The sequence below is a fragment of the Hungatella hominis genome, assembly GCF_014288005.1.
Lineage (GTDB): Bacteria > Bacillota > Clostridia > Lachnospirales > Lachnospiraceae > Hungatella > Hungatella effluvii.
In genome coordinates this window covers 1-115,343 of sequence record NZ_JACOPB010000010.1, presented here as the reverse complement: position 1 = coordinate 115,343, position 115,343 = coordinate 1, and the positions used below count along the sequence as shown (strand labels likewise).

123 protein-coding genes, 1 tRNA gene and 6 pseudogenes (1 of these 130 running past the window's edge) are annotated in these 115,343 nt (G+C 44.5%); 14 read left to right on the top strand and 116 right to left on the bottom strand.

The window, feature by feature from the left end:
* The 6 genes from H8S75_RS20150 to H8S75_RS20125 all read right to left on the bottom strand — a co-directional run.
* On the bottom strand, positions 1-854 hold the 5' portion of the coding sequence (locus H8S75_RS20150) for an iron-containing alcohol dehydrogenase (RefSeq protein ID WP_187023126.1). The gene continues 337 nt to the left of window position 1, outside the view; the window shows 854 of its 1,191 coding nt (coding positions 1-854); its start codon is at positions 852-854; its stop codon lies off the left edge, out of view.
* Between the two features lie 115 nt (positions 855-969).
* On the bottom strand, positions 970-1,890 hold the full coding sequence (locus H8S75_RS20145) for a LysR family transcriptional regulator (RefSeq protein WP_187023125.1): 921 nt from the start codon (positions 1,888-1,890) through the stop codon (positions 970-972).
* Positions 1,887-2,561, bottom strand: a complete 675-nt coding sequence (locus H8S75_RS20140; RefSeq protein WP_187023124.1) for a redox-sensing transcriptional repressor Rex — start codon at positions 2,559-2,561, stop codon at positions 1,887-1,889. The genes H8S75_RS20145 and H8S75_RS20140 overlap by 4 nt, the downstream gene beginning before the upstream one ends.
* 38 nt (positions 2,562-2,599) lie before the next feature.
* Positions 2,600-4,309 carry an ABC-ATPase domain-containing protein gene (locus H8S75_RS20135; protein WP_187023123.1) on the bottom strand — a complete coding sequence of 570 codons (1,710 nt, stop codon included), beginning with the start codon at positions 4,307-4,309 and terminating at the stop codon, positions 2,600-2,602.
* Positions 4,306-5,421: a tRNA preQ1(34) S-adenosylmethionine ribosyltransferase-isomerase QueA gene (gene queA / locus H8S75_RS20130; RefSeq protein WP_187023122.1), complete on the bottom strand. Its 1,116-nt coding sequence runs from the start codon at positions 5,419-5,421 to the stop codon at positions 4,306-4,308. Before queA ends, H8S75_RS20135 begins: the two co-directional genes overlap by 4 nt.
* Before the next feature lie 76 nt (positions 5,422-5,497).
* Positions 5,498-6,358, bottom strand: a complete 861-nt coding sequence (locus H8S75_RS20125) for a hypothetical protein (RefSeq protein ID WP_187023121.1) — start codon at positions 6,356-6,358, stop codon at positions 5,498-5,500.
* Between the two features lie 115 nt (positions 6,359-6,473).
* Between H8S75_RS20125 and H8S75_RS20120 the strand changes: the two genes are divergently transcribed.
* Positions 6,474-6,545, top strand: a tRNA-Arg gene (locus H8S75_RS20120).
* Positions 6,546-7,235: 690 nt separating this feature from the next.
* Here H8S75_RS20120 and H8S75_RS20115 read toward each other — a convergent pair.
* Positions 7,236-9,365, bottom strand: coding sequence for a YhgE/Pip domain-containing protein (locus H8S75_RS20115; protein ID WP_187023120.1), 2,130 nt, complete (start codon positions 9,363-9,365; stop codon positions 7,236-7,238).
* A complete protein-coding gene (locus tag H8S75_RS20110; RefSeq protein WP_187023186.1) occupies positions 9,355-11,664 on the bottom strand; it encodes an efflux RND transporter permease subunit in 2,310 nt (769 codons plus the stop codon). The genes H8S75_RS20115 and H8S75_RS20110 overlap by 11 nt, the downstream gene beginning before the upstream one ends.
* Before the next feature lie 222 nt (positions 11,665-11,886).
* On the opposite strand from H8S75_RS20110, the gene H8S75_RS20105 reads away from it, so the two are divergent.
* The gene (locus tag H8S75_RS20105; protein WP_187023119.1) at positions 11,887-13,005 is read left to right on the top strand and encodes a BtrH N-terminal domain-containing protein; all 1,119 of its coding nucleotides are present in this window, start codon (positions 11,887-11,889) and stop codon (positions 13,003-13,005) included.
* 116 nt (positions 13,006-13,121) lie between these two features.
* Here H8S75_RS20105 and feoB read toward each other — a convergent pair whose 3' ends face one another.
* From feoB to H8S75_RS20070, 6 genes are all read right to left on the bottom strand, one after another.
* Positions 13,122-15,119, bottom strand: a complete 1,998-nt coding sequence (feoB, locus tag H8S75_RS20100) for a ferrous iron transport protein B (RefSeq protein ID WP_187023118.1) — start codon at positions 15,117-15,119, stop codon at positions 13,122-13,124.
* Positions 15,112-15,345, bottom strand: coding sequence for a FeoA family protein (locus H8S75_RS20095; RefSeq protein ID WP_002602399.1), 234 nt, complete (start codon positions 15,343-15,345; stop codon positions 15,112-15,114). Before H8S75_RS20095 ends, feoB begins: the two co-directional genes overlap by 8 nt.
* A gap of 193 nt (positions 15,346-15,538) precedes the next feature.
* Positions 15,539-17,524 (bottom strand): excinuclease ABC subunit UvrB, encoded by a 1,986-nt coding sequence (gene uvrB / locus H8S75_RS20090; protein WP_187023117.1) that lies wholly within the window; start codon positions 17,522-17,524, stop codon positions 15,539-15,541.
* A gap of 317 nt (positions 17,525-17,841) precedes the next feature.
* Positions 17,842-19,125, bottom strand: coding sequence for a tyrosine-type recombinase/integrase (locus tag H8S75_RS20085; RefSeq protein WP_187023116.1), 1,284 nt, complete (start codon positions 19,123-19,125; stop codon positions 17,842-17,844).
* The gene (locus H8S75_RS20080) at positions 19,122-20,315 is read right to left on the bottom strand and encodes a site-specific integrase (protein WP_187023115.1); all 1,194 of its coding nucleotides are present in this window, start codon (positions 20,313-20,315) and stop codon (positions 19,122-19,124) included. Before H8S75_RS20080 ends, H8S75_RS20085 begins: the two co-directional genes overlap by 4 nt.
* A 923-nt stretch (positions 20,316-21,238) precedes the next feature.
* Positions 21,239-21,907 (bottom strand): MATE family efflux transporter, encoded by a 669-nt coding sequence (locus H8S75_RS20070; protein ID WP_349768954.1) that lies wholly within the window; start codon positions 21,905-21,907, stop codon positions 21,239-21,241.
* Positions 21,908-22,020: 113 nt separating this feature from the next.
* Here H8S75_RS20070 and H8S75_RS20065 point away from each other — a divergent pair, with 113 nt between their 5' ends.
* Both H8S75_RS20065 and H8S75_RS33635 read left to right on the top strand, forming a co-directional pair.
* A complete protein-coding gene (locus tag H8S75_RS20065; RefSeq protein WP_432764195.1) occupies positions 22,021-22,281 on the top strand; it encodes a helix-turn-helix domain-containing protein in 261 nt (86 codons plus the stop codon).
* Positions 22,278-22,358, top strand: a complete 81-nt coding sequence (locus H8S75_RS33635; RefSeq protein WP_432764196.1) for a hypothetical protein — start codon at positions 22,278-22,280, stop codon at positions 22,356-22,358. The genes H8S75_RS20065 and H8S75_RS33635 overlap by 4 nt, the downstream gene beginning before the upstream one ends.
* A 71-nt stretch (positions 22,359-22,429) precedes the next feature.
* Here H8S75_RS33635 and H8S75_RS33115 read toward each other — a convergent pair whose 3' ends face one another.
* From H8S75_RS33115 to H8S75_RS20025, 9 genes are all read right to left on the bottom strand, one after another.
* On the bottom strand, positions 22,430-22,555 hold the full coding sequence (locus H8S75_RS33115; protein ID WP_279288694.1) for a hypothetical protein: 126 nt from the start codon (positions 22,553-22,555) through the stop codon (positions 22,430-22,432).
* 72 nt (positions 22,556-22,627) lie between these two features.
* The gene (locus tag H8S75_RS20060; RefSeq protein ID WP_187023113.1) at positions 22,628-24,985 is read right to left on the bottom strand and encodes an ABC transporter permease; all 2,358 of its coding nucleotides are present in this window, start codon (positions 24,983-24,985) and stop codon (positions 22,628-22,630) included.
* Complete coding sequence (locus tag H8S75_RS20055; RefSeq protein WP_187023112.1) at positions 24,969-25,664, bottom strand: ABC transporter ATP-binding protein; 696 nt, start codon at positions 25,662-25,664, stop codon at positions 24,969-24,971. The genes H8S75_RS20060 and H8S75_RS20055 overlap by 17 nt, the downstream gene beginning before the upstream one ends.
* A 65-nt stretch (positions 25,665-25,729) precedes the next feature.
* Positions 25,730-26,959 carry a sensor histidine kinase gene (locus H8S75_RS20050; RefSeq protein WP_187023111.1) on the bottom strand — a complete coding sequence of 410 codons (1,230 nt, stop codon included), beginning with the start codon at positions 26,957-26,959 and terminating at the stop codon, positions 25,730-25,732.
* Positions 26,956-27,654 carry a response regulator transcription factor gene (locus H8S75_RS20045; protein WP_187023110.1) on the bottom strand — a complete coding sequence of 233 codons (699 nt, stop codon included), beginning with the start codon at positions 27,652-27,654 and terminating at the stop codon, positions 26,956-26,958. The genes H8S75_RS20050 and H8S75_RS20045 overlap by 4 nt, the downstream gene beginning before the upstream one ends.
* Before the next feature lie 228 nt (positions 27,655-27,882).
* On the bottom strand, positions 27,883-28,281 hold the full coding sequence (locus tag H8S75_RS20040; RefSeq protein WP_187023109.1) for an SRPBCC family protein: 399 nt from the start codon (positions 28,279-28,281) through the stop codon (positions 27,883-27,885).
* A gap of 18 nt (positions 28,282-28,299) precedes the next feature.
* Positions 28,300-29,199 carry a GNAT family N-acetyltransferase gene (locus tag H8S75_RS20035; protein WP_187023108.1) on the bottom strand — a complete coding sequence of 300 codons (900 nt, stop codon included), beginning with the start codon at positions 29,197-29,199 and terminating at the stop codon, positions 28,300-28,302.
* Between the two features lie 33 nt (positions 29,200-29,232).
* The gene (locus H8S75_RS20030; RefSeq protein ID WP_187023107.1) at positions 29,233-29,916 is read right to left on the bottom strand and encodes a hypothetical protein; all 684 of its coding nucleotides are present in this window, start codon (positions 29,914-29,916) and stop codon (positions 29,233-29,235) included.
* A gap of 242 nt (positions 29,917-30,158) precedes the next feature.
* Positions 30,159-30,635: a pyridoxamine 5'-phosphate oxidase family protein gene (locus H8S75_RS20025; RefSeq protein ID WP_187023106.1), complete on the bottom strand. Its 477-nt coding sequence runs from the start codon at positions 30,633-30,635 to the stop codon at positions 30,159-30,161.
* Between the two features lie 311 nt (positions 30,636-30,946).
* Between H8S75_RS20025 and H8S75_RS20020 the strand changes: the two genes are divergently transcribed.
* Positions 30,947-31,186 carry a DUF6061 family protein gene (locus tag H8S75_RS20020; protein WP_187023105.1) on the top strand — a complete coding sequence of 80 codons (240 nt, stop codon included), beginning with the start codon at positions 30,947-30,949 and terminating at the stop codon, positions 31,184-31,186.
* 178 nt (positions 31,187-31,364) lie between these two features.
* Here the strand turns inward: H8S75_RS20020 and H8S75_RS20015 are convergent, their stop codons facing one another.
* The 7 genes from H8S75_RS20015 to H8S75_RS32780 all read right to left on the bottom strand — a co-directional run bounded on the left by H8S75_RS20015 (position 31,365) and on the right by H8S75_RS32780 (position 37,592).
* Entirely contained in the window at positions 31,365-33,173 is a 1,809-nt protein-coding gene (locus H8S75_RS20015; RefSeq protein WP_187023104.1) for an ABC transporter permease, read from the bottom strand.
* Positions 33,170-33,853 (bottom strand): ABC transporter ATP-binding protein, encoded by a 684-nt coding sequence (locus tag H8S75_RS20010; protein WP_187023103.1) that lies wholly within the window; start codon positions 33,851-33,853, stop codon positions 33,170-33,172. The genes H8S75_RS20015 and H8S75_RS20010 overlap by 4 nt, the downstream gene beginning before the upstream one ends.
* A 112-nt stretch (positions 33,854-33,965) precedes the next feature.
* Positions 33,966-35,003: a sensor histidine kinase gene (locus tag H8S75_RS20005; protein WP_187023102.1), complete on the bottom strand. Its 1,038-nt coding sequence runs from the start codon at positions 35,001-35,003 to the stop codon at positions 33,966-33,968.
* Between the two features lie 8 nt (positions 35,004-35,011).
* The gene (locus H8S75_RS20000; protein ID WP_065543726.1) at positions 35,012-35,698 is read right to left on the bottom strand and encodes a response regulator transcription factor; all 687 of its coding nucleotides are present in this window, start codon (positions 35,696-35,698) and stop codon (positions 35,012-35,014) included.
* Positions 35,699-35,700: 2 nt separating this feature from the next.
* A complete protein-coding gene (locus H8S75_RS19995; RefSeq protein WP_187023101.1) occupies positions 35,701-36,558 on the bottom strand; it encodes a nucleotidyl transferase AbiEii/AbiGii toxin family protein in 858 nt (285 codons plus the stop codon).
* The gene (locus tag H8S75_RS19990) at positions 36,559-37,152 is read right to left on the bottom strand and encodes a type IV toxin-antitoxin system AbiEi family antitoxin domain-containing protein (RefSeq protein WP_065543728.1); all 594 of its coding nucleotides are present in this window, start codon (positions 37,150-37,152) and stop codon (positions 36,559-36,561) included.
* Between the two features lie 104 nt (positions 37,153-37,256).
* Positions 37,257-37,592 (bottom strand): DUF6040 family protein, encoded by a 336-nt coding sequence (locus H8S75_RS32780; RefSeq protein WP_243270366.1) that lies wholly within the window; start codon positions 37,590-37,592, stop codon positions 37,257-37,259.
* On the opposite strand from H8S75_RS32780, the pseudogene H8S75_RS19985 reads away from it, so the two are divergent.
* Positions 37,524-38,387 (top strand): annotated as a pseudogene (locus H8S75_RS19985) (tyrosine-type recombinase/integrase); the annotation flags it as partial. The gene H8S75_RS32780 and the pseudogene H8S75_RS19985 overlap by 69 nt on opposite strands.
* A 92-nt stretch (positions 38,388-38,479) precedes the next feature.
* Here the strand turns inward: H8S75_RS19985 and H8S75_RS19980 are convergent.
* The 38 genes and pseudogenes from H8S75_RS19980 to H8S75_RS19805 form a co-directional block, all read right to left on the bottom strand.
* Positions 38,480-40,024 (bottom strand): recombinase family protein, encoded by a 1,545-nt coding sequence (locus H8S75_RS19980; protein ID WP_187023100.1) that lies wholly within the window; start codon positions 40,022-40,024, stop codon positions 38,480-38,482.
* On the bottom strand, positions 40,006-41,658 hold the full coding sequence (locus tag H8S75_RS19975) for a recombinase family protein (protein WP_187023099.1): 1,653 nt from the start codon (positions 41,656-41,658) through the stop codon (positions 40,006-40,008). The genes H8S75_RS19980 and H8S75_RS19975 overlap by 19 nt, the downstream gene beginning before the upstream one ends.
* Complete coding sequence (locus tag H8S75_RS32775) at positions 41,659-41,796, bottom strand: hypothetical protein (protein WP_243270365.1); 138 nt, start codon at positions 41,794-41,796, stop codon at positions 41,659-41,661. It abuts the gene before it with no gap.
* Positions 41,797-41,928: 132 nt separating this feature from the next.
* Complete coding sequence (locus H8S75_RS32770; protein WP_349768959.1) at positions 41,929-42,393, bottom strand: recombinase zinc ribbon domain-containing protein; 465 nt, start codon at positions 42,391-42,393, stop codon at positions 41,929-41,931.
* Positions 42,391-42,462, bottom strand: a pseudogene (locus H8S75_RS33390) (hypothetical protein); the annotation flags it as partial. The gene H8S75_RS32770 and the pseudogene H8S75_RS33390, both read right to left, overlap by 3 nt.
* A 54-nt stretch (positions 42,463-42,516) precedes the next feature.
* The gene (locus H8S75_RS19965) at positions 42,517-42,690 is read right to left on the bottom strand and encodes a hypothetical protein (protein ID WP_243270363.1); all 174 of its coding nucleotides are present in this window, start codon (positions 42,688-42,690) and stop codon (positions 42,517-42,519) included.
* Positions 42,691-42,896: 206 nt separating this feature from the next.
* Entirely contained in the window at positions 42,897-43,346 is a 450-nt protein-coding gene (locus tag H8S75_RS19960) for a sigma-70 family RNA polymerase sigma factor (protein WP_187023097.1), read from the bottom strand.
* A 717-nt stretch (positions 43,347-44,063) separates the two neighbouring features.
* Positions 44,064-45,257 carry a S8 family serine peptidase gene (locus H8S75_RS19955; protein WP_187023096.1) on the bottom strand — a complete coding sequence of 398 codons (1,194 nt, stop codon included), beginning with the start codon at positions 45,255-45,257 and terminating at the stop codon, positions 44,064-44,066.
* Positions 45,258-45,492: 235 nt separating this feature from the next.
* Entirely contained in the window at positions 45,493-45,936 is a 444-nt protein-coding gene (locus tag H8S75_RS19950; RefSeq protein ID WP_187023095.1) for a helix-turn-helix domain-containing protein, read from the bottom strand.
* A gap of 174 nt (positions 45,937-46,110) precedes the next feature.
* On the bottom strand, positions 46,111-47,010 hold the full coding sequence (locus H8S75_RS19945; protein ID WP_187023094.1) for a helix-turn-helix transcriptional regulator: 900 nt from the start codon (positions 47,008-47,010) through the stop codon (positions 46,111-46,113).
* A gap of 75 nt (positions 47,011-47,085) precedes the next feature.
* Positions 47,086-47,517, bottom strand: a complete 432-nt coding sequence (locus H8S75_RS19940; RefSeq protein WP_432764194.1) for a DUF3788 domain-containing protein — start codon at positions 47,515-47,517, stop codon at positions 47,086-47,088.
* A 10-nt stretch (positions 47,518-47,527) separates the two neighbouring features.
* A pseudogene (locus tag H8S75_RS19935) lies at positions 47,528-48,456 on the bottom strand (AraC family transcriptional regulator).
* 152 nt (positions 48,457-48,608) lie between these two features.
* On the bottom strand, positions 48,609-49,874 hold the full coding sequence (locus H8S75_RS19930; RefSeq protein ID WP_187023093.1) for an ABC transporter permease: 1,266 nt from the start codon (positions 49,872-49,874) through the stop codon (positions 48,609-48,611).
* Entirely contained in the window at positions 49,871-50,746 is an 876-nt protein-coding gene (locus H8S75_RS19925) for an ABC transporter ATP-binding protein (protein ID WP_187023092.1), read from the bottom strand. The genes H8S75_RS19930 and H8S75_RS19925 overlap by 4 nt, the downstream gene beginning before the upstream one ends.
* Positions 50,736-51,476 (bottom strand): hypothetical protein, encoded by a 741-nt coding sequence (locus H8S75_RS19920; RefSeq protein ID WP_187023091.1) that lies wholly within the window; start codon positions 51,474-51,476, stop codon positions 50,736-50,738. Before H8S75_RS19920 ends, H8S75_RS19925 begins: the two co-directional genes overlap by 11 nt.
* Positions 51,473-52,036 carry an RNA polymerase sigma factor gene (locus H8S75_RS19915; RefSeq protein ID WP_187023090.1) on the bottom strand — a complete coding sequence of 188 codons (564 nt, stop codon included), beginning with the start codon at positions 52,034-52,036 and terminating at the stop codon, positions 51,473-51,475. Before H8S75_RS19915 ends, H8S75_RS19920 begins: the two co-directional genes overlap by 4 nt.
* 9 nt (positions 52,037-52,045) lie before the next feature.
* Positions 52,046-52,432 (bottom strand): hypothetical protein, encoded by a 387-nt coding sequence (locus H8S75_RS19910; protein WP_187023089.1) that lies wholly within the window; start codon positions 52,430-52,432, stop codon positions 52,046-52,048.
* 417 nt (positions 52,433-52,849) lie between these two features.
* Positions 52,850-53,437: a GNAT family N-acetyltransferase gene (locus H8S75_RS19905; RefSeq protein ID WP_187023088.1), complete on the bottom strand. Its 588-nt coding sequence runs from the start codon at positions 53,435-53,437 to the stop codon at positions 52,850-52,852.
* A 14-nt stretch (positions 53,438-53,451) separates the two neighbouring features.
* Positions 53,452-53,925, bottom strand: a complete 474-nt coding sequence (gene tsaA / locus H8S75_RS19900; RefSeq protein WP_187023087.1) for a tRNA (N6-threonylcarbamoyladenosine(37)-N6)-methyltransferase TrmO — start codon at positions 53,923-53,925, stop codon at positions 53,452-53,454.
* Between the two features lie 118 nt (positions 53,926-54,043).
* Positions 54,044-54,856, bottom strand: coding sequence for a MerR family transcriptional regulator (locus H8S75_RS19895; protein ID WP_187023086.1), 813 nt, complete (start codon positions 54,854-54,856; stop codon positions 54,044-54,046).
* A 313-nt stretch (positions 54,857-55,169) separates the two neighbouring features.
* Positions 55,170-56,579: pseudogene (locus H8S75_RS19890) on the bottom strand (relaxase/mobilization nuclease domain-containing protein).
* A gap of 15 nt (positions 56,580-56,594) precedes the next feature.
* Entirely contained in the window at positions 56,595-57,119 is a 525-nt protein-coding gene (locus H8S75_RS19885) for a DUF3849 domain-containing protein (protein WP_159756581.1), read from the bottom strand.
* Between the two features lie 88 nt (positions 57,120-57,207).
* Positions 57,208-57,498 (bottom strand): CD1845 family protein, encoded by a 291-nt coding sequence (locus H8S75_RS19880; protein ID WP_187023085.1) that lies wholly within the window; start codon positions 57,496-57,498, stop codon positions 57,208-57,210.
* Positions 57,499-57,589: 91 nt separating this feature from the next.
* Complete coding sequence (locus H8S75_RS19875) at positions 57,590-57,934, bottom strand: plasmid mobilization protein (protein WP_187023084.1); 345 nt, start codon at positions 57,932-57,934, stop codon at positions 57,590-57,592.
* Positions 57,931-58,638 (bottom strand): hypothetical protein, encoded by a 708-nt coding sequence (locus tag H8S75_RS19870; RefSeq protein ID WP_187023083.1) that lies wholly within the window; start codon positions 58,636-58,638, stop codon positions 57,931-57,933. Before H8S75_RS19870 ends, H8S75_RS19875 begins: the two co-directional genes overlap by 4 nt.
* Positions 58,638-59,576 (bottom strand): DUF4316 domain-containing protein, encoded by a 939-nt coding sequence (locus H8S75_RS19865; protein ID WP_187023082.1) that lies wholly within the window; start codon positions 59,574-59,576, stop codon positions 58,638-58,640. The genes H8S75_RS19870 and H8S75_RS19865 overlap by 1 nt, the downstream gene beginning before the upstream one ends.
* Positions 59,577-59,587: 11 nt before the next feature.
* Positions 59,588-60,226 (bottom strand): hypothetical protein, encoded by a 639-nt coding sequence (locus tag H8S75_RS19860; protein ID WP_187023081.1) that lies wholly within the window; start codon positions 60,224-60,226, stop codon positions 59,588-59,590.
* Positions 60,227-60,238: 12 nt separating this feature from the next.
* Positions 60,239-60,763, bottom strand: a complete 525-nt coding sequence (locus tag H8S75_RS19855; RefSeq protein WP_187023080.1) for a hypothetical protein — start codon at positions 60,761-60,763, stop codon at positions 60,239-60,241.
* Positions 60,764-60,902: 139 nt separating this feature from the next.
* Entirely contained in the window at positions 60,903-61,274 is a 372-nt protein-coding gene (locus tag H8S75_RS19850) for a cysteine-rich VLP protein (RefSeq protein ID WP_187023079.1), read from the bottom strand.
* Entirely contained in the window at positions 61,271-62,236 is a 966-nt protein-coding gene (locus H8S75_RS19845) for a DNA topoisomerase (protein WP_349768952.1), read from the bottom strand. The genes H8S75_RS19850 and H8S75_RS19845 overlap by 4 nt, the downstream gene beginning before the upstream one ends.
* On the bottom strand, positions 62,233-62,358 hold the full coding sequence (locus H8S75_RS19840; RefSeq protein ID WP_349768958.1) for a DUF3789 domain-containing protein: 126 nt from the start codon (positions 62,356-62,358) through the stop codon (positions 62,233-62,235). Before H8S75_RS19840 ends, H8S75_RS19845 begins: the two co-directional genes overlap by 4 nt.
* Positions 62,359-62,603: 245 nt before the next feature.
* Entirely contained in the window at positions 62,604-63,155 is a 552-nt protein-coding gene (locus H8S75_RS19835) for a DUF3795 domain-containing protein (RefSeq protein ID WP_187023078.1), read from the bottom strand.
* Between the two features lie 84 nt (positions 63,156-63,239).
* Positions 63,240-63,656, bottom strand: a complete 417-nt coding sequence (locus tag H8S75_RS19830) for a pyridoxamine 5'-phosphate oxidase family protein (RefSeq protein ID WP_187023077.1) — start codon at positions 63,654-63,656, stop codon at positions 63,240-63,242.
* A gap of 81 nt (positions 63,657-63,737) precedes the next feature.
* Positions 63,738-64,070, bottom strand: coding sequence for a DUF3795 domain-containing protein (locus H8S75_RS19825; RefSeq protein WP_187023076.1), 333 nt, complete (start codon positions 64,068-64,070; stop codon positions 63,738-63,740).
* A gap of 438 nt (positions 64,071-64,508) precedes the next feature.
* On the bottom strand, positions 64,509-64,985 hold the full coding sequence (locus tag H8S75_RS19820; protein WP_187023075.1) for a pyridoxamine 5'-phosphate oxidase family protein: 477 nt from the start codon (positions 64,983-64,985) through the stop codon (positions 64,509-64,511).
* A 51-nt stretch (positions 64,986-65,036) separates the two neighbouring features.
* Complete coding sequence (locus H8S75_RS19815; protein ID WP_187023074.1) at positions 65,037-65,411, bottom strand: DUF3795 domain-containing protein; 375 nt, start codon at positions 65,409-65,411, stop codon at positions 65,037-65,039.
* 45 nt (positions 65,412-65,456) lie between these two features.
* Positions 65,457-65,921, bottom strand: a complete 465-nt coding sequence (locus tag H8S75_RS19810) for a VOC family protein (protein ID WP_187023073.1) — start codon at positions 65,919-65,921, stop codon at positions 65,457-65,459.
* Between the two features lie 139 nt (positions 65,922-66,060).
* Positions 66,061-66,576 (bottom strand): SLOG family protein, encoded by a 516-nt coding sequence (locus H8S75_RS19805; protein ID WP_187023072.1) that lies wholly within the window; start codon positions 66,574-66,576, stop codon positions 66,061-66,063.
* A gap of 119 nt (positions 66,577-66,695) precedes the next feature.
* Between H8S75_RS19805 and H8S75_RS19800 the strand changes: the two genes are divergently transcribed.
* Positions 66,696-66,983 (top strand): DUF4368 domain-containing protein, encoded by a 288-nt coding sequence (locus H8S75_RS19800; protein ID WP_187023071.1) that lies wholly within the window; start codon positions 66,696-66,698, stop codon positions 66,981-66,983.
* A 120-nt stretch (positions 66,984-67,103) separates the two neighbouring features.
* Here H8S75_RS19800 and H8S75_RS19795 read toward each other — a convergent pair.
* The 41 genes and pseudogenes from H8S75_RS19795 to H8S75_RS19605 form a co-directional block, all read right to left on the bottom strand.
* A pseudogene (locus tag H8S75_RS19795) lies at positions 67,104-67,960 on the bottom strand (DUF6017 domain-containing protein).
* Positions 67,961-67,990: 30 nt separating this feature from the next.
* Positions 67,991-68,512 carry a DUF5720 family protein gene (locus tag H8S75_RS19790; RefSeq protein ID WP_187023070.1) on the bottom strand — a complete coding sequence of 174 codons (522 nt, stop codon included), beginning with the start codon at positions 68,510-68,512 and terminating at the stop codon, positions 67,991-67,993.
* A gap of 299 nt (positions 68,513-68,811) precedes the next feature.
* The gene (locus H8S75_RS19785) at positions 68,812-69,684 is read right to left on the bottom strand and encodes an IS3 family transposase (protein ID WP_349768957.1); all 873 of its coding nucleotides are present in this window, start codon (positions 69,682-69,684) and stop codon (positions 68,812-68,814) included.
* A 49-nt stretch (positions 69,685-69,733) separates the two neighbouring features.
* The gene (locus H8S75_RS19780; protein ID WP_187023069.1) at positions 69,734-70,270 is read right to left on the bottom strand and encodes a helix-turn-helix domain-containing protein; all 537 of its coding nucleotides are present in this window, start codon (positions 70,268-70,270) and stop codon (positions 69,734-69,736) included.
* Positions 70,271-70,526: 256 nt separating this feature from the next.
* A complete protein-coding gene (locus H8S75_RS19775) occupies positions 70,527-71,444 on the bottom strand; it encodes a DUF5688 family protein (RefSeq protein ID WP_227898890.1) in 918 nt (305 codons plus the stop codon).
* Positions 71,445-71,526: 82 nt separating this feature from the next.
* Positions 71,527-71,853, bottom strand: a complete 327-nt coding sequence (locus tag H8S75_RS19770) for a hypothetical protein (RefSeq protein WP_006775577.1) — start codon at positions 71,851-71,853, stop codon at positions 71,527-71,529.
* 80 nt (positions 71,854-71,933) lie between these two features.
* The gene (locus H8S75_RS19765) at positions 71,934-72,728 is read right to left on the bottom strand and encodes a hypothetical protein (RefSeq protein WP_187023068.1); all 795 of its coding nucleotides are present in this window, start codon (positions 72,726-72,728) and stop codon (positions 71,934-71,936) included.
* Positions 72,729-72,749: 21 nt separating this feature from the next.
* Positions 72,750-74,954, bottom strand: coding sequence for a PcfJ domain-containing protein (locus tag H8S75_RS19760; RefSeq protein ID WP_187023067.1), 2,205 nt, complete (start codon positions 74,952-74,954; stop codon positions 72,750-72,752).
* 5 nt (positions 74,955-74,959) lie between these two features.
* Positions 74,960-75,520: a DUF7666 domain-containing protein gene (locus tag H8S75_RS19755; RefSeq protein ID WP_002591454.1), complete on the bottom strand. Its 561-nt coding sequence runs from the start codon at positions 75,518-75,520 to the stop codon at positions 74,960-74,962.
* A gap of 13 nt (positions 75,521-75,533) precedes the next feature.
* Positions 75,534-76,277, bottom strand: a complete 744-nt coding sequence (locus H8S75_RS19750; RefSeq protein WP_243270361.1) for a Cas9 inhibitor AcrIIA9 family protein — start codon at positions 76,275-76,277, stop codon at positions 75,534-75,536.
* 56 nt (positions 76,278-76,333) lie between these two features.
* Positions 76,334-76,753 carry a hypothetical protein gene (locus H8S75_RS19745; RefSeq protein WP_002591452.1) on the bottom strand — a complete coding sequence of 140 codons (420 nt, stop codon included), beginning with the start codon at positions 76,751-76,753 and terminating at the stop codon, positions 76,334-76,336.
* 11 nt (positions 76,754-76,764) lie between these two features.
* Positions 76,765-77,550: a hypothetical protein gene (locus H8S75_RS19740; RefSeq protein WP_187023065.1), complete on the bottom strand. Its 786-nt coding sequence runs from the start codon at positions 77,548-77,550 to the stop codon at positions 76,765-76,767.
* A gap of 106 nt (positions 77,551-77,656) precedes the next feature.
* Positions 77,657-78,538 (bottom strand): phosphoadenosine phosphosulfate reductase family protein, encoded by an 882-nt coding sequence (locus H8S75_RS19735; protein ID WP_187023064.1) that lies wholly within the window; start codon positions 78,536-78,538, stop codon positions 77,657-77,659.
* A 166-nt stretch (positions 78,539-78,704) separates the two neighbouring features.
* Positions 78,705-79,073 (bottom strand): hypothetical protein, encoded by a 369-nt coding sequence (locus tag H8S75_RS19730; RefSeq protein ID WP_002591449.1) that lies wholly within the window; start codon positions 79,071-79,073, stop codon positions 78,705-78,707.
* Between the two features lie 29 nt (positions 79,074-79,102).
* Entirely contained in the window at positions 79,103-79,954 is an 852-nt protein-coding gene (locus tag H8S75_RS19725) for a DUF5688 family protein (RefSeq protein WP_187023063.1), read from the bottom strand.
* Entirely contained in the window at positions 79,951-80,196 is a 246-nt protein-coding gene (locus H8S75_RS19720; RefSeq protein ID WP_243007967.1) for a helix-turn-helix domain-containing protein, read from the bottom strand. Before H8S75_RS19720 ends, H8S75_RS19725 begins: the two co-directional genes overlap by 4 nt.
* A gap of 299 nt (positions 80,197-80,495) precedes the next feature.
* Positions 80,496-80,993 carry a PIN domain-containing protein gene (locus H8S75_RS19715; RefSeq protein ID WP_065551291.1) on the bottom strand — a complete coding sequence of 166 codons (498 nt, stop codon included), beginning with the start codon at positions 80,991-80,993 and terminating at the stop codon, positions 80,496-80,498.
* Positions 80,986-81,240, bottom strand: a complete 255-nt coding sequence (locus H8S75_RS19710) for a UPF0175 family protein (protein WP_002591445.1) — start codon at positions 81,238-81,240, stop codon at positions 80,986-80,988. Before H8S75_RS19710 ends, H8S75_RS19715 begins: the two co-directional genes overlap by 8 nt.
* A gap of 108 nt (positions 81,241-81,348) precedes the next feature.
* On the bottom strand, positions 81,349-82,080 hold the full coding sequence (locus tag H8S75_RS19705; RefSeq protein ID WP_002591444.1) for a hypothetical protein: 732 nt from the start codon (positions 82,078-82,080) through the stop codon (positions 81,349-81,351).
* Between the two features lie 12 nt (positions 82,081-82,092).
* Positions 82,093-84,174 carry a cobaltochelatase CobT-related protein gene (locus H8S75_RS19700; RefSeq protein ID WP_002591443.1) on the bottom strand — a complete coding sequence of 694 codons (2,082 nt, stop codon included), beginning with the start codon at positions 84,172-84,174 and terminating at the stop codon, positions 82,093-82,095.
* Positions 84,175-84,192: 18 nt separating this feature from the next.
* Positions 84,193-85,995 carry a P-loop NTPase family protein gene (locus H8S75_RS19695; RefSeq protein WP_055654099.1) on the bottom strand — a complete coding sequence of 601 codons (1,803 nt, stop codon included), beginning with the start codon at positions 85,993-85,995 and terminating at the stop codon, positions 84,193-84,195.
* Between the two features lie 18 nt (positions 85,996-86,013).
* Positions 86,014-88,239, bottom strand: coding sequence for an SF1B family DNA helicase RecD2 (gene recD2 / locus H8S75_RS19690; RefSeq protein WP_187023062.1), 2,226 nt, complete (start codon positions 88,237-88,239; stop codon positions 86,014-86,016).
* Positions 88,240-88,257: 18 nt separating this feature from the next.
* Complete coding sequence (locus H8S75_RS19685; RefSeq protein WP_002591440.1) at positions 88,258-88,788, bottom strand: hypothetical protein; 531 nt, start codon at positions 88,786-88,788, stop codon at positions 88,258-88,260.
* 74 nt (positions 88,789-88,862) lie between these two features.
* Complete coding sequence (locus tag H8S75_RS19680; RefSeq protein ID WP_002591439.1) at positions 88,863-89,513, bottom strand: single-stranded DNA-binding protein; 651 nt, start codon at positions 89,511-89,513, stop codon at positions 88,863-88,865.
* Between the two features lie 103 nt (positions 89,514-89,616).
* Positions 89,617-89,898 carry a hypothetical protein gene (locus H8S75_RS19675; RefSeq protein ID WP_227127677.1) on the bottom strand — a complete coding sequence of 94 codons (282 nt, stop codon included), beginning with the start codon at positions 89,896-89,898 and terminating at the stop codon, positions 89,617-89,619.
* A gap of 118 nt (positions 89,899-90,016) precedes the next feature.
* A complete protein-coding gene (locus tag H8S75_RS19670) occupies positions 90,017-91,309 on the bottom strand; it encodes a DNA primase (protein WP_118042685.1) in 1,293 nt (430 codons plus the stop codon).
* A 38-nt stretch (positions 91,310-91,347) separates the two neighbouring features.
* The gene (locus tag H8S75_RS19665) at positions 91,348-92,382 is read right to left on the bottom strand and encodes an ERF family protein (RefSeq protein ID WP_243270359.1); all 1,035 of its coding nucleotides are present in this window, start codon (positions 92,380-92,382) and stop codon (positions 91,348-91,350) included.
* A complete protein-coding gene (locus tag H8S75_RS19660; protein ID WP_002591435.1) occupies positions 92,360-92,821 on the bottom strand; it encodes a hypothetical protein in 462 nt (153 codons plus the stop codon). Before H8S75_RS19660 ends, H8S75_RS19665 begins: the two co-directional genes overlap by 23 nt.
* 13 nt (positions 92,822-92,834) lie before the next feature.
* Positions 92,835-93,413, bottom strand: coding sequence for a hypothetical protein (locus tag H8S75_RS19655; RefSeq protein WP_002591434.1), 579 nt, complete (start codon positions 93,411-93,413; stop codon positions 92,835-92,837).
* Positions 93,414-93,428: 15 nt separating this feature from the next.
* Complete coding sequence (locus H8S75_RS19650; protein WP_002591433.1) at positions 93,429-94,460, bottom strand: YqaJ viral recombinase family nuclease; 1,032 nt, start codon at positions 94,458-94,460, stop codon at positions 93,429-93,431.
* A 55-nt stretch (positions 94,461-94,515) separates the two neighbouring features.
* Entirely contained in the window at positions 94,516-95,643 is a 1,128-nt protein-coding gene (locus H8S75_RS19645; protein WP_187023061.1) for an endonuclease III, read from the bottom strand.
* A 13-nt stretch (positions 95,644-95,656) separates the two neighbouring features.
* Entirely contained in the window at positions 95,657-95,791 is a 135-nt protein-coding gene (locus tag H8S75_RS33110) for a hypothetical protein (protein ID WP_002591431.1), read from the bottom strand.
* A gap of 36 nt (positions 95,792-95,827) precedes the next feature.
* Positions 95,828-96,820, bottom strand: a complete 993-nt coding sequence (locus H8S75_RS19640) for a DUF5688 family protein (RefSeq protein WP_243270356.1) — start codon at positions 96,818-96,820, stop codon at positions 95,828-95,830.
* A gap of 261 nt (positions 96,821-97,081) precedes the next feature.
* Entirely contained in the window at positions 97,082-97,666 is a 585-nt protein-coding gene (locus H8S75_RS19635; RefSeq protein ID WP_187023060.1) for a hypothetical protein, read from the bottom strand.
* Positions 97,667-97,792: 126 nt separating this feature from the next.
* Positions 97,793-98,017 (bottom strand): annotated as a pseudogene (locus H8S75_RS19630) (MBL fold metallo-hydrolase); the annotation flags it as partial.
* 4 nt (positions 98,018-98,021) lie between these two features.
* On the bottom strand, positions 98,022-98,354 hold the full coding sequence (locus H8S75_RS19625; protein ID WP_155560780.1) for a DUF3795 domain-containing protein: 333 nt from the start codon (positions 98,352-98,354) through the stop codon (positions 98,022-98,024).
* 177 nt (positions 98,355-98,531) lie between these two features.
* Positions 98,532-98,858 (bottom strand): MFS transporter, encoded by a 327-nt coding sequence (locus H8S75_RS32760; protein WP_243270355.1) that lies wholly within the window; start codon positions 98,856-98,858, stop codon positions 98,532-98,534.
* A 22-nt stretch (positions 98,859-98,880) separates the two neighbouring features.
* The gene (locus H8S75_RS19620) at positions 98,881-99,693 is read right to left on the bottom strand and encodes an MFS transporter (protein ID WP_243270368.1); all 813 of its coding nucleotides are present in this window, start codon (positions 99,691-99,693) and stop codon (positions 98,881-98,883) included.
* Positions 99,686-102,253 (bottom strand): PEP/pyruvate-binding domain-containing protein, encoded by a 2,568-nt coding sequence (locus tag H8S75_RS19615; protein ID WP_187023059.1) that lies wholly within the window; start codon positions 102,251-102,253, stop codon positions 99,686-99,688. The genes H8S75_RS19620 and H8S75_RS19615 overlap by 8 nt, the downstream gene beginning before the upstream one ends.
* Positions 102,250-102,861 carry a TetR/AcrR family transcriptional regulator gene (locus H8S75_RS19610; protein WP_155560783.1) on the bottom strand — a complete coding sequence of 204 codons (612 nt, stop codon included), beginning with the start codon at positions 102,859-102,861 and terminating at the stop codon, positions 102,250-102,252. The genes H8S75_RS19615 and H8S75_RS19610 overlap by 4 nt, the downstream gene beginning before the upstream one ends.
* 254 nt (positions 102,862-103,115) lie before the next feature.
* Positions 103,116-103,448 carry a hypothetical protein gene (locus H8S75_RS19605; RefSeq protein WP_155560784.1) on the bottom strand — a complete coding sequence of 111 codons (333 nt, stop codon included), beginning with the start codon at positions 103,446-103,448 and terminating at the stop codon, positions 103,116-103,118.
* Between the two features lie 126 nt (positions 103,449-103,574).
* Between H8S75_RS19605 and H8S75_RS19600 the strand changes: the two genes are divergently transcribed.
* The gene (locus H8S75_RS19600; protein WP_002591426.1) at positions 103,575-103,835 is read left to right on the top strand and encodes a helix-turn-helix domain-containing protein; all 261 of its coding nucleotides are present in this window, start codon (positions 103,575-103,577) and stop codon (positions 103,833-103,835) included.
* A gap of 269 nt (positions 103,836-104,104) precedes the next feature.
* On the opposite strand, the gene H8S75_RS19595 is transcribed toward H8S75_RS19600, so the two are convergent.
* The gene (locus tag H8S75_RS19595) at positions 104,105-104,374 is read right to left on the bottom strand and encodes an LPD28 domain-containing protein (RefSeq protein ID WP_002591425.1); all 270 of its coding nucleotides are present in this window, start codon (positions 104,372-104,374) and stop codon (positions 104,105-104,107) included.
* A 599-nt stretch (positions 104,375-104,973) separates the two neighbouring features.
* Here H8S75_RS19595 and H8S75_RS33105 point away from each other — a divergent pair.
* A complete protein-coding gene (locus tag H8S75_RS33105) occupies positions 104,974-105,099 on the top strand; it encodes a hypothetical protein (RefSeq protein ID WP_256265362.1) in 126 nt (41 codons plus the stop codon).
* A gap of 54 nt (positions 105,100-105,153) precedes the next feature.
* Here the strand turns inward: H8S75_RS33105 and H8S75_RS19590 are convergent, their stop codons facing one another.
* The 5 genes from H8S75_RS19590 to H8S75_RS19570 form a co-directional block, all read right to left on the bottom strand.
* Entirely contained in the window at positions 105,154-105,765 is a 612-nt protein-coding gene (locus H8S75_RS19590) for a hypothetical protein (RefSeq protein ID WP_187023058.1), read from the bottom strand.
* A 214-nt stretch (positions 105,766-105,979) separates the two neighbouring features.
* Positions 105,980-106,594, bottom strand: a complete 615-nt coding sequence (locus H8S75_RS19585; RefSeq protein WP_187023057.1) for a DUF1963 domain-containing protein — start codon at positions 106,592-106,594, stop codon at positions 105,980-105,982.
* A 38-nt stretch (positions 106,595-106,632) separates the two neighbouring features.
* Positions 106,633-107,433: a helix-turn-helix domain-containing protein gene (locus tag H8S75_RS19580; RefSeq protein WP_187023056.1), complete on the bottom strand. Its 801-nt coding sequence runs from the start codon at positions 107,431-107,433 to the stop codon at positions 106,633-106,635.
* Between the two features lie 52 nt (positions 107,434-107,485).
* Positions 107,486-107,668, bottom strand: a complete 183-nt coding sequence (locus H8S75_RS19575; protein ID WP_118682422.1) for an immunity protein Imm33 domain-containing protein — start codon at positions 107,666-107,668, stop codon at positions 107,486-107,488.
* Between the two features lie 17 nt (positions 107,669-107,685).
* On the bottom strand, positions 107,686-108,318 hold the full coding sequence (locus tag H8S75_RS19570) for a hypothetical protein (RefSeq protein ID WP_187023055.1): 633 nt from the start codon (positions 108,316-108,318) through the stop codon (positions 107,686-107,688).
* A 351-nt stretch (positions 108,319-108,669) separates the two neighbouring features.
* On the opposite strand from H8S75_RS19570, the gene H8S75_RS19565 reads away from it, so the two are divergent.
* The 5 genes from H8S75_RS19565 (at position 108,670) to H8S75_RS19545 (ending at position 112,584) form a co-directional block, all read left to right on the top strand.
* Entirely contained in the window at positions 108,670-109,083 is a 414-nt protein-coding gene (locus H8S75_RS19565) for a cysteine-rich VLP domain-containing protein (protein ID WP_155560787.1), read from the top strand.
* A gap of 111 nt (positions 109,084-109,194) precedes the next feature.
* Positions 109,195-109,590, top strand: coding sequence for a replication initiator protein A (locus H8S75_RS19560; protein ID WP_187023054.1), 396 nt, complete (start codon positions 109,195-109,197; stop codon positions 109,588-109,590).
* 184 nt (positions 109,591-109,774) lie between these two features.
* Positions 109,775-110,716, top strand: a complete 942-nt coding sequence (gene mobV, locus H8S75_RS19555) for a MobV family relaxase (protein ID WP_155560789.1) — start codon at positions 109,775-109,777, stop codon at positions 110,714-110,716.
* Positions 110,717-110,786: 70 nt separating this feature from the next.
* Positions 110,787-110,978: a hypothetical protein gene (locus H8S75_RS19550; RefSeq protein ID WP_155560790.1), complete on the top strand. Its 192-nt coding sequence runs from the start codon at positions 110,787-110,789 to the stop codon at positions 110,976-110,978.
* A gap of 94 nt (positions 110,979-111,072) precedes the next feature.
* Positions 111,073-112,584: a recombinase family protein gene (locus H8S75_RS19545; protein WP_187023053.1), complete on the top strand. Its 1,512-nt coding sequence runs from the start codon at positions 111,073-111,075 to the stop codon at positions 112,582-112,584.
* Between the two features lie 398 nt (positions 112,585-112,982).
* Here H8S75_RS19545 and H8S75_RS19540 read toward each other — a convergent pair whose 3' ends face one another.
* Complete coding sequence (locus tag H8S75_RS19540) at positions 112,983-114,740, bottom strand: S8 family peptidase (RefSeq protein WP_187023052.1); 1,758 nt, start codon at positions 114,738-114,740, stop codon at positions 112,983-112,985.
* Positions 114,741-115,343: the final 603 nt, after the last annotated feature.

Sequence of the window (115,343 nt, the reverse complement as noted above, 5' to 3'; positions counted from 1 at the left end):
GGAAGGTACATGGCATTGGCACATCCATGTACGATATGGCCGCCGGAATATGCGGCGCCCGTCTTATGGGCCATGGAATGAACAATGCCCAGAAGCGCGTTGGAGAATGCCATTCCTGCCAGACATTGTGCATTATGCATGCGGTCACGGGCAGCCATGTCTCCATTATAGGAATCGATTAAATCGTTATGTATCATCTTGATGGCATGAAGCGCCAGCGGATCGGTATAATCACAGTGGAGCGTGGACACATACGCTTCGATAGCGTGTGTCATGGCATCCATACCGGTAAACGCGGTCAGCTTGGCCGGCATCGTCTCAGCCAGATCCGGATCAACAATCGCTACGTCCGGAGTGATGTTGAAATCAGCCAGCGGATATTTGATACCCTTGTCGTAATCCGTAATTACGCTGAATGCCGTTACCTCAGTAGCAGTACCGGAGGTTGACGGAATCGCACAGAATCTTGCTTTTGTACGGAGTGTCGGGAAGTTAAACGGAATGCACAGATCTTCGAATGTGGTATCCGGATATTCATAGAATGCCCACATCGCCTTGGCCGCATCAATCGGAGAACCTCCGCCGATCGCCACGATCCAGTCCGGACCGAACTCACGCATCATCTCAGCGCCCTTCATAACGGTATCCACGCTGGGATCCGGTTCCACACCTTCAAATAATTTCACTTCCAGGCCGGCTTCTTTTAAATAGTCGATTACTCTATCGAGAAAGCCAAAACGCTTCATAGAGCCGCCGCCTACTACCACGATTGCCTTATTTCCCTTTAAATTCTTAAGCTCTTCAAGGGCTCCTTTTCCATGATACAGATCTCTTGGTAATGTGAATCTTGCCATAGTAAAATCCTCCTCGCCATATTTTTATGCTGATCTTATTGTAGACTCAGGGAGGAAAAAATACAAATGTAAATTCCCATATATCAGTATATAAATATCGATATATAGATACTGATTAAAATTCACCCATCAGGCCTGCCTTTACCTGCTCCAGCTCTTCCAGAAACAGCCGTTCCCATTTCCCCATCTTATAACCATTTCTGTAGACGAGGACATCGCGGTACCGGTGATTTCCGTCTGCACACGGCTTCTCGGTCAGTCCGTGCTGCCTTAAGACAGACGGCGGCATGGGGGATACCCACATATAGGTGTCGCTGTTCTCATGGAGAAGCCCCATCTGGGTTCCCCTCTCGAAGATATAGATCCTGTTGGCCGGCGGGCTGTCCGCGGCCTTAAATTCCCGATGGCCGGAAGTGCTGCCGTCTCCATGGGTGATCTCGATGTAGGGCAGCAGATCGCCTGGCTCTATGTGGCCGGCTAAGGCCAGGGGATGGGCCTGCGACATCAGGAGGCGTTCATCGTATTCCAGCAGAAGCTCCGTCTTCAGCCCGCATTCCGCGGCCTGCTTGGTGTAATATGCCTCTGCTGAAGGCTTATATCGGATGATCCCCAGCTTATACTCCCCACGGTCCACATCACGCAGAGTGTCGGCGGAATTCGTCTCCCGAAGCCACAGATTCATGCCTTCCTTCCGGTCAATCCGCCTCACAAACATGGAAAACGCATAGCTGATATAGCTGGCCCGGGGCATGGACAGGGCGAACTCCACACCGCCTGTCTTCGCAGGCTTATAAAGCGCCTCCATCTCCTCTAACTGAGCCAGTACATTTCTCGCATATTCCAGAAAGATCCTGCCTCTGGCCGTAGGAACGACCCCCTTGGACGTCCGCTTGAAAATGGGTGCTCCCAGGCTTTCCTCCAGCGTCTTTATGGCCTTGCTCAAATTCGGCTGGTCCATGTAGAGATTTCCGGCCGCCTGAGTGATGGATCCGGTTTTTTCAACCTCCACGGCATATTGCAGCAATACAGTATTCAAACACCATTCCCCCTCGCTGCATCCTTATCCGTTTCGTAGAGATATTTTGACAGTGCTGCCAGAGACACGGCCATATTCTCATTCTGAACCAGCACGTGATCCGGTACGTTCAGATGAATCGGCGCGAAATTCCAGATGGCTCTCACACCTCCGTCCACCAGCCTGTCACACACCTCCTGCGCGGAGTCCGCCGGAACTGTGATAATGCCAATATGGATATTCATTCTCCGGCAGAGATTTTCCAGTTTCTCCATGGGAAGAATCATCTTTTCCCCGACCTTCTGCTCTGCCTTTTTGGCGTCTCCGTCAAAAGCCATGACGATCTCCACGCCATACTGCTCAAACCCGCGGTACGATAAAAGCGCCTTTCCAAGGGAACCCGCGCCCACCAGGACGGCCTGATTCGTATTATGGTACCCCAGAAATTCCTCAATGTCATCAATCAAATCCTTAACTACGTACCCCGTCTTCGGCTTCCCCGCCGAACGCGCCACCATAGCGATATCCTTTCGGACCTGAACCTCATTCAGCTGCAGATCCAGCGCAATCACCGGTGCGGAGATATTGACAAGTCCCTCAGAATCTCTGCGCTCCAGGTAATGATGATACACAGGAAGGCGTTCCAGCGTCTTTCTGGAAATCCCCCCAACCAGATGTTTTTTTTCTTCCATGACTGACCCCTTTGCTAATCCAGCTAACCGCCTGTTCCCTAAAACATCAGACTGCGGCAGCGATTGATACAGGCAAATATCTCCTGACGCCTCGGCATACATAAATTGACCGGCAGATATCCGTCGTCCGCCAGTGCCGCAAGGCCTTCCGCCGCAACCTTCTTTTCCAGCAGGTCCACGATCTGAATCAGATTCCGCCTGCCATCTATGAAATGCGTTCCCGCATATTTTAACAGATATCCCAGAGCCGCGATCTGCTCCGTATCCGCAATCTGTTCCACAAAACGAAGCTCCACCACCTCCCGGTCAAACTGCAGGCTGTCACGGCCCAGAACCTTCATCTTAAACCGTTCGTCCCTGCCTCCGGTCTTAAACTTCTTCGGTACCCGTTCAAAGGAAACCGGCGTTAATTTAAGCGACTGGACGCCTTCTCCGAACCCGGCAGCGGCCTCCTTCGCCTCTTTGGTCACTTCCTTCGGCACATAGCAGTCCATCTGTATGACACGGTCCGCCACATGGAAATAGGCGCCCGAGCTTCCGGCTACCAGAATCGTGGAGATTCCCTGCTCGTCATAAAGCGCCCGGACCCGCTCCACAAATGGAGTGATCGGTTCCTGATCCCGGTGCACCACCATCTGCATCAGCTCGTCCCGTATCATGAAATTGGTCGCGCTGGTATCCTCGTCCACCAGAAATGTCTTTGCTCCGCTCTCCATCGCTTCCACCACACCGGCCGCCTGAGACGTACTTCCGCTGGCGTCCTCGGTGCAGAACCGTTTCGTATCCCTTAGATCCGGAAGATTCTTTATGAACAGTGAGATATCCACGTTTTTAACACTCCGTCCATCCTCTGCGCGCAGCTTCACCGCCGACGCCTCCGTGACGACGTACTCCCTGCCATCTCCGGCGATATGATTGTACACGCCCGACTCGAGGGCAGAGAGAAGCGTGGATTTACCGTGGTAGCCTCCGCCCACGATCAGAGTCACACCGCAGGGGATACCCATCCCCTTAATCGCCCCTGCATAAGGAAGCTTCATCACCACTTCCATCGAAGATGGGGACGTAAATGGAACCGCCTTCGCCATCGGCCGGTCCGATACCCCGGATTCCCTCGGCAAAATGGATCCGTTCGCCACAAACGCTACGAGTCCCATGGCAGAAAGCAGCCGTCTCGCTTCCTCCTGGTCCTCCGCCAGTTCAGAGACTTTTTTCACCTTCTCCTTCTCTGCGGCCGGATAGGTTTTGTAAAAACACGTGCCCGCCACGCACTCCGGCAGAAATTCAAACAGAATCTTAATCAGTTCCCCGGAATTGATCGTCCTTCCGTTCGCCGGAAATCCGACTTCTATGCGGATCAAAATGCCTCCATCCTTCGGATCTGCCACACACGCGGTTCTCTCCAGAATCTCCTGGCCGCACCGGCTGACTGCGATCAAACCGCTCTTTCCCGAACCTCTCGCCTTAAAATTGTACCGTTCCACCCTGGCGGCGAATTTACGAAGCAGCAGGTCCTGCAGCGCCACCCGCTTATGACTCAGGTGATAGGACTCTGCCGGAAAACATGCTTTCTTTCCCTCCACCCGGATGCTGACCCTGGATGGCGACGCAAACGGGTCGCCCTGCACATGGTCGATGCTTAAGGTAAAGTCCGGAAACTGGTAAACACCCTTTGCTCCCTTGTAGGCGGGATATCCCTTCCGGTCAACGGAGCGGAGAAATTGTCTCAGATCTTCTGCTGATTTCATTTTTCCGTCCTTTCTCCGGCCTCGTTGCCGACCTGATCTCCATCACCGTTCTGCTCTCCGCCATCGGGAACCGCTTTCTCGTGAAGATCGGTGATAAACATGGCGTCTCCAAAACTAAAGAAACGATAGCGCTCTCTGATGGCTTCCTCATATGCGTTCAACACGTGCTCCCTGCCTGCCAGAGCCGAAACCAGCATGACGAGTGTGGATTCCGGAAGATGGAAATTGGTTATCAGACAGTCCAGCGTCTTAAAACGGTATCCCGGATAGATAAAGATCTCCGTCCAGCCGCTCCCCGCCTTCAGCACACCGTCGTCCGTGGAAGCAGACTCGACGGTACGGCAGCTGGTGGTTCCTACGCAGACGATCCGTCCTCCGTTCTTCTTCGCATCGTTCACCTTCTTCGCTTCCGCCTCGTCCACAATATAGAATTCGGAATGCATGTGGTGCTCCTCGATCTCATCCACTTTGACCGGCCGGAATGTGCCGAGCCCTACATGAAGCGTTACATGGGCGATCGCGACTCCCATAGCCTCGATCTCTGCCAGCAGCTCCTTTGTGAAGTGGAGTCCCGCCGTGGGGGCTGCTGCCGAGCCCTCATGCTTTGCGTAAACGGTCTGATAGCGGGTCTGGTCCTTAAGCTGGTGAGTGATATACGGCGGAAGCGGCATCTGGCCCAGCCTGTCGAGAATCTCCTCGAAAATCCCCTCGTAGGAAAACTGTATCAGCCGGTTTCCTTCCTCTATAATATCCACCACCGTACCCGTCAGCAGCCCGTCGCCAAAGGTAATCACCGTGCCGATCTTCGCCTTTTTTCCAGGCTTCACCAGCGTCTCCCAGATGTCATTCTCCCGTCTTTTTAAGAGCAGGATCTCGATCTTCGCCTCGGTTCCTTCCTTCACGCCGAACAGTCTGGCCGGGATGACTTTCGTGTCGTTGATGACAAGGCAATCCCCCTTCCTCAAATAAGAGAGGATATCCCGGAACGTCCGGTGTTCGATTTCTCCCGTCTTTTTATCGAGAACCAGAAGCCTGGAAGACGAACGGTCCTCCAGTGGGTCCTGCGCAATCAGCTCCTGCGGCAGCTCGAAATCAAAATCTTTTACATTCATGTCTCTTCTCCTTAATCTCAAAATGCTTCCCTGCACGGTGCTACGCAGAGAAGCATCTGTTGTTATGTATGTTTTGTCATTCGTTTCCGGACATTTCGTCTCCGTTTACCGTCACTTCATTTTCGGAAGCTTCTCCTTCGTCTCCGCCGTCGGCGCCTTCGCTCTGAACGGATTCTCCGGTTTCTCTGCTCTCACCGTTTTCCCCAACGCCTTCTGCCTCTTCACCGCTCATCAGTGCCTGATAGACAGCCAGAAGGTTGGAATCCGTTTCCAGTGCGGCGCGCAGGCCGACATTGACTTCTTCCGCCATACTCTGCACGGCCTCCGACTCGTTTACTTTAGCCATGTACGCCCCATCCTCTGGAGTGACTTCCGCCATCATATGCCAGCTTCCGTCCGCTCCCCGCTTCACAAAGCAGGCAAACAGGCTCGGTGCCATGGTATCCGACTGACGGAACTTGATCTGAAACCTGGTATAGACCACCAGGGTATTTTCCTCAGGGCCGTTCACGCTGTAGCAGGCAATATCGTTATAACTCTGATAGTATTTTACTTCTTCCTCCATACGAAGGCCTTCTTCTCTCAGCTCCTCCGGTGAAGCGCTGTCTCCGTATACCTCTGCAAGACCATTGATATCGCAGGTCCTTCTCGCCTTAAAATAAGCCTCCATCAGGCTGCGGATCTCTTCCCCTGCCTCTTCCAGATGATATGCGGTGTCCTCCGTATCCCCTGTCTTCTCTTCTGTCGCTTCCGCCGTCCCGATTTCGATCTGTGATACATCTTCCGTCGATTCTCCCTCTTCCCCCTGCGGCCTGTCCGCCACAACGATCACAATAATCAGGATAATCACAACAAGCGGAATCACCATAAACTTTAAATATCGGATGGTTTCTTCATCTGCAAGACGTTTTTTTAAGTTTTCTAACAAGTCCTTCATACGGGCCTTAACCTCCTGGAGATTCAATCTCCGTTTTATTCTAACAAACTATGATATAAAAATCAATAAAAATAGTCTTGCAATTCATAAGAAAATATAGTAGAATATGAAAGATGCATCTGTAGCTCAGTGGATAGAGCAGTGGCCTCCGGAGCTGCGTGCGTAGGTTCGATTCCTATCAGGTGCATTCCTAATGAAAGCCTTATTTTAAGCGGTTTTGATTTCTCTTGCTTAAAATAAGGCTTTTTTACTGCCATGTTTTTGCTGCTGCAGCAGCAAACTTTTCTTTTGATTTTTAAATTTTTGAGACAGTTATTTTTCTCAGCACAGGAAACATTCTATCAAACAGCTGTATGGATGACTGTTTTGCCACGGTAGAGTCACGCCCTTTAACATGAAAAAGTCAGAACGCCCCTCATGGAAGGACGTTCTGACTTTTTCATGATTACTCACCTTTCAAAGTATTCAATATCTCCTGTGTGTATATACCTGGTTTTCTGAAAAGTCAATTCCCCCAATTGTACTTCAAACTTGTCGACATAAGTCAACTCATCTTTCATACTTTCGGAAAAGCCCAATTCAAAATACGCAACAAAGGTTTCCGGATTTAGATTCTCAGGTATTTTCTCAAAATAAAAACTAATTAACAGGTTAGAAGCTGTAATATCAAACGTCTCTGTATTTCCATCAAATGCATTTGTTGTTACATCGGAAGGAATGTGAACGGAAAAACCAATTTCAGAAATCGTGTACGTATTCCATATTACGGTATTGGTACCCAGCCTGCAAAAGCATGAACAGAAAAGAGAACCTGGATTCTGCCGGAGGCCAGGACCGGATACCCATTAAAGATCCGGCCTACCATGAGTATCTGTTACTATTTTCCAGTAAAAAATCCTGTTACCGTATCCCATATCTTCACAAACACATTTACAATTCTCTGCCACAGCCCGACATTCTGCGGAACCGGTTCGATATCAACCGCGTTCGTATTCACATCTTCTTCGCTGATCTCCTCTGTGCGCAGAATAATCTGAATGCTGGCCGGAGACGGATTCTTATCCGAGGTGAAGGAAATCATAGATTGAGACGGGTCCATTTCCAGCAGATTCGTGTCATCCTCGATCTTATCCAGCTCATCCTTTACACTGGCTCTCAAGTCCTCGTTGGCATCCTTTAATTTGTCGCTGGTGCCCTTGGTATCCGCAGCCTTTTCCAGAATATCAATCAGGCCGTCAAGGGTCTGCTTCGTACCGTTTTCCACCGCGCTCCGGTTGGTCCTGGCCGTGTTCTGCACACTTCTCAAGAGCGCGATCACCTGGCTCGTGCCGGAACTCATCTGATCGAGGGAGGCGGCCATGTCATCAAGCATCAGGTCAAAACCGGCTTTATCTTCATTGATGGTCCTGTTTAAATCATTGACATCTCCGATCAAGGTCTCGATACGGCCCATGATGGAGCTGATCTCCCCTGCCGCATCCTGGCCGCTCTCAAGGCCGTCGTCCAGGCGGATTCCAGACAGTGTGCGCTCCAGATCGCTCACCATGCCCTGAAGACCATTAACCACAGGGAGAAGCGCCCTGGCCGCTGCCGCCAGCTTCGAAAGGCTGGCCGCGTCTCCCAGGCCGTTTCCGTTAATCGCATCCAGCTGGCTGCGCAGGCGGTCCACGGCATCGGAGCCGACAACGGACTCCATGTCATCCAAAATTCCGTACGTCTCCTCCAGCAAATCACTCAGCGTCTCCTGCTGCTCCGCCAGATCTTCCTCATCCAGTTCTGCAGGGATACCTCCGGCCGTCTGTATGATATTCTGAAGTACTTCATTTATCTGTTCCAGCTGATCGTCTACAATCTGCAGATGATCCAGAATCTCGTCCCTGTTGGAATTATTCAAATCATCCCGCAAATCCCCCAGAGAGTCCTCCAGATCACTGAGTTTTCCTGCCAGATCAAAGAAGTCATTGCCGGAGCTTCTCAGAGTCTTCACGATGGCGTTGATTCTCGTGTTGATTTCATCCAGGGACTGCTTATTCGTATTAATATCCGGAGCCAGCTGGCTGATTTTTTCATTGACAGCTTCCAGACTGTCCAGGCTGTTATCCGCGTTGGCTATGATTTCGTCCTTCGACGCGTCCAGCCCCGCTCTCGCCTTCTGCAAATCCTCCAGACCCGCCTGTGCCACATTCATGCCGCCGCTGATCCGGTCCAGGGTATCCAGAATTTCATTCATACCATCCAGCAGCTTATCGGTGGAATCCCCTACCGTGTCCTTTACCTCTTTGATATCGGTAATCTCACTCATCTGGTCCAGCGTTCCGGGAATCATCATCATGATCAGGCCCATCGACTCGAAATTCGTCGTGCTGATCCCGATGTGAAAGGTCTTCTCTTCCCCTGGGACAGCGGCAAAAATCACAACCTTATACGTTCCTAATGCCTGTGTTTGAGAGCCTGGCGCCTCCACAGCGTTTACATCTTCCATATTAACCATGGTCGCCACCTGAAGAAGCATGTTGTTGCGGTAGTACTCCTTTGCATTCTCATTGGGAATGCAGTGTACATCCATTTCCACCAGTCCATTGGCATGGACCAGTTCCTTTGCTTCCTTTGGAATACCATTTAATTTATAGGACACGTCAAAATTCCATGGGAGAATCACCTCGTCGTTGTTCAGCTGGCACTCGTAGTAAAACCGTTCCTTTGAGTCCTCCGGCAGCTGCCAGGTGACTCCATCCCCGCTGATCACTGGTTCCGCGTAATTGGACATATTCGTTACATCTGTATAATTTCCATAATCCGTAAATGTTCGAAGGCCGTTTAAGGAAACTCCCTTCACTACACTGCTGTCCACCTGATTTCCGTAATAATCCAGATTCACATACAGCGCCTCATCCGTAGCAACAGCGGGCGGTCCCGCAAGGGCGCTGCCCGCCATGGACATGCCGAGCATCGAGCTGATCAATGCGGCGGCGGTAATTTTATATCTGATTTTTCTTCTATTTCTCATTTTCCTTCACCTCATCCTCAATATTTTTTGACGGCTGAACCACTTCTATTTTCTTATCTTGCTTCACCGGCCCCATCTGCTCCGCTTCCATTTTCTTCTTTGGCTGCCCCGGCATCATCTGCACCGTTTTTTGCTTCATCTGTTTCTTCAAATCCCGTTTTTTCTGCTTCACCGCATGGCGCGTTTCCTCTATCTTAATTTTCTTAGCTTCTTCCTTCATCAGCAGCGGATCCGCCATGGTAAGGAGCACGGGAAGCAGGAACAGTACCATCAGGACGCTGATCAATGCCCCGCGTCCGATCAGATGACCCAGACCGCCGATTGCAGCCACCGAGGAAACGAAATACAGGCCGTACCCCGCAATTGTCAGAATCGTCCCCGATGTTAGTATGGAAAGGGCGCTTCGCGATACTGTATGCTTGATCGCCCGTGCCTTTTCGGGATACGTTCTTCTCGCATCCATATAATTATTCGTCATCAGAATCGAGTAATCCACCGTAGCCCCCAACTGCAGGCAGCTGACGATAATATATCCCATATACAGCATACTTTCTCCTGTAAAATACGGAACCGCCATGTTGAAGAAGACTGCCACCTCGATAGGAATCAGGACGACAATCGGGATTATCAGCGATTTAAATGATATCAGAACCACCAACCCCACGCCGAGAATTGACAACAGGTTGACGAAATTGTAGTCCGCCGTAATAATTGATTTGATATCCTGCGTGGAAGGGATCACTCCCGTTATATAGGAGTCCTCCGGATAATAGCTCCGTACAATGGACGTGATCTCATTGGCACACTGGAAAGCAAAATCGCTCTCATCCGAAGTCTTTACATAGATCATAATTCGGCTGTAGTTGTCTGTGTGCAGCAGGCTCGTTGCGCTCTTTGGAATGATTTTTTCCGGTATTCCCTCCGGAATGGTGCCTGCCAGGGAAGTCACCGATTTTACGTAATACAGATCATCCAGCGCATCCGTCAAATCCTTCTCTTTCACCATGCTGGTGTTCGGAACCACGGCCAGAATCAGATTGCTCTTGCCGAAGCGCCCGTTGATCTGCTGCTCATCCTCATACACCTTCGTTCCGGGGCTGGACCCGAGAGCGCTGTTTCCAAACGTAAATGAGTTCATATTCTGAGCTGTAAATGCGGGAACCACAAATAGAAGCACAACTCCCAGAACCACATACCGCACTCTGTAGACCACCTGTCCCAGACCATGGAAGGAAGGCATAAAGGACTTATGCTCCGTCCGTTTAATCCGGTCTCCCCAGCGAAGCAGGAGCGACGGCATCAGAAACAGCACGGTAATCAGACTGACCACGATTCCCTTCGCCAGAACGAATCCCAGGTCTTTACCAATACTGAAACGCATCAGCATCAGTACGACGAACCCGATAATGGTGGTGGCGCCGCTTGCAAGAATAGAGGGCAGTGACTTATGTATTGCGTTGGTAATGGCGGTAACGGGATCATTTCCTTTGGCCCGCTCCTTTGTAAACATGTCGAGCAGGAACACCGAGTAATCCATGGCGACGGCCAGCTGCAGAATCGAGGCCACGCTGAAGGTCAGAAATGATATGGTCCCCAGAATCAGATTCGTTCCCATATTGATGATAATGGCAATTCCCATGACCATCAAAAACATGACCGGCTCAAACCACGAAGTGGTCGTGAGGCATAAAATAACCGCGATCATCACCACACCGAGAGCCATGGCAATGCTGATTTCCCGCATCAGCGTCTCATTTAAAGACTTATTCTGTACTGCGGAGCCCATGAAATAGCCCTTGTCTCCTGTGAGGGTCTGCATTACATTGATGGCAGATTTCGTCAAACTGCTGGAATCGCCTTCCTCAAAAATGATATCCATCACCGCATAGCCATCTTTATAGTAATCCTGGATATCGTCGTAGTTAATAAAGATATTGGCGTTGTACACATCTGTCGTCGTATCCGCCCACATAACCATGTCCACGCCGTCAATCTCCGCAATCCGGTCCTTATAGGCCTTGGCTTCATACAGCGTCACCGGCCCCACCATCACACGGGCGGTTCCCGGATAGCCGAACTCCTCTTCCATCCGGTTTAAACCTTCCTTAGCAGGCGCCCAGTCAGGCAGGTATTCGCTCAAATCGTAATTCACATGCACAAAACAGGCAGATATCACCGAAAGAATCACCGCAATGGCAAAAATTTTCTCGATCCATCTGCCTTTCTGTACAATTACATCAACCATACTAAAACGCTTTTTCTGCTTTTTCTCTCTTATTTTTCTCGTCTTCACAGCCATCACCCTTTTCAAATCTTTACGACCTTAACAATAATACCATTTTGCCTTTTTGTAATTATACAATTTATTTAAGTTGGATGGTTTTTAGACAAAAACAGAAATATGTCTAAAAATAGATAAACCGGTCGTACAAACGCTCAAAAGCCTCTTGACTCTATCACAATGTCATGGTTTAAGATCAGGATAACACAAGAAACATAATCACGAAAAGCGAGGTGTACTATGAAACAAATCATTGAACTGAAACACCACTCCCACGACTATGAATGCATGTGGAATGGAATCGAAGATCTCTATATGAACGAAACAGGAGAATCTCTCCCGGATGGATTTTTCTTTCTGCTCTCCGGCTTTGGCTCCTTCTGCTACCGAAAAACAGACAAATCAGACTTGAAACGCATGGTAGCCCTCGGCGACGGCCGGACAAAACACATGTATGCATTTCTGGCGCCGATCGCAGGGTTCACCTACGCACACCATTCCTACAGCACCTTTGAACGGGCGCTGAAAAAGGCGAAAGAGGAAATCGACGCAGGTTATCCCGTTGTATTGGGGGCTCTCGATATGTACTATCTCTCCTATTATCCAAAGCTTTACCAGAAGGAGCACATTCCCTTTCATTACGTACTGATGACAGGATACGACGACGATCAGCGCCTCATCTGCCTCTATGACTGCGGCCGGACGCAGCTTCTTACCCTGGGATATGACGAACTGAAAAACAGCATGAACTGCAGTTATCCAGGATTAAGCAGTGAAAATACGATCTGTACGGTCAGAATGACGGAAAAAAGGAGCAAGAACCAGATTGCCTCCGAAGCTCTGGCGCTTCAAAAGGAGCATTTTCTGAATCCTCCCGCTTCATTCCTGGGATACAAAGGCCTTGAAAAGATGATCCGCGAGCTTCCCGACTGGAAAAAACAGCTGACAAAAGAAGAGTATGACAAAATCCTGCTGAATATGGTCACATTTTTTGGTACCGTTCCCACAGTTCCTAATGCGCTGAAGGGAATCGCGGAGCCGGATGAAATACGTTACCGGGGAACATTCGACAAAATGGCCCAAATGCTTGTCGAAATCGGAACGGAATGGTTGGAAGAAAACGGAATGGTACAATCGGAGGAAGGCGGTATGGTGCGGTCGGAGGAAAGCGGTATGGTACGGCCGCAGGCAGGCTGGATTGAAGCAGCGGATTGTTTCCACAGATGTGCCGATTATATTGAGGAGATATCCACCGTCATCATCCGTTATCTGAGTGGAAACGGTGATGAAACGGACCAGTTTCCGTCCCTTTTCACCGCACTGCTGGAACAGTTAAAGAAAGGTTACTCGCTGCTTTAATCCGGCATCCTGTCATGTCCAGTTCCTGATTAAATCCTAATTTCATTTTCATACCTGTATAGAAAAACGCCCGAACAACTTTACCGTTCGGGCGTTACAAACTATTTTTATTGAAATTAAAAGAGTAAGCTTCCAATCTGGAACACAAGCACCGCGGCTCCCCATGCGGTCAATAGCTGAAACAGAACCATTCCCAGAGTCCATCTTGTAGAACCGGTCTCTTTTCGTATGGTTGCCACCGCAGCGATACACGGAGAATACAGCAGGCAGAAAATCATCAGCGCATAAGCATTGACCCCGCTAAAACCAATGGAGGACAGAACTCCGGAGAGCTGGTTCATGCCTCCGGCCGAATTGATGTTTCCAATTCCAAACAAAACGGAGAAGCTGGATACCACGACCTCCTTAGCCGACAGGCCTGATATCAGCGCCACCGCGATTCTCCAGTCCCCAAGGCCGGCAGGATTCAGAACAGGCACCAGAACCCGCCCGATCATAGCGGCAAAGCTGTTGGAAACATCCTCCACAAATCCGGATGGTCCGCTGTTTAACACAAACCACAGGACAATGGAAGCCAGGAATATGGTGGTTCCCGCCTTGCTCAAGTAATCCTTTACCTTATCCCACACATAGATGGCCACCGTGCGCATATTCGGCGTCTTATACTCGGGAAGCTCAATCAACAGGGTATCCTCTTCCCCGCCCTTTGACATCCGGTGCGTCACATGGGCCACCGCTATGGCTACAGCGAGTCCGATCAGATACAGGGAATAGGCCACGATCAACGCATGCCGCGGAAAAAACATATCCGCAAACAGAACATAAATAGGCAGTCTGGCTGAACACGACATAAACGGTGTGATCAGAATGGTTCTTCTTCTGTCCTTTTCACTTGGCAGAGCCCTGGCCGCCATGACGGCAGGCACGGTACAGCCAAAGCCTAACAGCATGGGTAAAAATGCCTTGCCGGAAAGCCCTACCCGCCCCATCGTCTCATTCATGACATAGGCAACTCTGGCCATATAACCGCTGTCCTCCAGAAAGGCCAGGGCCAGAAACAGGATAAAAATATTCGGCAGAAACGTCAGAATTCCGCCGACACCGGCCACAATGCCATCCACAACCAGGGACGTGATCCATTCCGAAGCGTGAATATTCTGAAGGAAATACAGCGTACTGCCCGAGAGCCAGTCGAGACCGACTTCAAAAAATCCCTTTAAGAAATCACCGACCGTGAACGTCAGGAAGAATACCATTGCCATGATCCCTAAGAAAATAGGAATTCCCCAGATTAGATGCGTTAAAAACGCGTCAATCTTATCGGTCGATGCGGCCTTTGATTCCTTGTTGACCAGACACTCCTTTATGATCTCTTCTATGTAATCGTATTTCTGATTAATAATCTCTTTCTCGTAATTATGGTCAATGATGTTATTTAAATCTACCGGATGATCATTCCATACGGTCTCATCGTATTCCATAAACTTGATGGCATGCCACCGTAAATTGTCCATCTCCCCATAGTGGGCCTTAAGCACCGTCTCCACCTTGGAAATCTTGTTTTCGATCCGGGGGGTATACCCCACTACCGTGCCCTGGGGACCTTCCTCGTAGTGATGAACCACGGCGTGCATCAGCACATCCAGGCCGGTACGCTTTCTGGCCGATACCGGTACGACAGGAATGGAACCCAGCATCTCAGGAAGGCGGTGCAGATCGATTTCCATCCCGCGGTCCTCCACGATATCCATCATATTCAAAGCGAGGATTACCGGTTTCTTCAGTTCCAGGAGCTGAAGGGTCAGGTAAAGATTTCGTTCCAGTGAAGAGGCATCCACTACATTGATGATGACGTCGACTTCCCCATCCTCGATGCATTTTCTTGTGACTTTCTCCTCGATGGTATAGGAAGTCAGGCTGTAGATTCCTGGTGTATCAATGACACGGATCGGCCGTCCTTTATAGCTGGTTTCACCTTCCACCCGCTCCACCGTAACTCCGGGCCAGTTTGCCACCTTTAATTTTGCTCCTGTGAAGGCGTTAAACAGCGTTGTCTTACCACAGTTCGGATTTCCGACGAAGCCTACGTTAATTACCCTATTTTCATCACTCATGGTCTGCGGCCTCCCTGATCTCAATTCCCTCTGATATTCTGCGCCCTAACGCCAGACGGGTACCCCTTACCTTTATAATCACGGTCCCACTGCCTTTTTTATTCATCAGGGTTACCGGCGTCATCTCGTTGACGCCGAGGGCCTCCAGCCGCCTCGTAATCGTGTCATCCACCATTACGCTGTAGACAATATATGTCTTACCTATTTCGCCTTCGTGCAATTTCATTCTGTTCTCCTCCGGACTGCCGTTTCAAATGCATTCCCCTGTTTTATAAAATGGAAAACCCAGGCCTCACAATCGCTGGCCTGGGCACCTCATATATTCCGGCGTCCATAGAAATTCTACACTTATTGAGAATTATTGTCAATATCAAATGCTACTGACTTTCTATGATTTACGGATAGTTTTCTGGTTTTATTTACTCGTCCAGTTCCTGGAGCATCTTTTTCACTTCCACCATACGGTCACGCAGCCTTGCGGCCTCCTCGAAGTTCAGCTCTGCCGCCGCCTGATGCATCTTCTTCGTCAGCTCCTTCGCCAGTTTCTCCAGTTCCTTTTGGTCCATGGATTCCGGATCCTTTTCAAAGGACTTCTTGTCCTCAATCGCTGCCTTCGAAATAGCGATTAAATCACGGACTGACTTCTTGATGGTCGTCGGCGTGATGCCGTGTTCTTCGTTGTACTGCTGCTGAATCGCGCGCCTTCGGTTCGTTTCTTCGATCGCCACCCGCATGGAATCCGTGATAGAATCCGCGTACATGATTACGTGGCCCTCAGAGTTACGCGCCGCACGCCCAACCGTCTGGATCAGAGACGTCTCCGAACGGAGGAAGCCCTCTTTATCCGCATCAAGAATCGCTACCAGCGTAATCTCCGGAATATCGAGGCCCTCACGCAGCAGGTTGATTCCGACGAGTACATCGAATACATCGAGACGCATATCACGGATAATCTCCGAACGCTCCAGCGTATCGATATCGGAGTGAAGATACTTAACCCGGATTCCGATCTCCCTCATGTAATCCGTCAGGTCCTCGGCCATACGTTTTGTCAGCGTTGTGATCAGAATCTTGTGCTTATTCGCGACCTCCTTGTTGACCTCCGAGACGAGATCATCGATCTGGCCTTCCACCGGACGCACCTCGATCTCCGGATCCAAAAGTCCCGTAGGCCGGATAATCTGCTCCACCCGCAGCATCTCATGGTTCGCCTCATAGACAGAAGGTGTGGCCGACACAAACATCATCTGGTCGATCTTCGACTCGAATTCCTCAAAATTCAGCGGTCTGTTGTCCAGAGCGGAAGGCAGACGGAATCCATAGTTGACCAGGGTCGTCTTCCTGGACCGGTCTCCCGCGAACATACCGCGGACCTGAGGCAGGGTGATATGGGACTCATCCACGATAATCAGGAAATCATCGGGAAAATAGTCGATCAGCGTGCAGGGCGGCTCTCCCGCCCTGGATGCGGTTAAATGCCTGGAGTAGTTCTCTATACCGGAACAGAACCCGGTTTCCCGCATCATCTCCACATCAAAGTTCGTCCGCTCGGAAATTCTCTGCGCTTCCAGCAGCTTATCTTCGCTCTTAAAATAAGCCACCTGTTCCTTAAGCTCTGCGAGTATCGTCTGAGTCGCAAGCTCCAACTTTTCCTTCGAAACCACGTAATGGGAAGCCGGGAAGATCGCAATGTGTCCCAGCTCCGTCTTCCCTTCGCCGGTAAGCGAATCGATCTCCGTAATCCGCTCCACCTCGTCCCCGAAGAACTCCACCCGGTAAGCGTCTCCGCCTGAGTAAGCCGGATAAATCTCCAGCACATCACCTCTTACGCGGAAACTGCCTCGCTTAAAATCCATATCATTTCGTGTATACTGGATGTCGATAAGCTTGTGAATCACCTCGTCCCTGTCTTTTTCCATCCCAGGCCGCAGGGAAATTACCATCTCCTTATAATCGATGGGACTTCCCAGACCGTAAATACACGACACGGAGGCCACAATGATTACATCCTCCCGCTCAGACAACGCAGCCGTGGCGGAGTGGCGCAGCTTGTCTATCTCGTCATTGATGGCAGAGTCCTTTTCAATGTATGTGTCCGTTGAAGGGACGTAGGCTTCCGGCTGGTAGTAGTCGTAGTAGCTCACAAAATACTCGACCGCATTCTCCGGGAAATATTCCTTAAACTCGCTGTAGAGCTGTGCGGCAAGGGTTTTGTTATGGGCAATGATGAGGGTAGGCTTCTGGATTCGCTGGATGACATTTGCCATGGTGAAGGTCTTTCCAGAGCCCGTAACCCCTAGTAAAGTCTGGAATTGGTTGCCTTCCTGGAAGCCTTTTACAAGGGCTTCAATCGCCTGCGGCTGGTCGCCGGTGGGCTGGTATTCTGAGTGTAATTTGAACTCCATTTTCGCTTTTTCCTTCCTTGGTGACCACTTAAAAAGTTCGCCTATTAGGCAGAAATTCGTAAAAGAAGACCGTTTTGAGTTGCCTAATAGACGAACTTTTGCCATTTTACGAATGAAGGTCACCAAAATGCTATTTTCTTAACTCCGCAACACTATATAAACTCAATGAAATTAGTAATACCAAATGTCACCAAAATTATAACATAGCGGAAGGAAAAAGTATAGGCACAAGTAGGAACATTTGTTCTTTCCCTGCGCCTTGTTTCATTTTGAGAACCAAATTGATATTTGATTGAAACTACTACTGCCCTTAATTTTTAAAAATAATCTTCTGCCGAAACTTCGATTTCCAACAGTTCTTCCTCAAGCTGCTTGTCTACCTCCTTTATCGGAAGCACCTCATCTATGAACGGCTGAATTTCATCTACACAGTCAGCAATAATTTCCCGGTTATCACCATATACATCTAAGGTGATTAGCTCCGTTGCATGTCCCATTAATTTGGATACCGCTTTGGGATTAAAATTATTTTTCAAAAGCAGTGTGCAGAAGGTACTGCGTAAATGATGCCACTTTATATCCGGCAGGTTGTTATCCGCTAACAGTTTTTTATAATATTTCCAATGGAAATCCTTGCTTCGCGGTTTTCCGTAGTTAGAGCAGCAAACATATCCTGAATCCTGAAACTGGCTTCTCCTGCGACTCTTATTTCTCTCATACACCTCCCTCTGTTGCAGAATCGCCTCAAACACATAATCTGGTATCGGAATATCACGATAGCTCGATGGGGTCTTCAATCCAAGTTCCTGTTTTGTAAAGGTTTTAGGTGGAAAGTCTTCTTTTTTTGTGTTGATTTTCTTCCCCAACTGCCGGCGAAGCTTTAGTGTTCGGTTAATATAGTCAATATCCGAATATTTCACGCCGTTGATTTCCCTTCTGCGAAGTCCCATTAATACATTAAACAGGATTTGCATATGTATCGGCGTGTCCCTGCTGGCCTCCAATAGAATCAGAATCTGATCCATTGTCAGGGTTTTCTGTGTGTCAATACTGCGGGCATGGTATTCCTTCTTCTTTACCTTTTTAGGAAGATTGATACCAACTGCCGGATTCTCCGCAATGATTTTTTTCTCTACAGCATAATTCATAGAGACATTCATCACCGTTTTAACCAGCCTTGAGACTGATACAGAATATTCTGCCCGGTCGTTATACAGCTTTTGAACATCTCCACGGTTAACGGCTGACATCTTTTTATTTCCAAGGATTGGAATAATGTGGTTATACACAATATTGGAATAAGCAGCATAAGTTTCTTCGCTTCTTACCCTCTTGCATATATCCTCCTTTAGCCAAAACTCTAAAAAGTCACTTACTTTAACATTCTCATATACAATATAAGTTCCAGCATGTAATTTGCCTATTGTGTTATCCCTGGCAGCATTAGACTCTTTTTCTGTCCTAAACCCCGACTTTTGCTGAGTTCTTTCAGTACCATCTATGTATTTTAACACAACACGGTATCCGAATTTTCCCTTTATAGGAATCACTGGCTTTACTTCCCAATCCACATACTGCTGAAGGCTCAAATCAATTATCATACTGCTCTCCTTTCCACAGGAACGAATGCTTGATTCATAAATGCCAATATATTCTCGTTTTCATCCATTACATCACAATAATATTCAAACGTTGTGTGGACAGAGCCGTGCCCAAGTAATGCAGATATCTTAATCAGTGGAACCCCCATCTCAATCAGAATTGTTGCATACATATGCCTTAATCCATGTACCGTGATATGCGGAAGGCCATTCTTGCTACAAATTCCAGTTAAAGCGCTATTTAAAGCTGACAAACTATGTAGTTTTCCATTTTTCTGACAGCTGATATAATCCTTGTCATCATATTGACCGGCATACACTACCTTATTGGACTCCACAAGTCGTCTCCGTTTTTCCAGTTCTTCTATAATTATGGCTGGAACCCGCAAAACCCGGAAACTGTTTGGTGTTTTTGGATCTCGTTCAATCAGCCCATAATTGTCTATTTTACTTCCACTCCCTTTTTTGATAAGTGGATCTGAAGCAATCTGCCTTCTGATAGTTACGGTCCTTTTCTCCATATCCAAATCACTGAATTTAAGTCCAAGAATCTCGCCTTTTCGTAAGCCACAGAATAGCCCTAACAATATTTCCAAATACCAGTTATTTTCGGAAGATGCTTTCAGCAGGACCTTGATTTTTTCTTTACTCAGAATTGTTATCTTTGGCTTTTGTCTCTTATACGGCTTTGTGCCAGTAACCGGATTGGTTTTAGTATACCCACCGATTACTGCCTCTTTCATTGCCATATTTAGAATCTCTCGCCCTTTATTTCCTGCAGAGGCACTGACCTTTGCTACCCGCTCCAACAATGCATCAAGATACTCTGCATTGGTGAACCGGACCTTGATGTCGTACTCAATATTCGGCAGGATTAAGTCATAAACCGCATACGCGCCTACCATTCTGGTTGTTGTTTCAATTCTTTGAGAGAATATCTCCTCAAACCAATAAATCAAATAATCCTTAAGCGTGACTTCTGTATTGATTTGATGTGCCAGATGATAGGCCCGATACGCCTTTTTAAACTCATCTTCGTGTCGCCTATAGCTCTTATCAGCCTCTTCACTGGTAGCAAACCCGCCCTTTTTGCTGTACTTTATCGAACCATCGTCCTGAAGTATCTTGGTACGGTGATACCATGAATTATTTTCAAAAAAAGCTGCACTATTCTGTGGTTTTCTTTTCAACTGTCTCACCCGCCTTAACTAATTCCGTCTAGCCAGTCATCAAAAGATTGTTTGGGAACCCTGAAAAGCTTTCCAACTTTAAGGACCCGGAACGGCTTTTGATTCCGATACGCCTCGTCTAAAAAGGTATATGTTTTGCTCCTCCCAATCCCTAAAATCTCCTGGATTTCCTCTGCGTTATATACTTTTTTATCTTTCTGTAAAACTTCTATCGCTGTCACCCCCTTTACAAAGGCAACTAGCCATGAGCATGATTGATGCCACCTAACATGGTTCAATCTTAGGCTAATCGCTAATACTATATTGATTTCACAAAACCGCTCAGTTTTTAAAACAGTCTGTTTCTCTACAATCATTGTAAAAAATTGGCTTTTGTTTCCTCAAGAGCATTTCACAATTTTTTTACTTCTTATGATATTTCATTAAGGTGGTTGTGCTTTCTCCAAAGCAAATTTTATGCCGTATTTACTCGTCCCCCGGCATCTGGAGTTGTCCTACCTGTTCGCAAAACAGCTTAAACCACGCCAGATGTTTCCATACTAACGCAGCCTCCCCTCATTAGGTGAGCGGCAGTCCCCACAAGTTTCCAACTGATATCATCCTCGCACAGCTTATGCGGCCGTCACAAGCCATCAACCCCCTGCCCGGGCTTATTTTGATTTGATATATTTCGCAGCATTTCTGCTATGGCGTATCTCTCGTATGCTCGATTTCAGTTTTTGTTATAGGACAACTGAACCTATGCTATTTTCAATGTACAAAAAATAAATCTTATATAATATAAATAGGATTAGAATGGGATTATTTAGAAATTTTACAGAAAAACATTTGAGAAAATACAAAATGCGCCCGACTGCAATATGCAATCGGGCACAAGTGAAATATAAACAGTATTATAGTGATGGGGGTAAAATATGTTTGAATTATTTTGGTGTTTTAAACTGTAATATCGATACAATAGCGGAAGCTGCTACCGCACAAATATGGCTGATAAGTACGGCACCCCATATTCCGTTTAGCCCAAATCCTAAAAATGAAAGAAGATAAGCTAAAGGCATACGAACGACAATATAGTAAAAAATCATTAACAACATACTTTTTGCAGGCTTACCAAAACCGTTCAATACTCCAAGAAAGCTATTTGTTACTGTATTTAGAACATAGCCGATACCCACAATGGAAAAGTACACACCGACAATAGCTGCAACATCAGGGCTATTTACAAAAAGACCGGAAAGCTGTCTTGAAAATGTTACTATGACAATAGAGAGAATTAAGAGCAGTAAACACCCATATTTCAAAGCGCACTTTAAATAATCTTTTGCGCGATCAGCCCGTTGTCCACCGATACACTGACCTATAATTGCAGTTAAGACCATATTCAACGCCATAGCCGGATAGAAAAGTATAGTTTCCAGTTTTCCGGTAATGCCATATGCCGCAATCTCAATAATGCTGTATGTACTTACTAACGCGGTTAAAAATGTTGTGCTTACCGCCTGAATGCTTTGTTGAATGACGGACGGTATGGCTTTTGGGACAAGAGGTAAAACATCAGCTTTGTCAAAACAAGTGATATGCAAAGAAAACAATCTTTTCCTTTTCAGATATATCACCATAAAAACCAGACAAACGGCTTGCGAAAGCAGGGTTGCAATCGCAGCACCATGAAAGCCCATAAAGTGAATAAAAATGGGGTCAAGAATTGCGTTTTAAGGCTTTCGGACAAGCCATAAAGGAAGCAAGAAAGGCAAAGGGCATATCGCGCAACCATTTAGCGGACAGGCTGAACATTGCGCCGCGCTATATCGCGTCCATTGAGAACAGCAGACAGCACCCAAGCCTACAAATCTTTTATGAGCTTGTCACCTTTTTAGATGTGTCGATAGACCAGTTATTTTCCCGAATGAGGAAACGGACAAATCAACGCAACGGCGGCAGCTCGATAGTCTGCTTGCCGATATGAGCAGCCGGAATTTAACGATTATGGCGGCAACTACAAAGGGAATACAGGAAGCCAACAGCAAGGAAACGGGGGAATAAAATCCTCCGTTTCTTTGTTTTTACAACTATTGGATACGTTGCATATTGCGGCATTCTTTTGCAAAATTCCGTCAAATCAGAGGTTCCCGGCGTTGTAGGTAGTGAGAAGAAAGTTTCGTAGCAAGCTCCTTCGTAAACGTATAGAATAAAACCTTCAAATAACCGGCATCATCATCTACAAATAAAATTGTCAGCATAATTACCTCTATTCCATTTTATTCCAACATGTGCCGGAAAAACATGATTCTTTATCTCTCCGGTACCAGCATCTATTGTGCGCTAATAGTATCCACAATAGACATTTTGCGGATTTTCTGAATTGGCCCTCTGATTGCCAGGATTACCGCAAGTACTACCACTGCAATTATCACCGCAAGCTCTGCAATAGGAACGTTCCAAGGATCTCCCCACTGGAACCCAACCAGCTTATCAAATAAGAACTTATTACAAAGCAGACCTAATATACCGCCGCAGATACTGCCTATAACCGCATAAGTGGAGGCTTCTGCCACAATCATTCTAACAAGCTGCCGGTTGCTTAATCCAATTGCTCGGAACACGCCATACTGTTTAATCCTCGCTGCAACACTCATGGCAATACTGTTGATCACATTGAATATCGTAATCAATGTGATAAGAACCAGAAATCCATACACAAACAGGCCAAAGCAATAATAGGTTCCCCGCGTATTACTGTTGCTCATACGGTCATCAGAAAAGGTATAGGTTCCGCCCGCCATTTTACGGATTGCATTTACGTCATTTTCTGTTGTCCCCTGTGCAAGTTGTATATCAATAATCGTATAGTCGCTTTCCCCGGTCAGCTGCCGGAAAGTCTCTTCTGAACAAATAAGTTTTCCGACATCCGCGCTGTTATTAAACGGGCAATCCGAAACCATACCGACAATCTCCATATTGGAAGACTTTTCTCCCATACTCAAGGTGACGGTATCTCCTACCTGGACTGTATTCTGCGCTTCAAAAACAACCAGAGCCGTTCCATTTTGATTCTGGACTGTTCCCAGACTACCGGACAGCAGATAGTTTTTCGCCCAGTCAAATTGTTTTTCCTCATAAGTGATGAGATCCACCGGCTTTGTTTCACCATTTATGACAACGAAGACATTATAAGCAAACATACGTCCATATACACTGTCTACAGCCGGATTGCTGGAAAGTTCTTTTATTAACTCATTCTTTACAGAGCAAGTCTGATCCTGACTGACAATAGACAAGTCTGCCGTCCATGGATGCAGCGGCGTCAAAGTATGCTTCATAAAATCAATTGTCACCGAAAAGGACAGGAAAAGAATAATGCTCAGCGAAAATGAGCCTACCATTAACACGAAATTCTTTTTACTTGATTTCGCATGATGGATACCAAGGGAAGTGTCCACCCTAAAAAGCGTAGTATTGGCCGCCTTCCGGACAGGTTGCAGATCATTTGCATTTCCCGACACCGCTGCCAATGGAGAAGACTTCGAAGCCTTTTTTGCTGGAGAGCGGGCAGCAAGCAGCACCGTGAGGAGTCCCACGCAGATACCAGCAATGATACTAGGAATGCTGATGCTGAAAATAGGCATGCTTCCAAAATAAGCCGGACTAAGCCATCTTAAAACGAAACACATAAGCCATACCACGACTGTACCGGTAATTACACCGATGGGAATTGCCAGTCGGCACCAATGGAGCGCTTCTTTGCGGACCAACCGCATCACCTGTTTTGGCGTTGCTCCAACGCAGCGCATCAGTCCGAAAAATTCAATCCTCTGCGCCACGTTACTGTTCAGGCTGCTGGTAATCATCAGAATACCGGCACATAGTACCAAAACGAACAGGACGGTTGCTGCGCCGTATACCTGCATCATGAAAGCGCTACTGCTTTGACCTAAAAGTCCCAATAGCTTTGTATTTTCAGAAACCTGGTCGTCTGTCAGAGAAAACGATGTCTTTATATCCCGGATCGTATTCTGAATGTGCCTTGTATTTGAAATCTGCACATAAAACATCGTATTGTAATCCGAAGCTTTCCCATTCTCAACTTCTGGATAAATGGCGCGGAACCCCTCTGTAGACAAAAACACTCCAAAAGAATCTTCATGCAAAAGATTTGCCGTATTTGTTGCAAAACCGGAAATTGTAAACGGCAGCTCTTCATAGGAAGCAGTTTGGACAGTAATCTGGTCTCCTATTTTTAAGCCCAGCACCTCCTTTGCATTATCGGATACCACGGCTTCCTTCTCCCCTTGCGGGAAAGTACCTTCTGAAAGCATATCAAAAATATCCTTCACCATGGCCTCATCACAGCCAAAAATTGCAGTATCTTTTTTCCCAAAGGTATACCCCTGATCCCCGCGGAAATTCAGGACTCCGTATGCCGACACCGTTTTTATATCTGGTCTGGCTGCCAATACTGCTGCATCTTCATCCGTAATATTCCGAATCCCGATATGCCAGTTCCCGTTTTCCGACTGAGCCTGTAAAATCTGTCCCCGGATAAACATATCTGCCATACCGAAAATAGCCGTTACGAGAAACACCGAAAGAATAATGCAGAAAACGGACATCCGGCTCTGTTTCTTATGAACTTTAGCGGAAATAGGGACAAGATCAAGATAACCTTTCATTCGCATTCCCTCCCAAGTCTGTAAGCACACCGTCTGTTACCCGCAAAACACGATCTACAGAAACGGTCAGATTATTGTTATGGGTAATCATTAAGATTGTCTGCTGATAGTGGCGGGATGCCTGTGTCAGCAAATCCATCACATCCTGACTGTTTTTGCTGTCCAGATTTCCCGTCGGCTCGTCCGCCAGGATTAGCTTTGGCCTTGTAATCAAGGCACGGCCAATAGCTACCCTCTGCTGCTGTCCGCCGGAAAGCTGGTTAGGCAAATGGCTGCGGCGTTCTGTCAGACCCAGCATATCCAGAATTTCCTTTACATCCTGCGCATTAGGCTTGTGATAATCCAGCAGTATAGGGAAAATAATATTCTGTTCTACCGTCAGTTCCGAAACAAGCTGAAAAGACTGGAAGATAAAGCCGATATTCCTACGGCGGAAAATAGTCCGCTCTTCCTCTTTCATAGTATGCAGATTTTGTCCTTCAATCGTCACGCTGCCAGAACTAGGAGCATCCAACGCGCCAATGCAGTTGAGCAATGTACTTTTTCCGGAACCGGATTCACCAACAACTGCTGCAAATTCTCCTTTTTCCAAAGCAAAAGAAACATCTTTTAATGCGTCTACCCGGGCTTCACCCTTGCCATAGGTCTTACATAAATTTTGTACCTTTAGTATTTCCATGATATCAGTACCTCCTGTAATTATAGAGTATAACAGAGGCACCTTACATTCCGATGAATTTCCGCTTACGAGTCTGTAAGGAAGGAAATTGTAAAGGTTGTTCCCTCACCCAGTTCACTTTTTACTGAAATTACACCTTTCTGGCCCTCTACAATCGCTTTTGCAAGGGGAAGTCCCAATCCTACGCCTTGTGTATCCAACGATTTTTTACTGCGATAAAACCTCTTAAAGATATGATGGATATCTTCCGGCAAAATCCCGCTTCCGTTATCCTTAATCTGTATTCTAACCATTGCCGGGGACTGCGCCCATATGATTTGAACGTTTCCGCCAGAGTCAGTATGATCCAGTGCATTCTTTACGATATTTCCGATTGCTTCCCCGGTCCATTCCAGATCACAGGAAACTGTCTGGTCTCTGTCCCCCTCCAGGATGATTTCTTTATTCTCCTGCTCTGCCCGCAGCTTCAGCTCGTTAATGCCGTGAGATACCACTTCATAAACGGAATTCTTCTGTTTCTCGAACATAATACCGCCCGCATCCAGCCGTGTGATTTTCAGCATCGCCTCAATCAACTGTTTTATGCGTTTTAAGGAAACGCCCATCTTTGCAGAAAATTCTTTTACCGTATTCGGATTCTCCGGTTCCTCCGCAATAATTTCCTGATACATGGTAAGCGCTGCCAGAGGTGTTTTAAGCTGATGGGATATATCAGAAATCGTACTCTTCAAAATATCTTTTTCTTTCTGCTGGGACTCTCCTCTTGCCTGCAGTATTGTCGCAAGCTCATCCATAGAAGAAAACATCTGATAAATCGTGCCCTCACTGCTTTGGGACAAATGACTGGTAAAATCCCCGGCAATGTATTGCTGCATGATACCTTCTGCTTTCTGATATAATCTATCCCTTTTCCATAAAAAGATAAAAACGCCGCCTGTCAGAAGCACTGATAACCAAGCGGCGGCAGATACAATATGTCTTCCAGCTTCCTTACGAAATTCACTAAACTCCGGTAAGGCATTGGCTGCTGTATTTCCTGTTCTTCCTGTTTTGCTCAAATAGTCTGCTCCACTTTCACCACTTTCTGTATTGGTAATCGCTGCAGCAATCACCTCTTCCGAAACTCCTTGCTCCAGTAATACTGATATCATGGTATTTTCCCTTACAAAAAGCATTTCTTTTGCAGAATCAATCTGATGGGAAAATAACCATGCGCCGCTCCCCAATAAAATGAAAAGAAAGGAAATGAGAAAGCAGCAAAAATACCGAACCTGTTTGTCCTGAAAAAGCTTCATAAAGAAACCTCCTTCCACTGATATCCGAAACCTCTGACTGTAATCAGATGTTCTGGCTGGGAGGGGTTGCTTTCCACTTTTTCACGAAGCCTTCGGACATAGACGGATAAAGTATTATCATCCACAAAGTCTTTATTGCTATCCCACAATTCATCCAGAATTTTCTCGCGTGTCATAATGAGACCTTCGTTTTTTACCAAAAGGCAGAGCAGACGATATTCTGCATTCGTCAGTTCCAAAGTTTTTCCGTTCAGCAATACTTTGCTGCCAAGAAGGTCAATGGTAATATCTCCGCTTTTTAAAAAAGTGGTTTTCTCCTGACTGCCCATCCCAGACCGGCGCAGCTGCGCACGGATACGGGAGCAAAGTTCCCCAAGCATAAAGGGTTTTGTAATATAATCGTCTCCGCCCAAATCCAGACCTCGTATGATACTGACTTCCTGATCGGAAGCCGTCAGAAAAATAATCGGTATCTGTGTATTCTGCCGCCGGACCTTTTCACATACATCAAACCCTGTTCCGTCCGGCAATGTAACGTCAAGCAACAGCAAATCATATTCGCTGATAACCGGCAATGCGCCAATCGCTTCTTCCACTGTTCGTACAACGGTAACGTCATATCCTTCTTTTTTCAGGGAATACCTCAGTCCGTCTACCAGACTCACATCATCCTCTAACAATAATATTTTACTCATCTTCAACCTTCTCCCGCCTTACAGACATTTCCTTTCCAGAGTTCATGGAGCATCGTGTTTAGAAATAGAAGCACTAAAAGAAACATTCTGCTTATCAATTAAATTTCCTATTGTTTGTTCTGGATTTCTCATTTTGTTCTCTCGTTATATTATTGCCACCTTGAGTTCTCCTAATTAAATTATCAGTATTTTTCTGTAAACTGTTTTATCTATAACCAGCCAACAATCTTACAATTTTGCTATCGCTTTTCTGAGATCTGCAATATATCTGGCCTGCTGTCTCTTCAGATACCCCTTTACAAACAGATTCATAATCCGTTTCCTCACCTGAACCTCTTCTGTAAAAGTAATCTGCGTACCCCCATCACAGCTCTCAAATATGCCGCTCCAGTGACCTCTCATGTTTTGATTTTCCATATCAAAGCGGTATTCTCGGTATGGCTCTTTTGCGGTAATCCGAAAATGTGTTACAAATCCATCCCTTGTATACTCGTCAAACCAACTTTTATCAATGATTTCGATTTTGGACAGGTCACTCCGCCATTCAAAATTCTCATTATCTGTAACAATGTCCCAGGCCGTTTTACAGTCGCAGGAAAACTGTGCTGTCACTGTTGAACTTTTCACTGGATGTCCCCCATACTTTTATTGTTTTTGCCAGAAGGTCCATTTTACTGCATTCTGGTATCCAAGCTTCTGATAAAACCTGTTTGCACCGCCTGTCATATGCGTTGCCCCTAACGCCTTTGTTCTCCGATACATTTCAGACAATGCCGCTTCGGCGAGACCTTTATGTCGATATTCGGGAATGGTGCAGAGCGGTTCCATATATGCCAGATGATTTTCAGGAATCCACCACATTCCTGCATAGCAGACATATTCCCCGGACTCATCCGCAATAGCCACATCCAGCTCCGGCGTTGCGTGCGGCGCGATGCTCAGCAAACAGTTATGTTGCTCATACTGATGGTTCCATGGGCCTTCACTTTGCTCATGGTCAAACCCTTTCCAGCAGCATTTTCCTACTTTTGATATATCCAGATCCTGCGGTTTTATAAATTGAAAACCTTCTGGCAGTGGATAATCCAATGCATATTCAAAATCATATTGCATTTCCCAGTGCTCTGATTTCTGTCCATATCCCAACTGCCGCGCAGCATTCATCAATGCATCTTGCCCGCCAAAGAAAATAAATTGTATGCTTTTTCCGTTCATAAGCATTTTTTCATCAGCATATGCCACCATTTCTAAGGCCAGCTTTTCATATCCGGGTTTCAGACAGAAATAGATATCTGTTACTGGATTTTCATAGAAACAAAATGCAACAATCTCTCCATCACATTCCCAAATTCGGTTTTTGTAAGAATAGGATATGTCCATCCAGTAGGAAAAGGATACGTATGCGTATTCAAAGAAGGGAGCTGGTACGCCGTTTCTCCAATCCCTCTCATAAATTCCAAGCAAAAATTGATATATTTTATCGCAATCTGCTAATATACTAAATGGTCTTTTTTTAATACTCTTCATGTCCTTATACGCTTCCATAATCTCTCCCTCCCCTATTTTACTAACACTCCATTAGTACTTATCAACTGCACCATGTATGAGAATATTGTCAGCTTCCGATTGTGTAAGCGTACCAGCCTCAACTTGCTGTGACAGATATTCTTCAACGGCATGTTTTGCTTCATCCGTTGTATCAAAATGTCCTAAATCAACCCTTGAACCGTTTGGTAAAGTGATAATAGTGGCACCAGAGGCCGATACGGGCGGCTCATCTGCTTCAGGCCCAAATACGCCAGAAATCCCACACTCATCATCAAAAGGAATTTGCTTTGTGAATCGATAGCCTTCTTTCATAAGGGCAAGCTGTTCTTGCCATTGGCCATAAAGCGTATCAACATCTTCCTGTGTCCATTCTCGGCAATAATAACCTCCATTTGCGCCTTTGTCGTAAAACGACTTCTCATGGTTATCCGCAAGACGCTGGTTTCTTTCATGTTGTTGTTCCATCCAGATTTCAAATTCGTCAATGTCCCAATATTCAAGCTGTCCAAGACCGTTATCATCAGGTGTACCTCTAACAACAGAGCCTTCTTCATCAGGTGTGATTTCTGTTGCTGTTGTGTCCACGCCTGAAGTTGTGCTGTTTTTGTTTTGGGCTAATTCTGTTGTTGTGTCAGCGGTGTTTTCCACTTTACAGGCAGTCAGGATAAGAGCCATGCCCAAAAAGAGCAAACCCAGAGCTCTTTGTATTTTCATTTTGCAGTACCTCCAACTTTTGAGTATTTGCCTTGCTTCATTTTGCCCGCACAATTTTCATTTTTCTGTCTGCTACTTTTTCCGATTTTTTATCAAGGGATTTCTTTAGCAACTTCACACCTGCGCATTGTAAAAGGAGAGCGTGCCTCCCGTTTTGCGTTTCGACAAACTTGAATTGTAAGTGCGCCTTCTCCCAATAGAGTGCTCATTAGATAGCGCTTAACGCCTTACTTAATTGACAATTATTCAACCGCTACCTTATTTGCAAAGTCCAAATTATAACGCAAAGCACCGTGGTCTCTAAATATCGTTGCACTTGTGATACGGATTGCCAAAATAACGCAGTTTTCATCCTGCTCATTATTTGCATCGTCGTACCAGTCTGCAAATACTTCACGGAGTTTCGTTCTTAGAGCAGCGTTTTGGGGATCCAAAACCCATCCGAGGTTTTCTCCAATTCCATGTCCGTATATCCCCTCAAAGCAAACTGAAAACGCAACCTCTTTGTTATGAGCTATCTGCTGCATTTTGTTTGATTTTGCTGACGTTGTGACATAAAACACTCCATCTTCATAATAAGCGCTTACATCACGGACACTAGGGCGAGGAAAACCATCTGCACTCGGTTCCGTAGCAATCGTTGAGAGTGCAATGGCATTATCTTTCTTGTTGCCACAACTTTCTTCGATTAATTTCATTCCTTCTTCATACCTGTTCATTGTCAATTCCTCCATCAATTCCGATTGAGATTTCACCTGTTCAAAAGAATTTAATAACTGTTAAGATTTGTTATCAAATTCCTCACAAGCCCTTGAAAACACTAAGTTTGTGACAGGTGAGCTTTCCCTTATTGTTTCCCTTGTGTTATATCGTCCCACCAGTGTTTACGAACTCTGTTAAGGGCAAATACAAGGGTAAAAAAATCTGATAACATATTATAACACAAAATGAAAATGACATGGTGAACTGATTGAAATGCTTCTAATTTTTGTAACTAATGATTGATTGAGCGATAAGGAGATTAGATACGATGAAAACAATAATTGCAGAATACAATCCCAGGCGAAACAGTATTGATGTTTATACAAGCGCTGGCTACATGCTCCGCATTGACTGCTGGGAAGCAGAAAAGAATTTAAAAACAACACCCGGTTCAGACTATGCATTGAACGCACTTGCCATTGATGAACCACTTGAATATGCAAGACTGTATCTTGATGGCAATATGCAAATATGGGTAGATGCTGAAGATTCTTTGGAAATCTTTTAATGTCCAAAGAAATATACCATATTAACTGCATATCGCTACTGTATCCCAAAAGTCATCATAAGTTTGTATAAATGCAAAGAGACAGCGGCTCTGATTTTTTTCAAAGCCACCGTTTCAAATTGCCTACTTTACGATGACTTTTTTCTTTTGCTATCGTCCGGCAGATCAAAATATGAAACTATAATTCATTGATCGTCGCTGTGATTGGCATACTGCGGATGCGCTTTGACGGGGCGAGAAATGCCACGATTGCTGCGAACGAAACAAACAAGAGAATGATTAAAAGTGATTCCAGCGGGAAGTGCCAAACGGCATAAGGAAAATGCTCAGCAATAAGGAAATCATATAGCAGTTTGCTCAACGGCAGGCCAATGATGCAGCCCGTAGCACACCCCAGCGTAGCATAAGTCACCGCTTCAGCTGCAATCATCTTTGTCACTTGCCGTTCGTCCATTCCAATTGCCCGCATCGCTCCATATTGCTTCATCCTTGCGGATACGCTCATGGAAATGCTATTGACAATGTTCAGTACCGTCACCAGAGCAATGATTGTCAGAAACACATAGACACAGAACACAAAGGCCATATAGGTTCCTGATGTACGCTCGTCACGCTTATCACGGAAGCTGAATGTCTCTCCTGCGGCGGTTTGAATTGCCTGAACATCTTCGTCTGTCGCATCACTTGTTGTCTGTACCATCACAAGCGAGTAATTTTCTTCTCCAGACAGGCGGACAAAGGTATCGCTGGAAGAAATCAGCGTGATTTTACCATTTGTCAGACCATCACTGCTGAACGGATCATTTTTCAGCAGTCCGGCTATCGTAAGAGTTTCCCCTTGAATCTGAATCGTATCACCAATTTTCCATGTGCTGTCCGCATCGGATGTGGCCAATACGAAGCTGCTATTTCCGTAAACCTTGGACAGATCGCTGTCTTTTTTCAAATTGCCGTCTTTTTTCAAGCTCTGCAAATCGAAATCGTCATAAGAAATCAAATCGACGGTATCGGAAGGACTTACATTCTTATCAATGGAAGCTGGAAGATCAAACGCACTCCGACGTCCATAGACCTCTTTTACACCGTCCATTCCCTGAATAGAAACAAGCAGCTCATGGGGAATCGTATTGCCGTCATCACTTGCAATATCAATATCTGATGTGGCAACAGACTGCGGCATCAGATAGTCCACAAAATCGACGAATACGGAAAAACTCAAAAACAGAATGATGCTGAGTGCAAAAGAGCCTGTCATCAAAATCAAGTTCTTCTTCACCGAAACAGCATGGTTGATACCAAGGATCGTCTCAATTCTTCCAAAGCGGGTATTGGCTGCATGGCGGATTGTTTTCTCATTGCCCACATTTCCAGACACCGCTGCAACAGGGGATACTTTGGAAGCCCGCTTCGCCGGAGCATTTGCGGCGAGAAGAACGGTAATAACGCCCACAAGGATACCGCAGACAATGCCGATGATGCTGATACCAAAGAGCGGAATGTTAGAAAATTCTTCGCCCACCAGAAAACGCAATACCGCACACAGCCCCCATGTCGTAACAACGCCCAGCGCAAGGCCAATGGGAACGGCGGTCTTGCACCAATTCAATGCTTCCAGCCGCACAAAATGTACAATCTGCTGTTTACTCATGCCGATACAACGCATCATCCCGAAGAACTTGATCCGTTGTGCGACAGTACTGTTCATGCTGCTGGAAATCATCAAAACACCTGCAATCAGAATCAGCATGAATAGGACACAAGCGACCAGGAGAAGCGATTGTCCCATGTAACTTCCAAGTAAATCTGTCATGGACAACTTACCATGCTTTCCAAGCAGCCGCGTATACTCCATCCGAGCACCCATTTCAGCCATACTGAATACTGCTGTCACCATAAATACAGCAAATACAATGCAAAGCAGCGTCATACGATTTTGACGGCGATGGACTTTAGCAGAGATGGGAATGAGACTAAGATAACTTTTCATTCACGGCACCTCCCAAAATCAGTCAAAGTGCCATCCGATACCTGTAATACCCTGTCTGCCGTTTGCGCAATGCTGCGGTTATGAGTAATCATAATGATGGTCTGCTCGTATTTTTTCGATGTTTCTTTGAGCAATGCGATAACCTCGCTGCTGTTTTGGAAGTCCAAATTTCCTGTTGGCTCGTCTGCCAGAATCAGAAAAGGGCGGGTAATCAATGCGCGGCCAATCGCCACTCTCTGCTGTTGACCACCTGAAAGCTGACTGGGCAAATGATTGCGACGTTCTTTCAAATTCAGCACCGTCAACAGTTCCTCCAAATATCTCTTGTCCGGCTTTTGGTAATCCAGCAACAACGGAAAAACCATATTCTGTTCCACGGTCAACTCCGGGATCAGGTTGAACGCCTGAAAGATAAAACCGATGTTCCTGCGTCGGAACACGGTCAGCTTCCAATCGTTCATGGAAAAAATGTCCTTGCCATCAATCAGCACCTTGCCCGATGTCGGCGTGTCCAAAGCACCAATCATATTCAGTAGCGTACTTTTACCGGAACCGGATTCCCCGACGATTGCTACATACTCGCCCTTTGGGACAGAAAAGCTAACATCCTTCAATGCCTTGACTGCGGTTTCTCCGCTGCCATAGGTCTTACTTATATTTTTGACCTCTAATAAGTTCATAGTGCAAACACCTCTTTCTGAATGATTTTACCGTATAGGCAGGCTGTCTTTATTTGTCCTGCCTATGTTTGAAAGAATAGCACCTGAATATTACTGTAACCCTACAACCAGCCTACAATTTTGTAGGAATCAGAAAATTCATTGTGAAGGTTGTCCCTATGCCTAATTCGCTGTCAACCTCAATGGTGCCGTTATGTGCTTCAACGATTGCCTTTGCCAGAGGTAAACCCAGTCCAATCCCTTGCTTGTCCTTGGAAAAACGACTGCGATAAAACCGCTTGAAAATATGATGTATATCCTCTGGGTGGATGCCACATCCATTATCCTTTATCACAATTTGAACACCGGATGGCAATGCCTTCCACGCAATGCGGATAGTAGCACCACTTTCCGTATGGTCAAACGCATTTTTCACAATATTGTCGATTGCCTCAGACATCCAATCACGATCACAGAAAAGAGAAAGATGATCCGAGCCAGACAAAATGATTTTCTTCTTTTCCCGTCTGGCTCTATATGCAAAATGCAGTTGAATATCCCGCATCATATCCGCCACATTCTCTGTGGTCTTTTCCAACACGATGGCACCGGCATCCAGTTTTGTAATCTTGAGCAGGTTTTGCACCAGTGTTTCAATGCGGTCAAGTTCCTGTTCGGATAAATCAGCAAATTCTTTTACCGCACTCAATTCCATATCCCCGTCCTGAAGCAGACCATTATAAATATTCAAAGCAGCCAGCGGTGTTTTCAGTTGGTGGGAAATATCAGAGATTGTATTTTTCAAAAATTCCTTTTCCCGGAGTTCGTTATCTGCATGAGCATTTAAGACAGCCGCCAGAGAATTGACAGTATGAAACAACCGATATAGTTCGCCCTCATCATCACATTCAATACGGGCATTGTCATCGCCGTCAAGATACTCATGAAGCTGTGATACCGCCTGTTCCAGGACTTGATTTTGTTTTTTGAAATAGGAACAACACACCGCCAATATAGCCCCTCCTGCCAATACGAAAACGAGCAATAGGAACAAAGAAAACCGCTGATAGCACAACCATAAGAACCCTTGTGTCAACAGAAGGGAGGCTACCCAAATAACGGATACTGTAAGAAACAATTTTTTGATTTCTTTGTTTGCAAATATTTTCATAGTCCACCTCACCCAATCACATTCCATTTGTACCCCATTCCCCGAACTGTCAGGAGCATTTGTGGTTCACTCGGATTATCCTCGATCTTTATACGCAGCCGCCTCATATATACGGTAAGGGTACTGCTGTCAATATAATTTCCATCGCAGTCCCATAGCTTATCTAAAATTTGTTCTTTGGTAAGTACCATGTTCGGGTTTCTCATAAACAGACACAGCAGCTTATATTCTGCGGCAGTCAGATCAAGCAATGCCCCATTTTTGAAAACCTGTCCCTGTAGCAAAAGAACTTTAATACCATTCGATTGTAATTCTGTATCTATTGCCTGAAAAGAATTTGCCCGGCGAAGCAGAGCGTTGATTCTTGAAATGAGAACGCCCAATTTGAAAGGTTTCGTGATATAGTCATCTCCGCCAATATCCAACCCCATAATGATACTTGTTTCTTCATCTGAAGCAGTAAGAAAGATGATAGGTACCTTTGATGCAAGTCGTACCTTCTTACAAAATTCAAATCCTGAGCCATCCGGCAATGATACATCCAACACCAGCAAGTCATATTTTCCATCTGCCCATAGTTCATATGCTTCTCCTAGCGTTCTGGCGATGCAGGTGTCAAATCCCTGCTTTTTGAAAGCAAATGAAAGACCATTTATAAGACTCAGGTCATCTTCTAAAAGAAATATTTTACTCATTTTTAAATCCTTTCTCTGTGTATCTCTTCATAAAGTGTTCGGATTGATTTCATAATGCTATGCCATGGAATATCAGCAGCGTAAGAATAATTCTTTTGGTATGCGTTCCATAAATTTTCCATAATAGAACTTGTTTCAACTTCATCAAACACTTCTCTTGTGTCCCCAGATTCTATCTGTTTCAATGTTCCTCGTTTTCTGGCTGTAGCCACAAGTGCATTCCATAATACTTCTTTTTGGAACTGTTCTCCATATAACTTTTGTAAAATATAGATATCATAAAAATCTCTCATGCGTGTATTCGTAACACTTCGACTGATAACAGTTTCCAATTTTTCAGCCAATACGGTTTCCATATTATATGCCCACTCTTCAATTGTACGATCTTCAAGCATAAGATTAAATCTATACCTTATTTCTCTTGGTGTAATTACATCCCCAGTGGAAATATCAATCTTTAATGGTGTGATCACTCCATCAAACTTGGTTTCCATGCTTACGCGAACCCCCAGATAATCTGCTTCTTCCATGATTTCTGATATTCGTTTAATACGAAATGAAACACTATCATCTATAGGTATTGATATAATTTTTGATATAATCGTCTCTACATCCGTAACACTAACATTAGCGCCTTTTATAGTTGCATCCAGATCCATGGTAGCTCTGGCATCCAAACCCACCATTGCTGCCACCAACATTCCACCCTTTAATATAAACCGGTCTTTATACTCGGATAAAGAAATTCGTTCCAAAAAACGTTCCATCATATAATTCCGCATCAAAATCTGTGCATCAGCAGATTTTTTCTTTGACAGATTACGAATCAAATCCTTTAATTGTCTTGCCGTTGTTATCATTTAAAGTAACACCTCCAAATATGGTCTTAGTATCTTTTCAACATGAAACATGGAGGCATATTTCATAAGCATCCGCAAATTTTTGTCCTTGCGTCTAGCATATTGCTTTAATGCATCCTGAAAGACCTGCATTTCAATATTTTTCCTGCTGCGAAGCAGATCGCAAATCGTTCTCTCCATATCATAAACCGGAACTGAACGCCCGAATGATGTCTGCATAGTCGTAATACCTATTTCATGTAAATCCTTTTTTACTGTATACACTTGAAAACCGTCTTCCTGCAAACGACTTGGATTATATCCAGTTCTTACTGTTATGGTGTATTTCAAAGGCTCTCTGTCCGTTAAATCATGAAAAAACAATGCAGTTTCGTGAGAAAATACAGCCTGACTACAACGTAAATGCAAAATGTACATCGCATCTGTCCATGTATCCGGCGATACATACACACCATGAGCAACTTGTTCTAATCCTCGTTCCTTCACATATGAATAAAACATAGATTTACTAATTCCATTATTTATAACTTGAAATGTCTGAATTGTCCCCCCACATTCACGCAACAACAAATCTAATTTTTCAAATTGAGTCATATAGCATCCCCTTTCATGCTAATATGATAATACACATTAGCACGAAAGTAAATATAAATAGCACCAATGAAAAATTAAATTTTAATAATATCCCGTTCGTCCCGCTAATCTTTCACATAGCATCTAATCCCTATATAAATCGCATGCACCAGTAGTAACAACGTAATAAGATTTATTGGAATAACAGATTTTATCCAGTCTCCTAAGTAGATTGCAATAGCTGTACTCATTATTGCCACAATGATGCTGATGATATCCCAACAATATTTCCGGTAGATTTTTCCTACCTGATATCCAATCCCGATTATCAGTAATCCTGTTATTACGAATAAAATTCCAATAACAACACCAGCAATCAGCCAGTACACAATCCCGGAATCCGATGTATCAAGAAACACCCGATTGCAGAACGCAAGTTGAAAACGGTTACTGCTGAACATTTACAGAGTTTCCTCGAGCTGCTTACATTCGGTGGCGAATTTCCAGATGGAAAAGTAAGAAAAGGATACAGCAAAGATTATATCCATTCTTTTTCTGCAGTGTTACAGCAGTCTTTCCGTTTTGCGGTATTTCCAAAACAGCTAATCAGCTTCAATCCGATGCAGTATATCAAGCTGAAAAGGCTGGCTGAAGAAGTCGATCTGTTTTCTGATGATGAAGTAGAAGAAGGCATGCAGCCGATTTCACATGAGGACTATGAAAGACTTATCAAATATCTGGAAAAGAAAAATCCACCTGCCATTCTGCCAATCCAGATTGCATATTATGCCGGACTCCGTATCGGGGAAACTTGTGGTCTTACATGGCAGGACATTAACCTTGAGGAACAATGCCTTACCATAAAACGCAGTATCCGCTACGATGGTATGAAACACAAAAATATTATCGGACCTACGAAGCGGAAGAAAGTAAGGATTGTTGATTTTGGAGATACTCTGACTGAAATACTGAAGGCCGCCAGAAAAGAACAGCTCAAAAACCGGATGCAGTATGGCGAGCTATATCACCGCAATTACTACAAAGAAGTGCATGTGAAAAACAGGGTATATTATGAATGCTATCATCTTGACGGAACACAGGAAGTCCCAGCCGACTACAAAGAAATCTCCTTTGTCTGCCTGCGACCAGATGGCTCTTTGGAACTGCCAAGTACACTCGGCATTGTATGCAGATCAGTGGCAAAGAAGCTGGAAGGATTTGAAGATTTCCATTTTCACCAGTTGCGTCACCCGTATGTCAAGCCCACGACAAAAAAATTTACAACTTTTTTGAGGATTTTCGGGCAACCGCTTAGTTGCCCGTAGCTGCTTAATATAGTATTCATGGCTCATTCCTCCCTTCCCGGTTCGCTTATCCCTAAGAAATCCTGCGTCACGTATTCAATCTCAATCCGGTCTCCCGAAAAGATATAGACCTTATTGATAAGCCGGTCAATCAGGGCTTGCGTCAGTGTGTCGGAGCTACCTACTTCCTGGACGATTTCTCGCTGTTTCAGCTTTGCCTCATAATCGCTCTGTATTTGCCTTGTTTGCGCGGTAATGGCAGCATAAACATTCTTGGCCTGCATCAGCTCCGCATCATATACCGCCTTGCACTCCTGATAGGTTTTCAGGTCAATTTCTCCAAGCGCATACTGTTCATAAAGCTGCCGTTTGCTGTCCTGGATAGAGCGCAGCTTTTCTTCGTGCTCGGTCTGCTGGACCGTCTGCAAATTCAGCTTATCCTTGCTGCTGTCAATCCCCAGCATCGGACACATCTGCGCCCGGATTGTTTCAAGAACCGCCTGCTCCAGATCAGCCATTTTCACCCGCACCCCATGGCAGGGGAGGGTTTCTGCCACTTCGGAGTGACGGCAGTAAAACCACGCTCCATTTCTAAGTGACATAGCATGGTCGCAGCAGCCGCAGAATACTTTCCCGCGGAGAAGGTAGTCGCGCCGTTTTTTATTCGGAAGGGAGAAACGCCTGATCGAAGCGTTGGCTTTCTCAAACAGCTCCATGCTTACGATTGCCGGGTGGTGATCTGGTATTTTGAACCATTCGCTTTCATCCTTTAGCTTCATGCGGCGGCTGCCGATTTCCTGTACCTTACGCTTGCCGATCACATAAGTGCCAATATACCGCTGGTCCTCCAGCATCCGCAGGACCGTTGAGCTACTCCAGACGCCGTGTGTCCGGGACACATTATAATGGTCTTTCCCTTTATCCCTCCGGTATTCCCCAGGGGTGGGGATATTCATGGCATACAGTTTCCGCGTGATCCCGGCGGCCGTATTGCCGTCAGCCGCCCATTCAAATATCTGCCGTACAATCCCTGCAACGTCCCCGTCCGGCTCCATGCGCCCGTCCGCGCTCTTGCGGTAGCCATAGGGACAGATAACGCTCTGGTACTCGCCCCGGCGCATCTTTGCATATTTGACGCTTTTCGTTTTCATGGACATATCCCGGCTGTAACATTCGCTGATAAGATACTTAAAGGCAACGTCAATCCCTCCGGTATCTCCTTTGAAATTGGCGGTGTCAAAATCATCACTGACCGAGATAAACCGGGTATGGTAGAGCGGGAACACCCGCTCAATGAAATAGCCGGTCTCAATGCTGTTGCGCCCAAACCGGGAGAGGTCTTTTACGATGATACAGTCGATCTTCCCGGCCTGGACCATCGTCAAAAGCTCCTGTACCGCAGGGCGCTCAAAATTCGTACCCGTATGGCCGTTATCAACAAATTCCAGGACCTCGCCGTCATCCCATTCCGGCAGCGACATGGCCTTTTCCCGGAGGATCAGCTTTTGGTTGGGAATGCTCAAACTCTCGGTCTTAAAGTCCTCCACGGACAGGCGGATATAAAGGGCGATCACATATTTTTTGTGCATGGTTCCACCGCCTTTCCCTGGAATTCACTCTTGAAGCGGAAAGTTACATGGATATTCCGCTCATGGTCGATTTCGATCCGCTCAATCAGCCGGTCAATCAGTTCTGCCGTAAGCGTATGGTCTTGTGCCAGCGATTTCGCATCCTTTTCCATTGTCCGGTAGCGCACAAGCCGACTGTCCAGGGCGTCCATATCTTTTTCAAGCGCCTCAATCTCGCCGGACAGTGTATTGATGGATTCCTCATAATCCGCTTTCAGCTCAAAGTATTCCTCATTTGTTAAGATACCCTGGACGAAGTTCTCATACAGGCCGTGGATCAGCCGCCGTTTCTTTTCGATTTCCTGCCGCCTGGCCGACATCCGGGTTTTCAGCCTGTCTTTGTCCTGTTTCTGCTTTGCCTCCAACTGAAAGAGGGGGAGGGACATTCCCAGGGCAACAGCCAGCTCTTTTTCCAGAATGGCTGTGACCGTGGAGATAAGTTCCGTTTCCTGCATCATCACACCTTTACAGCTGTCTTTTGCCACCCGGCTGTTGGTGAGGCAATGGAACCAGTAAACGTCCGGACCTTTCTTCCGCTCGGCACGCTGCCGGTGGAGGCTCCTGCCACAGTCGGCACAGAATACTTTCCCTTTGAAAATATTTGGGGTATAGGGACGCTTTGGGACCGCCCGGCTTTCTTCGCAGATTTGTTTCCGGTACTCCTGGACAGCATCAAAAACCGCATGGCTGATGATGGGCTCATGGGTATGTTTTGCGATGATCAGGTTATCGTCCCCGGCTCTGACCTGCTGGTGGTCTACAATCTTTGTCCGGCCCTGCACCAGATCGCCCGTATAGACTTCACTTTCCAGAATCTTCATTACGGTACGTGTCTGCCATTTCCCGCTCCCGATCAGGCCGGGGCTGGTAATCTCGCCGGTGGATTTTTTATAGTGGCTGGGCGCCGTGATCCCCATTTCATTCAGGTTGCGGACGATACGGTTCAGCGCCACATGCTCATGCGCCCATTCAAAAATCTGCCTCACAACAGGGGCGGTATCTTCATCGATCAACAGCTTATGGCAGTTGTCAGGGTCTTTGCGGTAGCCGTAGGGCGCCCGTGCACCGATATAATCGCCGTCTTTCATGGCCTGCCTTGCCTGGGCCTTGATCTTCCTGCCAATGTCCAATGCGTAAGCCTCGTTTATCATATTTTTCAAGGGAAGCATAATACCGCTGTGGAGGCTGCCGGGGTCTGCCGTGTCAAACTGGTCCGTGACCGCAATAAAACGGACGTTGTGGGTATGGAAATACTGTTCGATATAATAACCGGTATCAATGGAATTCCGCCCCAACCGGGAGAGGTCCTTGACGACCACGCAGTTAATATAGCCTGCCTCAATATCGGAAAGCATCTGCTGGAAACCGGGGCGGTGGAAGTTTGTGCCCGTCGTTCCATTGTCGATATAAGTATCATAGACAACGAAATCCGGTTTGTCCGCAAGGAAATCATTCAGCACCAGCTTTTGGTTTTCCACCGAACAGCCCCGCTTTTTGTTATCTTCCACAGAAAGACGGATATACAGTGCCACATGCACATATAAGGACGGTGCCGGCATGGGAGCCAACCTCTGTTTCCTGCTCTTTCTTGCCATTTAGCCCACCTTCCATTCTTTGCCCTGTACAGCAATCTGTTCCGTCAGGTAAACCGCTTTCTGGTATTCATCCTGGTAATTAAATTCAATATGTAGCTCGTCTTTCCCCATTACCCGTATGCTGCGGATAAGCTGCATGACCGCCCTCCGGTCAATTTCCTCCATCGTGGAGAATTGCATGAAGTGGTTGATCCAGCGGTTCCGCTCGCTGCGGTTCTCCAGTACGTCCGTCAGCTTTTCGTTCCACTCTGCAACCGCTTTCTGTAGCAGTTAAATATCCGCATTGTATTTCCGCTTATAGGAGAGGAATTCTTCTTTGGTGAGAATCCCGCTCACCAGGTTTTCATAGAGCTTTGCCTTGAAGCCCTCAGCCTGCGCCATACGCTTTTCATTCGCTCTGATCTGCCCTGCGTATTCCTGGGCCAGCTCCCGGTTGATCCGCTCCTGGCTGATACTGGACAGCAGCGCATCCAGGGAAGCGACATTTTCAATATGGCCTTTTAAGCTGCCCTGCACGCACTCGATCAGGTCGGACTCTTTTACCATGACCGAGGAAGTGCACCCGTTCTTTTTGCCGGTAGGACAATAATAATAGTGGTATTCCTTATCTTTGTAGCGGTTGGTCTTGCGTGTCATACGGCATCCGCAGCATCCGCAGATCAAAATGCCGGAGAACAGGTAGACTTTATCCGATTTTGGAGATGTCCGGGTATCAATCCTGCGGAGGCGCTGCACCAAGTCAAAATCATGTTTCTGGATGATCGCCTCATGGGTACCCTCCACACGGACCCATTCAGAAGAAGGCCTGTCTGATCTACCAGGGCGGGGCTGTTACAGGCTGCGGATAGCGTCACCGCATCATAGCCCCGCATACGCCGCCGCTTTGCCAGAGCAGGCGCACGCCGCAGGAACTCTCCCCAAGTCCTTAGGAAGCCGTGAAGAAGTACCATTGTGATCTGTGCCGTCGTCGCGTCCAGCCTGCCACAGCCGGTTTCGTGGGTTGCGTTTATCGCTCGGACAGCTTGGATTCATCACCTCCTTAGGCTGCCTGTCACCGCGCCGCCCCATCTGCCGCTCGGAATACAGAATGAAGTACCTGTAACAGCGTATATTCGGTTGTCAAGGAGCAAGCGAGGGGCGTGGCAGTTATGACAGTTTTACAGTTGGGTGGGCGGGTGCATGTGCGCCGCCACACCCGTCAGGCTTGTCCCGCCGAATATGTCCCTCTATTATTCATTTCATTTTCGGGCATTATTTTCGGGGTCTGTTTCCATTTTTTCTAAAACTTTTTTCAGACGTCGAAGTCCACGCTGGATTCCTTCATGCACAGAGCTGACGCCGGAACCCTCGCTCTTTGCAATTTCCGATAGGCTCATGCCGAGCAGGAAATGCGAGGTGATTCGGTTTCGCTGTTTCTCCGGCAGAGAAGCAAGCGCCGCATAAAGCCGGTTATTTTCTTCTTTCTGTTCCAGAATTTCAACCGGCGTTAGGACAATCACTAGAGCGTCGCGCTCTACGTTGGCGTCATAGTCCAAGGAATAATATGCCTTATGTCGGTATGTACGCAGGATATAAGCGGCTTCAGCCAGCTTGTACTCCCGGAGAAGATTTGCTACCTCGTCCGGCACTTCAACAATAACGTCCTGTGTATAAAATGGATAGTAATCCCGCAGATTGATTTTTTTCATGGGTAATTCCTCCAATTTCGATTTTTAGGTTGGAAAGTAAAATCGAAATCAGGGGGTGGGGAACGGCAACACGGATAATCCTTGTTGTAACAGCCGCTTATATATGAAATACGCGCCCATAAAAGATTGGGCGCGCAGAAAGATATATAATAGTGTATTTTTTCAAATGTGATCAAACTAAAAAACGCCGCAATCCACACCACATGGATTACGGCGCATAAAGCTCTATATGCAAAATAACCTTTCTGTTGAATATTCCCCTTTGGCAACATTTATCAGCCCTCCCTGAAAAGGAAGCGCAGAAGGCTTATCCTTCATCAGCCTCCTTTTGGGGAAATTATATAGGGGGAAATTATATAGGGGGAAATTCTATATTCTTTCCTGAACCATCATGGTTTTGGTAAGGTAGGTATAAAATACGTTTTCCAAAGAATTATTGTGAGTGAAAAGCCTATCCACAATGTAGGCTACCTCCAATCAACCTTACACGTACAATACGCCTATCTGCAAAATCGCAGACAGGCGTATTGTACGTTGCCGGAAAACCTTTTAATCTTGTTATTACTATTTCTTCAAACTCCCACTATGCAATGTAAAAAGAGAGGTAAAAGCCAAAACGCTTTTTCCTCTCTAAAAAGATTTCTGATACACCTTTTACCAAAAAACGAAAGCAAACCATCCCGCAAAATTAATGGTATCCGCTTTTTCATTGCATGATTATAGAGTATTTTTTACCATTTCAATAAATGCGGAGGGATAAATAATATGTTCACCGTATTGATTTTCGTAGGCGCTGTCAATAAGAATTTTCTTTATTTCTTCTGGACTTAGCTGAGGGTTTATCTGCCATCCAAGTGCAAGCACCCCAGTAGCATATGGAACGCCCCAGCTTTCACCACCCTGTCCTCCATAGCGGAAGAAATAATCTCCCGCATCATACTGCTCCACCGTTGTGCGGAAATTGACAGGTACGGAAATAAACCCTTCTTGCATCGGTTCCGATTTGCTTTGTCCGTAGCTCCACCAACCATTGCGCGCCTTCTTAATATTATCGGGGTCTGTGTAATCGTAATATCCACCCGATGTAAAATGAGTATCCGTTCCAACGCTACAGCTAATCACTAAAATTCCCGCCACTTTTGCGCGCACAACCGCATCTTCCCACTTTTCTTGATTTTCAAAATCACAGTCCGACCCTGACAGATTTGCAGATACCGAAACTACACGTATTTTATCCTTTTCCGGTAGGGATTCATTCTTATCTATAATCCAATTTAGGCCGTCCGCCCAATAAGCCGAATCAGAAAGCCCCGAAGGAACTGCAACATAATAAACCTTCACGCCAGGAGCAACGCCGCAGGTTCTTCCTGCCAATATGCTGATAACGGCATTGCCGTGCATCCCCCCCTGTGACTGTACATCATAACATTCATAGTAATCCACAATTCTGTCTGAAAACTCAGGCGGTTCTAAAAAAATAGACTCGTCAATAATTGCAACTGATACACCTTCGCCAGTGATACCCTGCCCATGCAAAGCACGTATGCCAAGTCCGGGGTTTTTGCCATTTTCCATAATTTCTTGCTGAAGTGTTTCATTACCTGTAAAAACAGTATGCTCGTTGAATTGATATGTGTACATATCCTTGGCCTTATACTCACTTGGTGATAGCACGTTATCTCCTGTAAAAAAACCACCGCGAACATCTGCAAACTGCGCCAATGACGAGGTATTTCCTGGTGCTGCACTAATGGGAGATTGTGATGGTTTTGCGGAGATCATTGCTTCTGAGTCCGAGAGTACTGAGTCTGTGGCTGCATCATTCTGTTTTGGTTTGTTAGAACAAGCCGCTAAAGATAACAGCATAAGAATCATAACAAATGCGAGTATTCTTGTTACTTTGAATTTCATTTTTCTCTCCTTAGATTTTTATTCTAGCTGCCTTTTTGCATTAACTTGCATTCGCTTTTCCGCAAAAGCATATTGGTATAAAGACAAATACATAATAGCTAGAACAATCTGACAACATTCGTTCCAACTAGGCCCGAAGTTCCGCCGACTGTTAGCTTGTGGTGTACCGTCGGTGGGAATAGTTCAGATTACCTAATGTGTTGATGATAAATTCAGCGATAGCCGGGAACCTATATTATGGCACTTCAAATTTATAACCAATACCAACAACGCTTTTGATGTAGTCCGGGGAATCCTGCGTAACTTTCAGCTTCCTCCGCAGATTGCTTACATGATTATTGACTGCCTTGCGGGAGTAGTAGGAATAATCCTCATTCCAGACCAATTCCATAATCAACTCATAAGTAAATACTCGCTTCGGGTGAGTGATTAACAAAGCAAGAATGTCAAATTCTTTAGCGGTTAATTCAATTACCTGCTCGCTAATACATACAAGTCGTTGTTCTTGGCAGAAATGTAAATTGTCCACTTGAATCTCTGTAAACGGTTCATCAATAACTGTTCGCACCTTATAAGTTTCGGAAATGACGCATGGGCTGTCGGCCAGATTATTTTGTTGTTTTTGGGAATCGAAAAGATAGTTTACCAATTCCTGACGCTGACGGGCGTTTAACAGCATGAGCAGCTTTTCTGCAATTATACCGCCCGGTTCAGATATATCAAATACAGCTAATTTCCCATGTTATCCCCCCCCCCCTCCGTCAGTATGGGTATTTGTGCCTTCATTTCGACTGTATACTAAAAGTTTTCCGTTTCTAAAAAAAGTATAACAAACAAGACCTGAAATCCTGTGTCATGTTTCATATTTTTTTAGAATGGAGCATACCTTTTCTTTTATCCCAGCCCGGATATGCGACGGGGAAATCACCTCAACATTATCCCCGAAGGTAAGCAGATAATGATATAATACTTGATGATCCGGTAAATCTGCGGTTACATATAGATTATTCTCCCCGTCTGTTGTAATGTTTTCGGCAAATTCATCATACACGCGAAAAGCAACTTGCGGAGAGAATTTCAAAGTAACAGAAACCGTATTGTAATAGGGTAGTTCCATTTTATTCTTTGGTAAGTCCGACACGTCCCTTATGAACGTTTCAGCGGAAATTACCAAATCTTTTATGCGCGTCAATTTAAAAAAGCGGTAGTCATTTCTTAAAAGGCAAAATCCGTATAAATACCAGTCATTGCCCTTGAAGATCAATTTAAGCGGCTTCACAGAGCGAGATAAATACTGGCCGTTACTGCCAAAATAAGAAAATGTGACGATTCTTCTGTCAAAAATAGCTTTTTTAATTTCACTAAATATCTGATCCGCCTTATTTTTATTCCAGTCAGAAAAATCAACTTCTATCCAATCCGTCCATTTAATTTGAAAGAGTGCTGACAATTTAGAAAGCAGTTCATCCGCATTTTCACCTTCTGTGGAAGCAATGCCCTGTAAGGCTATCAGTATTTGTTCCTGCTCCTTTTCTGAAAATATAGACTTGTCCAGAACATAATTTTCCATCAAAGAGATACCGCCGCCATTTCCCTGTGTAGCATAAATTGGGATTCCTGCCGCACTAATGCTATCTAAATCTCTGTAAATGGTCCGAGTAGAAACCTCGAATTTGTTTGCCAGTTCAGGAGCCGAGGATTTTCCGTTTTCCAATAAATAGTAAACAATTTGAAACAGCCTTTTCATCTGCATACCGTACACCTCCGTCTTTATTATAACGCAAGAAACTTGACAAGTGTATGGCAGGTTAATCCATAATATTTCCTGTTATGACGGTATACGCTTCCTGAGATTGATGAGGCTAAATACATCATCCATAATTCCTCTATCCCGTACATCCAGCATCAACCATTTCTGTCCATTACCGGTTTTCGTGTTTTTGAATACTGTCTGCACATAGTCGGAACATTGTGGCATAAGAAACTCTGCCTCCGTAAGTTCATGACTTCCTACAACCACGAGAGCGATAAAATAGCCTTGCATCGGATAGAGCGTACAAAGAGACCTTCCACCTTTTTTATACTTAATATTCCAGCCTGCCTGCATGGAACAACGGCTGTATTCCATGCAGGGCCTGGTCCGATAGGTGTACTGGATACGGTTATTAAAATCTGTCCATAACGGATTGTTAATGTATTCCGTGACTTGCTCCAGCGATGGAGGTTGTTCATTTGAATATAGCGCATTCCAATCCATCATAAATTCCTCCTTAGCTTTTATTTTTCAGCGGCAGGGGCTTAACCCAAATTTCCATACAAGCCATACCCTCTGAGTCACGATAATACTTTTCTGCCGAGAAAGGCTCCGTGGTTAAATTGTGGTGGGGCAGCCATATACCAAAAGGTATTTGCTGGCCTGATCTAAAGCGACCGTCACCAAATCCTCAAAATTTTCTGCTTCGACTCTGCAAACGATGTATTCTCCTGCCGAGAGTTCTCTCTTAACAAAACCATCCTGTAGCCGATCCGGAATATTTTGAACAAGGCCACCTGCAAAGTAAGTGAAAAGGTTTTGTGAAGTACCTTCCGTATGGGACATTCCCATTTCTACAGTAGTATTTAGATTGGCCTCGATTGAAGCCTTCTCCATGTGGTAGCGCTTCCAAAGCTGTCCTGGCACATCTACACCTGTGCTTTCACCAATCGGTATTTGTTCAGAAATGCGAACTTCCGTTTCCAAGCCGAGATAAATTTCCGGTTTTTCCAATGTCTTTCTCTGGATCTCCAAGACGATATTTCCTACCACCAGCGGAACCCCTTCGTCTACTAAAACATAATTCATGGAAACTTCCGGCTTGTCAAATGTATTGAGCATTGGTAAATCCTTCCTGTAGTTTTCAGGCGTAATCCCATACGTTTCCTTGAAAGCCCGTGAAAAATTCGCATGGCTTGAAAAGCCATAGTCCAAGGCAACGTCAAGAATCCTCTGTTCGGTACTTTTCAGATTTTCAATAGCCTTTGCCAGACGGCGGAGTTTCACATATTCCTGAACCGGTTTATTTACCAGCCGCTTGAACAAGCGCTGAAAATAAAAGGGGGACAGACCGACAGTATTTGCCAGTTCTTCCGTTGAAATTTCTTTTGTCAGGTGTTCCTCGATAAAAGTCAAGGATTGTTCGATTGCTTCATATGCGTGCATTGCGGCACCTCCTATATTTGATGTTCAAATTATATCATTTCATTTTTTGCCGGGCTTTTCACGCAATGCGCTTTTTAATTAGGAAAATGCAGCGTGTAATAAATGAACAGGCGCTTTGTCAACAGACTCACTATGTCCAAAAGGAGTCTTAATCAATTTGATGCTTTTTTGCTTCTAAAGAGATAAGAAGAAAAAACAACGCAAAGTACAATAAGAATGACCCATACAATTACACAAACAATCTTTTTCTCTACCAGTAAACCAAAAATATTATAGAAATCAGACATACTAAAAAGGCGATCTATGGCTCCAATTATATTTATCGGTAGTAGTTGCATAAATCGGTGTATTGTAGGGGACAGTTCTGCAAAACTTACTACCGGCACTATATATCCAACAAGTGAGGGAATAAACGCCACAAAAGCATTTGGACTAGCCGCTGAAATTAGCAATGCTCCAGTTGCAGTCACCAAAGCAGCTCCCCATCCTAACAGTCCCCATAAAATGAGTGCACCGCCAATAGAAAGGTTATATGGGGACAAAGTACAATGTGCGACTAATTGAATACTGGCCTTTAGGCCGGATGTTCCATATGCCGCTATACACACAAATAAAGAACAAGCAAAAAAAAGGACAAAAACAAATGTTGCAAATAGGAAGCAAGCCGCAATTTTGTCTCGGATTAACTTGCTTTTTCCGTATTGTGTTGTCAGTAACACTTTGTCAGAGCCAGAATGTCTTTCCTCGGCAAATATAGGGGAAACTCCAATAAGAATGATTAACCCCACAATGTATTGAAAAAATATAGGAACGGTATTAAAAAACGACTCCCAGCCATCGGGATATTCGCCATAAAAGGAAGTGTTCAAGTTATCATACATTCCTAATACTTTTTGGACAATAGGATTTTCTAAATCAGCAGGAGGTACAAGATTATCCTCCGCCGATGACTGAACGATTGAACCCTCATAAAATTCTGCCACACTTCCAGATATTTTTGCATCTTCTATATACAAAGGTAATGCGTTTGCACGATTGCCGATTTTAGCAATCACTCCATACCGATTAAGATATTTATAATAAGCTTCATCGGTTAGTGGAGTAGTGTTTCGATCCGATAGAGAAAAGGAATGTCCATCCCCATTGTTTGAACGCCGATAGTCTGGGTTATTATATATTTTTTTATATTCCGCATACAATGGTGCAAATTCATCTGCTGTATATTGTCCAGCATACAAATTTTGCATATCCCGATCATAATGAATAGCCTCTATTCCAGTCAAAGGCTCCATTTGTTCAGTAAATGTTCTGTATTGCAAGACTGGAAGTAATATAGAAATGGAAAGCCATAATAACCCTATACCAATAAAAATTAAAACAATCTTCTTTTTAAAAATTTTATACAGTTCAAATTTCATAATTCACCGCCTCTTTCTCCTGTGTGGAACAAATACGCATCCTCCAAAGTGGGCGTAATTGCTTTCGCTTGCTGAAAGGGCTTGTGGTCTGAAATAATACGCAATATAGCGCCTTGCGAAGTATGGTGCATATTACTAACCATATAATCTTGTGCGATCTTGTTAGCCTGCTGGTTTTCAACAAGCACCTCCCAAACTTTCCCTTCAACTGCTGTTGTAAGTTGTTGGACATCTCCAAAATATTGCAATTCTCCATGCTGGACTAAAAGAATATCATCGGCAATATAAGAAACATCTGAAACAATATGAGTGGACAAAATAGTTATTTTTCCCTGTGAAATTGTGCTGATTAAATTTCTAAATTTCACACGTTCAGTAGGATCGAGCCCCACCGTGGGTTCGTCCAAAATAAGAACATCAGGGTCATTCAGCATAGATTGAGCAATTCCTAGCCTTTGACGCATCCCGCCAGATAAGGAAGAAATTTTAGCTTTTGGAGCTTTCTGCAATCCGACAATTTCTAAAAGTTCACTAATTTTACGCTTGCTAAAATTCCTATTTAACCCTTTCAATGAAGCAATATATTCCATATACCGCTGGACAGTAAAATTCGGATAGTAACCGAAATTTTGTGGCAGGTATCCTAAAATTTTTCGGTATTGTTCCCCTAAATCATGAATTGATTTCCCGTCATAAAATATACTCCCGCTATCCGGTCTGGTCAGTCCGCAGACTATTCTCATAAGAGTTGTTTTTCCTGCGCCATTTGGTCCCAAGAGACCATACACACCTGGATGCAAGGAAACAGAGAAACTGTTAATTGCGATTTTGTCTTTATATCGCTTACTAATTTTATCTATATCAAGCACCATAACAACGCTCCTCCATATGTTTGAACTGGATCACCATTATTCCAATAGCTAACAGCATCAAGAGAACACTTCCGAAGTAAACACCCAGCCATGTATTATCCAGTAGAAAAGAAAAATTACGCATCTGGATTAACGCCAAAGTTAAAAATGCAGATATAGATAACATAGCATACGGCGAAGTGACTTTTATAAAATCAAAGACTATAATAGTTAGAGCAATCGAAATATTAAATGGAATTAGTCCACGGCACAACAATTCTAAAATATCAAGTTGATGATAAATGCCAAACGCCAATGACATAATTCCAATAATTAAAAAGTTACAACTACTTACTAATGTCATTTTTACTGCCAGTGTTTTGAACGGGCTAAAAAAACAGGCCGCCTCTATTTCTTCCATGTTATAAAACTGGGTTTTAAATAGTTCTGGTAGAATATAAAAAGTCATTACCGGGACTATTGTTAGGAAAAGTATTTGAATATCTTTTAATCTTTGTGTAGTCGTAAAGTTTACGAGGAATAGCAAAAAACAAATAAACTGTATGAACCAAAACACCTTTGAAATACTCTTGAATTGATTTAGTACAAAATTTTGCTTTGCACCTACATATTTTGTCTGTTGCGATAACAATTCTACCGCTTTCTTGATTGTGTCTTGCTTGACACAATCTTTTGCTTTAACTATCGGATAAGCGGATATAAAATCGTAAAAAGATTGATTATCTTTCATTCGGATTCGTCCTCCAACAATATTATTTTTAATTTATTTAGACCCTGACTAATGCGTGATTTTACAGTCGATGGATTTGTTCCTGTTATTTTTGCAATATTCTTAATTTTCATGTTGTGAAAGTAGCGGAGAAGAATTGCATCTTTCTGCATATCAGGTAATTTTTCTAACGCTTCTTTCAAACGAATGTGTTGTTCTTGTTCAATCAAAATCCCCTCAATATCTATCCCTGCATCAATATCTACTGAATTGAGTTCCTCATGTATAAATAATTTATTTTTTCTAAAATAATCATTTGCTGCATTTACTGCAATCGTAAATACATAGTTAGAAAACTTCCCCGTAGGACGATAACGCGATAGTGTTTTAACCAGTCGTAGAAAAACTTCCTGGGTCAAATCTTCTGCAAGTTCTATGCTTCCGACCTTGCGAAATAAATACGAAAAAATATTGTCATAGTATCGGTCAATAAGCTTTTCTAACGCTTCTGTATCGCCCTTTTGAGCTTTTTGGATAAGTGCAAATTCTGTGATATAACTTTCCCCCTCTTTTTGTGGCATAGATACATTCTAATCAATCACAAACATTAAAGAAAAAATTTCATATTCATCATTAGTATTATCCTTTCCATATAATTTTATAGAAGAAGTCATATCATCAAGATTAATACCAGCAGGTAAATATAACTCGCTTCCAACTTCCAAACAGTTTGAAGCGTTATTGCTTTCTACTGGTTCTGTTTTTGAAAGTAAAGTTTCTACTGTTCCAATGGAGATGTAACCATCCGGGAGAGTATCACTGCTATCTCCAGTTGAAATAAAAAGATGATCGCTTACATAAACACGATCTGAATATACCTTAACTTCTGGTGTGTCGTCCTCACAGGCAGCTAAACTGAATAATAGTGTGGAAACAACTATCAGAGCAAGCGCGCTTTTTTTGGTAAAAACTTTCATTGCATTGCCTCCTGTTTTGGTGTCCTACTTATATTAACGCAATTTTTTCAAAAAGGACTTAGAATATCAGAAAAATTTTTTGAAAGTAATTATAGTGCGTAAAACACGAAACGGCAAGCAGGGCAAGTTTGGACATACTTGCTATTTTTGCGTGGCCAGAGTCCGCAAAAATGCTTGTTGGGGAACTCCCCACGCCGGGGGACGGGGACTCGTCAAGGGCCGCCTTGTCAACCTTGGCCGGGCGGCTCTTACGAGGCTCCGGCCCCTTTTCCGCTTTGCCTTCCTGGGGACAGCCCCGGCGCTTTGTAGCCTTTTCTGCCGGCTCCGCCGTTTTATCCTGCACGGGGGATTTCTCCACTTTTTCGGACTCAGCCTGCGGAGCAGGCCGGGCTGGAGCATCCTTGCCCATACCGGGGATCACGGACTGTTCCGGCTGGGGTGCTGGGATTTATCCATCGCCTCAATATAATCATCTTTTGTCATGCCATATAAATAATAATCGCAGTAGATATTTACCATTTTTCCCTCACGAATAAGCCCTTCACGCTTGAAGCCCGCTTTTTCAAGAGTTTTGAATGACGCAATGTTACAGATATGAACATCAGCCCAAAGACGCTGCAATTCTGTTTCTTCAAAGCAGAAGATAGCTACTCTCGCCAACGCTTCTGTCATAAGTCGGTTGCCTTGATAGGCAGGAGAAAGGCGAAATGCTACTTTTGCCATGCGGTCATTTTCAATGAGATACACCCACATATCCCCGATAACTTTATTATCTTGTTTGTGAACAATACCCCAATGAAAACTTTTTGTTGGTTTCTCCGGCTTTTGAAAAAGCAATTCCGGGTTTAAATCACTTTTTCCTGGGCGTTTTCCCCAATACTGATAAATAGAACTGTCACCCATCCATTCTTTCAAATCTGAAACATCTTCTTTTCGCAGAGGGCGCAGGATAAGTTGTTCCGTTTCAAGAACAGGTTTATTCTGAACAAAATCCTGTAATTTCATAAGCCACTCCCCTCTTAAAATTTGAATACCTGTCCCCAATCAAAATAGCCGGACGTTTCTGTACTTTTCGGCCATTCGCTGCACCATGCGGGAACACCGGGTGTTTCAACCCTGTCAAAACTCGGAGTGTACGGCTTGATGTCAAGTACGGGCGTATTGTCATTTGCGTCAATGAATGTAACACGAATCATGCCGTTGGTGAAATCAATGTTAATAATTTCAGACGCTGTTAATGCAATAGGGTTCGGACGCGCAGGAGATCGTGTTGCAAATACACCCATGACTTCGGGTGCGCCTTTATAGGGCTGTTCTGTCTGTAATTCATTCCGGTCTGCGTCGTTGTCGCAATCGCTGAACCACCAAAGGACATTGATGTGGCTGAAACCCTCTAAGGCCTGCAGTCCGGGAATGTACTCCGGCTCTAACTGAATAAATGTGCCGTTTTCATCATTCTTTACTTTGCCAATGGCTTTTAATTGATAGGTCATATTTTTCCTCCTTGCTTTGTTGGTAAATCCAGTATAATACCTCACATCATGTGAGATGCAACAGGGAAAAATAAAAAATGCCCTGCATTTTTAGCGGGACATTTCAAAGTCTGTACAATCATGTGTGTTCCAGCGGTATTTGAAGCTCAATCAAATATTTTTCAGGGTTACTCTCATTCCACGGGCCTCTATGCACAATTTGACGCATAGGGTTAGACATTTTGTATTCGCTGTTTTTCTGCAGCCATTCGGCAAAGGCAAGGTAGGCTCCTTTTATATTTGCAAAATCGCCATAGACCATTGTGCAAGCCATATACGGGACTGGTTCTGTCATGCGGAAACAAAATGGATCTTTTGCCTTTCCCATTTTCTTTACCGGAGCGCATAGCTCAATATCAACATCTGTCTCCCGAAATTCAGTATCGTGATAAATGGAAAATGTATTACTCATTATTTCTATTTTTTGCGCACCTGTAAAAGTAGAAAGCTCTTTCCATAAATCGCCCTCGGAATAGTAGGTTGGTACAGCTTTCCGCAAGGATAGCACCTGATACGAGGGGATCGACTTAACGGAGATGTTATAGTGCAGTTCTCCTTTACCACCCTGTATTTCACTTTTTGCAAGTTCAATCTTCCGCAGTTTTTCTCGTTCGGCCTGTATTGCATTTTCTATCTCTATGCGCTTTTTGTCGAGCTGCGTAAGAAGTGGTTTATCGTCCATCGTCAGGGCAAGCGCGATTTCTGAAACATTTAGTCCACTATCCCGCAAATACAGGATTTTATTTAGACGCGGTATTTCCTCCACCGAATACAGTCGGTGTCCCGTCCACTTGTCAACCTCTGTGGGCTTCAAAAGCTCCATTTCATCATAATATCGAAGCATACGGATAGATACTTGTGTCAGCTTTGAAAATTCGCCTATTCTAAACATCGTTTCACCACCTACTCCAACTATATTTGTACTTTTATCTCATCACAGCTTTATATGCTACTTGCTACATCCTATTATACCGCCTTTTTTTCAGTCTATCAATGCTGTTCATGGTATGAGAACTTTTTCCTAGTCACCACAAAATGGCAAGCAATGCAATCTTCCGTAAGATTGCGTATTTTGGCAGGAATCCGTTTCCGGTATTCCTGCCAAAATGCTTGTTGGTGACATGTCCCCAAACCCCTGAGATCATCACCTGCGGTGATGGCTGCGCGTTCCGTTGGAACGCTGAAAACCAAAAGCAGAAGGAAAACTATTGCCGTGACTTCTGCGTGTCCCTCTGTGTTTCCCGCCCGGTGGAAATGTCCAGCAGGTGCTCCACATTCGCCCGGACATTATAGAGTTCCTTCACATCAGATCTGGCCTGCTTATAGGAAGAATAGGCTTTCCGTTTTTATTCCAGAAGTCCGGCGTATTCCTCCCGCAGAGATTTGACGGAGGGCAGCTTTGTAATACCAAACTCGTCAAAGTGTTTCTTCGCCGCCTGGTGCAGAAGGATTTCCGTCTCATGCGCCGCACGGAATTTTTTGCTGTACCCGGCTTTTCGATACTCCACATAGACTGCCCGCGTCTTGGCATAATTTACGATCTGTTTCTGCAGCTCCCCATTGGCAGCCATCTGTGATTCCAGTTCCTTGATCTTTACCGACAGCGCATTGAAGCTGGCGGTAGCGGCGTCTGATTTTTTCTGCAGGTCCTCATAGCTCATATCGCCATGCTCTTTGAGCCAGATCACCGCCTGAGAGAGCTGTTTCAGATTGAACACTTTCGCCCAGCGTTCATACCCCGGACCTTTGCCGGAACGGACCGCCGCCTCAATATCCACCAGCAGCCCGACTTTGGAAACAGGCTTTTGGGGAAAGGTACGGCGCGGCTTCGCTGTCCGGGTGCCGGCGATCCGTTCTTTGATGGCTTGCTCGGTATAGTCGTCCTTTAGCGTGTCACACCGGGTATATCTATCTTCCGGTGACAGGCGAAAACGAAGGTTCTTTCGTTCCCGGTTGACTTCAATCCCAGCCGCCTCCAGTTTCTTCAAAAGTTCTTCAAAGTCCTTCGGCTTTTCTTCCAGAGCTGCGTCGATAGCCCAACGTAGCTGTTCCTGGTGGGAGGGCTGTTTCTGACTTCCCATCCATGTGCCGTAATGGTCCCGGCTGGGTTTCGGATTCTCCACAATAGAAAGCCCATGTTCCAGGCAGAGCTTGTCATTCATGCGCCGGATCGCCCAGGTAGAACCCCAGAAGTTACGGAATTTTTTCTGACAGTCCAGCGTGGTAGAATTTATGATGATGTGGTTATGGATATGGTGTTTGTCCACATGGGTGCAGACAACAAAAGCATTATTACCTTTTGTCAGCTTCAATGCAAGTTCCCGCCCGATTTGGTTCGCTTCTTCCGGCGTGACCTCGCCGGGCTTAAACGCCTGACGGAGATGGTAGGCAATCACATCATCCGCACCCCGGCTTCTTCCGGTCAGGTTTGTATATTGCCGCTTGGAAAGAAGAAATTCTGCATCAGCAATCCGGGTGTCGCACTCATAGCCATAAATGAATTTTCCAAAATCGGTTTTCTGCGGATTCTCCACATAGTCAATAATATCCGCTATGGCCGTGGTAACATCCCGGCCTTTCCCAACGTGTAGCGGCATGAGCCGTGTGGTTGCCATTCCATCACCCCCTTACTACAAAATCGGCCCTGTTATCGCCTGTTCTTTTTTTATTTTCGGTTTATCACTGTGCGCCGCCTGCTGCCCGGCGCTTTTATTCAGGCTGTCACGGACAGAAGGTTTCTCCTGTGCCAGCGCATACTCCCGTCTTGCCTGGGTGAGAAATAAATCCATCAGCCCTGTATGGCTGCGGTCTACAACAAAGTAAACATTCTGGTCATATCCGAAACCGTCCTTATCCTCACAGACCGGGACCGTTTGCGCCCATGCCTTATTGTCCCGTGAAATGCGCCCGTCGTAATCTTTCTGCCGGACCGTATTGGCAAGCACATAGAAAATCCGACCAGGATCAAATTGCTGTAAGACCTGTTGCACACATGCGGAACCTAAACAGTTATCCCGGTAGTTATCCGCAATGGCCTGTTCGATTGCCTCCTTACACGCAATGTTTGCTTTGTGGGAAGTGTAGTACTGATTTAGTTCCCCATGCTCATGCGCATAGGTGGCAGAATGAAAATAAATTGGCGTTGTATCTTTCAATGAAATTCCTCCAATCAAAAAGCTGCCATAGCCGACAGTCATATTATAGAAAAAGGGCGGGGCTGCCAATGCGCCCCGCCGAAACTGTTTAACCAAATACAAAATCCTTTAATGCGCTGTTTACATCGCCAATGATCCCCACCAACCAGGCCGCAGCCATTGGCAGACCGTAGGGGCTGATCAGAAACGCAATCACCAGCCATGAAAGCCCCGGCCAGAACCCGGCAGTGAAGAACAGCACCAGCGCCGCCAGAAATACAATCCCTGATAGAATCCCCAGCACAGCGCCGGAAATCACCACAAGGAATTTGCACACCAGATAAAGAATCCCCGTAACCAATACAAAGGGAAGTGCCAACAATTTGCCAATCAGACGCATACGTCCGCCTCCTTTCATAGAGAAGCATATTTACCCCTTCATTAAAATTTTACCGTGCCGGTCTACGAAAAGCAACAGCGGTTCTTCCAGTTTACGAAATGTTCGCAAATCCCCGCAGCAGCTTATCCATGCCATCCCACAAACTGTCCAGGCGGGTGCGCAGATCGTCCATATCGGCAGCGTAAATACTGCCGGTATCATTGGCACGTCTGGTATATTGGTTTAAGTTATTGGAGCAGATACGCAGGAGCCGTATCATTTCCTGAATGTCGCTCATATCCAGATGGATAATATAACCGTCTACCGCCATCTTGCGCAGATACGCAGAGAGGTTTGTAATACCAAGTTCTGCCATGCGACCCTTTACCAGCTCTGCCTCCTGTTCAGACATGACGAATTCCACCTGGACGGATTTTTTGTTATGCCCGGCTTTCATCGTTCCGGCTCCTTTTTTGGGGAAGGGGAAGGCGGTTTATGAGCGGAAACGGCAGCTGTCCGAGACTCTTTGAGCTTTCCACGCAGGGTACCTTTTTTCAGACTGTCAATATACTCTTTTATATCACCGTTTGTGGCATGGTAAGAGCGTTTGAGCCGTTCTCGTTTCAGGATCACGGCAAGCTCCCGCTCGTTCTCCGGCAGCTCGGTCATCGTCTTTGGACTTCCATGTACCGGCATCAGCTCATTCATAAGCTGCCTCTGGTTCTGATAAGGGATTGTGATATTGGCTCCGTCCTCAAACAAAACGGCTACTTTTCCAATAGGGCAGGTCAGCAGCTTTACCCGCTCCACATGCGCCCCATAATCCAGTGTATAAATATTGCCGGTCACTTTTCCGTCCTGAACCTCTTTGATAGAGAGGGCATAGGCAAGAACCGAGTCTTTCGTCTGTTCATGGTAAAACTTCCACACTTTATTTGCATGGCTGCCTTCCAGATAGACCTCCCATTCCCGCAGGGTATAGGTGCCGCAGGGCCGCGATAGCCAGAGAAGGCGCCGATCCTCCGGTTCTCCCGATACGGACAGCTTTGGAATCAGCTCTTTATCCAGGTCAAAATCATCCTTATAATGCTGCGTGTGCAGCTCCATGATCTGCTCCAGGCTGTCCAGTATATCCACACCCTCGAATTTTACCGCCGCCATCAGCGTTCCCTTTCCGGCGCAGGAGGGACAATCTGCCTGGCCTCATGTTCCAGGCGGTCTGCTTTCAGCTTTTCCATGAGAGAGGTTTTTTCTTCCGGCAACATCTCCGGGGCAAGCTCCCGGATTTCCTCATAAGTCTGCCCGTCTGTCAGGTCAGGGCGCACAGGCGGCTCGTTGTTGAGCCTGCCATCCAGCATATTGTAGTTTCCGGTCTGTCCTTCCTCGTAGAGTTCCGCATTACGCAGATAGCTCTCCGGCGGCTGGAAAAGCTGCCCGGCGAACAGGATTTCCCGGCTCGGTGTAAACTGTGAAAGCACGCCGTCCCGAAGCCTTGCAAATTCCTCATACTGGCGCAGGGTAAGGCCGCGCTCCAGCATTTCCGCCTGGGTATGCGCCCAGCCCTCCCCATAGAGAAAATAGTACATATCCGGCTGGTCGCAGACAAAGCACAGGGAGCCGTCCTGATTGTCATAATAAGACGTCTGCATATTCTGGTAGTGGCAGCGTTCCTCACGCCCCAGGTACACCCGGTTATCCGCACCCAGCATGGCGACCATGCCTGCATAGTTGCTGTGGACCGCAGAGCGGATTTCCACCAATGGGTCCGCCTCCGGCATAATCTGTCTGCCGGGAATCTCGTTCTGCTTTTCTGCCCCGTCATTTCTCGGTGTCACTTCCTCATGGGCGCGGGCATCCAAATCCGGCTGTGCCTGCGCGGAAGTCTTTCTTACCGCGCCCGGCTCCGGTTCTTCCTCCTGTGCATAATAATGGACATTGGCGGTAGTTTTGCTGTTCATTTCCCTGGCGTAAGCCTCCGCAGTCTCGCGGGTATCAAATTCCAAAGGTTTTCCATTCTCCTTGCACCATGCCTCGGCATGGCCGAAGATAGAAGCGCCGCTGCGCACCGCCCATACGCCGTAGGTTGTTTCTTTTCCCATTCTGATCCTCCTTATCGTTCCTGCTGTTTTGATGGTTTCTGTTTTTGGGGCGTCTCCGTGTGCTTTGCCTCTTTTATCTGCTGCCGGAGGGAGGGTCTGTACTCCGACTCCGCTTCGGAATCCGTGATATTGACATACTCGCCAATGATACAAAGCGCCTCCCCGTAACTGCCGCAAGCAAACACCCGGTCCTTCATTTCCTTCGCCTGGTCCTTCAGGTCATGCTCCCGCAGGGTACGGGCAGCAATGCCTACCAGATTAAAGATATTGCCGTCCTGGCCGATCAGCGCACAATCTGGTTTTTCCGGCTCCGGCGAAGGTTCCCCGATAAAGCCGCCTAACCGGTTCGGTACAAAATCGGACAGCCAGGTGCCCCCAAAATTCTCATGGGTCTGCAAACGCCACATGGCAAGTTTCCCGATGTCCAGCTTTACATCCTCGAAAGGATAGAGCAGACAGGTAAGCTCCCCATACTGGAAAGTGGAAACATCCTCAAATTTACTGCCGTCCTTCAAAATCCCCGCCTCGGTGAACATCTCATTGATCCCGTCCACCCATTCCTTCAAATCCCCGCCGCAGCCCTGCAGGATCAGGCCGTCTTTGCCCTCCATGTGCCGCAGGTCATCGGTTGTGATCGTATTGATATTCAAATAAACCGCCTCCTATCGTTCCTGTTGATAATTGAGTTTCTGCCGGCCGGCTTTTGCCTCCGGCTGTTTCTTTAGCTGCCTGCGGACAGAGGATTTCTGCCCCGGTTCCCGCATATCCGTAAAAATATCGGATAACGGCTGCTCCCAGCGTTCCCCGAAGCCACGGACCACCGTGCCCTCCAGTGCGCCGTTTTCCTTGAACATTTCCAGCGTATCGAACGCCTGGTTAAACAGCTTGATATTTCTTTCGTCTACACAGGGCGCAAAGTGGATCACCCCTTTGGGATAATCCCCGCCGGTTCCAATCCAGCCCCGGACAAAATCATCATAGCCTTTTGTAATTCCAGCATCGGCCAGTTCGTTGGCATGGCTGGAAATCAATGTGCTTGTAGTTGCATACTGATAACCTAAGACCAATATGCCGATTTTCGGGTTATACATAAAGCGCCGGTTATCAATCTGCTGCATATCAATCATCTGCATCCTGGTATCAATCCGCATAAGCTCTTTTGTAACCGCTGTCTTTTCTATCCGCATCCCTCCCGTCCATTGATTTGTCCGCAACTTAGACCCGTTTCGGGGCGCCAGAGTATTCTTATACAGCCGCCCCTCAAACCAAGTCCCGAAAGCCTTGAAAAGCAAGCCTCTTTTGGGTTAAGCTGCGGACATATCACCCTTAATTTTTCCTAATCCGGCGCTTGCGTTCCCGCTCGGATTTCCGTCTGGCAAAAGCGCGGCAGGAATCCGAACAATAAGCCTGGCTGGTCGTAGGCAGATAGGCACTCCCGCAGACCGGGCAGGTCTTCTGTTTCAGGGAAGTGTCCTCTCCGGTAATGGCAGATTCCAGCGCCGGGTCCACAGGCAGCACCGACTTCTGAAAATACCGGCAGAAAGAGCCGGTCCACCATTTGTGCAGCATGTAACAGGGGCAGTCCAGGGGGCAGCAGAGCTTATCCCGGCTGTCATAGTTGGCGCACAGCTCCGTCACCTGCTTTCGGATCGCCGCCCGTTCCTGCCTGGTCAGTTCCCGTGAGGGCAGTCTGCTCATTTCCCCCTGCCTTTCTTAGCCGGAAATTCCAGCTTAAAATTCACATATTTACCGCCTGTGTCATCCAGCAGCACCACCGCGTCATAGGTCTTTCCCGTCTTTTCGCTGTAAAGCCCGGATATGGAAACGCGGCCCTCTTTCAGAAGGGCCGCCGCCACAGACTTTGTTATGGATTTTTTCTTGCCGGAAAAGAATTTATTGTCTTTCCACAGTACAAAGGAACAGTCCTGGTTATCACAAAAGAACCCTTTTTTACCTTCATACACAGAAGCACCACGGCGCGGACAGGTGCCGACAGCCTTGCGCCCGTTATTCTTTGCATCCGGAAACAGGCCGGTAAAACGTTCCTCCGGGGCGGTATGCTCCTTTACCAGCGTCCGGCTCATATCCGCGATCTGCCCCATAAAGGACCCTGCTGCCAGCTCGCCACGTTCCACCTGTTTCAGCATGGACTCCCATTCTGCTGTCAGGACCGGCGACTTGATGTTGTCCGGCAGTATGGTAATCAGGTTCGTCCCCTTTTCCGTAGGGATAAGCTGCTTTTTCTTCCGGTCCACAAATCCGGCAGAGACCAACTTTTCCAAGATGGCCGCACGGGTGGCCGGGGTGCCTAACCCCTTGCGCTCGGCATCCTCCGGCATATCCCCGGCTCCGGCGGTCTCCATAGCCGCCAGAAGGGAATCCTCCGTATAGTGCTTCGGCGGGGAGGTTTTGCCCTCCCGGATGCCGGCAGAGATCGTTTCAAAAACCTGCCCCTCCTGCAGCATGGGAAGGGAAGCGTCCGTACTCCCGTCATCCTCCGGGCTGGATTGTTTCAATCCCATGCGGTAGAGGCATTCCACTTCCTTCCATCCGGCCTGTAATACGGTTTTCCCCTTTGCCGTGAAGGAATTGCCCCGGCAGTCCAGAACCGCCGCCAGTGACATGGCGACGGAGGGCTTTTCCGCAATTACTAACTTCAATGTTCAGACCTCCTTTGCATATCTTCAAATTCTTCGTCCGCCTGCTTTCCTGTCTGCAAAAGACACATCAGCACAACGCCGGCAGACATTCCTCCGGTGAATGTAAGAAAGTGTGTAATCATGTTCCACATAAAAATCGCCTCCTTATTGAGCTTGGTTAATAAAAAACGCAAAGGCCTTCAACACCTTTGCGTTTTATTACAAAGAAAAGGCACCACTAAAAATATGTGGCGCAGTTTCAAAAATATTTAATCCAAAATAGGGTTTAATTCTCCGCAGCTTGCTGCGAGAAAGTTTATTTGGGGGAAGGGAAGATTAGATGATCTATAAGCATTGATTCATGTGTAAAAATCATAGCATATTCAAATTATCCCTTTTTCTTATGGAGCTTTAAGTCAATATTTTTCGCTGCCGCTGCATCCTGCAGTAATCCGGCGACAAAAGCGCTTTTTTCTTTGAGCGTCAGTGTTTCCATATCAGGTTTACGCTCCATTTCTCTAAGTACCGTTTGCAGCTCTTGCAGTTCCAGCAGGTTGACGGCTACACAAAAGAGTGTCTTTTTACGGCCATCATTATAATTGGATAATAAAACCTCCAGAATGTCGGCCTTCTCCGCCTGCTCTGCATTATAAGCATCTATCCCGAATCGTTTGGCCTTTTCCATATCAGATTTTCGGTTTCGGTGTGTTATAAAGGAATCAAAATCGTCAATATGACCGTATTTTTCACAGGGGTATTCGCTGCATTGGAAACAATATTCAACACCGCCATGTTCCATACTGCACCTTGCAATTTTGCAGGATTGGTTCCCCTCACCGCCGCCGCAGCCGGGGCAGTTTTTATTCAAGAACATGGGGCAAAGCCCGCAATTCAAACCGCAAAGGGAAAATAATTGATTTTTCCGGTTAAATCCTTTCATGGAACCTCCTTAAACAGCCTACCTGCAAACGGTTAGGATAAGCTATAATAATACTTGACCTAACACTGTAGGAAATTTGAAAATTTAAAATTCATATCTTGTACCATGCAAGAGCAACAGGCCATCTGTTAATTCCACACGCAGAATGATGGTGTTTTCATCGTTAAAATCAGTATGACCGTTATCAATCCATTCAGCAAAGACTTTTTTCAGCTTTTCAGCAATCACACAGTTTTCTTTTTTTCTGAAATAACCCAGGCTAGCGCCTTTTCCATGCGCTGTAAACCACTCGCCAGCGATTGCAACAACAGGATTCTCCTTTATATGTTTCATTTTATTCGAGAGTGCATATGTAATAATATAAAATGCACCATCTTCGTAATAAGCATTTACATATCGCACATAAGGCATTTCATTTTCTGTTGTTGCCAATGCTATAATTGTGTCTTTTCCAAAGCGTTCAATCATTATCTGTTCGGCTTCTCGACTAAATTGTTTCATTAAATTATTCTCTCTCTGAATCACGGTTTGCTCTCTGTTCAAAGTTCCGACAGACTGTAAGTTGTCAAACTGATATGCAGCCTATCCCCTCAGATTTTTTAGAGCGTCGGGGTTATTTGCGATAATCTCTCCAACTGTCTGACATATTACCAGGTCTGGGCAGTCGCCACATGTCGCCACACCCTTTTTCAATGCACATTGACGAATACCGCAAAGACTATCGCAGTATACAGTTTTAATTCCATCAACACGACAGCCTTCACAGTTGATATGTTCAGGCAAAATGGGAGCATTATTTAACTCGGCCCATCGTTTTGCAGTTTTCTCACGCAACGCCTGGTCGTCATTGATTGTTGCCAGATATGCGTCACACTTTTCACAGTCAAGTCCGCAGTATGCAATCCTATCCTTCATAGATATGTACCTCCTAAAATATTTTAACTTATTTTCTTAGATGTATTATATACAGTAACGATTTTTATTGAAAAAAGAATCATTACAGCATTTGCTGCAATCGTTCCCGTCCATGTCATCAGTATGGAGCTGAACAGAGCGGATTGAGCAAACATACTTGTGTCAATATCTTCTTTAGCATTTTCATAAGTTCTTGTCCGTCCAAAGACTGGAAGCTATCAGTCATATTTTTCGATATTTACAGTGGCAATCGACTGGATATGATGGCTTAAAATACTGCGGAAAATCTTTTCCTATCTCTATCTTCATGATTGTACCTTCTAATAAAAATTTTGATTTCCCTTTCTACATAGCTACTCCACAAACTGGAATTGTAAGAGTGGCTTCCCTCAATAGAGTGCTCATTAGATACCGCTTAACGCCTTTATTAATTGACAGTCATTCAACCTCTACCTTATTTACAAAGTCCAAATTATAACGCAAAGCACCGTGGTCTCTAAATATCGTCGCACTTGTAATACGGATTGCCAAAATAACGCAGTTTTCATCCTGCTCATTATTTGCATCGTCGTACCAGTCTGCAAATACTTCACGGAGTTTCGTTCTTAGAGCAGCGTTTTGGGGTTCCAAAACCCATCCGAGATTTTCTCCAATTCCATGTCCGTATATCCCCTCAAAGCAAACCGAAAACGCAACCTCTTTGTTATGAGCTATTTGCTGCATTTTATTTGATTTTGCTGACGTTGTGACATAAAACACGCCATCTTCATAATAAGCACTAACATCACGAACACTAGAGCGAGGAAAACCATCAGCACTCGGTTCCGTGGCAGTAGTTGAAAGTGCAATGACATTATCTTTCTTGTTGCCACAACTTTCTTCGATTAATTTCATTCCTTCTTCATACCTGTTCATTGTCAATTCCTCCATCAATTCTCATTTATCGTTCACAATACAACCTGAAACTTATCTCACTCCTGTCAAGATAAAATTCATTAACTGCTCTACATCATCAAAATCATCATAATCTCCATTTACGCCAGCTCGATGGTACAAAACTCCATTTTTCTCATTTCTCTCTAAACAGTCCAAAAGCTTTTCTTCTCCATATTTTTTAGCAAATAGAGTAAATGTGTATGGTTTAATTTTGCCCAATAATCCTTTTTTGCAATTTTCTTCACACTTATAACAATGAGTCAACTCTTTTGCAATCGAACACTTTTTATTCTCACAAAAATCATTATCTGGGCAACCGTTTGAACCACATCCATTACACTCAACATTTTCTGAGCATAAACAACACGCAAGACCACATCTAGCAATTCCTAATTCTCGTTTCATGGGACACCTCCATAACCTCCGATTTGTTTATTCGTCTATCATGTATTAGCTGTTTAGAAGTTTTGTCAAATCCTCAATAGAAACATCCATTTTCACAGAAACTTCTTCCATAGTCATGCCGGAATCAAGAAAACGTTTTATCACCATTTTCATATCCTCGCCAACCTCAATGATGTGTCCGTCCAAATCGTAAAACCGAATCACCCGCTGGCCCCAGCTATGCTCGATCACTTCTCCCAGATATTCAATATCCGGGTATTCTTTCAACTTGTTTAAAAAACCGTCAAAGTCCTGTTCCTCAAAGACGATTTCCGCATTGTTGGATTTTTTTATTACCTTTTCTTTTGGCAGATCTACAAGCCAGTCAAAATCCTGCTGCAATGCCAGGCCGCAGGTAAAAGCAATGTTTCTACCGTAATCCTGAAATACTTCCAATCCAAATAAATCCTCATAGAATTTTCTCGCGGCGTTAATGTCGGCCACCGATATAAGCATACATACATGTTTCATGCAAATACTCCTTTTAAACTGTGGTTTCCCATTTCCACAAAAGGTTATCTATAATTATCTGTAAGTTCAACCGAATTTGTCACTGGCCTTCTCGGTTGAACATTTATTATACCATAGAGCAACCGGTATCTCCACTTTTTCATATCCGGTTTTGTCCAAGATTTGTCCCGTTTTTGTCCAAGATTAATCCTACGGGTATTTCCCGCAGTTCCTTCCGAAATTGGTGAGCAAAGCGGATCGTCTTAACCGTACCGCCTTTTTCCCGTCCGTCATATACAGCAATTACACGGTCTGAATGTTCCACCATGTAGCGGCTGCGTTTGGCATAAACGTTGGGCCTGTATTCTTCCTGAATTATGAGAACCTCTGCACAGGCATCTAGCAGGGTGTTTGTGTGTTCCTTCTGGCACAGGCTGTCCTTCCGTTTCCGGTATGGAAGCACCGCAATCAGCTTCAAATCTGGATTTTTATTCTGCAGCTCCAGAATAATCTCCGCAAAGTATTGATCCACGCCATCCGTAAAGCCGGAGAGAAAGACAGTGAAACCATCGTTTACTGCTTTTCCAATTTCCTGGCGCAGAGCCACCTTTACATGGGCTGTTTCATCAGCAGGTATATCTCTGTGTCCTGTGACACAGCAAGTCTTTCCTTCCATCAGGTTCCTCCGATTGATAGATTTATTTTTGTCTCTCTTTATTATAATAGATTTATTTTTTTCAAGTCAACGCAAACACCCCTTTTTAATTTGTGAATAATGCATCTGTGTGAGGCCAAATGAGTGAGGACTACGAAAGACAGACCAATCTAATCCAGACGGTATTAGAAACTTTAAACCGGGAACAGGCGGAACTTGATAACGGCGTGGATATAGAAAATGCTTTCTTAGTCACGTTCCGCAAATATCAGAATATCACAACGCTGACAAGAGAATTACTCGTTGAGCTAATAGACCACATCAAAGTTTACGAAAATGGAAATATCAGTGTTAAGTTTAATTTTGCCGACGAGTACCGCCGTGTAGTAGAATACATAGAGGCCAACACCCACAAAGCGGTGGGTTGACCTCTGAAAAAATTAGCTTGTTAGTTTTTTCCTAATAAATACGTTTCATAATACCGGCACAGTATTTCTTTTCATCGTGCCCGCCTCCTTTCCATGATGAAAAAAAGCACCCGAAGGCGCCTAACAGCCGTACAGGTCATGGTTGACCTCGGCACGGTAATAACTGTCCATTGTTGCCGGGGCATTATACAGTGCCGCCAGCAGGTATGCCTTGATGTTTCCAATTTTTGTGGTGTTCCTGTCGATACAGTCAAAGACATACTCCAAGTGGCCGGAATTGATTTTCAGGAAACGGCCCTTTACCACCTCCCTGGGAAAATCATCCCCGGCGATACGGATAAAGGGGCGTTTGGACAAGACCACTTCAAGCATAAGCTCCATAGTCTCGTCCAGACGTTCTTTCCCATACCGGGAGACCATACAGTCATATTCAATATTTTCTTTCAGGATTTCACGATAAGCGTCTATCAGTTCAATCCGATCCATCCCATCCGGGCGGCTTGCCGCCTCCGGCCCTGCCGGATAGATTGATGGATGGGTCCTTGATATATCCGTTTTTGATTGTTTAGTTTTTAATGGATTAGTATTTAATTGTGCGGGATTTTCCTGTCCAGGTTCAGCCTGTTCAGGTTTTGCCTGTCTTGGATTTTCCCGTTTAGGTGAATCCTCCTGTTTTTCGGCGCCTGCAGGCTTTTCATGAATCGTATACTCAATGTCTCCGAGCTGCCCGTTCTCATAGCGGAGGCGCTGCCTAGTGAGATACCCATGCCGCTCCAGTTCTTTCAGGGCGGTGGTGATCGAATCCACACCGTCCTTACAGATATGGGCGAGCCCCTTTGTGGTATAGTCCCAATCTTCCGGCAGCGACAGCATGAGGGAGAGAGCCCCTTTGCCTTTAAGGACAGTTCTGTATTGCGCAAATGGTGGTTGCACATGATCGTGAAGTCCTTTGTTTTTTCTACCCGGAATACAGCCATTTCACAGCCTCCTTTCTCCGGTTATTTCCGTTACAAGGCGCGGTCCCTGCGGTCATAGTGGAGATGGCCGCCTGAGACCTTCGCATGGTTTTTCAGTTTCACTTCGCCCCGTTCCTGGCTGTCTAAAAATTTCTGATAGCCGGCGTCCGTAAGGAACAGGCGCATCTTATCGCCCTTGTCACCCACAGGGGCATCATAAGAGAGCACATCAAAGACGATCATGTGCCGAACCTCCGGGTCAAAGCGTTCCAGCGCCATGATGTCATGCCCCTTCAATTTCTCAGCGCCGGATTTCTGCCTGTCCTCCGCGATCAGCTCCCCGATAGTGCGTCCTGCCTGCGGAAGTCGGTAATTTTTCTGAATATCCCTCACCAGATCCATGCACTCGGCATCTGACAGGGGGCGCAACTTTTCCATGAGGTTCTTTGCCGCCTTCCTCCGCGCCGGATCGCCGGCATACTGTGAAGCCATAGAAAGCTCATTGATAACGGCATACCGTTCACAGCCTTCTGTCTGATATAGCATCCGTTTTTCCATTTCGTTCAGTTCCATGTGAATCTCCTTTCTTCTGAAAATGGGTATGAAAAAAGGGCGCCCACCTGTTAAAGTGAAACGCCCACGGCAATCAGCGGCCAGGCAATACACCGGACCGCTGGCACTATTAAATTTTGTCGGTAATGAAACAGCCTCCTTTATTCGATAATTTTCTCGTCACATTTCAACTTGGAAAAGGAATTGAATAAATGACGGCAAACGCTCAAACCCCTTGAAAATGGTGTGCTACCCGTCAAGTAGACATTTTAAATATCGAAAGATTTTTGGCTTTTGCCGCCCGTAACAGGGCGGCATTTTTACGCTGCTAACATCATTTTTTTGTGATACTCTGTCGGTGTTAGTATTTCCAGCTTTCTTTGTACACGTTTGTTCGTGTAATAATTCATATAATCATGGATGGCCGCTATCAGTCCTTCCTTCGCTGCATACTTTTTCGTATAATACATCTCCCTTTTCATCAGGCCCCAGAAGCCTTCCATCGGTCCATTGTCAATACACCTTGCAACTCGTGACATACTTTGTCTCATACCTGCCTTCACTATTCTCTGGCGAAAATCGTTGCTTGTATATTGATAGCCTCTGTCTGAATGGAACAGCGGATGTACATCCGGATTTTCCTTTATTGCATAATCGAAGGTGTCAAATACCAGCGGATTGTCATTATGATCGCTAATTATATAAGAAACTGGTCTCTTATCACAAAGGTCAATGATGGCACTTAGATATATTTTACCTGCTTTCTCTGTACCAACCCCATATTTGAATTCTGTGACATCTGTTACCCATTTTTCATTCGGTCTTTCTGCCCCAAACTCACGGTTCAATATATTCTCTGCTACATAAGCCGGGTCCGATGCCGGTTTTGTACAGCAATTATGACGGCCTTTCACGATGGATTGGATCTTCTTTTTACGGCAGATGCGTAATACCCGTTTCTCGTTCACACAGATGTCTTCATCATGTTCGAGGGCATCCCGCAAACGCCGGTATCCCATATCTGGATGTTCTGTATGCATAGATTCGATTCTTTCAGCGATCCTTTTATTCAGCGCATCATTTGGGCTGTCCGTGTGATTCAGCCATTTATAATAAGCGGCACGGCTTACTCCCCCTAATCTGCACAATTCTATTACGGAATAACCGTTGTGTTCTCCTGTTAATTCCTTGATTGTAAGATATGCAGTTAAATGCCGTGTTCTTTCTAAAATCGCCTCCTCTCTATTTCTTCGAGTTTTTTAAGAAATCAATCTCCATCTGCTGCTTTTTATTTTCAGCTCGTAACATTCGTTTTTCAATCTGAAGACATTCCTGTTCCGATAAAGTCTCCTCAGATTTTAACTTGCCACGTCGGTCAACCAGTTTTTCCGCTCCACCGGAATTGTATTTTTTTACCCATGAATAAACCTGTCCATAGGAAACCTGGAATTCTCTGGCGCTTAATGCATAATTATTATTGTTCGCAATACAATGCTCCACAATCCGTATACGTTCCTCTAATGTTGTTTTTCGTGTTGTATCTTTAACCATGTCAAATGATCCCTCCGGCCTTGAATCCATTAATTCTTCATGGTTATTATACATCATTACCCATTGTCTGACAGTAGTTGGTGCAAATATTTCGTATTCAGCTGCTACCGATTGATATGTCTTCCCTCCTGCAAGATAAGCGTTAACTACCAGCAGCTTAAACTCTGCCGAGTAATTAAGATTTGAATGGTTGGCAGTCAGATAAGCATCGCCAAACTGTGGTCGCATTGACACAGCTTAGAAATGTAGGCGGCTCCCCGTTTTGGTCCTGGTATGGATTCGGAAGCCGCTGCTGCTTCCTACTGAGTAGGTCCGGCGTGCGCACGAGTCGCTGGTATTCCCTTCCACTGTATGTACGACACCGTTTTCACAGTATTCTACTATGCCTACATGATCTGCATCTCCAGAGTTGTCCATTCTTCACGGCTGGTAAATGCCGTTATTTCAGATATACAAGTGTAGTCCCTTGTAAACTGTACTTTACCTAACTATAAACTTCTTTCACTACTTCCATTTTATCAGAATCGCGTCTGTAAGTGAATATCATATCCGACAAAAATCCTTCTTCATCCGGACTATCAGAATTGACGCTAGCTATTAAACTGCGAATCTCCTCTGGCCGTATAATGCTGACAGGATGAATAACTGCATAATCATAGTTAAGGAATACAATATATAAATCTTCCCCTAAGATATCACTTAATTTTTTTGCTACTCCAGGAAGGAAAATTGAAACTGCTCCATTGAATATGACTTCATTTGTAACCCCAACCATATCATATCCAGCATCCTTTTGAAATATATCGGTATCCATAACAGAATATGCCTCAAGACCTGTCAACATAATTGGCGGGAATAAATTATATGTATTCGTAAATGCCTCTTTTATTACCTCTTCTTTTCCTTTATTCCATATCTCCAGGTACTCGGAACTCACAGCACTGCTTACATAGGCTCCATGAACAAAGCCAATATGAATATAGACAGTCAAAGCAATGTCACCAATTAAATCGTACATACCGTCTTTTAACTTTTCCATATGTTTTACATAATTAATCGGTCGAATAATCAGGTGACTTCGTATCTGCTCATAATCATCAGCGACTTCCAGCGGGCTGATTTTTCCAACTTCCCCAGCCTGTCTCAGTTTACTTTCCACTATTCTCAAAATATGTTTCAAATCCATTTTGTCAAATGCAAGTGCTTCATATAATTCCTGTGTATGGAAACTCAATTCGTAAGTTCCATTCATTTTTTTTCCTTGCTTGCTCACCACCAGTAAATCCAAGGTTCTCCCATTGTTCTGTGGTGTTGTCCTAAATTCTATACTCGTTCCATTCCATCCTTTTGTTACTTCGCGTATTTTCTGGCAAAGCGCCGCAATAAATTCTTCATATTTCATATAAGCCTCCATTTCATGCCACTATGGGCAACTATCTTTTTTCATATTTGTATAATAACTACGGAACAATGTCATTATGGTATCAAATCCTGCCTATGAGATTTTCCATCCATACATCATCAAAATTATAATTATATTTCTCTTTGAGCTCTTTAATAAGTTTAAGTTTTAGGGAAAACAAACTGTCGCTTAAGCTTTGGCAGCTATGTGTTGTATGACGCAAAAGAAAACAACTCTGTTTTAACGCTAAAATCTGAGTCACTAATTCTTCTATCGCAGGATTTGAATCTACAAAATCTTCCACATCTTCAATCCCATCATGCAACTCAAAATATTCCCAAGATGTATACACCGGATAGGGAATCAATCTTCCATCTATCCTGATATTTCTGTTAATATAGTCTCTCATCCCATATCCTCTTCTTATAAGAAATGGTACGGAAGCCGCCAGATATCATATGTCCCGGCGGCTTCCTGCCTATTTTTTATTTACTCTTCTGTTTCGTAAACATATATGTACACATTGTAGCTTCTCTTCCTATTTATAAGCTTCACATGAAAATTACAATATGTTCCCTCGCAGTACAAGTGATATTCCTTGTCTTCAGATGGCTCTGCTCCATAATACGCTCCAAGTTTCGGAATGTCGGAAATGCCCTTGCCAAGCTGTTCCTCCAAAATATACGCAGAGAATTTTTCCATTTCCTGCACCATGTACTGGTTTCCATCCGTACCCTTTTGTGGAAACCACTTATTCCACCACCGATATCCATCATGGTCTGCACGGTTATATGCAATGAGGTGGTCTGGCTCCATCGAAAATTCTGCTTCTGTCATTAGAAGAAACTCATCCTCTCCAAAAATCAATTCCTGGCACCAATAGCAGTACCCTGACATCATTAATTCCCGTTCTTCTTCTGTCCGGTCCGGAAATAAGTTTTGGATATGCGGAGCCGGCAGGCCGCTTCCCCTACGATTAAAACGCGAGTTGCTGTACCAGCTGTATTTATTCATGTCCTCATCTGTAAGATAAATACTTGTAACGGTTCCACACATAGGGCATTGCTTCTCCACTTCAAAACGACCTTCAACCTCTTTTTTAGACATCTCGCGTGGAATATAAACATACTCATATTCATCAGTCATATTTTTATCATCGAAAAACGATAGTACCATTGGAGGTTCGCTGTCTTTTTCTATCACTGAAAACCTCTGATTCTCAAAATTCTTATAAATCGCTTTTTCCGCTGTTTCATTCTTAATATAGTAAAGCTTCTGTTTCATTTGTCGTATCCCTCCTTGATTTTATGCGGCCACAAGTTCGCTATTCTGACCGTCTGCTTCCGTTACCCCTGCATCCTCCATACACAAAGAAACTTCCATCAAATCAGCTTCCAGAACATCAGCTAAAGGCATGCCCGCAAGATGACCATGCCATACTTTCGCATTTTTCTTCCGCAGTTCTTTAAATTCTTCTACACGGAGACTTGCGCTTACTTTGGCCAGCCGGTAATCCTCCTCTGTTAATCGTGGCTGGATTGCCTTCTGCCATTTTTTTATAAAGCTGACAGCCTGATTGAAATCTACATTTTGTCGGTCACCGCTTGTACGCTTTTGACGGACAGTCCCGTCCGGTTCAAATTCCAATGTATAGAATGACTTCTCTGGCTGATCTGCTTTCCTCAAAAATGCAATATAGCTTTCCCTTCTCTGTATCCGTTCATAATAGTCATCGCTGAATCGTATACAATGCCTGAGTGCCCTGCCCTCCTGTATAATATCCTCAATCCGATTTGGAATAAGAAGAACATACTTCTGATCTCTATACTCATACTTTTCTTTGATGGACTCGCAGATTGCATCCACATCCGGATATACTTTTGCGATATCAACTGCCTGAAGCGTTATGTTTTTATCTTCACACAACTGTAGAACTTCATCATGGCTTTCAACCAGATTTTTGGGCTTATAGAATATTTCCAATGTGATATCACGTTTCAGCCGTTTTGACATATTGAGATAATCCTGCCAGGTAGATATAAGTTCCAGGGGAGGTCGGTTAGTTAATGCATACTGACGTTTCAGATAATTGCATATTCTTAATTCACTCATTCTATCCTGGATGAATTTTATATTCTCCGGTCGGATATCCTGTTCTTCAAAATAGCAAATTACTGAATCCACGATATTTTTGCGTTTTTTCTTTTCATACCGCATCCATATAAGAAACAATTCGCCCCCATCATTATTCCGCAACCGTCCCAAACGGTTTCCGTCTATTCCTAGCGACTTTGCCAAACTATGGGATTCTGACACCTCAATCCGACAATTGAGTGCATCCAGCGTAAGGTGTTTTAGTCCTGCCTTGATAAAGCGTTCCAGATACGGGGCCTCAGCCAGGCCGCTAAGATAATCATTCGGACTTATTTTGTATCCGGTAGATATCAACTGCGGCAGACCTGTCCTGTTTAATATATGGCGGGACAGTGCTGGTACTGTACGTTTATACACAGCACCAGCATGGTTTAGTTTATAATCGTTGTATCCATAAAAAAACGAGTAACTGGGATAGCCTTTAATCCAGCGGTATCCTCTTTGTTTATACCTGCCATAGTAATACTGTGTGTCTGTTAGATTCTTATCATAAATAACTCTTCCGGTTTCATTACACATTATTTTTGGTGTTTTATACTCCCCTTTCTGATAAAATCGTTGTGCTGTAAACTGCCGGATTATAAGACCATCACCGTACTTTTGCGGTAAATAAACCTGTTCTGCTTTTGTACAAAGCCTCCCTGCTTTTCCCTTAGCTTTATACTGGATACGATGCCCGCAGCATATACAGGTACCATATGTATTATGTCTGGCTTTCTTCACTGGTACTATTTTCTCGCACCAGGTACAAAACCCCTCTTTCACATTTTTTGAATAGTCATAAAATATAAAATTCTCATTCAATCCATGTCTGTTTACCCAGCGAAGCCAATCTTTTGGAACATCGGGGACCAACTTCATCGCCGCCTCCCATAGAGATGTCTCTTTTTTATATCTATTCTCCAGACGCTCCTCCAGGATGGACTGCTGGTACTGGTAGATACCTTTCATACCTTTCTGGGTAACTCCCAGATATTCAGCCAATCTAATGTCTTCTTCTGGTGTTATGTAGGCACATGAATAACTGTAATAATGCGGAAATTCAAGAGCCTCCACACACGCGGTCCGCCATTTTCCCTTTACTGTATCCCAAGTGAGATATTCTCTTTTACTCTTATCAATGAAAATTTCATATAATGGTTTTTTACTTCCCAGCCGTAAATCCCTCGCCAAATAGATAGCAACCATCAAAATACCGTCACAAATTTTACTCTGCAGATATACCTCTCGCTGGAAGACAGGCTCAACTCTTTGCCACCCAATCTTTTTATTCTCCGGTATATCCTGTTCTGCCATACAAAGCATTTCATCTGTTGCATACAGATGTCCCAGCTTTTTCAGTCTTATTTTCTTCATGACTCTTATCCTGCCTTTCTTATTTTTCCATTGATGCTATACCAAGTATCTGGAAGAATCTCTTTTCCATCCACAGCATGTATTCCTATCTCTGTAATCTCGGACTGGCTTCTCACTTCCTTTGCAAATCCCAGAACATCTCCTAGTGCGCCTTTGGCAACAGGATTCTCTCCTCTGACAATCACAATACCGTTTTTTGCCACGCCTTGATTCAGACACACAAGGTGATTATTTTTTCTAAATGGATGATCAAGAAGATATTTTAAGCTATGAGCCACAAATTCTCCTTTGTCCAGTTTCTTTATAAGCCTCAACCGGGTGCAGCTAATTTTGCTGTCATATGCATCCTCGTCAATATCACCATCAGCGACAACCATGTAATACACTGCCCTGTCCCAGTCCGGATAGTAGGATAAACAGTCCAATGGGTTTTCAGCACAATGCATTCCATTTATTCCGCAATTTGCTTTATCCTCCTCGTTCCACACGCCTAATCGATATTGGTATGTATTACCGTGGTTTGTACAAGTTAAATCCTTATCAAAGCCCTTAAATGCAATCAACATGGTCATTTCCTCCTTATTCAGCCAGGCCGTTCTCAAACAGAGAAACCTGGCCCTCAATCTGGTCTTTATTCTGGTCAGTCGCCTCCGTCTTGGCTGAAGAATGTTTTCCTTCCTTCTCAGATGCATTGCTGTTCACTCCACCTGTTTTATTTTTCTTGGAAGCGTTGCGTTTCTTAGCGGTTTTGTTTTTGTTTCCCTTCGGAGTATTCATCTGCGCCGACAATCGTTTGTGGAAAGCCTCTTCTGCTTCCGTTCTTCTCTCGGCCTCCTTTTCGCGGTCATCCGTTAAATAATAATCCCGTACCCATTCAAAAACTGTGTCTTCCATAACAGCCATGTTTGCATATCGGCCACTTTTTTTCACCTCATCGCTTACCATTTCATACGCCCGACTCATGATTGACTCAACACACCGCTGCAGTGTCTTGTGTTTCTGGAGCACCAGGTCAGCAAAATCGCTTTTATCACAGCACCTTATGAGATAGTTGCCGATAACATCCGTAAATTGAGGATCATTCAGATTAAACATTTCATCCAACAGCTTACTCCGGGCTGACATATAGTCTTTCTGCGTCTCTCCTCCGTCTATCAGGAAATACCGCTTTCCAGAGAGGAACTCTTTCAAATCCACTTCAGGAACCTTATATTTCCCGGCAAGATTTTTAAGTTCATCCTTTAGTCCCATTTGACGCAACTTACTGGCTGTCTCGTTAAAATCTTGAATATTCTTAACCTTTTTATATAATTTTTCTATCATTGTCATACTCCTTTAAATTCAGCCGGAGAATTCACCATTCCCCGGCTATACTGACTTTATGCAGCATTATCTATGCTATCCAGCTCTTCATCTCCGGAACTTTCTGCCTGCTCCATCTTTCCTTCTCCTTTCCGCTCGTCCTCTTCCTGTTCCATCAACGCCAATAACGCCAAAATCATTCCCTTACACCAGCTATTGTTCCATTTATCAATGAACATCTGGATTTCTTCTACCACTTGTTCCCATTCCTCTTCAGTAAGTTCTCTGCCGCAATACTTCTTATAGAATCCATAGCTTTCCTGCATTGCGCTATTATAATCAACCAAAAGTGCCTGGTCCAATCCTCCAATCAGTGCCAGAAATAGTGGTTCCCCCTGGTAGACATCATCCAGCGATTCTAAAGGCAGTGGTTGAGTACCATTAAGAAACACAAACATATCATTGAACAGATTTTTTACTAACATGAGATGGTCCATTCTTTTCCTCCTTATGAAGCCTTCAAATCACCGATTCTTAACTGACCAACAATCTGCGGGCTATTTTTTTTCGATTTCTTATTTGATGGCCGGCGCTTCCTTTTCAAAATACGCTTTTTACAGTTAGCCATGTCATCATACAGGCTTTCCTGGAAGCTCACTCTCTTCATATGCAAGTAGGCATCTTCGCAAATCGCTTCTTCCAAGCTTTGTACATGACACAGGAGACGGTAAGCCTCACTGTTTTCTTTGTCCTCATTATCCAAATGTCGGATATGGTCTGCTAACCATAAATAATCCTTATTATTTCGGTATTCTTCAAGCGCACGAATTGCGGATTCTTTAATTTGCTGGCAATTCGCCATGTAATCCACATCCATAACCGGAGGAAGCGGAGCATAATAACATTCTGGGTAATCTGCCTCAACGAAGGTATTCTCAATCTGCCTCATCATTGCTTCTATTCCACTGCGAAGTCGATTTAAATATTCTCCGTCAGGCACATCCGCCTCCGGGCATCCCCTTATTTTCCACATATTCCACCGGTCATACAGAGTTTGAAGCCTTTTCCCAAATTCGTCCGCCAACCTTTCGTAGTCTGCCTCCTCCATCTTCCCTCCTTTCCAGTTTGGGCATACCAAAGCTTCCAGTTTCTCATCGCTGATAATAAAGCCGCATATAAACCCACTTCTTTGCACGGTGCAGCCATAACGGTAGCGTCCACTCAGCCTTCCTTCTGTTTCCTCTTTTTTATTCAGATCAATATTGTGGCAGTTCCTACACGATTGTTTTTTCATTTGGTCCTCCTTCTTTCGTTATACGTACATTACGGCCGTATTGGGTGCTTACGTGCAATACGTTTTACTCCACTCATTGATGCCTTTTACGAACCCAGTGAAGTGACTAAGCCGCCATGTCGATAAAATCCTTTAGCTCCATCTGACCTGCAACCTGTTTATCTGTTTTTTCATTTCCATACATCCACCAGCGGAACACACTCTCACCATCCTTCCAGTTTCCCTTAGATTTACCACTGGCGGTACGCGCCTTTACCATACGGTCAAAAGCTCGTATGTAAGCATCGCGGTACTTGGGATATCGCTCAAATTCCCGTTCCCGGCTTTTTATGCTTGCCAGAGGGCAACCGATGCACCCAATCCTACAAAAGCCTTGGTCATACAGACAGCAATAAGGCACCTGATACTTACGGATAAAGCACCAGATGTCCTCCTCTGTCCAGTCGATGATGGGATTTAATATTCTTTTTCCCTTCAAGCTGCATATTTCTAATTTTCTACGATCTTCCTCGTTATCACAATTTAGATAAATAGCCCCTTTCTTCTTATGAATCTCTAAGAAATCCCGGTTGGCTCTTTTCCTGCTTTCTTCCCAGCGGACTCCGGTCACCGTAAAGGCTCCCTCGCCCCCTCCTTCTTTCAGCACTTCACAACAGTAGCGTGCTGTACGCAGCGGCGGCATCTGCTTCTTGACAATCAAATCCCACATGGTCAGCTCCGGATACTCAACCTTGACATCTGGAAATGCCTCCCGTATAAACCGCACCAGCTCCGGAGGATCTACTGTTGTCAAATGATAATGTGCCTGAAACTTCACATGGGCCATCTTTGCAAGCACATAAAGCACAACACTGTCTTTTCCGCCGCTGAAGGCAAGGTAATAACCATCCTCATGATACCGGACCGCAGCATCTTCAAACATCTGAAACAACTGGATTGCCCGTTTTACCTTATTTGAAAAATCATCAAAAAGTCTGTATTGTTCCATTCTCTCCCGTCCTTTGCAATTATTCTGCTATTGACGGAAAAGCCATTCTTTCCGGTGTGTCTTTTTACGCCGCTAACCGCTCTTCTTTCAAGGCCTCGGTCCGCAGTAACCTGGCATTTAACGGCAACCAGGAGTTTTCTCCGGGAAATGAGGGAATGGAACCTTTTTAGATTTCAAATGGGATTGTTGCATACGCTATGGGCGTTATTTTAAGAATTTGTGCATTTAAAATACGCCGGTATGGACATTTACGGTTTAATTCCTCTACCCAGTCTGAGAATATCATTTCAATCTCTAGGTCCAGATCATCATGCTCCAAACGCAGCAGGATATATTTATAAGCCTTTCGGTAATTTCCCCGCACAGTTACATAAGAATACTCTACTTCATATAACGGAGCTGTCAGCCGTCCTGTCAGGAACTGTGTTGGGTGGAGCTTTTTGATGAATTCCCGGTACTCTTCTGTTGCCGGAAGATTCCCTCCAACCCCAATCTCTGCAAACGAGGCGATATCTGCAAATTTATGTATATGCATAAACCTCTCCTATCCTAATGAAAGTCACCTTAAATGCATATAACCTTATCCTCAGCGGAACAATATCTATATGCATGATTGGATAACCGTTCATCTGCCGGAACTTCCTCTGCATTAATGGACTGTATCAAATCCGCCAGTTCCTGAGAAACTACAGCATCCTCAGCACCCAGGGTCGGAAACAGAATCACCTCATCTACACTATAAGGATTGATTAAGAAATCCTTTCCCACATGTAATTCACAGTATCTCATGAGCCCGGGATAGAGTAAGACTTCTGCACCACAAAAGTGAATCCGGTTTGTTAAAACATACATCATGTCCGTTATTTTCATAAGCACTGGTGGATACTTATTTACCATATTGACCAATGCCCTCTGATACAATTCCTCTTTGTCCACAGACCAATAGTTCAAATGCTTATTTGTTATCATTAAGGTTGCTGCTATTTCTTCTGTTTCTTCACATAATAATAAAAATATAACGGATAAATCCAGATATGGAATGTTTGGGATGTTCTCCAGCATAGAAGCGTTGTCGTGGGTATTTACCAGTTTACACATGATTTTATCTTTGATTTTCTCAAAACTCATATCATTTACAATCTCCTGCATACCAGCCGGTATATCTGGCGCCGATGCATAGCATTCCAGTATCTCATCAATAATCGCTTGAAGCCCTGTTCCTTTTTTGTAGCACTCAAAAAAATCTTTCAAGTGAATAGAGGGGCGAAACTGCTGCCCCTCTTTTTCAATGCACAACTGTGTCTGGACTATGCCATTGTTGATAACCGGTTTCAGAACATGCACATGGAAACCGGCCCCTAATCTTTTGGCTACTTCAGAGCTGACAGCTTCGGCAAATTTTTCTAATGTCATCATGATGTGAATCTCCTTTTCAATTTAGAATTTCGTTTCACAGTGGAATGGTCACAGTTTAAAATATCTGCGATAGCCTCTATACTGTAACCCTCGCTTCTCAGTTGCTGTATAACTTCTTTTCTCTCCTTTCTTGTTGACACCCGCACAATTTTGGGATGCTTCTTTTTTAAAATTTTTTGGGAAATCGGATTATTCAGGCCATGTTCATACAGAAACCGGGCCTCCCTTGCATTGACTCCCATTAAGATTGCAATGATAAGGCAATGATATCCCTCCGAATCGTAAGAATCTCTCATCCGCTCCCTCCTTTCCGCCTTCTGGCTTCTTCCTCCTTTCTGCAAACAAAAAAAGAGACACCAAAACAATTCATTTTGATGTCTCTTCATTCCCGCAGCACAATAGCTGCTCTTATTCTGTTACTTTAAAATCCTGCTTCCAGTTTTTAATGCCGGAACAAAAACTACTTGTAATCCTTGGATTACATAAATCAGCTTTCCCACTCATTTTACCACCATATATAGTTTTTGTCAACTTCATTGCGCTATATATTGTGTTGTTCTCCTGCCTGTTCCAGTACCAGCTGTTCCAGGCTTTCGCTGATATAAAATCCGTTCTTTTTCATTTTTTCGAGAACGGAAGCAATCTCCGGAATAATCCCCTCTCTCTTGGCTTTCAAAAGGACTCCGATTGTTCCGGTAACTTTTAGACCGAGATATTTTGCTGTTTTTTTAGCAGCATTGTCATCTATCACGACTAAATCGTCCGCTGTCCCCTCCTGGGCCAGAATCATGACTTCCACTTCTCCATCGTGTAGCTTCGCCTTATACATCTTTTTATCTGACTGGTTTGCAATTTTTTCCACATGTATCCAATTCAATGCAGTCTTTAATACCTGACATGCCGAATCGTCTTTCTCTGTCACCTCACGGTACACAGCCTCCGGGATACAAATCTCTGCATAGAGCGCCTTCAGTATATCCAATAATCCAATATTACAAAGTACAATGATGGGGGTGGAATTTACAATCACTCTACGCATTCTCCAGTTCCTCCAAAAACTCTGCTTTATTGTCAAACTGGAAAATACTGACCTTCCCCTTTCCCAGATATTTAATAAATTCTTCTTCTGTCATACCGGCTATCTGGGCACAGTATCCTATGGACACATTATTCTGCGTATAATATCCTACTGCTACCATACATCTGGCAAATGCAGCGGCCTCCTCCTCACTCATATGTGTATCATACATAACTGCATCCGGTATGCGGATTGAGATCTGGCACATAGAAGCCCTCCTTTCTGTTCCAGACAATTTATGCTTTTACAAATCTAATATATCATATCTGCCCCTCTTATTCAAGCAAACAACTTTTACAGGGTCTTTAGAACTAAATCATCCTGCCTTTTTCATAGGTTCCTCATCTTCCCTATGGATACAAGTGAGCAGTCTGTCGGCTGCTCCCTGTATCTCATTCTTTAAAAGACCATACAAGCTGGTAAAGTTTCCAATCCTGTTTTCCCGAAATGCATACTCTGTCTCAAACGCACGTATATAAGCATCTGTCTTGCAAAATAGGATAAACAGGTCTTTATCATTGATGTACAGACTGGCTTTCTTGTCACAGATATAACTGTTCTTTTTACAATACCGGCCACCATTGGAATTTTTCATTGCAATGCCGCGTCCGTTTTGTATTTCTACAAACCATGGGTAATTACGTTTATTCCCCTGGGAATCAGTATCATACCGGACAATCTTAAGTTTTGTGACAATACTGTAACCCTCCTTATCTGGATTACCAAAAATCTTTTCCTGGGGATAATCAAATTCCCACAGATGATTAAAGAGCGCCGAGTATATGTATTTAGCTTCTTCTGGGCTGATATTGGCATAGACACTCACTGTATTATCCCCTGTTCCTTTGCTGTAATCCAGCATATTAAGACGGATTAAGGACCTTTCCCCAACTTCTGACACGTCTCCGGACGCATGGATATGAGCCGGAAATAAATATGACGCTGGTTTTAAATTATCCATGAGCTCTAACAGTGCCTTATCTGTTTTATACACAGCAATCTGACCGGATACTACGTTAGACCAGTCCCGTTCTTCCCTTTCTGCCATATGTCTCCTCCTCTATCTGATGAACCGGGCGATGAGACCTGCCAGTTTGACTGGCATTGTATTGAAATCTGCAATATTCAGAAATCCGTCTTTGTATATTTCCTCAATCATCTCACGGTCATCACCAATTGCTGCGGAAAACAACTTAACTCCTCTTTTTTCCAGGCTATATTTGGCTTCTTGCAAATCTGCTTTTGCAATTTCGCCTTTATATCCTTGGGCATAAGGCTGTCCATCTGAAATCATTAATAATATTTTTATATCCTCTGGCCGGTTTAGCAGTTTTTGCCCTACAAATCTAAGTGCTACTCCATCTCTATTACAATCATAGGTACTAACACTCATGATTCTTAAATAATCCTGATTGTCTACAGAATCAAAATCTGCAAAAGAGTAAATGTCTACCACTTCCGTATATCCCATATCATGGGTTGTATGGCCATACAGCATAACCGGTATTCCCAGATTCCGGCAAAACGTATACATGACAAGACCCGCTTTTTGTGCAGACTCAATCCTGCCACCGGATGACATAGAACCTGAAAGGTCAAGCAGAACCGCAAATGCGATTGAAAATCCATCTTCCGGTTTTATTGTTTTTTCAAAAATCTTATCATCCAGCCGGTACAGATTTCCACGGCTTAAACGTTTCCCCATGTAAAGACCTGATTGCGTACCTCCCTCCAACCGCTCCAGCACATCTTCAAGCGATGCTTCCAGCCGTCTTGTGATTCGGTTTATTTCTGGAGCAATCATTTTATATTCTTTTTCCAATCGCAGGGGAACTGTTGTCATCCGGTGCATTTCAATCACTGAATCTTTGTGGATACCATCCAATTTAAAATTTGCTGCCTCCTCCTCCAGATTCCTTTTTAAATCCGATTCCTCATCCTGCAGAAACTTCTCCTCTGCTATTTTCTGCAAAAGATTAGATAATGTCTCATCTATCTCCGATCCTTCCTCTGTTTCCTCTTCTCCTCCTTCCTGCCTCTGCCCATCTCGCATTTTCTCAAGTGCATTTTCTAATTCTTCGTTCTTACCGTTCTGATTTTGAGATTCCGGTTCTCCTTCCAGCTCCCCGTCCCAGCCTTCAATTTCCTCTTCCACTTCATTCTGTTCTTCCGAAGCACCGATAGTCTCTGAAAGTGCCACCCATAACATTTTCCGCTTTAAATACTCCTGAATTTTCTTACTCAGTTCTTCCTCCGAAAGCCGGTTTATTTCATTTTTCAGGCTCTTTGCCGCTGTTTTAATGGCCTGTCTGATGTATTTCCACAACTTTAGCATCAGGCGGTTCGTAGCATAAAAGCGAATATCCGGGTCAGCGCTTACCACTGCCTCATCAATGATTTTACGGCAGGAATTTAAGCGGGAACAATACTGTTTATCATATTCTTTTTCTGCCTCTGTCCTTCCGGCTCTGGCATAGCGGAAAATCATATCCAGCATAATGGTCAGTCCATCGCTCTTTTCTGCCTTACGCGCTTCCTGCGTTGGAATATGATGAATGATAAGCGCGGCATTACGTTGAATTCCATTTTGAATACTGCCCGGATACTTCTGGCACATAAAACTTTCAATATACACATCTTCCAGTACGTTATTTATATAAGAAGCGGTTTTCTGTATCACCGAGGCTGCCACCACGTTATGGGCATTTAAGTATCCTTTCATCTCCTCCCAGGCTTTTCTTTCGTATACCAGCTGCACCTGTGGAGGCTTTGGATACACACGCCATCTGGAGAATCCGCTTACATACCGGCCCCGCCGTTTGAAATCCGAACATCTAAGATGGCCGCATTCATGGGCTATAAACCCCTCATGGCTCTTTATTTTAGACACCCGGCTCGTCATCAGATTTGTGATTAAGTTCGCCGTATTTAAGTAGAGGAGCCGTCCATTTGTAAATGCAATCCTGGCGTCATCGGACTCTTCATAATCCATGAACAGGGTAATATCATTCTTCTGTCCCAACAATCTGACAGATTTTAACATGGTGTCATGATAGGATTGAGACAGAAAAAAATCTTTATCCGTCAGCCTTCCCATTCTATTTTTTATTTGATTACGTTTTTGCTGCACTTTTTTATTCATTGGTTCCTCCTCATTTTTTTATGCCGCCTGCGCCTCTGTGAACGCGGGTATCACCAGTTTTTTATAAATTTCCTCCCTTTCCTCTGGTTCCGGCGCTGCTTTCGCAACGAGCGTGCATTTTGCTGCTTTCAATATATCCTTCTGTATAAGGTAAGCCCACACCCAGTCCTCATATTCCCGGTATCCGCATACTCCGCCCGTAATCATTTCTGTATTGCAGTGTTTTTGTACTTCACAAACAATATCCGCCATTTTCTTTAAGAAAGTCTCATCGTCAAATTTCACTTTCTTTTTGACCCGGGCTACCATTGCCTCCGCATTGAGCGGCTCTAAGTAATGAACCATACGCATTCTGGACAAAACGGATTCGTTAAATCCCCGGCACCCTTTATATCCCATATTGGTTGTAATGAGGATTACTGTGTCGGGATGCCGTTTCACCACTTCTCCACTGGTCAGTGTGATTGTCGCACCTTCATCCAGCAGTCCATTTAACTTAACCAGAGTACCTGGTTTGGTAATAACAGAAGGCTCCTGGATTTCCACCAGTGATGGTCTTCTGCACCCAGTCACAATAGGAGACTCTACCATGACAAATTTCTTATCATCCTTCCCATTTTCAAATCCATTTTGATAAAACATGGTCAGGATTTTTCTAAACGCCCCTTCTTCACTGATTTCGTTGTCGTACAATCCGCATATCTGCGCCAGAGCGGAAACCGGGTCCATGATTAGATCCTGATACGTTGGCATGGGAATTTGAATCTTTCCCGGCCGTTCACCTGTATTGGGAACCATGGAAGATACCAGATCCACTTCATCTGTTCCCTCGCTGCATGTAAAAGCATAGTACGGCAATCCCAACAACTGTGCTATAATTTTTGCGTTTGTTGTTTTACCTGTGCCAGCTTCCCCTACACTAAGGAAAACCCGCATGGGGCTGTTGATAACCGCGTCCATAATCTCCTGTGCTTCTGCTGATACATTGTATTTTTCCGGCAGCTTAGGAACCAGATTTTTTTCCTCATCGGTAAGCTCAAATTTGCGGTCATACTGCTCTTTTAATTCTGCTATTGTTCTTTCACAGTCCTTACATTCCAGAACCTGAAATTTTCCATATATCGTCTCGGTCGGGTTATAATCTCCATCGGCCAGTTGACTGGTAAGAATTAACGGTACATTTCCAGACGCAATACTATCCCCGTCAAACAAAATACCAGACTCACCGAGAGACGCACTATTGACAATTCTTCGGTACAGATTGTCACAGCATAGAAAAGCCAGGTCCGTTGCCTTATCCGCATCCGGATATCCATTTTTTATCTCATCGTTTAACAGCAAGAAGGCTTTGGAAAATTCATCGTCATGAAGAGAACCTTCTGCTAAGCTTGCAAAAATGAACATCATGATAATTTCCCTGCCGCTTGCCCCCCGCTCACCAATCTGCGGATATGCCGCCAGTGTTGTTCCGTTCTTTACAATCCCTTTCCATTTACCATCCTGTGGATGATACACACCGATTCTTATTTCAGAACCGGCAGCCACAGGCTTTGCGTACTCCATACAATACCATTTAACCGTTCCCGACACTGTCTGTACACCAAATGCGCCTTCCTGGTCTCCTCTTATAATTGCAGATACGGCCAGCAGTGCTTTTAAAGTGGAAGCGTGCAGGGTTGCACGCTTCATTCTTGACATATGGTTATGGACGGAAAGACAGGATGCCTCCGTTGTGTCTTTTTTCCCGCGGTTTGCAGCCACGCCCGCAAATGGTTCCGGCAAAATTCTGGTAAATGTCCAGTTTTCAAAAATCTTCATCATCTTTTGATTTCCTCCTTCTTATGCAGCTTCTTGTCCGGGAATCAGCCCCTGTCTCTGTGCCTCTGCACGCAACCTTACTGCCAACAGGGTATTTCTCTTGCCGATATCACTGTTGGAAATTGCCATATAGAGAGCTTTCTTTGATCCAACAAGATGAACCCGAAATTCTGCCCGCGTGACTCCTGTATAATAAATATTTCGCTTTAGCATCGGCCAAAAGCAGGTAAGTACCGGGATTATCACAATTGGAAATTCGGCTCCTTGTGATTTATGTATACTTGTTGCATATGCTAACTCAAGGATTGATAACTCATCTTCCTGATATGTTTTAATGACATCTCCAAAATCCACGGTCATTTCCATTTCCCCAGCTTTTGATTTTCCAATCTGGACAACCCTTCCAATATCTCCATTAGCAATCTCTTCTGTATTATGCGTCTGCATAACCCGATCACCAACACGGAACAAACCGTACTTGGTTTCCCACTCCGCTTTATCAACAGCAAACGGATTGGCAATTCCCTGCAGCCGGTTATTTAAAGCAGTTACCCCTGCCTCTGTTTTAGCGCGTAGAGGTGATAATACCTGAACCATATCCAAATCACCGCCGTTTCTTTCCAATTCCTCCTGATATATTTCCGAAATTTTTTCTGCGGCATCATATGCGTCTTCCACATAGGTAAAGGTAAAATCATCTCCATAAAGAAGATTCTTTTGATTTCTGTTTATCAAATCCGCATTCCATATGATATTTGACCCCTTCGCCTGCCGGAAAAACTCGTCCAGAACCGTAACTGGAATCACATCGGAGACAATTAATTCTCTAAATACATCTCCCGGTCCCACCGATGGAAGCTGATCCGCATCACCTACCAATATAAGTCTGGCTCCTGTCTTGATTCTTGAAAACAGCATACTGGCAAGCTTCATGTCGGACATGGTAAATTCATCCGCAATAATCAAATCCTCTTCGAGGATTTCGGGTTCCATATTGTCCATCTCATCATCCGTTACATATAATGCTTTGTGGATTGTAAAAGCCGGATACCCAGTGCTCTCTGAAAGTCTTTTCCTGGCTCTGCCTGTGGGTGCGCAAAGTAGTACAGACTTATTTTTTTCCAGACGTTCAAATATCTGAAGAATAATTTTGAGGATGGTAGTCTTTCCTTTTCCAGGGCCGCCAGTGATGATGGATACCTGGGACCGAAATACCATTCGGACTGCCTCCTCCTGTTTTTGTGCAAGCGTCATTTTACTTTTTGCTAAAACAGCCTCTAATTCCCGCTCAATATTATACGTGTTCCCCGGTGAACGGAGCAGCCTGACAAGATGATACGCTGCCTCTTTCTCCGCCTCCCGGTATGCCTTTAAATAAATAGCCGTTCCATCTGCCTCCAGAATCTTATCCTTCATTACCAGCTCATTTCCTGCCAGCTTAATCTGTCCGCGCCTGACTGTATCAGTTGGAAAGCCTGCATTGAGCACCTTATATGCCATATCGACAATGATGGTACTGTCTAAATACAGATTTCCTTCTTCAGCGCCCTTTCTCAAAACATATTGAATAGCCGCTTTAATCCTTTCAGGCTCATCCGGAGCGAGGTCTTTACTGGCTCTGGCAATGGAATCAACGGTAATAAAACCAAACCCTTTGATTTCACAAAGACGGTATGGGTTTTCCTTCAACAGTGTCACTGCTTCCAGACCAAAATGCTGTTTGATTTTTTCGGCCTTTTTGGGTGTGACGTGGTAAGGTGCAAGATACGCCATTAATTCCCTTAATTCCGCACTCTTCTGATAGGATTCAATAATAAATTCCAGCTTCTGTTCAGTAATTCCCTTAATAGCAAGGAGTTCATTAGGATGATTCTCCATAACAGTGAAGGTATCGGTTCCGAACCGGTTGACAATCTCTCTTGCCATAACCGGGCCGATTCCCGTAATCAATTCGGAGGACAGATAACCGATGATTCCCTCCCGGCTTTTGGGAAGGAGAACCCTCGACCAGTCAACACCGAACTGAAGGCCATATTTCTCGGACCTTTTCCAGTCTCCCTCCATCTCAATCTCTACATTATTCATACAAGGAAGTTCTTTTCCAAATGCAGTGAACGTCACCTCTGTTCCATAATTGGATATGACTGCTTCACTTGGAATACAATCCAGCTCCATACTGCTGTATTCAGCCACGGTATAACCATTCCCCGGGTTTACATACAGTCGGCTCTTAAATTTACATACCATCGGTTCTCTTCCTCCCGCTTACCTTGAAACATAAATGTATCTCCCATCATTGACTGCATAAAATCCGTCCTGCTTTAAATATTCGGTAATGGTATTGGCTTGCGCGCCCGGATATCCAGGAAGATTGCCAGCCCGTCTGTAACCCTTTGGGGTGCGGATATTACAGACACCATCGGTACGAATCCAAAATTCATTTTTTCCATGTGCAAATATATTGGTAGATATCGCTTTGATTCGTTCCCTTCCGCACCGTGTATACCATTCATATACCGGGGTGTCCCTTTCGTCCTGACCATTATTTCCATCATCCGGACCTTCCTCGGCCGCTCCACTTCCACTGCCAGACTGTTCTTTTTCCTCCGATGATTTAATTATCCTGATTCTCCATTTTTTTCTGATAAGCAAGTAATACACTGCAAATGGAATTCCAATCGATACCGCATTCACAATAAGCCCCAAAATCATGGGAGCTGCCAGCTGTAACATCACGGTCCCCGCTGTGCACATAAAAAATACCATGATGAATTTCTGTACTTTCTTTTCATTCATCTTCGTTTATCCTCCAAAAGCAGGCGGCTAGAATGCGCCATCACATCCTAGCCGTCTGTATTCATACTGTTAAATCAATTAAACGGAAGACCTTCTTCCATTCCACTCGCTACATTCATAAAGTCATCGCCGGCAGCTGCCCTCGCAGCCCCTCGCTGGGATGCGCTTCTTCCTACCGCGCTTCGGCTAGGTGCCTGACGCTGTGATGTATTTCTGCTGGCAGCCGGTTTTGCGGCGCCCTGATTCGTAGCTGGCGCTGCTGCTCTGGATGCCGCAGTGGCTGCTCTGGGTGCCTGTGTTGCATTTCTCGTCACCGGAGCTTCTTTGGACATCTGTGCCGCTGATGCATTTGCAGGATTTGCTGTTCTGGACGGAGTCGTGCTCTGCGCCTGCCCATTATCTGCCTCTCTCTTTCCATCAGCGAACTCAACATCGTCCGCTTTCAAAGAAACGCCATATACCTTTTCTCCCTTTTTATTTGTGTAGTTATCATTCTGCATTCTTCCGCTTACCACCACACGCATACCACTGTACCAATACTGTTCCACAAACTCTGCTTTCCTATCGAATGCCACACAGTTAAAAAAGTCTGCTTCTGGTTCTCCTTCTCTCTTTGGTATCCGGTCCACCGCCACAGTAAATCTGGCAATCGACATCTGGGCTTTCTCTGAAAAACTCACCTCCGGATCCCTTGTCAATCTTCCCACAAATATACATCTGTTCATTTGTTATCCTCCTTCGTTTTTATACAACCCCACTTTTGGATTGCTCCATCTTAGCTTCATGCGCAAAAATAGACACGGAAAGATGGTTTCTCTCCCTGCCTTTTTATACGGCAATGCCGCCTTCTCCTGTATCATCTGTCCCCCAGATTTCAGCCATCTCCTCTGGAAAGGCTACTGCAGCCACATCCCGGTACCGTCTTGCTCCTTCATCATTCAACGGGGCCTCCAATGAAGCTTTCGACCAAAAGATTGCTTCTTCTTCCGGTACATGATAGGGACCTGTGAGAAATCCTCCGTAATTCCACCGGGGTACGGAAGGCTCTAAAATCGCTTCCAGCTCCCCCTTTGTATCTGCATTCAGTATCATCTGACTTTTCTTTAACATAATCCCAACCAACAGGACAAATGCAAAACACTCTGCTCCGTATCCATTGACACGTCTTCTGATACTTTCTAAGGCGCTACAGGCACTAAGCTTCATTCTCTCTGTTTTTGTCTCATCACTACGCAACTCTTGTTCCGTATGACGGCAAATTGCTTCGATGATGAATTGTTCTGTCCATCCCATCATATCCAATCTGCTCCTCTTTTTTCTTCAGGCCAGACCACCAGTAATCATCAATTCCCTTATCATTTCCAGCCCAAATCCCATCTTCTCTCTGGTCCCAGGTCTTGCGGATGCATTTTAATTTTAGCCGGTCACAGCTCTCATAGAGCCTGCAGCAACCCGCACGAATCTGGTCCCGCTTTTTCCGTTTCTCTTCACAAATCTTCCTTCCATAGTAACGCTCCTTGTTCTGACATTTACCACAAGTAGAGGACTTATAATCACCATAGCAGCCGATATCCATGAATTTGTCCATGTCAAAGTATTCCATGACCATCTCAAGACCGTTCTCCTTTAGGACTGCCAATGCCTTCTCAAGGCTCTTATACTGGTTTACTCCCGGTGTCCCCAAAAAGCTGTATCCGGATAAAGCATGAGCGACAATCGGTTTTAATATTCCTTCCGTTACCCGTACCGTCTTGCCAAATGGATTTCCAACAAAACTGACCGGACTCTTACTGCCGGCACCACGTTTTTTATTGGTACTGCTTAACCACAAATACTTTTTATCATCATGGGGAGCATCCAACCGTATCTGAAAACCTTCAATCTTTCCGGATATACTGTAAGCCGGGCATAGGATTCCCTGGTTATTCCGATATAACGCAATATCCCAGTTTTGGTTTTGATTCATGTAAAATCCCGGTATGCCCGCAAGAGAATATCCTTCTTTTATCAGCCTCCTTGCGAGCCCCTCAGTCCCATGAACTGGAGTACTGCGAAAATGGAATACCTCAATCTGGTTGCTTGTTAGCCCCCGGTCCATCAGTTTTCTCCGGTGAGTTTCCGACAGGGACAGCATCTCTATGAGTCTCTGATAAATCTGACTTCTTTTCTCAAGACTTGCTGTTTCTTCCTCCTCTATCTGTGTCATCGTTCCTGTGAAGCTGCTGTCATAGCTGTTTCTGCAGCCAGCGCCCTCATGCAGCGCCGTCTTAATTTCACGATAGGCAATTTTATACCGATCCACACCACAAATTCCCATCAGGTCTGCATAGAGTGTCAGCATATTTCCATGAGCGCCGCATTTAAAGCAGTGATAGGTATTTGCCAGCTCACCGTCTTTTACAATACGGAAATTCATTTTTCCTCTGGTATCGCCACAGAACGGACATACGACATTAAAGGAATTTCCTTCCGTCAGCCTCTTAATTCCCAACAAATTTGCTACATCTGATATGTTAAACATCTTTTAAGTATTCTTTCCCGCGGCTTTCACCATGCGGCCTACAGCGTGCTCAAAAGCAATCTGGCGCCTTGTCGGATTATTTCATTTCTGCCGCGGTAATTATAGGCTATCCACTCCAACGCCTTCACCCCTTCTTCTCCCTGATTGAGCAGCTCACTCAGACATTTATTGTTATAGATACCAAATGTGCAAACAATATTGCCAGCTTCCTCAATTGTCATATTTACAGCCGGCTGTGGGCTTACTTCGTTTGGCAGATTCACCATCGTCCCATTCTCCGGCATGATATGGCGGCTCAGAACCGGACGGTTCGTGTCTCCCTTATCTGCCTTCTGTTTATCTTTTGCAGATTTCCTTCTGGTCTTTTTTGCATCTGATTCCATACCCCCATCTTGTTGTTTTGCTGTTTCTTCCGCATCCGCTTCCTCCTGCCCTGATTCTGGGTTCATCTCTGAATCATTCATCATGGAACGTTCTTCAGATGCATCAACTTCGCTCTCCTCAGCTTCCTCCGGTAATTCATCCGGTACTTCCTGTCCGCCTTCCATTTCAGCGTCCAGTTCCATATCGGTTATTCCAGAGGCATCTCCTGCTATACCTTCTGAATCCCGATCTGAGAAATCATATGCATCAGAGGACAAGCCATCATTTTCCGGTATGCTCCCATCATATGTATCCGGTGGAAAATCCCGCATATCCGGGTCTACACCGCCCTGGTCGATGCAGTACTTATCCATTAGGTAGTATTTCATGGCATATGTGAGCGCACTGCCTTTTGCTTTCTCCGGCATTTCATGGGTACCGATGGCATGGATTGTAACGGTTACCTCGTCTTCTGGCTTCTCTGCATTAATCCACTTTAGTTCTAAATCTGCCTCATACAGCCACATTTGACAATATGCTAAGAATTCAACATAGACAGAGTCCCCATTCTCGTTTCTCTTTGAAGCACATTCCGAAACAATTTCAAAGTTCACATTCCATCGGTTCATTGCCGGGGTCAGATAGCGGAAAATATCATCAATCTTTATAAAATCATAATTCACGTCCTCACTGTATGCGCGTTTTACCAATGCAGGTATCTCCGAGCGGATCTTTACCATTTTTTCCTGTAGTGTTAAAATCTTTTGTTCCATGTTCATTCCCTTTCTTAACGTGTGATTTGTATTCCATCATAATTGTCTCCACCTGGCCTCTTAGTCCATATGCCAGATCTCGTACCATCTCAAAATCCATATCCACAAACAATGCCTGATGGAGTTTTTCCTTTACCTTTGCCTGAGTCACAGCCTGCTGCAACTCAGTAAATAAGCGAGATTCTTCACTCGCAAGCACATAACCGCCCTGACCGGAATATACCACATCACATAAGTATTTTTTCGCAGTATCTGTTAGCTCACAGGACCAGTCATTCGGAGTTCTATGGCCGGCAAAACCGGCTTTTTCCCGTTTCAGCTTTCTTAACCAAACTCTAAGCTTTAATTCCAGAAAATGTCTCTCATTATCAGTCAAAATTCCTCCTATGTTATAGTAAGACAGAGGGTACTGATGCAATCAGACTGGCAATACGGTAAGATTCTCCCTGTATTTCTTTTTCCTCTTTTACCACCCAGTCACACCATTCCACTGCGAACCGAGTCAATATCTGCTGAAGTGTACGGTCCTCCTTTTGCATAGCAACCAGGAACTGGCGAAATGGATTGCAAATTTCCCATTCTGTTTTAGATAAATATGCTGCAAACAGCCGTTCAACTGATTCCGTCTGGTGGCCGCTTACCGAAACTTCATTGGGTGCAGAATCCCCATACGTGACCCAAGGCCATAAATTGGTCTTTGAAAGCTCTGGTTTCAGTTTACAGGACAATTTCACACTGCCCTCATTTCGTTCATCCCACTCACTACTGGAGGATAAACATATAAACCACTGCCCAATCAACATCATAAAATTATGCCTGATTCTGTAGTCTTCCTTCAACATAAGCTTCATAAAATCCGTATGGTCCACAATAACAACATTGAGATATCGGCCAACCAAGATTTCCTGTACCTTCTTTCCATCTATCACAGATACCATTTCTTCTGGCTGTCTCATTTCTTCGTCCATTTTCATTTTCCTCCCCTAACTTGCCTTATCCTCTTTAATATAAAAAGACTGTGAGGTATTTGTCTGCGCATACTCTCTGTAAATATCCGGATGCATAAGCTGCAGCACCTCCAGGCTGTCTTTATTGATGGAAGTTGTAACTTTCCTGTTATAGCCGGCCAAATATCTGATATTACCAGTTTCCAGTACCGCTTCCTCAGCTCCCTCCATGGCTTCCTTTATTGGCGCATAGGCAAGTTTCATCTGTTCATCTATCTGATCCATTTGACGCTTCAATTCTGACTTCCGTTTTTTCAGTTTCAGATAGGACGTCATGTTTGCCGCATATGATGGTGGGAGTACAATTTGTTTATTCTCCTGCACACCATAGCGTCCCTGAATGCTTTTAAGCATTAAGTCAGCCTTCTCCGTATACTTAGGTGGTTTTCTTAAAGCAACACACTGATTCCAGAAATACGATTCCTGCCGAATCAGTTCTTCTTCCTGTGCCAAATCACGCTCCAGGCGCCGTATGATAAGAGAACCCTCATGGTTACCATGAAGGCAGAGAAAAATTATGCCATCTACGTTAGCCACACTCATATAATGAATCCCCTGGAGAACATAGTGCGGCGGAATATTTCCACCTTCCCAGCCATTCATGTGGTGGTAACTGAACGAGGTTTTGCACTCCAACAAATAGATCTTCTCATCAAGCTTAACGAAAAAATCAAAATCAGATATCATAAACGGATACAGCGGATGCCGGAACATTTTACGCACAGCATACGGTCTGGTATCTGTGCGTTTCATAAAAATCTGAACCACCAATTCCTCCAGACGCTTTCCGATTTCCTTTGCTACCCAGCCATCATCATTCTGTTCTCTGATTTTTTTATGTACCTTCTCTTCATATAAATCCCTGGCTGTTTTCCAAGGCGAGATGCCGCACACGGCCGCCGCATCACTCCCCCCAATCCCCAGTGTTCTGTATAATTTCCATTCGTCATGGGATAGGGTTGTTATATCCTCCACCAGCACATCTGGTTCATAATTCAGGTTCAGCATATTGTCTCCTTTCTGACAGAACAGTAGGGTTCCCTGCCCTGCCTTATTTCTTTCATCAGTACAGAATCGTTCCTGGGATATCATATTCATGGAAACGATAGGTCAAGCACCGTGAAACCATCTCTTCCAAATCGGTTAATGCCTTTGCAATCATTCCATTGCTCTGTGCCAGAAAAATCGCCTCACAGATTCCACAATAAATATCATAGCCATTACAGATTCCCGGTCCATGTCCGGCCTTAAACTGTTCTACCGTCTGGGCTGTCAGCGCCTTACTGATACCAGCCTTAATCATAACACTAGCCATAACGTTAGCCGGATAGCTGGCATATACATGAAACAGCTTCGACAAATCACCAATGGCCTCCTGATATCTGGCAAATATCTGTCCCATATTCTGAGAGAAATCTTCTATGGATGCATTATTCGTATGCTCCAATTTCAATGGTTTTCCTAAAATCAACGGCCTCTTCTCTGCTCCCAGCAGAAGAGAATAATAGATATTCGCACCACTTACGCCAACATCGGATGTCTGGACACGAATCAAAGCTGATAATACGTTATCTGCCTGTAAGCCATACTGGAGCAGCAGTTCCCGGTATGTATCCAAGAGTCCTTTTTCTTCCAATTCCCAGGACGCCATTGCCAGAGAATGGCTGAACAGGCCGTTTGAAAAGGTAGCCTTGTCATAGTTTTCTGCAACATAGATAGATGCTACTTCAAATAATTCCGGCATTGGCAGGACGGAATAGTCACTTGGGTCTCCGCCATGTACCGCGCGCACCTTTCCTTCATGAATTCTCACAAGCGCATTTCCCTTTGTCACATTCAGACAGTCATTTAATACCCGGGCTAATTTCCCCTTCGGCAAATCCAATAGCGCAGAACCTGCAATCCTGGCCCTGCTCTCGATTGACTTCATGGTGGTCTGTCCGACCGGATAATAGGTACTGCCAAGGCATAAGAACAGGCCGGAATTCTTCATTGTATCTTTTATGATTTCCTCTTTCTCGTCCATGTCCTTTATCTTCTCGCAAATCTCTGGTTCTTCCTCTCCGGCAATCACAAGAACAGTATTGGTGGGATGTTTCTGCCATTCTGCCCCGCACTCAATCCCATCCAAAAATTCGAGAAACTCTTCCTTATCATAGAATGTCTTTGAAAAATCATCTGCAAAATTCATATGCGCCCTCTCCTTATAAGTTAATTAGAACAGATACGATATGGCCTCCGCTGATAACAAACTCATAGCCATCCTTTCCCATCTCAACCATTTCGCCGATTGTGAGCTGGTCTCTCCCTGCGTTATCCCATCTTGCTTCTAACTTCATTTGTTTTCCTTCCTTTCTTTTATTTTTGTCCAGGCTTTATGCCTGAAAATCATCATTTGTTGCTACATGCAGTTTCTTATCCGCCCGGTCAAACAAATATACAAGGTCAGAAAGCTTCACTCCTTTATTTTCAATATTTAAGGCATGTATCACAGCTTTCCAATCCGCAATAGAGGTTCTATTTTTTCTGGACGGAATTAATATAATCTCATGAATGTCTACCGGAAGTATAAGGAGGCTGTCATTGCAGCTCTCTGAAATCTGTCCCAACAGATGATTGTCAATCATATTGCTGGCTCCATACAGGCCACTTTGATTTGACAGCACATACATAGGGTTCTTCTGTTCCTGATGGCTTTTGATAGATTGGAGCATCTCACCAAATGTGTTTCCTATTGGAGCTGATATCACCTTCCAGTCCTTAATTTCAACCATTTCAATCACCGGTGGATTGAGATCTGTATTTGACTTTGCCGTTTCCAGCACGTCCTGCAGCTCCACTTCCCACCGGTCTAAATCCTCGTTTACCACGGTTCTAACATACGATTCTCCATCCACCGTAATAAAAATCAAGAAGTACGCCACCATGTCGTAGTATCTGATATGCGGTATATACTTCAGCACTTCCTCATTGTCTTCGCGATTGACCAATGCACAAACAAGATTGTTTTTTACGTTGCTAAAGCTATCTCCTGTGAGATATGGACCATTTAAGAATCCTCTCTTTTTTTTGTACTCTTCTATCACTTTTGTTACCGCCCTTTGAATGTCTTCCTCATTATCCAGCCAATGAAACTCACTGCCGTTTAGGTATATCCAAATTCCAGCTGATTCACCGGATTTTTGGACTCCAACCCTGAGAAATTCCTCGTCCTGTTTTTCCATTCGCTGCGGAAATGTCGCTTTATATTCCGCTCCCAAGTTCTCCTTTAACTTCTCTTCAAAACTTGTCTTACGCGTTTCCATGTTCATTTTTTCTTTCTCCTTTTCTTTTTTAGCAAAAAAATAAGACACCAGAAACTTCTTCAAATTTCTGATGTCTTACTTACAAACAGAGATTGCTTCTCTGCCTGGCTTTCTTATGTTAGGCTCATGCCTGAAAAACTTAGCTTCCGGTTGCCCGGAACAAACATTCCAATGCGCTTAGTAAAAAAGCGGCACAAATCAATGTCATGTTTATTTTATCACTATATATAGTGTTTGTCAATATTTCAAATCTATATATAGCTATTCAATCCCATGTGATTGCTAAATCGTATCAATTCTTCATATCCTCTCTACTGTGTAATATCATGAAATCTGTTTATATCCTCTCCTATAGTTTTTCTCTATCCAGCTAAGCAGCTTTTTCTCTCCCAATTCCTCCATACAGAAATCATAAAGCTTGGGATTATATGCTTTCAGCCTTACGAATTTTTCAAAGCTTGTCAGATGACAGCCCACTGGACAGAACAGACAGCCGGTTCTTTGTTCTCCTGTGCACTTAAACGGCCCACATGATGGAAAGAACCCAATCTGACCGGGAACTTGCCCCACTTCGACCACCTCACCATAAGGCTCTGCAATTTCTAACTGTTTTTCCACTGTATACCGGAGCACATCCTGTGCTCTCCAAAATCCCATTGGCTTACTAAGTGGCCTTTCGCTTTCAAAGCTATTACAGCCAGTACGAAGATATGCTTCCTTGCGCCTGGCAGCTTCCTCTGCCATAAGTGCTAAAATGGGATGCCGTCCAGTCTGCTTCTCATACAGGGCAATCGGCTCCTCATTCTGCTTAACACAGCAGTAGTGTGATATCAGAATATCCGATTCATACAGTGGTAGCCATTTTGTATACCCCTGCCGATACTCGGATTTTTTTCCATTCCGATCCAATCCATGCAACTTGTTGAGGGCCCATTCCTTTCCCTGCCTCGCATACCAGTCTTAGGTGTGGAAATATAGTAACCCACCTCTGTATCACGCAATAGCTGGTGGTCTATGTTAATCACACGGTTAGTTCAATGAAGCAAGATATACTTCAGGGTCAGTAGAAGGATAGTATGCAAACAGTATATCTTTATATACCAAATCGCCAGTAAATAAGTATCCTTTGTCTTTTTCCAAAAAACACAAATGCCCTGGTGAATGTCCAAGTGTATGCAACACTTTAATTTGCCGTCCGCCAATATCTATCACATCATGGTCAGTTACAATTTTTGTTGGCATTCCTTGAAATAGCTCGTAAGATTTATCCTTTCAAATTCTTCAAAGCAGACGGATTATTCTCTAAGATTTCTCCAACAGTGGGACATGTCTCTAAATCCAAACAATCGCCACAAGTAGCAACACCCTTTTCTAATGCACACTGGCGAATACCACACATATTATCACAAAATACGGTTTTAATTCCGTCAACACGACAACCTTGACAGTTAATATGCTCAGGAAGAATAGGTGCATTATTTAATTCAGCCCATAGCTTCGCAGTTTTTTTTCGTAATTCTTGGTTGTCATTGATTGTTGCAATATATGCATCACATTTTTCACAATCCAGTCCACAATATGCAATCATTTTTTTCATGGTTATGTACCCCCATAATTTCAAATTTATCAATTTCGTATCTTCTTGCATTCTTCTATTTTCAAATCATTACCTTGTTGAATTTATAGCCAACACCCCAGACAGTTAATATGTACTGTAGATTGTCTGGGGACGTGAATTAAGGATATTATAGGTTTAAGTAAACGTCCTCTTCCATCATTTATTCTTTTGATTTTTTATCCAGATACAGCAGATAACCACTCCGATTAAGGCTATCCCTCCCGTGGTTATATATGGTAATTCAATATTGCTTTCATACAGATACCCAGTTAATAAAGGAGCAATAACTTTGCTAAGATTTCCGGCGGTACTGGCAAATCCCATCAGTGTTCCTTTATGCTGATTGTCAGTTTTTGAAAGGGTTGCGTTTAATGTGGGTACTGTAATAGCAGAAGATACCGCAAATAAGCCAAAAACCACCAACACACTAACAAACCCAGTTGTCAATACCATGGCAAACGCTACTAAGGCTTTGCAAAACATACCTATCAGTATTAGTCGCTTCTCACCAATTTTTTTTTGATAAAGGACCAGTCAAAAAGCTTTGTACTACAATCAAAATACCTGCTAGAGCCATCCAAATAACACCAACTTGCTTAGTGGAAAACCCAAACTTATCTACGACATACAGCCCCGTAATTCCTTGCAAGCCTGTTTGACAGAAATGCACGACGAAAATAAGTATCAAAACCATTCCTGCTGAGCCAAAAATTATACTTTTCAGGTCTGAAAAATCAAAGGGTTTTCTTTTTTCCGTCTGTCCTGAACGCTCAATTGACTCTGGCAAAAGTGTTAGAATTAGCAGAAAGGCAATAAATGAAATGCCGGCTCCTGTAAAAAATGGGAGCGCAAGCGAATAGCCTGCAAGAATGCCTCCCAATAATGGTCCCATCATTACGCCAACGCTCATTGAAGCTCCAAGTTGACTCATATTCTTGCTTCTTTCTTCCTCCGAGCTGGAATCTCCAACATATGCCAAAGATGCAACGGACGTAGCAGATGACAAAATACCTGATAAACTGCGAGCTATAAATAGCGTCCAAAAGGATGAAGCCAAACCGAACAGGAACAAACTGATGGAATATCCTATAATACCAATGCTGATAATCGGCTTTCTACCAATTCGGTCGGACAGTGCACCCCAAAAAGGTGCGCATACTGTTTGTGCCAGAGCATATACGGCAGTGAGCCATCCAAGCTCACGGCCGCCAGCACCTAGATTTTCCATGTAAAATGGCATGACCGGAAGAATTAAGCTATATCCTAACGCAATCACCAAAGTAGCAAGCTTTAAAGCGAAAATCGGCTTTCTATTCATCAATCGTCACCGTCCCCTCCGAGCCGTCCACCGTTATCATTTGTCCATTTTTAATACTTCTCGTTGCTGTGTGTGTCGCCATAACGGCAGGGATACCACATTCCCGTGCAACAATACTTGAATGACTGAGAGGACCTCCAATATCCGTTACAATTCCACTTGCAGAGGCAAATAAGGGTGTCCAAGCCGGAGTTGTAGTAACGGCAACCAAAACACTTCCCGGCTGGAAATTTTTAAAATCTGCCGGATTATTTAGTACGCAGGCACGAGCTGTCACGACACCAGAACTGGTTCCTATACCCCTCAACACGGTTTTTCCATCTTTTTGTTTCTGTGGTGCATGTGATATGCTTTTTACTTTCTTCTCAGGTAACTGAGCTGGTGGCACATAGCCCTGGTACTTTTTGAGTTCCGCTTTTCGCTCAAGTATCGATTTTCTTCTATCGGATAAAGGTATATTTTCGTCTAACTGTATTATGAGTTTTTCCAATTCCAATTTTGTGAGCCAATAAATATCATCTATATGCGAAGTAGCTCCGCCACGTATAAGGCGTGCTGAAATTTCATGAAACATCCGGCGAATCAGAGGATGCCCCATTCCCATCAAATAAATAGCATTTTCACGCATAGGAGCAGTTTCCTGCGCCCAATGGAGCAACTTCAAAAACAGTTTTTTGCGTGAGCTACCTATATGTTGTAAAATTTCTTCTTCTGCCTGTTTCCTATGCTTTTCAAATTTGGATTGACGTAAAAAAGGACTTTCACCTTTGCCTTCTACAAAGGTTTTTATGGATTCAAAGGTTGGTGTAAGTGTTTCCTGCGGTGTGGAATATGCAAAATCAAATTCATAAGCGGTACGACCAAACTCTTTAAAATACTGATTGATTCGATTTTTCCATTCTATCCATACTTCCAGCGAAACTCCGTCAGGCGGAACTGAGGACATAAAATTTTCCGCTATCTTTGCTGTTGGATTACTTTGCAGATAAAGATTGAGAGTATTATTTTGCTTTACCCATTCCGAGAGACTCCACAGGTTCTTTTCGGCTTGCAGAGCAATCGTATCAAATCCAAGCAGGAAAACAGAAGTATCTGTTATACCAGCGCGACGAGCCGCTCCCTGAAAAAATTTTGTAAATAATGTTTCGCTGATAGAGGCGGCTGGTAATGTAAGCTGAATCCTCGTGAAATAAATACACGCTCCATAAAATACAGTCTGAATCCCCTCCATTATTTGATGAGCATTCAGCATATGAATGGGCTTTTCTTCCCATTGTTTAATCACATCCTCAAATTCTTTTCGTGCTGTTTCCCAGCGTGCAACACTGTTCGTGAGCGCACGGCGTAAAGATCGGGGGGAAAGGGATTTGAGAGCAATCAAAAGAGGCTTTGAATTAGCGGAAAGATAAACATATCCGTTAATAATCGTATATGCTCCGTTTTCTGGCAGTAGCTTTTTCGCACTTTTACCAAACATATCTATCCATAAAAGCGCCGACGCACGGTTGACTATTTCAAGCCCAAGTGTGGCGAATAAGGGCGTAACAGGATTTGGCAAGTGTTCCGCTAGACTGCCTCTTGTATATATAACATCCTTTTCCGGTAACGTCCATTCCGGCGGTAGGACAGTAATGGGGCGAGCCTGAACAATATACAACTTATCTTTTTCCAGTGCCCACTCTACATCCATAGGCATTTCATAATACTTCTCAATTTTTTTTCCAAGCTGTGTCAATCGCATAACTTGATTGCGAGTAAGAGCATGTTTTTTCCTAAACTGTTCAGGAGTTGGGATTTCTTCTGTTCCATCTGAGTTGCGGACTGTCATAATCTCTTTGTTTGCTACTTCATACGATACAATTCGTTCAGCATCTTTATCTACAACGATTGTATCAGGGGTGACTAAACTAGAAACCACCGATTCGCCAAGTCCCCACGCGGCGTTAACAATCATTTCGCTGCGTCTGCCATTGATAGGGTTTAGCGTAAACATAACGCCGGACGCATCGGAAAACGCAAGCTTTTGTACTACAACAGCAAGTGCGACAATTTCCTGCTTTATATCATTCTTCACGCGGTAAGCAATAGCGCGGGCTGTCCATAGGGAAGCCCAGCACCTCTTTACAGCGTCAAGAACTTCATTCTCACCTTGTATGTTAAGATAGGTTTCCTGCTGGCCTGCAAAAGAAGCGTCGGGCAAATCCTCGGCGGTTGCGGAGGAACGGACAGCCACCGCTATATTTCCCAATCCAGCATATGCGGTTTTAATTGCATCTGATACTTCCTGCGGCATTTCTCCATTATGGAAAAGCATCCCTATCTGCGTAGATGCATTTTCAAGCTGGCTGGTATTGTTAGAGTCAATACCGTCCAGCAACTTATTAATGTGAGGCTGAATATGGTTCTTTTCAACAAAAATCTTGTATGAAGTAGTCGTAACATGAAAGCCCTCCGGCACAGGGATACCCGCTGTCAAAAGTTTTGATAAAGACATACCTTTTCCGCCGACCATTTCAAGGGTTGCCTGTTTATGCAACAAGGGTAGAGTATAATAAATCATAATAACTCACCTCCATCATTCATAATTCCGTGTAGAAATATATCCATTGTTTCATCAAGCATTTTCTCCGGACTGGCTGATGGTCGGGATGTGTAAATGATTGATATAATGGAGTTAATTAACAAATGCGTCATAAGATCGGCATTCGTCTTACGGAAGACGCCTGATTTCACTCCATTTTCAATTACAGATTTTATAATATCCTGATATGCGTAACGCGCAGTTTTCAGCCGCTTTCGATAATCTTCTTCTAAATAGTCAGATTCTGTATTTAACCACATCAGCACCGTTCGATACTGCTTTGGTACTCCAAGATGATTCAGCATGATTTTTCTAAGACACTGTTCCGGCGAGGATTCATCGGCAATAATCCTATGAACCTTTTTAATTGTTTCTTCTATTTCTTTCTCAACTGCATATACAACAATCTCGTCTTTCGTTTTGAAAAAATCATACAGACTGGACTTTCCCATGTTTGCTAAAATCGCAATTTCCCTCATTGAAGTTTTTTGGAATCCATTTTTCTCTATGAGTTGCATAGCAACACTGATTATTTCTTCTCGGCGCTCTTCTTGTTGTTCTGGTGTAAGCATAATTCCTTTTGGCATATTATGATACCTCCTTATAACGACCATCGGTCGCTTCTTGTTTCGCATTTATTATATAGCGACCGATGGTCGCTTGTCAAATCTAATTTTTTATACAAGAAAATAAGGCATCAGAAACTTCTTCAAATTTCTGATGCCTTACTTACAAGCAGAGACATCTTCTCCTTCATAATCTCATAGGTAATGCGTAAATTCATATTCCATAAAAAAAGTAAGGCGTAATTCCTTTCTTTCTCCATCTTTGGATATATCTATTATGATATATCAAATATTTCTTTTAAAATTCCTTGTAACTCTTGTGTTGGTGCTTCTTTACAAAATTGATATAGCCATTTTTCACATCTGCTTATTTCACGTTCAAAGCTATCAGAAAAATCCTCTGCTGACTTATCAATATCCTCTTGGAATTGATTATAAAATTCATCCCAAAATTCCATTAATAAATTATAGAATTTCAACTCTATGAGTATATAGGTAATTCTATCGAACTCCTCATACGTTATATTATTTCCTTGAGACATTTCTTTTGCCGTTTCATTTCCGCATAAGTAGTAAAACAGTAATCTTTCAATATCAGCCTTTTTCATAAATAAATATTTTTCACCCCATTGTATAAAATTCGTTATCACGAAACATTATAATTCTTAATGGTTATAAAATCAAGAATATATTTCGTTATTGCGAAACTTACAGACATACCAGGGGGATTATATATGCAAAAACTAAGACCAGATATGGATATTGGCCACAACATTCAATTTCTGCGACATTTAGCTGGTTTAACACAAGATGAAACTGTTGCCAAATTGCATCTTATGAATCTTAATATTTCTAAGAGCACTTATGCAAAATTAGAAACCAATCGCATGAATATAAAAGTTAGCGAGTTAGTAGCATTATCCATAATTTTTAATGCGAATTTTGATGATTTTTTTCGTGGCTTACGTGACGAATTTTCCTCACATTTTGATTGATATATTTTTAAGAGTGAACTCTCCATTGTCTAAAGCCAATGGATTTTCTGCTTCATCGACCTCTCAATCTACTATCTCCACAGGCATAATTTCGGGCAGTCCCTGCCCTATCTAATTGACTGCTCTTTCTCATTCTTTTTCCATTCACTCCTTTTTGATCAAAAAGTAAGACACCAAAAACTTCTTCAAATTTCTGATGTCTTACTTACAAGCAGAGAAATCTTCTCCGCTAAGTTCTATCCAGTAGTGTGCATCTGCCGGTTTTCATTTTAAACATATTTAAAATCTCCTGTTTCTAACCACATTACTTTTTCCTTCAACAATAGTGGTTGGTTGCATATCAGGGAACCATAAAAATTAACCAGAACACCTTTTCCTACCCTTGCTGGTTCTGCCCCGCTGCCGTCATCGCCCGCCACCTCATACAGATATTTTCCATCTGGTACTGTTGCCCTGTCGATTCTCATATCATAGAATTCGCAAACAATACCTTTGACTTCTACTTTCTCAGTTTTAATCTTCCTGTAATCGTATCTCATACATCCTCCTAATTAAATACTCTGATCTCATATTTGTTCTCTTTCCAGATATCAGGCTTCTTATACTTCTTGTCTCTGTTTACTTGATTTTTTATTATCTTTTCCTAAATTACCACTCTCCTTTTTGGAAGCAAAAAAATAAGACATCAGAAATTCGTAAGGATTTCTGATATCTTACTTTACAGACAGAGACTCTGCCTGGCTCGTTCATATAAAAGGCTTACGTCTAAAAATTAGCTTCCGGTATAGATACCACCGGAACAAACATTTGAATGTGGTTTATAAACACACACAAATCAGTACTACTTTCATGATATCACTATATATAGTATGTGTCAATATTTAACCTCCACATAAGGTCAGTTTACAAGGAACTACACGCAGACCGTGAAACGGGCTGCTGACAACAAACGGCGCTATGCTCCCGTCATGGGGCATAGCGCCGTTTTGTTGTGGGGGTATCCAAAGGGGGCAACGCCCCTTTTGGCACACGACTTTGCATGCAAAGTGTAGTGTGTTATACGCACTGTCTGCGTCGCCGCGAAAATGCCATTGCCGCCGGATAGGGCAAGGGCATTTGAAACGGTAGGAAAACAGTCTTGGATTTGTGGGCGGGTGCTTCCACAAATGCGGGGCTGATTTCAGCAGCAGGCAGGGCGTATATGAAAGCTCCCATCTTTGATTACCCATCAGCAAAGACGGCGAGGCTGTCAACGGCGGCGTAGCCGCTTGTACTATCCTTGGCACCCTCTCCCGTTTTTGCTACCTGCACCTTTTAACTAACACCAATGAGGTGTTTTGGCAATAATAGGAATAGGGTTATATGCGTCAATTTCACAATCTTTTAGGTCAAACTTGCTATTATCCGATAACATAAGTTTATCATCGATTATCTCGGCAAATATGATTTTCTTATACAATGCCAATGCCTTTATGTAATCTCCCATATTAACATGTTCTTTTTTGTACGACATCAGGTAAAAAGCCCCGTAATTGGGAACCTTTATTGCGATGCCTTCTTCTATGGACGCACCTTCCTTTGGTGCCGAAATTGCTTCTTTAGCTTCATTATTTTGTTCATAAAACTTGTGTAGCCAGTCTTTGCGAACCGTCCCTTTTTTCGTAAACATTTCTGAACTTAGCAGTATAAAAATAAAATTTTGGTATCCTTGCCTTAAACTTATATATTGCTGCAACTCTATTAAATTCATTCTTTTTCCTCCTATCCGCCAAAGGCATATTTTTACTTCGGGCCAACTTGGCACGAAACTTTTTTTATATCTGTATTCTACCATACATTGGAAAATCTGCCATCTTGTTACCGCTTCTTGCCCCTCTGGTTGACCGGGCTCCTCACCAGTTCTGATTTTTCCGCAATCTTTTTCAGCCACTTTGTTTCTTTTTCTGACAGCTTCCTCAAATTCAGCCGAAGCCTTTTACGTGATTGAAATGGGCGGGAAGCCATTTTAGGGCTTTCCCACCTTGATTACCCTTTAGCAAAGACGGGCGGGGCTGTCAACGGCGGCGCATTTATGCGCCGTTCATCTTGTCGTTGACTGGCTCGGCTGACTTTGCTATCTCCCCAATAAACAGGAATTATAGGTGTTACATGTCTTCAATCAGAATAAAGCCCCCATCTTTCTTGCCATTGAGAAACGCAAACATTGTTGGAGCACCTCCAGCGTTTATATAAAATGGCAACCAATTTGTATGTAGCTGCAATAATAGAATGTTATCGGATTCAACTTTACTATTCTGGAAAAAAGCGGGGATACCGCAAAATTTATCTACATCTATTTGTTTAAATTCCGTGGTGGCTATCTCTTCGTTTTCAGTTATTTGGGGTATCCATATGGCCTCGCTATCAACTGTTGGACCAACACAAAAATTTTCGGTATGAATATATTCTGGAATTTTTCCATTAGGTTGAATAAGGATCGCATTTTCTCCCTTATCAGGATAAATTATGTCTGGGTCAAAAAATGAGTCAGTCTCATCTTCTGGCTGTGTCATAAAAATATATGCTAAAGTCAAATCTTTCAACTCTCTATAAAAATCATTTAATCGTATCTGTCCTATAAATTTTAATGGACGATTATCCCATGGAAGACTAACCGGCCATTGGGGGGATGCAATCCAATCTGGCTGTCCACCAAATCTTGTTATATAGTGTTCATCACTACTTTGGAAAATAAAAGTATCTATTTTGTAAGTTCTCATTTTTATTTGCTTCCTTTAAATTTTGATTTATCGTTCTCTTATTTTCTTCCACGCTGTGGGTTTGGATTTATCAGCAAGTCCGATTTCTCCGCAATCTTTTTCAGCCACTTTATTTCTTCCTCTGACAGCTTCCTCAAATTCAGTCGGAGCCGTTTACAGATAAAGGCCAAAGATGCTTGTTCCGGGTCGCTGTCCTCTCTGGCGGCTTCGTCTGCGGTCTGTAAAAATCCTTTCAGTGGATTGTCATCCGGGACACTGAAAAAATCGTCCTTGTGAGCTTCCCGCAGGTCAAAAGCTATCTTATTTATGTCCTGCTGTATCACATAGCGGCAAAAACTGTCTTCGTCAATGTGAGCGGTAATTAGCTGTCTTAACTGCGGGTCGGCCAAACCGGGATTGTGCCGTTTCATAATGATTGCGCTCATAGCGTCCACAATGGCGTTTGCGCCCTGCACCTGCTTTATCGCTACGCCGTTCACATAGATTTCAAGTTCAGCCATGAGCCGGGGGAAATCCGGGTGAGCCGCCAGTTCACACAGGAGAGAATTATCCACCAACCCACTTTTCAATAATTCAATCATATCGTCACTCAAACGAAGTTCTGCAAGATCGGCGTTTGGGTAATTTTTTGTTTCGGACAGTCCCAGCAGATAATCGGAGGTCACGCCGTAAAACTTCGCCAGCTTGATAAGGGCATAGTGGCTGATGTCCTTGAAATCCTCCGCTTCATAACTGCCCAGCGCAGACTTGGAGAGGTGGGTCTGCTCCGCAAGCTGTTCCAGTGTCAAGCCGCACTCCACGCGCAAGTCTTTCAATCGTTCTTGTATGGATAGTTCCATGCTCTCCCTCCTTGTCTGCCCGATAAACGGTAAGTTTGAAGTAGCCATTCAATCAAAATAACATAAAAGTATCTATTTCAAATTCATTCGACGATATCCGAATCAATTTCGTTCCTACAGGCATATCAATATATTTAAAAATATCTCTGTTCAATCGTTGCCACACCATTCCTACCACAAGCAGCATCAGGTTTTTAGGGTCTGAAAGGTATTCATCATCTTCATTACTGTCCATACCATAAATTCCACTCGTTATTTGTTCTCCGACGTAGAAGAAATAACCACTTCCAATTCACAGATTCTCTCTCGTTCTACTCCTTCGGCATATTTCAAGGGGCTTGTTACTCCTGAAATTTCTCCATGTAAAATCCTGGAGAGCATATTCCGTATGGAATCATCAGCCAAAGCTATCGCCTCTTTCAAATATGGAAATGTTATGTTGTCCACTATCAAATAGCGCAGACTGTCACATAGCCCATATTCCTTTCCCTGTTCGGGAACGTTCTGCAAATGTGATAATAGATATATTGCGCCGTTTTTTCCATGAAACCGAATGATACTGCGAATAACCTTTAATGTATCGTCCATAAATGAGGGCTGATAGCAGTCATCGTCTAACATATCAATAAATTTTGAAATATCTGTAACAGAAAACATCTCTGGGTGTTGGATAAATTCTTTATATATTTCGCCATAATTCCACAGCGTCCATAAGGTATCGTTCCCGTTTTCATCGAACATGGGTACATGGTCAGTGTGGATGCCATCAAAAAAATCTATCTTTTCTTCCAGTGTCATTGATTGCCATGCGTTCTTTTTGATTTTTCTGTAATGTTCGAGGTTTTTCAAATATTCCTCATGTGATTCTATCGGCTTATATGCCATAGTGTTATCCTCCTCCAGTCAAGCTGTCTCTTTCCACTTTGTGCTTTCCTATTTTACCACAATTCCGAGAGCGTGGAAATAGGGAGTTTTCCGGGCCGATTTCCGACTTTATGGATATACGGGACGGACGGTCATTTAGGTGTAGACTTATCTTAGTTCATCGATGAGCCGCACCTTGAAAACAGAATGACCGTCCGAAAAGGAATACCCCGGCGGGGGAAGCACCGCAAGGAGCCGACTTCGGGACAAATTGTCCCGAAGTCCGGGGAGCGTACCAACGCCGGAACACGCCGCAGAAATGGGGCAGGAAGCCTTTTCGGGGAGAACGGCAACAGGAAAACGGAGGGATACATGAGAAATAACCTATACAAGGATTTGCCGCCGTTGGAGCGCAGGCCGGACGGTTCCCTGTACCGCATGAACCCGGCGCAGAGGAAACAGGCCAACGCCCTTATCCGGCGGGAGTGCTGTAACTGTGAAAACGGGAATTGTATCGCCCTTGACGACGGGGACGCCCACGCTTGCCCGCAGATGATTTCTTTCTCGGTCTGCTGTAAGTGGTTCCGCTGGTCGGTCTTGCCGCTGGCGGGGACGCTGGAAGCAGAGATTTACCGGGGATGGGATTTGAAACGCTGTGCGGTCTGTAGCGGCGTGTTCGTTCCGAAGTCCAACCGGGGGAAATACTGCCCCGACTGCGCCGCCAGAGTTCACAGGCGGCAGAAAACAGAAAGTGAACGGAAAAGGAGGTCTGCTGTGGACAGTTAGGGCTTAAAAAGTCCTTGATTTTCAAGGCTTCCAGAGAGCGGAAACGGGGCAGGTGGTATAAAGTACCGTCCTCCCCCGAAAATGCCGCCCTAACCGTCCACAAAACACGATATGACAAGCACGATTTATATTCATCAGCCGGAGAAAGCGGTCAGCTTCACACGGCTCCCAAATTTCCTCTTTGAAGCCCCCACATTCAGCCCTCTGTCCAACGAGGCAAAGGTGCTGTACGCCTTTATCCTGCGCCGGACGGAGTTATCCCGCAAGAACGGCTGGGTGGACGAATACGGGCGCATTTACCTGTATTATCCAATCTGCGAGGTGGTCGCCCTGCTCCATTGCGGGCGGCAAAAGGCGGTCAACACCCTGCGGGAATTGCAGTATGCGGGGCTTGTGGAGATACAGAAGCAGGGCTGTGGAAAACCCAACCGCATTTACCCAAAATCCTATAAAGCGGTATCAAACACCTACTTCAAGAAATCCGGTTATGGTACGCCGGAGGGCTGAAAACCGCACTCATGGAGTACGATAATCAATCCTCTTGAAGTACGAAAACCGGACGGAAGATAGAAATACAGAGATTAACAGATTTTATTCATATCTTATCCATTCCAATCCTATCAGAGATAATTCCGGCGGGATTTTCCCTGTGGAAAAGTCCCGGATAGGAAAGGAATGGGGAAAGGAGTTTATGGCACAACACGCAATTTTGCGATTTGAGAAGCACAAGGGCAACCCGGCAAGGCCGCTGGAAGCCCACCACGAACGGCAAAAGGAACAGTACGCCAGCAATCCCGACATTGACACCAGCAGGAGCAAATATAACTTCCACATTGTCAAGCCGGAGGGACGCTACTACCACTTCATTCAGAGCCGCATTGAACAAGCGGGGTGCCGCACCCGCAAGGACAGCACACGCTTTGTGGATACGCTCATTACCACCAGCCCGGAGTTTTTCAAGGGCAAGTCCCCAAAGGAGATACAGGCGTTTTTCCAGCGGGCGGCAGACTTCCTCATAAACCGGGTAGGCCGGGAAAATATCGTGTCAGCGGTGGTACACATGGACGAAAAGACGCCCCACCTGCATTTGACCTTTGTTCCGCTGACAAAGGACAACCGCCTGTGTGCTAAAGAGATTATTGGGAACAGGGCAAATCTGACGAAGTGGCAGGACGATTTTCACGCCTATATGGTGGAGAAGCACCCCGACTTGGAGCGTGGCGAGAGTGCAAGCAATACAGGCAGGAAGCATATCCCCACCCGGCTGTTCAAGCAGGCGGTTTCCCTCTCCAAACAGGCGAGGGCGATTGAAGCCACGCTGGACGGTATCAATCCGTTGAACGCCGGGAAGAAGAAAGAGGAAGCCCTTGCCATGCTCAAAAAGTGGTTCCCGCAAATGGAGAACTTCTCCGGGCAACTCAAGAAATACAAGGTCACGATAAATGACCTTTTGGCAGAAAATGAAAAGCTGGAGGAACGAGCCAGAGCCAGCGAAAAGGACAAGATGAAAGGCACGATGGAACGTGCAAAGCTGGAAAGCGAGCTAAAGAACATTCAGCGGCTGGTTGACCGTATCCCGCTGGAGGTGCTGGCAGAACTGAAGCACCAGCAACGGCACACAAAGGAACGGTAATGGATGACAGAAAAAATTTCACGCCGCAGCATGGCGGCACTGCACTTTAAAAATTAAATACGGAGGTACTATGGAGCATACCAGATACAAGAAAGAAACCGAAGTCGTAACTTTTCAGGGAAAGGAAATCACGCTGGAAAATCTCTCCCCGGTGTTCACGCCGGAACAGGAAGCGGCAAAACGCCGGGAGCTGGAACAACAGCTTTATGAGGTGTTCCGCAAGTATGCCGACAAACGGCAGAGTGAGGAAGCCGGGGCATAAGGTTTTCCAAAGCCATCGTTGATTTGCGGGGCTGCTGACGGTATAATAAAGGTGTCAGCAGCTCCGTTTCTTTTTTAAGAAAAGGAGCGACAATATGAACAATCGAATAGACGCAATCTATGCAAGACAATCGGTAGACAAAAAGGACAGCATTTCCATTGAAAGCCAGATTGAATTTTGCAAATACGAGTTGAAAGGCGGTAACTGCAAGGAATACACAGACAAAGGGTATAGCGGCAAGAACACAGACCGTCCGAAGTTTCAAGAACTGGTGCGAGACATCAAGCGGGGCTTGATTGCAAAGGTCGTAGTTTACAAGCTCGACCGTATCAGCCGTTCTATTCTGGACTTTGCCAACATGATGGAACTGTTCCAGCAGTACAATGTGGAGTTTGTGTCCTCTACGGAAAAGTTTGATACCTCCACCCCGATGGGGCGGGCGATGCTGAATATCTGTATCGTGTTCGCCCAGCTTGAAAGGGAAAACATACAGAAGCGGGTAACGGACGCTTACTATTCCCGCAGTCAGCGAGGTTTCAAGATGGGCGGCAAGGCTCCCTACGGCTTCCACACCGAGCCGATCAAGATGGATGGTATCAACACAAAGAAGCTGGTGGTAAACCCGGATGAAGCGGCAAATATCCGGCTGATGTTTGAGATGTACGCCCAGCCCACCACCTCCTACGGGGACATTACCCGTTACTTTGCGGAACAGGGGATTTTATTCCATGGCAAAGAGCTGATACGCCCCACGCTGGCGCAGATGTTACGCAATCCCGTCTATGTGCAGGCAGACCTTGAGGTGTACGAATTTTTCAAAAGTCAGGGGACGGTCATTGTCAATGACGCTGCCGATTTTACGGGAATGAATGGCTGCTATCTGTATCAAGGACGGGATGTGAAGCCCAGCAAGAAGAACGACTTGAAAGACCAGATGCTGGTGCTGGCTCCCCATGAGGGTATCGTCCCCTCCGACATCTGGCTGACCTGCCGTAAGAAGTTGATGAACAACATGAAAATCCAGTCTGCCCGAAAAGCCACCCACACATGGCTGGCGGGAAAAATCAAGTGCGGGAATTGTGGGTATGCCCTTATGAGCATTAACAATCCTGTGGGGAAACAATATCTCCGCTGCACAAAACGGCTGGATAACAAGAGCTGTGCCGGGTGTGGGAAAATAATCACTTCGGAACTGGAAGCGGTTGTTTATCAGCAGATGGTAAAGAAGCTGGCAAGCTACAAGACATTGACAGGCAGAAAGAAAGCGGCAAAGGCAAACCCGAAAATCGCCGCCCTGCAAGTGGAGCTTGCTCATGTGGACGGCGAGATTGAAAAGCTGGTGGACAGTCTAACGGGCGCAAACAATGTCCTGCTCTCCTATGTGAATGTGAAGATAGCGGAACTGGACGGACGCAAGCAGGAACTTCTGGCGAGGATAGCGGAGCTGACAGTGGAAGCCATCAGCCCGGAACAGGTCAGCCAGATTTCCGGCTACCTCGACACTTGGGAGAATGTATCCTTTGACGACAAGCGGCGGGTGGTGGACTTAATGATTACCACCATAGCCGCCACAAGCGACAGCTTGAATATCACATGGAAAATCTGACGGGTGGCACACCTCCCGTCAGATACCTACCCTGTGTAGTCCCTTGTAAACTGTACTTATGGTTTGTTCAACTATTTTCAGAAGAACCGTGCCATTTCTGACTTGATGAAAAGTTTTCGTCCATGATTGGGAGGCAGATGGATATACGGGTTAAGCTGAACCCCATTGACCAGCGATTGGCTACTCTGAAAAAGCATATCGAGCCAACCGTCCTCTACATGAAATATAAAGGGAAAAGGCGTTGACCGATACGGTGCAAGCGTATTTGTGGCGGCACACCACTACCTCAAAATTAATCCCTTACCACCGATAAGACTATTTTTTAGCATCTCAGCCAAAATATCCATCAAGTTCCCCCGTATCCGTGATATGCATAAGAATCTGATGCTTTAGATAATTCATCTTATTTCTCTTAACCGTAAAAAAGTTTCATATAAGTTCAGAGCCCCATATCCCCATTCCCTATTGGGATATGATAGTGCTGGATTCCGTTTTGCTCCTCTTATTAAAAATGCTTTGACAGTGGCTTCGCTCATTGCTATGTTATGTCCTTCTATTATGCCCCAGCTTAAAAGATTAGCGACTGCACCAGCAACATGGGCAGCAGCAACCGAAGTTCCGGTTCGGGTAGTCATGGGAATGGAGTCTTGGTTCCTTCGCCCTATCGATGGCCCGCTTACATTAACCCCTGGAGCTGCCAAATCCGGTTTTATCAATCCGTCTATTGTATATCCACGGCCGGAATGAATGTAGATGCTGTTATTTAAATGATTATAGGCTCCTACTGTGATTGGAGAGGGAGAATCTCCCGGGAGGGTTATGGTCGTATATGGGCTGGGAGTCAGAAACACGGTTTCATCAGAAATCAAGGTATGGGCCGGAAGCCACATATTAAATTGCCCTGTAAGATACTGGGTATTATACACGCGTATTCTCCAAATTCCATTAGTTGGGGCTTCAAAACGGATAAAAACAAGCTGTTTGCCTGCGCCTGTCTCAATCAGCTGGTAATTAACTGTAATGACCGTGGGTTCCAAAAGGAACGGGATAGAGGTTTCGTTTCTGCCTATGATAGGAATGCGGCCTATGGATTCACCACTGGGTGAGACAAATCCAACCGAATATGTATCAGCGGTGTCGGCCCAGAGTTCTACTACAAATCCACGTTGGGATTCCGCATTCCCTACTCGGATTTCCACCTCAACGGACTCTTCCCCTATCGGTACAGACCCCATGTAATGATGCCCCCGGCCAGTTTCATTGCCTGCAGCAATTACCGTAGCCATTCCTAAATATCGGCTGATATCTTGAATCATTACATTCAATGGAGACGTCCCTTCATGGCTGCCCAGATTGGAGCCGATTCCCAGTAAAATAACCAGAGGTTTTCTCTGGCTGTATGCCTCCACACGCAGGTACTTAATGCCCATCATTATATCATTCTCCTGATAAGCATCCGCATCATTACTGATAAGATAGAAATCGCGCAGATATTGTTTGGCTGGTTTTAATTTGACGATTACCAGTTCACATTCCGGTGCTGCTCCTGTAAAATCCTGATTAGGCAGGATTCCTCCAGCAGCGATACCCGCCAAAAAGGTTCCATGTCCGTTGGTATCGGTAGAAGGCACCACGGCAAACGGATTATCAGATTCCAGTGCCTCGTTAATCTGCTCCTGCGTGTACTCTGTGCCATAGCTTGCCCCGCTGGCATTATAGCGGTTGGGTACACCGGCAGGAAGGAGGCTTTTATCTTCTGGAAGGCTCTGATCCCAAATACTCAAGATTCTGGTAGTTCCATCCTGATTACGAAATAAAGGATTGGTATAGTCAATTCCCGTGTCTATGATGCCGATTATAACACCTCTCCCTTGATTGCTAAGGGCAGGTGATGCATGGGTTGCCAAAATGCCGGAAGCCTCCATGCTGGAACTATCTAACAGTGTGTACAGTCCAGGGATACTATAATAGGTAAACTTACTTAGTGATATGGGTTCTACGGTATCTAGCGGGGTATATATAATGCTGAAATCAGTGCTTACAAAGTCCATACAGGGAATATCTTCCGAATTACCAGGAAATTGCTGCTGGCTTCCATTACGGTAGATAAAGTCAGCAATAGTCTCTGAGGCTGAGTTAATAGGGCAGTCCGCCATGGTGTACCTCATGCAGGGGATTTGATACAGTATATGCGGGATTTTGGAAACCTTTCACTATTGGCATCATATAGCAAACAAGCGATGGACACTCCTGTAAGCTGCCAGCGCACATTACAGCAGATGGTTCCCGCCTCACTTTTTCCCACAAAGAAAAATATCATCACGCACCATTTGCCTGTTAGCTGTAATAGGAATATCAAAAAATGTGATCTAAACCAACCTTCTTACATTCTCAGAGCATAGTTAGCCTTTTATACTGCTAATGAAGTCCACTTATAGCCTTTTTCACTAAGCATAGCTTTCATCAATGCCGTACCTATACACATAAATGGAAATTGCAAGGGTGTTTCATCATCAATATGGAGAGTATGATTTTACCACTAGCTCCGAAGTGAATTAGCAAAGAAAAGAGGGTAAACCGTATACAGGTGTCCATGTACAATATTAAGTGATTTTTATTTGAATATTTAGGTCAGTTTATAAGGAACTACACGCAGACCGAGAAACGGGCTGCTGACAACAAACGGCGGTATGCTCCCGGAGAGGGTAGCATACCGCCTGTTTTGTTGTCCGGGGATTCCAAAGGGGCTTGCCCCTTGG

Excerpts from the sequence above, each read along its gene's own strand:
- H8S75_RS19915 (WP_187023090.1), bottom strand. The coding sequence starts at position 52,036 with ATGCCACAAAAAGAGGGGGAAAGTTATATCACAGAATTTGCACTTATC.
- H8S75_RS20105 (WP_187023119.1), top strand. The coding sequence starts at position 11,887 with ATGAAACAAATCATTGAACTGAAACACCACTCCCACGACTATGAATGC.
- H8S75_RS19865 (WP_187023082.1), bottom strand. The coding sequence starts at position 59,576 with ATGGGAAAAGAAACAACCTACGGCGTATGGGCGGTGCGCAGCGGCGCT.
- H8S75_RS19925 (WP_187023092.1), bottom strand. The coding sequence starts at position 50,746 with ATGGTGCTTGATATAGATAAAATTAGTAAGCGATATAAAGACAAAATC.
- H8S75_RS20135 (WP_187023123.1), bottom strand. The coding sequence starts at position 4,309 with ATGAAATCAGCAGAAGATCTGAGACAATTTCTCCGCTCCGTTGACCGG.
- H8S75_RS19950 (WP_187023095.1), bottom strand. The coding sequence starts at position 45,936 with ATGCTGTTAAACGCCCGTCAGCGTCAGGAATTGGTAAACTATCTTTTC.
- H8S75_RS19675 (WP_227127677.1), bottom strand. The coding sequence starts at position 89,898 with ATGTTAAAGAAAAGTCAGATGATACTGAATGCAGATACAAAGGGGGAG.
- H8S75_RS19565 (WP_155560787.1), top strand. The coding sequence starts at position 108,670 with ATGAGAAATAACCTATACAAGGATTTGCCGCCGTTGGAGCGCAGGCCG.
- H8S75_RS19825 (WP_187023076.1), bottom strand. The coding sequence starts at position 64,070 with ATGAAGGATAGGATTGCATACTGCGGACTTGACTGTGAAAAGTGTGAC.
- H8S75_RS19780 (WP_187023069.1), bottom strand. The coding sequence starts at position 70,270 with ATGCGACCACAGTTTGGCGATGCTTATCTGACTGCCAACCATTCAAAT.
- H8S75_RS20000 (WP_065543726.1), bottom strand. The coding sequence starts at position 35,698 with ATGAGTAAAATATTTCTTTTAGAAGATGACCTGAGTCTTATAAATGGT.
- H8S75_RS19800 (WP_187023071.1), top strand. The coding sequence starts at position 66,696 with ATGAGTGAGGACTACGAAAGACAGACCAATCTAATCCAGACGGTATTA.
- H8S75_RS19680 (WP_002591439.1), bottom strand. The coding sequence starts at position 89,513 with ATGAACAGATGTATATTTGTGGGAAGATTGACAAGGGATCCGGAGGTG.
- H8S75_RS32760 (WP_243270355.1), bottom strand. The coding sequence starts at position 98,858 with ATGTTTTGCAAAGCCTTAGTAGCGTTTGCCATGGTATTGACAACTGGG.
- H8S75_RS20025 (WP_187023106.1), bottom strand. The coding sequence starts at position 30,635 with ATGAACAGGTATGAAGAAGGAATGAAATTAATCGAAGAAAGTTGTGGC.
- H8S75_RS19625 (WP_155560780.1), bottom strand. The coding sequence starts at position 98,354 with ATGAAAAAAATGATTGCATATTGTGGACTGGATTGTGAAAAATGTGAT.
- H8S75_RS19540 (WP_187023052.1), bottom strand. The coding sequence starts at position 114,740 with ATGGCGGACTGCCCTATTAACTCAGCCTCAGAGACTATTGCTGACTTT.
- H8S75_RS19695 (WP_055654099.1), bottom strand. The coding sequence starts at position 85,995 with ATGATGAAGATTTTTGAAAACTGGACATTTACCAGAATTTTGCCGGAA.
- H8S75_RS19980 (WP_187023100.1), bottom strand. The coding sequence starts at position 40,024 with ATGCACAAAAAATATGTGATCGCCCTTTATATCCGCCTGTCCGTGGAG.
- H8S75_RS19600 (WP_002591426.1), top strand. The coding sequence starts at position 103,575 with ATGCAAAAACTAAGACCAGATATGGATATTGGCCACAACATTCAATTT.
- H8S75_RS19995 (WP_187023101.1), bottom strand. The coding sequence starts at position 36,558 with ATGATAACAACGGCAAGACAATTAAAGGATTTGATTCGTAATCTGTCA.
- H8S75_RS19805 (WP_187023072.1), bottom strand. The coding sequence starts at position 66,576 with ATGGAAGGAAAGACTTGCTGTGTCACAGGACACAGAGATATACCTGCT.
- H8S75_RS19730 (WP_002591449.1), bottom strand. The coding sequence starts at position 79,073 with ATGCATATACATAAATTTGCAGATATCGCCTCGTTTGCAGAGATTGGG.
- H8S75_RS19790 (WP_187023070.1), bottom strand. The coding sequence starts at position 68,512 with ATGGAACTGAACGAAATGGAAAAACGGATGCTATATCAGACAGAAGGC.
- H8S75_RS19815 (WP_187023074.1), bottom strand. The coding sequence starts at position 65,411 with ATGAAACGAGAATTAGGAATTGCTAGATGTGGTCTTGCGTGTTGTTTA.
- H8S75_RS19850 (WP_187023079.1), bottom strand. The coding sequence starts at position 61,274 with ATGAGCAGACTGCCCTCACGGGAACTGACCAGGCAGGAACGGGCGGCG.
- H8S75_RS19755 (WP_002591454.1), bottom strand. The coding sequence starts at position 75,520 with ATGTTGATTGCATTTAAGGGCTTTGATAAGGATTTAACTTGTACAAAC.
- uvrB (WP_187023117.1), bottom strand. The coding sequence starts at position 17,524 with ATGGAGTTCAAATTACACTCAGAATACCAGCCCACCGGCGACCAGCCG.
- queA (WP_187023122.1), bottom strand. The coding sequence starts at position 5,421 with ATGAATGTAAAAGATTTTGATTTCGAGCTGCCGCAGGAGCTGATTGCG.
- H8S75_RS20125 (WP_187023121.1), bottom strand. The coding sequence starts at position 6,358 with ATGAAGGACTTGTTAGAAAACTTAAAAAAACGTCTTGCAGATGAAGAA.
- tsaA (WP_187023087.1), bottom strand. The coding sequence starts at position 53,925 with ATGACCTATCAATTAAAAGCCATTGGCAAAGTAAAGAATGATGAAAAC.
- H8S75_RS19550 (WP_155560790.1), top strand. The coding sequence starts at position 110,787 with ATGGAGCATACCAGATACAAGAAAGAAACCGAAGTCGTAACTTTTCAG.
- H8S75_RS19895 (WP_187023086.1), bottom strand. The coding sequence starts at position 54,856 with ATGTTTAGAATAGGCGAATTTTCAAAGCTGACACAAGTATCTATCCGT.
- H8S75_RS19575 (WP_118682422.1), bottom strand. The coding sequence starts at position 107,668 with ATGGACAGTAATGAAGATGATGAATACCTTTCAGACCCTAAAAACCTG.
- H8S75_RS19745 (WP_002591452.1), bottom strand. The coding sequence starts at position 76,753 with ATGGACCATCTCATGTTAGTAAAAAATCTGTTCAATGATATGTTTGTG.
- recD2 (WP_187023062.1), bottom strand. The coding sequence starts at position 88,239 with ATGGTATGTAAATTTAAGAGCCGACTGTATGTAAACCCGGGGAATGGT.
- H8S75_RS20115 (WP_187023120.1), bottom strand. The coding sequence starts at position 9,365 with ATGAGAAATAGAAGAAAAATCAGATATAAAATTACCGCCGCCGCATTG.
- H8S75_RS19715 (WP_065551291.1), bottom strand. The coding sequence starts at position 80,993 with ATGCGTAGAGTGATTGTAAATTCCACCCCCATCATTGTACTTTGTAAT.
- H8S75_RS19645 (WP_187023061.1), bottom strand. The coding sequence starts at position 95,643 with ATGAATTTTGCAGATGATTTTTCAAAGACATTCTATGATAAGGAAGAG.
- H8S75_RS19685 (WP_002591440.1), bottom strand. The coding sequence starts at position 88,788 with ATGAATGAAAAGAAAGTACAGAAATTCATCATGGTATTTTTTATGTGC.
- H8S75_RS19705 (WP_002591444.1), bottom strand. The coding sequence starts at position 82,080 with ATGGCAGAAAGGGAAGAACGGGACTGGTCTAACGTAGTATCCGGTCAG.
- H8S75_RS33635 (WP_432764196.1), top strand. The coding sequence starts at position 22,278 with ATGAGCAGCCGGAATTTAACGATTATGGCGGCAACTACAAAGGGAATA.
- H8S75_RS20045 (WP_187023110.1), bottom strand. The coding sequence starts at position 27,654 with ATGAGTAAAATATTATTGTTAGAGGATGATGTGAGTCTGGTAGACGGA.
- H8S75_RS19905 (WP_187023088.1), bottom strand. The coding sequence starts at position 53,437 with ATGAAATTACAGGATTTTGTTCAGAATAAACCTGTTCTTGAAACGGAA.
- H8S75_RS20010 (WP_187023103.1), bottom strand. The coding sequence starts at position 33,853 with ATGAACTTATTAGAGGTCAAAAATATAAGTAAGACCTATGGCAGCGGA.
- H8S75_RS20140 (WP_187023124.1), bottom strand. The coding sequence starts at position 2,561 with ATGGAAGAAAAAAAACATCTGGTTGGGGGGATTTCCAGAAAGACGCTG.
- H8S75_RS19960 (WP_187023097.1), bottom strand. The coding sequence starts at position 43,346 with ATGAAAAAAATCAATCTGCGGGATTACTATCCATTTTATACACAGGAC.
- H8S75_RS33110 (WP_002591431.1), bottom strand. The coding sequence starts at position 95,791 with ATGAAGTTAGAAGCAAGATGGGATAACGCAGGGAGAGACCAGCTCACA.
- H8S75_RS19670 (WP_118042685.1), bottom strand. The coding sequence starts at position 91,309 with ATGTTTAACATATCAGATGTAGCAAATTTGTTGGGAATTAAGAGGCTG.
- H8S75_RS19615 (WP_187023059.1), bottom strand. The coding sequence starts at position 102,253 with ATGATTTATTATACTCTACCCTTGTTGCATAAACAGGCAACCCTTGAA.
- H8S75_RS19735 (WP_187023064.1), bottom strand. The coding sequence starts at position 78,538 with ATGGAACAATACAGACTTTTTGATGATTTTTCAAATAAGGTAAAACGG.
- H8S75_RS19620 (WP_243270368.1), bottom strand. The coding sequence starts at position 99,693 with ATGAATAGAAAGCCGATTTTCGCTTTAAAGCTTGCTACTTTGGTGATT.
- H8S75_RS19760 (WP_187023067.1), bottom strand. The coding sequence starts at position 74,954 with ATGAAGAAAATAAGACTGAAAAAGCTGGGACATCTGTATGCAACAGAT.
- H8S75_RS19775 (WP_227898890.1), bottom strand. The coding sequence starts at position 71,444 with ATGAAATATGAAGAATTTATTGCGGCGCTTTGCCAGAAAATACGCGAA.
- H8S75_RS19585 (WP_187023057.1), bottom strand. The coding sequence starts at position 106,594 with ATGAGAACTTACAAAATAGATACTTTTATTTTCCAAAGTAGTGATGAA.
- H8S75_RS32780 (WP_243270366.1), bottom strand. The coding sequence starts at position 37,592 with ATGTTCAGCAGTAACCGTTTTCAACTTGCGTTCTGCAATCGGGTGTTT.
- H8S75_RS19945 (WP_187023094.1), bottom strand. The coding sequence starts at position 47,010 with ATGCAGATGAAAAGGCTGTTTCAAATTGTTTACTATTTATTGGAAAAC.
- H8S75_RS19940 (WP_432764194.1), bottom strand. The coding sequence starts at position 47,517 with ATGATGGATTGGAATGCGCTATATTCAAATGAACAACCTCCATCGCTG.
- H8S75_RS19920 (WP_187023091.1), bottom strand. The coding sequence starts at position 51,476 with ATGAAAGATAATCAATCTTTTTACGATTTTATATCCGCTTATCCGATA.
- H8S75_RS20020 (WP_187023105.1), top strand. The coding sequence starts at position 30,947 with ATGAAAACAATAATTGCAGAATACAATCCCAGGCGAAACAGTATTGAT.
- H8S75_RS19655 (WP_002591434.1), bottom strand. The coding sequence starts at position 93,413 with ATGGACGAAGAAATGAGACAGCCAGAAGAAATGGTATCTGTGATAGAT.
- H8S75_RS19810 (WP_187023073.1), bottom strand. The coding sequence starts at position 65,921 with ATGAAACATGTATGTATGCTTATATCGGTGGCCGACATTAACGCCGCG.
- H8S75_RS20050 (WP_187023111.1), bottom strand. The coding sequence starts at position 26,959 with ATGAAGCTTTTTCAGGACAAACAGGTTCGGTATTTTTGCTGCTTTCTC.
- H8S75_RS19765 (WP_187023068.1), bottom strand. The coding sequence starts at position 72,728 with ATGAAACAGAAGCTTTACTATATTAAGAATGAAACAGCGGAAAAAGCG.
- H8S75_RS19830 (WP_187023077.1), bottom strand. The coding sequence starts at position 63,656 with ATGAAACAATTTAGTCGAGAAGCCGAACAGATAATGATTGAACGCTTT.
- H8S75_RS19975 (WP_187023099.1), bottom strand. The coding sequence starts at position 41,658 with ATGGCAAGAAAGAGCAGGAAACAGAGGTTGGCTCCCATGCCGGCACCG.
- H8S75_RS20055 (WP_187023112.1), bottom strand. The coding sequence starts at position 25,664 with ATGGAAATACTAAAGGTACAAAATTTATGTAAGACCTATGGCAAGGGT.
- H8S75_RS19720 (WP_243007967.1), bottom strand. The coding sequence starts at position 80,196 with ATGGGAGTCAATGCAAGGGAGGCCCGGTTTCTGTATGAACATGGCCTG.
- H8S75_RS20110 (WP_187023186.1), bottom strand. The coding sequence starts at position 11,664 with ATGGCTGTGAAGACGAGAAAAATAAGAGAGAAAAAGCAGAAAAAGCGT.
- H8S75_RS19870 (WP_187023083.1), bottom strand. The coding sequence starts at position 58,638 with ATGGCGGCGGTAAAATTCGAGGGTGTGGATATACTGGACAGCCTGGAG.
- H8S75_RS20035 (WP_187023108.1), bottom strand. The coding sequence starts at position 29,199 with ATGGAAGCGTATAAGGACATGAAGAGTATTAAAAAAAGACCATTTAGT.
- H8S75_RS20015 (WP_187023104.1), bottom strand. The coding sequence starts at position 33,173 with ATGAAAAGTTATCTTAGTCTCATTCCCATCTCTGCTAAAGTCCATCGC.
- H8S75_RS19700 (WP_002591443.1), bottom strand. The coding sequence starts at position 84,174 with ATGAATAAAAAAGTGCAGCAAAAACGTAATCAAATAAAAAATAGAATG.
- H8S75_RS19990 (WP_065543728.1), bottom strand. The coding sequence starts at position 37,152 with ATGACTCAATTTGAAAAATTAGATTTGTTGTTGCGTGAATGTGGGGGG.
- H8S75_RS19595 (WP_002591425.1), bottom strand. The coding sequence starts at position 104,374 with ATGAGATACGATTACAGGAAGATTAAAACTGAGAAAGTAGAAGTCAAA.
- H8S75_RS19740 (WP_187023065.1), bottom strand. The coding sequence starts at position 77,550 with ATGAAAAAACAATCGTGTAGGAACTGCCACAATATTGATCTGAATAAA.
- mobV (WP_155560789.1), top strand. The coding sequence starts at position 109,775 with ATGGCACAACACGCAATTTTGCGATTTGAGAAGCACAAGGGCAACCCG.
- H8S75_RS19560 (WP_187023054.1), top strand. The coding sequence starts at position 109,195 with ATGACAAGCACGATTTATATTCATCAGCCGGAGAAAGCGGTCAGCTTC.
- feoB (WP_187023118.1), bottom strand. The coding sequence starts at position 15,119 with ATGAGTGATGAAAATAGGGTAATTAACGTAGGCTTCGTCGGAAATCCG.
- H8S75_RS19965 (WP_243270363.1), bottom strand. The coding sequence starts at position 42,690 with ATGAATCCAAGCTGTCCGAGCGATAAACGCAACCCACGAAACCGGCTG.
- H8S75_RS19580 (WP_187023056.1), bottom strand. The coding sequence starts at position 107,433 with ATGGAACTATCCATACAAGAACGATTGAAAGACTTGCGCGTGGAGTGC.
- H8S75_RS19605 (WP_155560784.1), bottom strand. The coding sequence starts at position 103,448 with ATGAAAAAGGCTGATATTGAAAGATTACTGTTTTACTACTTATGCGGA.
- H8S75_RS19770 (WP_006775577.1), bottom strand. The coding sequence starts at position 71,853 with ATGAGAGACTATATTAACAGAAATATCAGGATAGATGGAAGATTGATT.
- H8S75_RS20005 (WP_187023102.1), bottom strand. The coding sequence starts at position 35,003 with ATGAAAATATTTGCAAACAAAGAAATCAAAAAATTGTTTCTTACAGTA.
- H8S75_RS19875 (WP_187023084.1), bottom strand. The coding sequence starts at position 57,934 with ATGAAAGCCGGGCATAACAAAAAATCCGTCCAGGTGGAATTCGTCATG.
- H8S75_RS20060 (WP_187023113.1), bottom strand. The coding sequence starts at position 24,985 with ATGAAAGGTTATCTTGATCTTGTCCCTATTTCCGCTAAAGTTCATAAG.
- H8S75_RS19880 (WP_187023085.1), bottom strand. The coding sequence starts at position 57,498 with ATGCGTCTGATTGGCAAATTGTTGGCACTTCCCTTTGTATTGGTTACG.
- H8S75_RS19930 (WP_187023093.1), bottom strand. The coding sequence starts at position 49,874 with ATGAAATTTGAACTGTATAAAATTTTTAAAAAGAAGATTGTTTTAATT.
- H8S75_RS19570 (WP_187023055.1), bottom strand. The coding sequence starts at position 108,318 with ATGGCATATAAGCCGATAGAATCACATGAGGAATATTTGAAAAACCTC.
- H8S75_RS19750 (WP_243270361.1), bottom strand. The coding sequence starts at position 76,277 with ATGATAGAAAAATTATATAAAAAGGTTAAGAATATTCAAGATTTTAAC.
- H8S75_RS20085 (WP_187023116.1), bottom strand. The coding sequence starts at position 19,125 with ATGATAATTGATTTGAGCCTTCAGCAGTATGTGGATTGGGAAGTAAAG.
- H8S75_RS19840 (WP_349768958.1), bottom strand. The coding sequence starts at position 62,358 with ATGATTACACACTTTCTTACATTCACCGGAGGAATGTCTGCCGGCGTT.
- H8S75_RS20030 (WP_187023107.1), bottom strand. The coding sequence starts at position 29,916 with ATGAAAATACAAAGAGCTCTGGGTTTGCTCTTTTTGGGCATGGCTCTT.
- H8S75_RS19710 (WP_002591445.1), bottom strand. The coding sequence starts at position 81,240 with ATGTGCCAGATCTCAATCCGCATACCGGATGCAGTTATGTATGATACA.
- H8S75_RS19955 (WP_187023096.1), bottom strand. The coding sequence starts at position 45,257 with ATGAAATTCAAAGTAACAAGAATACTCGCATTTGTTATGATTCTTATG.
- H8S75_RS19725 (WP_187023063.1), bottom strand. The coding sequence starts at position 79,954 with ATGATGACATTAGAAAAATTTGCCGAAGCTGTCAGCTCTGAAGTAGCC.
- H8S75_RS33115 (WP_279288694.1), bottom strand. The coding sequence starts at position 22,555 with ATGCTGACAATTTTATTTGTAGATGATGATGCCGGTTATTTGAAGGTT.
- H8S75_RS19545 (WP_187023053.1), top strand. The coding sequence starts at position 111,073 with ATGAACAATCGAATAGACGCAATCTATGCAAGACAATCGGTAGACAAA.
- H8S75_RS19835 (WP_187023078.1), bottom strand. The coding sequence starts at position 63,155 with ATGAAAGGATTTAACCGGAAAAATCAATTATTTTCCCTTTGCGGTTTG.
- H8S75_RS19650 (WP_002591433.1), bottom strand. The coding sequence starts at position 94,460 with ATGCTGAACCTGAATTATGAACCAGATGTGCTGGTGGAGGATATAACA.
- H8S75_RS19910 (WP_187023089.1), bottom strand. The coding sequence starts at position 52,432 with ATGAAAGTTTTTACCAAAAAAAGCGCGCTTGCTCTGATAGTTGTTTCC.
- H8S75_RS32775 (WP_243270365.1), bottom strand. The coding sequence starts at position 41,796 with ATGCAGCTTATCCGCAGCATACGGGTAATGGGGAAAGACGAGCTACAT.
- H8S75_RS19820 (WP_187023075.1), bottom strand. The coding sequence starts at position 64,985 with ATGAACAGGTATGAAGAAGGAATGAAATTAATCGAAGAAAGTTGTGGC.
- H8S75_RS19855 (WP_187023080.1), bottom strand. The coding sequence starts at position 60,763 with ATGCGGATAGAAAAGACAGCGGTTACAAAAGAGCTTATGCGGATTGAT.
- H8S75_RS20095 (WP_002602399.1), bottom strand. The coding sequence starts at position 15,345 with ATGAAATTGCACGAAGGCGAAATAGGTAAGACATATATTGTCTACAGC.
- H8S75_RS19610 (WP_155560783.1), bottom strand. The coding sequence starts at position 102,861 with ATGCCAAAAGGAATTATGCTTACACCAGAACAACAAGAAGAGCGCCGA.